The organism is Pseudomonas sp. P7548 (assembly GCF_013386585.1).
Classification (GTDB): Bacteria; Pseudomonadota; Gammaproteobacteria; order Pseudomonadales; family Pseudomonadaceae; genus Aquipseudomonas.
Window position 1 is genome coordinate 1 of sequence record NZ_JACARO010000004.1, and the last position, 110,390, is coordinate 110,390.

General features: G+C 59.2%; 125 protein-coding genes and 1 tRNA gene (1 of these 126 running past the window's edge). 61 read left to right on the forward strand and 65 right to left on the reverse strand.

Annotation, left to right across the window (positions count from 1 at the left end; all coding sequences use genetic code 11):
- Nucleotides 1-114: 114 nt before the first annotated feature.
- The 3 genes from HX803_RS02050 to HX803_RS02060 all read left to right on the forward strand — a co-directional run bounded on the left by HX803_RS02050 (nt 115) and on the right by HX803_RS02060 (nt 4,346).
- Nucleotides 115-1,191 (forward strand): RES family NAD+ phosphorylase, encoded by a 1,077-nt coding sequence (locus tag HX803_RS02050; protein WP_178918711.1) that lies wholly within the window; start codon nt 115-117, stop codon nt 1,189-1,191.
- 383 nt (nt 1,192-1,574) lie between these two features.
- The gene (locus tag HX803_RS02055) at nt 1,575-3,734 is read left to right on the forward strand and encodes an AAA family ATPase (protein ID WP_178918712.1); all 2,160 of its coding nucleotides are present in this window, start codon (nt 1,575-1,577) and stop codon (nt 3,732-3,734) included.
- A 300-nt stretch (nt 3,735-4,034) separates the two neighbouring features.
- A complete protein-coding gene (locus HX803_RS02060) occupies nt 4,035-4,346 on the forward strand; it encodes a hypothetical protein (protein WP_178918713.1) in 312 nt (103 codons plus the stop codon).
- A 106-nt stretch (nt 4,347-4,452) separates the two neighbouring features.
- Here the strand turns inward: HX803_RS02060 and HX803_RS02065 are convergent, their stop codons facing one another.
- Together HX803_RS02065 and HX803_RS02070 are read right to left on the reverse strand one after the other, a co-directional pair.
- Nucleotides 4,453-4,815 carry a response regulator gene (locus HX803_RS02065; RefSeq protein ID WP_178918714.1) on the reverse strand — a complete coding sequence of 121 codons (363 nt, stop codon included), beginning with the start codon at nt 4,813-4,815 and terminating at the stop codon, nt 4,453-4,455.
- Nucleotides 4,816-4,838: 23 nt separating this feature from the next.
- Complete coding sequence (locus HX803_RS02070) at nt 4,839-6,281, reverse strand: ATPase domain-containing protein (protein ID WP_178918827.1); 1,443 nt, start codon at nt 6,279-6,281, stop codon at nt 4,839-4,841.
- 247 nt (nt 6,282-6,528) lie between these two features.
- Here HX803_RS02070 and HX803_RS02075 point away from each other — a divergent pair, with 247 nt between their 5' ends.
- Both HX803_RS02075 and HX803_RS02080 read left to right on the forward strand, forming a co-directional pair.
- Complete coding sequence (locus HX803_RS02075; protein ID WP_178918715.1) at nt 6,529-7,299, forward strand: polysaccharide lyase family 7 protein; 771 nt, start codon at nt 6,529-6,531, stop codon at nt 7,297-7,299.
- Between the two features lie 67 nt (nt 7,300-7,366).
- Nucleotides 7,367-7,594 carry a hypothetical protein gene (locus HX803_RS02080; RefSeq protein ID WP_178918716.1) on the forward strand — a complete coding sequence of 76 codons (228 nt, stop codon included), beginning with the start codon at nt 7,367-7,369 and terminating at the stop codon, nt 7,592-7,594.
- A 178-nt stretch (nt 7,595-7,772) separates the two neighbouring features.
- On the opposite strand, the gene HX803_RS02085 is transcribed toward HX803_RS02080, so the two are convergent.
- The 35 genes from HX803_RS02085 to HX803_RS02255 form a co-directional block, all read right to left on the reverse strand.
- Nucleotides 7,773-8,258 carry a DUF2514 family protein gene (locus HX803_RS02085; RefSeq protein ID WP_178918717.1) on the reverse strand — a complete coding sequence of 162 codons (486 nt, stop codon included), beginning with the start codon at nt 8,256-8,258 and terminating at the stop codon, nt 7,773-7,775.
- The gene (locus tag HX803_RS02090; RefSeq protein WP_178918718.1) at nt 8,255-8,902 is read right to left on the reverse strand and encodes a glycoside hydrolase family 19 protein; all 648 of its coding nucleotides are present in this window, start codon (nt 8,900-8,902) and stop codon (nt 8,255-8,257) included. The genes HX803_RS02085 and HX803_RS02090 overlap by 4 nt, the downstream gene beginning before the upstream one ends.
- Nucleotides 8,903-8,973: 71 nt before the next feature.
- Nucleotides 8,974-10,017, reverse strand: coding sequence for a phage late control D family protein (locus HX803_RS02095; protein WP_178918719.1), 1,044 nt, complete (start codon nt 10,015-10,017; stop codon nt 8,974-8,976).
- 81 nt (nt 10,018-10,098) lie between these two features.
- A complete protein-coding gene (locus HX803_RS02100) occupies nt 10,099-10,305 on the reverse strand; it encodes a tail protein X (RefSeq protein WP_178918720.1) in 207 nt (68 codons plus the stop codon).
- The gene (locus tag HX803_RS02105) at nt 10,280-11,125 is read right to left on the reverse strand and encodes a phage tail protein (protein ID WP_178918721.1); all 846 of its coding nucleotides are present in this window, start codon (nt 11,123-11,125) and stop codon (nt 10,280-10,282) included. The genes HX803_RS02100 and HX803_RS02105 overlap by 26 nt, the downstream gene beginning before the upstream one ends.
- A 12-nt stretch (nt 11,126-11,137) precedes the next feature.
- Nucleotides 11,138-13,588, reverse strand: coding sequence for a phage tail tape measure protein (locus HX803_RS02110; protein WP_178918722.1), 2,451 nt, complete (start codon nt 13,586-13,588; stop codon nt 11,138-11,140).
- Nucleotides 13,589-13,727: 139 nt separating this feature from the next.
- Nucleotides 13,728-14,033, reverse strand: a complete 306-nt coding sequence (locus HX803_RS02115) for a phage tail assembly protein (protein WP_178918723.1) — start codon at nt 14,031-14,033, stop codon at nt 13,728-13,730.
- A gap of 12 nt (nt 14,034-14,045) precedes the next feature.
- Nucleotides 14,046-14,549 carry a phage major tail tube protein gene (locus HX803_RS02120; RefSeq protein WP_178918828.1) on the reverse strand — a complete coding sequence of 168 codons (504 nt, stop codon included), beginning with the start codon at nt 14,547-14,549 and terminating at the stop codon, nt 14,046-14,048.
- Between the two features lie 18 nt (nt 14,550-14,567).
- Nucleotides 14,568-15,731 carry a phage tail sheath family protein gene (locus HX803_RS02125; protein ID WP_178918724.1) on the reverse strand — a complete coding sequence of 388 codons (1,164 nt, stop codon included), beginning with the start codon at nt 15,729-15,731 and terminating at the stop codon, nt 14,568-14,570.
- A gap of 99 nt (nt 15,732-15,830) precedes the next feature.
- Complete coding sequence (locus HX803_RS02130; RefSeq protein WP_178918725.1) at nt 15,831-16,226, reverse strand: tail fiber assembly protein; 396 nt, start codon at nt 16,224-16,226, stop codon at nt 15,831-15,833.
- Nucleotides 16,223-18,130, reverse strand: a complete 1,908-nt coding sequence (locus tag HX803_RS32620) for a phage tail protein (RefSeq protein WP_256732794.1) — start codon at nt 18,128-18,130, stop codon at nt 16,223-16,225. Before HX803_RS32620 ends, HX803_RS02130 begins: the two co-directional genes overlap by 4 nt.
- On the reverse strand, nt 18,123-18,734 hold the full coding sequence (locus HX803_RS02140; RefSeq protein ID WP_178918726.1) for a phage tail protein I: 612 nt from the start codon (nt 18,732-18,734) through the stop codon (nt 18,123-18,125). The genes HX803_RS32620 and HX803_RS02140 overlap by 8 nt, the downstream gene beginning before the upstream one ends.
- A gap of 1 nt (nt 18,735) precedes the next feature.
- Complete coding sequence (locus HX803_RS02145) at nt 18,736-19,617, reverse strand: baseplate J/gp47 family protein (RefSeq protein ID WP_178918727.1); 882 nt, start codon at nt 19,615-19,617, stop codon at nt 18,736-18,738.
- Nucleotides 19,614-19,940, reverse strand: coding sequence for a GPW/gp25 family protein (locus tag HX803_RS02150; RefSeq protein ID WP_176995557.1), 327 nt, complete (start codon nt 19,938-19,940; stop codon nt 19,614-19,616). The genes HX803_RS02145 and HX803_RS02150 overlap by 4 nt, the downstream gene beginning before the upstream one ends.
- A 5-nt stretch (nt 19,941-19,945) precedes the next feature.
- Nucleotides 19,946-20,152 carry a hypothetical protein gene (locus tag HX803_RS02155; RefSeq protein WP_178918728.1) on the reverse strand — a complete coding sequence of 69 codons (207 nt, stop codon included), beginning with the start codon at nt 20,150-20,152 and terminating at the stop codon, nt 19,946-19,948.
- A gap of 55 nt (nt 20,153-20,207) precedes the next feature.
- Nucleotides 20,208-20,801 (reverse strand): phage baseplate assembly protein V, encoded by a 594-nt coding sequence (locus HX803_RS02160; RefSeq protein ID WP_178918729.1) that lies wholly within the window; start codon nt 20,799-20,801, stop codon nt 20,208-20,210.
- Entirely contained in the window at nt 20,798-21,301 is a 504-nt protein-coding gene (locus HX803_RS02165) for a hypothetical protein (protein WP_178918730.1), read from the reverse strand. The genes HX803_RS02160 and HX803_RS02165 overlap by 4 nt, the downstream gene beginning before the upstream one ends.
- Complete coding sequence (locus HX803_RS02170) at nt 21,291-21,950, reverse strand: hypothetical protein (protein WP_178918731.1); 660 nt, start codon at nt 21,948-21,950, stop codon at nt 21,291-21,293. Before HX803_RS02170 ends, HX803_RS02165 begins: the two co-directional genes overlap by 11 nt.
- Nucleotides 21,947-22,267 carry a hypothetical protein gene (locus HX803_RS02175; protein ID WP_178918732.1) on the reverse strand — a complete coding sequence of 107 codons (321 nt, stop codon included), beginning with the start codon at nt 22,265-22,267 and terminating at the stop codon, nt 21,947-21,949. The genes HX803_RS02170 and HX803_RS02175 overlap by 4 nt, the downstream gene beginning before the upstream one ends.
- Nucleotides 22,268-22,269: 2 nt before the next feature.
- A complete protein-coding gene (locus tag HX803_RS02180; RefSeq protein WP_178918733.1) occupies nt 22,270-23,265 on the reverse strand; it encodes a major capsid protein in 996 nt (331 codons plus the stop codon).
- A gap of 61 nt (nt 23,266-23,326) precedes the next feature.
- On the reverse strand, nt 23,327-23,665 hold the full coding sequence (locus HX803_RS02185) for a head decoration protein (protein WP_178918734.1): 339 nt from the start codon (nt 23,663-23,665) through the stop codon (nt 23,327-23,329).
- On the reverse strand, nt 23,662-24,804 hold the full coding sequence (locus HX803_RS02190) for a head maturation protease, ClpP-related (protein ID WP_178918735.1): 1,143 nt from the start codon (nt 24,802-24,804) through the stop codon (nt 23,662-23,664). Before HX803_RS02190 ends, HX803_RS02185 begins: the two co-directional genes overlap by 4 nt.
- Nucleotides 24,801-26,282, reverse strand: coding sequence for a phage portal protein (locus tag HX803_RS02195; protein ID WP_178918736.1), 1,482 nt, complete (start codon nt 26,280-26,282; stop codon nt 24,801-24,803). The genes HX803_RS02190 and HX803_RS02195 overlap by 4 nt, the downstream gene beginning before the upstream one ends.
- Nucleotides 26,282-26,488 carry a phage head-tail joining protein gene (locus tag HX803_RS02200; protein WP_178918737.1) on the reverse strand — a complete coding sequence of 69 codons (207 nt, stop codon included), beginning with the start codon at nt 26,486-26,488 and terminating at the stop codon, nt 26,282-26,284. Before HX803_RS02200 ends, HX803_RS02195 begins: the two co-directional genes overlap by 1 nt.
- Nucleotide 26,489: 1 nt before the next feature.
- Nucleotides 26,490-28,508, reverse strand: coding sequence for a phage terminase large subunit family protein (locus HX803_RS02205; protein ID WP_178918738.1), 2,019 nt, complete (start codon nt 28,506-28,508; stop codon nt 26,490-26,492).
- Nucleotides 28,509-28,512: 4 nt separating this feature from the next.
- Nucleotides 28,513-29,097 carry a terminase small subunit gene (locus HX803_RS02210; RefSeq protein ID WP_178918739.1) on the reverse strand — a complete coding sequence of 195 codons (585 nt, stop codon included), beginning with the start codon at nt 29,095-29,097 and terminating at the stop codon, nt 28,513-28,515.
- A gap of 387 nt (nt 29,098-29,484) precedes the next feature.
- Nucleotides 29,485-29,817: a phage holin, lambda family gene (locus HX803_RS02215; protein ID WP_178918740.1), complete on the reverse strand. Its 333-nt coding sequence runs from the start codon at nt 29,815-29,817 to the stop codon at nt 29,485-29,487.
- A gap of 219 nt (nt 29,818-30,036) precedes the next feature.
- On the reverse strand, nt 30,037-30,771 hold the full coding sequence (locus HX803_RS02220; RefSeq protein ID WP_178918741.1) for a hypothetical protein: 735 nt from the start codon (nt 30,769-30,771) through the stop codon (nt 30,037-30,039).
- Between the two features lie 53 nt (nt 30,772-30,824).
- Nucleotides 30,825-31,178, reverse strand: coding sequence for an antiterminator Q family protein (locus HX803_RS02225; protein WP_178918742.1), 354 nt, complete (start codon nt 31,176-31,178; stop codon nt 30,825-30,827).
- A gap of 3 nt (nt 31,179-31,181) precedes the next feature.
- Complete coding sequence (locus HX803_RS02230) at nt 31,182-31,502, reverse strand: hypothetical protein (RefSeq protein WP_178918743.1); 321 nt, start codon at nt 31,500-31,502, stop codon at nt 31,182-31,184.
- Nucleotides 31,503-31,507: 5 nt separating this feature from the next.
- Nucleotides 31,508-32,803, reverse strand: a complete 1,296-nt coding sequence (locus HX803_RS02235; protein WP_178918744.1) for a site-specific integrase — start codon at nt 32,801-32,803, stop codon at nt 31,508-31,510.
- A complete protein-coding gene (locus HX803_RS02240) occupies nt 32,800-33,096 on the reverse strand; it encodes a DUF1364 domain-containing protein (RefSeq protein ID WP_178918745.1) in 297 nt (98 codons plus the stop codon). The genes HX803_RS02235 and HX803_RS02240 overlap by 4 nt, the downstream gene beginning before the upstream one ends.
- Nucleotides 33,093-33,755: a replication protein P gene (locus HX803_RS02245; protein WP_178918746.1), complete on the reverse strand. Its 663-nt coding sequence runs from the start codon at nt 33,753-33,755 to the stop codon at nt 33,093-33,095. Before HX803_RS02245 ends, HX803_RS02240 begins: the two co-directional genes overlap by 4 nt.
- A gap of 20 nt (nt 33,756-33,775) precedes the next feature.
- Complete coding sequence (locus HX803_RS02250) at nt 33,776-34,531, reverse strand: helix-turn-helix domain-containing protein (protein WP_176996160.1); 756 nt, start codon at nt 34,529-34,531, stop codon at nt 33,776-33,778.
- 351 nt (nt 34,532-34,882) lie between these two features.
- The gene (locus tag HX803_RS02255; protein ID WP_178918747.1) at nt 34,883-35,095 is read right to left on the reverse strand and encodes a Cro/CI family transcriptional regulator; all 213 of its coding nucleotides are present in this window, start codon (nt 35,093-35,095) and stop codon (nt 34,883-34,885) included.
- A gap of 88 nt (nt 35,096-35,183) precedes the next feature.
- Between HX803_RS02255 and HX803_RS02260 the strand changes: the two genes are divergently transcribed.
- From HX803_RS02260 to HX803_RS02270, 3 genes are all read left to right on the forward strand, one after another.
- Nucleotides 35,184-35,843 (forward strand): LexA family transcriptional regulator, encoded by a 660-nt coding sequence (locus HX803_RS02260; RefSeq protein WP_178918829.1) that lies wholly within the window; start codon nt 35,184-35,186, stop codon nt 35,841-35,843.
- Nucleotides 35,843-36,082: a hypothetical protein gene (locus tag HX803_RS02265; protein WP_178918748.1), complete on the forward strand. Its 240-nt coding sequence runs from the start codon at nt 35,843-35,845 to the stop codon at nt 36,080-36,082. Before HX803_RS02260 ends, HX803_RS02265 begins: the two co-directional genes overlap by 1 nt.
- Before the next feature lie 63 nt (nt 36,083-36,145).
- Entirely contained in the window at nt 36,146-38,203 is a 2,058-nt protein-coding gene (locus HX803_RS02270) for an ATP-binding protein (RefSeq protein ID WP_256732795.1), read from the forward strand.
- Between the two features lie 36 nt (nt 38,204-38,239).
- On the opposite strand, the gene HX803_RS02275 is transcribed toward HX803_RS02270, so the two are convergent.
- Nucleotides 38,240-38,632: a hypothetical protein gene (locus HX803_RS02275; protein ID WP_178918749.1), complete on the reverse strand. Its 393-nt coding sequence runs from the start codon at nt 38,630-38,632 to the stop codon at nt 38,240-38,242.
- Between the two features lie 260 nt (nt 38,633-38,892).
- Here HX803_RS02275 and HX803_RS02280 point away from each other — a divergent pair, with 260 nt between their 5' ends.
- The 4 genes from HX803_RS02280 (at nt 38,893) to HX803_RS02295 (ending at nt 40,961) form a co-directional block, all read left to right on the forward strand.
- Nucleotides 38,893-39,144 carry a DUF1654 domain-containing protein gene (locus HX803_RS02280; RefSeq protein WP_178918750.1) on the forward strand — a complete coding sequence of 84 codons (252 nt, stop codon included), beginning with the start codon at nt 38,893-38,895 and terminating at the stop codon, nt 39,142-39,144.
- A gap of 668 nt (nt 39,145-39,812) precedes the next feature.
- Nucleotides 39,813-40,196, forward strand: coding sequence for a response regulator transcription factor (locus tag HX803_RS02285; protein ID WP_178918751.1), 384 nt, complete (start codon nt 39,813-39,815; stop codon nt 40,194-40,196).
- A 34-nt stretch (nt 40,197-40,230) separates the two neighbouring features.
- Nucleotides 40,231-40,503: a hypothetical protein gene (locus HX803_RS02290; RefSeq protein WP_256732796.1), complete on the forward strand. Its 273-nt coding sequence runs from the start codon at nt 40,231-40,233 to the stop codon at nt 40,501-40,503.
- Between the two features lie 98 nt (nt 40,504-40,601).
- On the forward strand, nt 40,602-40,961 hold the full coding sequence (locus HX803_RS02295; protein ID WP_178918753.1) for a hypothetical protein: 360 nt from the start codon (nt 40,602-40,604) through the stop codon (nt 40,959-40,961).
- Between the two features lie 13 nt (nt 40,962-40,974).
- Here HX803_RS02295 and HX803_RS02300 read toward each other — a convergent pair whose 3' ends face one another.
- The 3 genes from HX803_RS02300 to HX803_RS02310 form a co-directional block, all read right to left on the reverse strand.
- Nucleotides 40,975-41,172: a hypothetical protein gene (locus HX803_RS02300; protein WP_178918754.1), complete on the reverse strand. Its 198-nt coding sequence runs from the start codon at nt 41,170-41,172 to the stop codon at nt 40,975-40,977.
- A gap of 124 nt (nt 41,173-41,296) precedes the next feature.
- Complete coding sequence (locus HX803_RS02305) at nt 41,297-41,662, reverse strand: hypothetical protein (protein ID WP_178918755.1); 366 nt, start codon at nt 41,660-41,662, stop codon at nt 41,297-41,299.
- A gap of 1 nt (nt 41,663) precedes the next feature.
- Complete coding sequence (locus tag HX803_RS02310) at nt 41,664-42,122, reverse strand: hypothetical protein (protein ID WP_178918756.1); 459 nt, start codon at nt 42,120-42,122, stop codon at nt 41,664-41,666.
- A gap of 195 nt (nt 42,123-42,317) precedes the next feature.
- Here HX803_RS02310 and HX803_RS02315 point away from each other — a divergent pair, with 195 nt between their 5' ends.
- The 7 genes from HX803_RS02315 to HX803_RS02345 all read left to right on the forward strand — a co-directional run bounded on the left by HX803_RS02315 (nt 42,318) and on the right by HX803_RS02345 (nt 46,168).
- Nucleotides 42,318-42,821, forward strand: a complete 504-nt coding sequence (locus HX803_RS02315; protein WP_256732797.1) for a DUF4406 domain-containing protein — start codon at nt 42,318-42,320, stop codon at nt 42,819-42,821.
- On the forward strand, nt 42,818-43,189 hold the full coding sequence (locus tag HX803_RS02320) for a hypothetical protein (RefSeq protein ID WP_178918757.1): 372 nt from the start codon (nt 42,818-42,820) through the stop codon (nt 43,187-43,189). The genes HX803_RS02315 and HX803_RS02320 overlap by 4 nt, the downstream gene beginning before the upstream one ends.
- 668 nt (nt 43,190-43,857) lie before the next feature.
- Nucleotides 43,858-44,259 (forward strand): HNH endonuclease, encoded by a 402-nt coding sequence (locus HX803_RS02325; protein WP_178918758.1) that lies wholly within the window; start codon nt 43,858-43,860, stop codon nt 44,257-44,259.
- A gap of 49 nt (nt 44,260-44,308) precedes the next feature.
- Complete coding sequence (locus HX803_RS02330) at nt 44,309-44,488, forward strand: hypothetical protein (protein ID WP_178918759.1); 180 nt, start codon at nt 44,309-44,311, stop codon at nt 44,486-44,488.
- 48 nt (nt 44,489-44,536) lie between these two features.
- Entirely contained in the window at nt 44,537-44,785 is a 249-nt protein-coding gene (locus HX803_RS02335) for a hypothetical protein (RefSeq protein WP_218646907.1), read from the forward strand.
- Nucleotides 44,786-44,871: 86 nt separating this feature from the next.
- Nucleotides 44,872-45,117, forward strand: coding sequence for a DUF4224 domain-containing protein (locus tag HX803_RS02340; protein WP_178918760.1), 246 nt, complete (start codon nt 44,872-44,874; stop codon nt 45,115-45,117).
- 1 nt (nt 45,118) lies between these two features.
- On the forward strand, nt 45,119-46,168 hold the full coding sequence (locus HX803_RS02345; protein ID WP_178918761.1) for a tyrosine-type recombinase/integrase: 1,050 nt from the start codon (nt 45,119-45,121) through the stop codon (nt 46,166-46,168).
- A 116-nt stretch (nt 46,169-46,284) separates the two neighbouring features.
- Here HX803_RS02345 and HX803_RS02350 read toward each other — a convergent pair.
- A tRNA-Ser gene (locus HX803_RS02350) sits at nt 46,285-46,375 on the reverse strand.
- A gap of 152 nt (nt 46,376-46,527) precedes the next feature.
- Between HX803_RS02350 and HX803_RS02355 the strand changes: the two genes are divergently transcribed.
- Nucleotides 46,528-47,199, forward strand: coding sequence for a Bax inhibitor-1/YccA family protein (locus HX803_RS02355; RefSeq protein ID WP_003192030.1), 672 nt, complete (start codon nt 46,528-46,530; stop codon nt 47,197-47,199).
- Between the two features lie 62 nt (nt 47,200-47,261).
- Here HX803_RS02355 and murB read toward each other — a convergent pair whose 3' ends face one another.
- The 8 genes from murB to HX803_RS02395 form a co-directional block, all read right to left on the reverse strand.
- Nucleotides 47,262-48,281, reverse strand: a complete 1,020-nt coding sequence (gene murB, locus HX803_RS02360; RefSeq protein ID WP_178918762.1) for a UDP-N-acetylmuramate dehydrogenase — start codon at nt 48,279-48,281, stop codon at nt 47,262-47,264.
- Nucleotides 48,278-48,742 (reverse strand): low molecular weight protein-tyrosine-phosphatase, encoded by a 465-nt coding sequence (locus HX803_RS02365; RefSeq protein WP_178918763.1) that lies wholly within the window; start codon nt 48,740-48,742, stop codon nt 48,278-48,280. The genes murB and HX803_RS02365 overlap by 4 nt, the downstream gene beginning before the upstream one ends.
- Nucleotides 48,742-49,506 carry a 3-deoxy-manno-octulosonate cytidylyltransferase gene (gene kdsB, locus HX803_RS02370; protein ID WP_178918764.1) on the reverse strand — a complete coding sequence of 255 codons (765 nt, stop codon included), beginning with the start codon at nt 49,504-49,506 and terminating at the stop codon, nt 48,742-48,744. Before kdsB ends, HX803_RS02365 begins: the two co-directional genes overlap by 1 nt.
- Nucleotides 49,503-49,688, reverse strand: coding sequence for a Trm112 family protein (locus HX803_RS02375; protein WP_003174668.1), 186 nt, complete (start codon nt 49,686-49,688; stop codon nt 49,503-49,505). The genes kdsB and HX803_RS02375 overlap by 4 nt, the downstream gene beginning before the upstream one ends.
- Before the next feature lie 23 nt (nt 49,689-49,711).
- A complete protein-coding gene (gene lpxK / locus HX803_RS02380; RefSeq protein WP_178918765.1) occupies nt 49,712-50,722 on the reverse strand; it encodes a tetraacyldisaccharide 4'-kinase in 1,011 nt (336 codons plus the stop codon).
- On the reverse strand, nt 50,722-51,150 hold the full coding sequence (locus HX803_RS02385; protein WP_178918766.1) for a biopolymer transporter ExbD: 429 nt from the start codon (nt 51,148-51,150) through the stop codon (nt 50,722-50,724). The genes lpxK and HX803_RS02385 overlap by 1 nt, the downstream gene beginning before the upstream one ends.
- On the reverse strand, nt 51,147-51,782 hold the full coding sequence (locus HX803_RS02390; protein WP_176995514.1) for a MotA/TolQ/ExbB proton channel family protein: 636 nt from the start codon (nt 51,780-51,782) through the stop codon (nt 51,147-51,149). Before HX803_RS02390 ends, HX803_RS02385 begins: the two co-directional genes overlap by 4 nt.
- A gap of 109 nt (nt 51,783-51,891) precedes the next feature.
- Nucleotides 51,892-54,117 carry a DNA internalization-related competence protein ComEC/Rec2 gene (locus tag HX803_RS02395; RefSeq protein ID WP_178918767.1) on the reverse strand — a complete coding sequence of 742 codons (2,226 nt, stop codon included), beginning with the start codon at nt 54,115-54,117 and terminating at the stop codon, nt 51,892-51,894.
- Between the two features lie 135 nt (nt 54,118-54,252).
- Between HX803_RS02395 and HX803_RS02400 the strand changes: the two genes are divergently transcribed.
- Nucleotides 54,253-54,768, forward strand: a complete 516-nt coding sequence (locus HX803_RS02400; protein WP_178918768.1) for a DUF2062 domain-containing protein — start codon at nt 54,253-54,255, stop codon at nt 54,766-54,768.
- 4 nt (nt 54,769-54,772) lie between these two features.
- Here the strand turns inward: HX803_RS02400 and HX803_RS02405 are convergent, their stop codons facing one another.
- Both HX803_RS02405 and HX803_RS02410 read right to left on the reverse strand, forming a co-directional pair.
- A complete protein-coding gene (locus HX803_RS02405) occupies nt 54,773-56,143 on the reverse strand; it encodes a sensor histidine kinase (RefSeq protein ID WP_178918769.1) in 1,371 nt (456 codons plus the stop codon).
- The gene (locus HX803_RS02410) at nt 56,130-56,858 is read right to left on the reverse strand and encodes a response regulator transcription factor (RefSeq protein WP_178918770.1); all 729 of its coding nucleotides are present in this window, start codon (nt 56,856-56,858) and stop codon (nt 56,130-56,132) included. The genes HX803_RS02405 and HX803_RS02410 overlap by 14 nt, the downstream gene beginning before the upstream one ends.
- Nucleotides 56,859-57,063: 205 nt before the next feature.
- Between HX803_RS02410 and HX803_RS02415 the strand changes: the two genes are divergently transcribed.
- The 4 genes from HX803_RS02415 to HX803_RS02430 all read left to right on the forward strand — a co-directional run bounded on the left by HX803_RS02415 (nt 57,064) and on the right by HX803_RS02430 (nt 61,876).
- On the forward strand, nt 57,064-59,817 hold the full coding sequence (locus HX803_RS02415; RefSeq protein WP_178918771.1) for a response regulator: 2,754 nt from the start codon (nt 57,064-57,066) through the stop codon (nt 59,815-59,817).
- A gap of 156 nt (nt 59,818-59,973) precedes the next feature.
- A complete protein-coding gene (locus HX803_RS02420) occupies nt 59,974-60,963 on the forward strand; it encodes a 2-hydroxyacid dehydrogenase (RefSeq protein ID WP_178918772.1) in 990 nt (329 codons plus the stop codon).
- Between the two features lie 71 nt (nt 60,964-61,034).
- Nucleotides 61,035-61,475 (forward strand): hypothetical protein, encoded by a 441-nt coding sequence (locus HX803_RS02425; RefSeq protein WP_178918773.1) that lies wholly within the window; start codon nt 61,035-61,037, stop codon nt 61,473-61,475.
- Nucleotides 61,472-61,876, forward strand: coding sequence for an META domain-containing protein (locus tag HX803_RS02430; RefSeq protein ID WP_178918774.1), 405 nt, complete (start codon nt 61,472-61,474; stop codon nt 61,874-61,876). Before HX803_RS02425 ends, HX803_RS02430 begins: the two co-directional genes overlap by 4 nt.
- Before the next feature lie 139 nt (nt 61,877-62,015).
- Here the strand turns inward: HX803_RS02430 and HX803_RS02435 are convergent, their stop codons facing one another.
- A complete protein-coding gene (locus HX803_RS02435) occupies nt 62,016-62,477 on the reverse strand; it encodes a TlpA disulfide reductase family protein (RefSeq protein WP_178918775.1) in 462 nt (153 codons plus the stop codon).
- A gap of 115 nt (nt 62,478-62,592) precedes the next feature.
- Between HX803_RS02435 and arsC the strand changes: the two genes are divergently transcribed.
- Genes arsC through HX803_RS02450 form a run of 3 tightly spaced genes read left to right on the forward strand, consistent with a single transcriptional unit; the run spans nt 62,593 to nt 63,957 of the window.
- Nucleotides 62,593-62,946, forward strand: coding sequence for an arsenate reductase (glutaredoxin) (gene arsC, locus HX803_RS02440; protein WP_176995504.1), 354 nt, complete (start codon nt 62,593-62,595; stop codon nt 62,944-62,946).
- On the forward strand, nt 62,943-63,557 hold the full coding sequence (gene wrbA / locus HX803_RS02445; protein ID WP_178918776.1) for an NAD(P)H:quinone oxidoreductase: 615 nt from the start codon (nt 62,943-62,945) through the stop codon (nt 63,555-63,557). The genes arsC and wrbA overlap by 4 nt, the downstream gene beginning before the upstream one ends.
- Complete coding sequence (locus HX803_RS02450) at nt 63,541-63,957, forward strand: DUF2069 domain-containing protein (protein WP_178918777.1); 417 nt, start codon at nt 63,541-63,543, stop codon at nt 63,955-63,957. Before wrbA ends, HX803_RS02450 begins: the two co-directional genes overlap by 17 nt.
- Nucleotides 63,958-64,045: 88 nt before the next feature.
- Here HX803_RS02450 and HX803_RS02455 read toward each other — a convergent pair whose 3' ends face one another.
- Together HX803_RS02455 and ttcA are read right to left on the reverse strand one after the other, a co-directional pair.
- Entirely contained in the window at nt 64,046-64,717 is a 672-nt protein-coding gene (locus HX803_RS02455; protein ID WP_176995501.1) for a DNA-3-methyladenine glycosylase I, read from the reverse strand.
- A gap of 67 nt (nt 64,718-64,784) precedes the next feature.
- Nucleotides 64,785-65,609, reverse strand: coding sequence for a tRNA 2-thiocytidine(32) synthetase TtcA (ttcA, locus tag HX803_RS02460; RefSeq protein ID WP_176995500.1), 825 nt, complete (start codon nt 65,607-65,609; stop codon nt 64,785-64,787).
- A 371-nt stretch (nt 65,610-65,980) separates the two neighbouring features.
- On the opposite strand from ttcA, the gene HX803_RS02465 reads away from it, so the two are divergent.
- Nucleotides 65,981-66,583 (forward strand): Yip1 family protein, encoded by a 603-nt coding sequence (locus HX803_RS02465; protein WP_178918778.1) that lies wholly within the window; start codon nt 65,981-65,983, stop codon nt 66,581-66,583.
- A gap of 129 nt (nt 66,584-66,712) precedes the next feature.
- Nucleotides 66,713-67,207, forward strand: a complete 495-nt coding sequence (locus tag HX803_RS02470; protein ID WP_176995498.1) for a SprT family zinc-dependent metalloprotease — start codon at nt 66,713-66,715, stop codon at nt 67,205-67,207.
- 68 nt (nt 67,208-67,275) lie between these two features.
- Here HX803_RS02470 and HX803_RS02475 read toward each other — a convergent pair whose 3' ends face one another.
- Nucleotides 67,276-68,439 (reverse strand): CaiB/BaiF CoA-transferase family protein, encoded by a 1,164-nt coding sequence (locus HX803_RS02475; RefSeq protein ID WP_178918779.1) that lies wholly within the window; start codon nt 68,437-68,439, stop codon nt 67,276-67,278.
- 157 nt (nt 68,440-68,596) lie between these two features.
- Between HX803_RS02475 and tusD the strand changes: the two genes are divergently transcribed.
- The 6 genes from tusD (at nt 68,597) to HX803_RS02505 (ending at nt 72,066) form a co-directional block, all read left to right on the forward strand.
- Nucleotides 68,597-68,989: a sulfurtransferase complex subunit TusD gene (gene tusD / locus HX803_RS02480; protein ID WP_178918780.1), complete on the forward strand. Its 393-nt coding sequence runs from the start codon at nt 68,597-68,599 to the stop codon at nt 68,987-68,989.
- A gap of 1 nt (nt 68,990) precedes the next feature.
- The gene (gene tusC / locus HX803_RS02485) at nt 68,991-69,341 is read left to right on the forward strand and encodes a sulfurtransferase complex subunit TusC (RefSeq protein WP_178918781.1); all 351 of its coding nucleotides are present in this window, start codon (nt 68,991-68,993) and stop codon (nt 69,339-69,341) included.
- Nucleotides 69,341-69,619 carry a sulfurtransferase complex subunit TusB gene (gene tusB, locus HX803_RS02490; RefSeq protein WP_177052075.1) on the forward strand — a complete coding sequence of 93 codons (279 nt, stop codon included), beginning with the start codon at nt 69,341-69,343 and terminating at the stop codon, nt 69,617-69,619. Before tusC ends, tusB begins: the two co-directional genes overlap by 1 nt.
- On the forward strand, nt 69,616-69,951 hold the full coding sequence (locus HX803_RS02495; protein WP_178918782.1) for a TusE/DsrC/DsvC family sulfur relay protein: 336 nt from the start codon (nt 69,616-69,618) through the stop codon (nt 69,949-69,951). Before tusB ends, HX803_RS02495 begins: the two co-directional genes overlap by 4 nt.
- Nucleotides 69,948-70,949: a glycosyl transferase family protein gene (locus HX803_RS02500; protein ID WP_178918783.1), complete on the forward strand. Its 1,002-nt coding sequence runs from the start codon at nt 69,948-69,950 to the stop codon at nt 70,947-70,949. The genes HX803_RS02495 and HX803_RS02500 overlap by 4 nt, the downstream gene beginning before the upstream one ends.
- An 88-nt stretch (nt 70,950-71,037) precedes the next feature.
- Entirely contained in the window at nt 71,038-72,066 is a 1,029-nt protein-coding gene (locus HX803_RS02505) for a glutathione S-transferase family protein (RefSeq protein WP_178918784.1), read from the forward strand.
- 49 nt (nt 72,067-72,115) lie between these two features.
- Here HX803_RS02505 and cysG read toward each other — a convergent pair whose 3' ends face one another.
- From cysG to HX803_RS02535, 6 genes are read right to left on the reverse strand one after another with little or no spacing between them, the layout of a single operon-like run.
- Nucleotides 72,116-73,510 (reverse strand): siroheme synthase CysG, encoded by a 1,395-nt coding sequence (gene cysG / locus HX803_RS02510; protein ID WP_178918785.1) that lies wholly within the window; start codon nt 73,508-73,510, stop codon nt 72,116-72,118.
- Nucleotides 73,511-74,791, reverse strand: coding sequence for a serine--tRNA ligase (serS, locus tag HX803_RS02515; RefSeq protein ID WP_178918786.1), 1,281 nt, complete (start codon nt 74,789-74,791; stop codon nt 73,511-73,513). It abuts the gene before it with no gap.
- Nucleotides 74,792-74,807: 16 nt separating this feature from the next.
- Complete coding sequence (gene crcB / locus HX803_RS02520; RefSeq protein WP_178918787.1) at nt 74,808-75,182, reverse strand: fluoride efflux transporter CrcB; 375 nt, start codon at nt 75,180-75,182, stop codon at nt 74,808-74,810.
- Nucleotides 75,182-76,504: a replication-associated recombination protein A gene (locus tag HX803_RS02525; RefSeq protein ID WP_178918788.1), complete on the reverse strand. Its 1,323-nt coding sequence runs from the start codon at nt 76,502-76,504 to the stop codon at nt 75,182-75,184. The genes crcB and HX803_RS02525 overlap by 1 nt, the downstream gene beginning before the upstream one ends.
- 27 nt (nt 76,505-76,531) lie before the next feature.
- Nucleotides 76,532-77,155, reverse strand: coding sequence for an outer membrane lipoprotein chaperone LolA (gene lolA / locus HX803_RS02530; RefSeq protein ID WP_176995486.1), 624 nt, complete (start codon nt 77,153-77,155; stop codon nt 76,532-76,534).
- Nucleotides 77,156-77,209: 54 nt separating this feature from the next.
- Nucleotides 77,210-79,618, reverse strand: a complete 2,409-nt coding sequence (locus tag HX803_RS02535) for a DNA translocase FtsK (RefSeq protein ID WP_178918789.1) — start codon at nt 79,616-79,618, stop codon at nt 77,210-77,212.
- 498 nt (nt 79,619-80,116) lie between these two features.
- Here HX803_RS02535 and aat point away from each other — a divergent pair, with 498 nt between their 5' ends.
- The 3 genes from aat to infA all read left to right on the forward strand — a co-directional run bounded on the left by aat (nt 80,117) and on the right by infA (nt 81,880).
- Nucleotides 80,117-80,797: a leucyl/phenylalanyl-tRNA--protein transferase gene (aat, locus tag HX803_RS02540; protein WP_178918790.1), complete on the forward strand. Its 681-nt coding sequence runs from the start codon at nt 80,117-80,119 to the stop codon at nt 80,795-80,797.
- 56 nt (nt 80,798-80,853) lie between these two features.
- On the forward strand, nt 80,854-81,561 hold the full coding sequence (locus HX803_RS02545; protein ID WP_178918791.1) for an arginyltransferase: 708 nt from the start codon (nt 80,854-80,856) through the stop codon (nt 81,559-81,561).
- 100 nt (nt 81,562-81,661) lie between these two features.
- Complete coding sequence (infA, locus tag HX803_RS02550) at nt 81,662-81,880, forward strand: translation initiation factor IF-1 (protein WP_002553999.1); 219 nt, start codon at nt 81,662-81,664, stop codon at nt 81,878-81,880.
- A 257-nt stretch (nt 81,881-82,137) separates the two neighbouring features.
- Here infA and clpA read toward each other — a convergent pair whose 3' ends face one another.
- On the reverse strand, nt 82,138-84,408 hold the full coding sequence (gene clpA / locus HX803_RS02555; protein WP_178918792.1) for an ATP-dependent Clp protease ATP-binding subunit ClpA: 2,271 nt from the start codon (nt 84,406-84,408) through the stop codon (nt 82,138-82,140).
- Between the two features lie 29 nt (nt 84,409-84,437).
- Nucleotides 84,438-84,806 carry an ATP-dependent Clp protease adapter ClpS gene (clpS, locus tag HX803_RS02560; protein WP_005789091.1) on the reverse strand — a complete coding sequence of 123 codons (369 nt, stop codon included), beginning with the start codon at nt 84,804-84,806 and terminating at the stop codon, nt 84,438-84,440.
- Between the two features lie 218 nt (nt 84,807-85,024).
- On the opposite strand from clpS, the gene cspD reads away from it, so the two are divergent.
- Nucleotides 85,025-85,291, forward strand: a complete 267-nt coding sequence (gene cspD / locus HX803_RS02565) for a cold shock domain-containing protein CspD (RefSeq protein ID WP_306172751.1) — start codon at nt 85,025-85,027, stop codon at nt 85,289-85,291.
- Nucleotides 85,292-85,370: 79 nt separating this feature from the next.
- On the opposite strand, the gene icd is transcribed toward cspD, so the two are convergent.
- A complete protein-coding gene (icd, locus tag HX803_RS02570; protein ID WP_178918794.1) occupies nt 85,371-86,627 on the reverse strand; it encodes an NADP-dependent isocitrate dehydrogenase in 1,257 nt (418 codons plus the stop codon).
- Between the two features lie 493 nt (nt 86,628-87,120).
- Between icd and HX803_RS02575 the strand changes: the two genes are divergently transcribed.
- The 21 genes from HX803_RS02575 to nuoM all read left to right on the forward strand — a co-directional run.
- A complete protein-coding gene (locus HX803_RS02575) occupies nt 87,121-89,346 on the forward strand; it encodes an NADP-dependent isocitrate dehydrogenase (RefSeq protein ID WP_178918795.1) in 2,226 nt (741 codons plus the stop codon).
- Nucleotides 89,347-89,556: 210 nt separating this feature from the next.
- Nucleotides 89,557-90,003 carry an NUDIX hydrolase gene (locus HX803_RS02580; RefSeq protein WP_178918796.1) on the forward strand — a complete coding sequence of 149 codons (447 nt, stop codon included), beginning with the start codon at nt 89,557-89,559 and terminating at the stop codon, nt 90,001-90,003.
- A 59-nt stretch (nt 90,004-90,062) separates the two neighbouring features.
- Nucleotides 90,063-91,187 carry a tRNA 2-thiouridine(34) synthase MnmA gene (gene mnmA / locus HX803_RS02585; RefSeq protein ID WP_178918797.1) on the forward strand — a complete coding sequence of 375 codons (1,125 nt, stop codon included), beginning with the start codon at nt 90,063-90,065 and terminating at the stop codon, nt 91,185-91,187.
- Nucleotides 91,184-91,807, forward strand: a complete 624-nt coding sequence (gene hflD, locus HX803_RS02590) for a high frequency lysogenization protein HflD (RefSeq protein WP_016969254.1) — start codon at nt 91,184-91,186, stop codon at nt 91,805-91,807. The genes mnmA and hflD overlap by 4 nt, the downstream gene beginning before the upstream one ends.
- A 125-nt stretch (nt 91,808-91,932) precedes the next feature.
- Nucleotides 91,933-93,303 carry an adenylosuccinate lyase gene (gene purB / locus HX803_RS02595; RefSeq protein ID WP_034098692.1) on the forward strand — a complete coding sequence of 457 codons (1,371 nt, stop codon included), beginning with the start codon at nt 91,933-91,935 and terminating at the stop codon, nt 93,301-93,303.
- 84 nt (nt 93,304-93,387) lie between these two features.
- Entirely contained in the window at nt 93,388-94,554 is a 1,167-nt protein-coding gene (locus tag HX803_RS02600) for a cupin domain-containing protein (RefSeq protein ID WP_178918798.1), read from the forward strand.
- On the forward strand, nt 94,547-94,969 hold the full coding sequence (locus HX803_RS02605; RefSeq protein WP_178918799.1) for a GNAT family N-acetyltransferase: 423 nt from the start codon (nt 94,547-94,549) through the stop codon (nt 94,967-94,969). Before HX803_RS02600 ends, HX803_RS02605 begins: the two co-directional genes overlap by 8 nt.
- Before the next feature lie 145 nt (nt 94,970-95,114).
- Nucleotides 95,115-95,852 carry a secretin N-terminal domain-containing protein gene (locus HX803_RS02610; RefSeq protein WP_178918800.1) on the forward strand — a complete coding sequence of 246 codons (738 nt, stop codon included), beginning with the start codon at nt 95,115-95,117 and terminating at the stop codon, nt 95,850-95,852.
- 486 nt (nt 95,853-96,338) lie between these two features.
- Nucleotides 96,339-97,664: an isocitrate lyase gene (gene aceA / locus HX803_RS02615; protein WP_016969250.1), complete on the forward strand. Its 1,326-nt coding sequence runs from the start codon at nt 96,339-96,341 to the stop codon at nt 97,662-97,664.
- Between the two features lie 660 nt (nt 97,665-98,324).
- Complete coding sequence (locus HX803_RS02620; RefSeq protein WP_003219575.1) at nt 98,325-98,738, forward strand: NADH-quinone oxidoreductase subunit A; 414 nt, start codon at nt 98,325-98,327, stop codon at nt 98,736-98,738.
- Between the two features lie 10 nt (nt 98,739-98,748).
- Complete coding sequence (locus HX803_RS02625) at nt 98,749-99,423, forward strand: NADH-quinone oxidoreductase subunit B family protein (protein ID WP_016969249.1); 675 nt, start codon at nt 98,749-98,751, stop codon at nt 99,421-99,423.
- A 72-nt stretch (nt 99,424-99,495) separates the two neighbouring features.
- Nucleotides 99,496-101,280, forward strand: a complete 1,785-nt coding sequence (nuoC, locus tag HX803_RS02630; protein ID WP_178918801.1) for an NADH-quinone oxidoreductase subunit C/D — start codon at nt 99,496-99,498, stop codon at nt 101,278-101,280.
- 2 nt (nt 101,281-101,282) lie between these two features.
- Entirely contained in the window at nt 101,283-101,780 is a 498-nt protein-coding gene (nuoE, locus tag HX803_RS02635) for an NADH-quinone oxidoreductase subunit NuoE (RefSeq protein ID WP_003174721.1), read from the forward strand.
- The gene (nuoF, locus tag HX803_RS02640) at nt 101,777-103,132 is read left to right on the forward strand and encodes an NADH-quinone oxidoreductase subunit NuoF (protein WP_178918802.1); all 1,356 of its coding nucleotides are present in this window, start codon (nt 101,777-101,779) and stop codon (nt 103,130-103,132) included. Before nuoE ends, nuoF begins: the two co-directional genes overlap by 4 nt.
- Before the next feature lie 135 nt (nt 103,133-103,267).
- A complete protein-coding gene (nuoG, locus tag HX803_RS02645; RefSeq protein ID WP_178918803.1) occupies nt 103,268-105,982 on the forward strand; it encodes an NADH-quinone oxidoreductase subunit NuoG in 2,715 nt (904 codons plus the stop codon).
- A complete protein-coding gene (gene nuoH, locus HX803_RS02650) occupies nt 105,979-106,986 on the forward strand; it encodes an NADH-quinone oxidoreductase subunit NuoH (protein ID WP_060755669.1) in 1,008 nt (335 codons plus the stop codon). Before nuoG ends, nuoH begins: the two co-directional genes overlap by 4 nt.
- Nucleotides 106,987-106,997: 11 nt before the next feature.
- The gene (gene nuoI, locus HX803_RS02655; RefSeq protein ID WP_003174725.1) at nt 106,998-107,546 is read left to right on the forward strand and encodes an NADH-quinone oxidoreductase subunit NuoI; all 549 of its coding nucleotides are present in this window, start codon (nt 106,998-107,000) and stop codon (nt 107,544-107,546) included.
- Between the two features lie 9 nt (nt 107,547-107,555).
- Nucleotides 107,556-108,059, forward strand: coding sequence for an NADH-quinone oxidoreductase subunit J (gene nuoJ / locus HX803_RS02660; RefSeq protein WP_016974048.1), 504 nt, complete (start codon nt 107,556-107,558; stop codon nt 108,057-108,059).
- Nucleotides 108,060-108,061: 2 nt separating this feature from the next.
- Nucleotides 108,062-108,370: an NADH-quinone oxidoreductase subunit NuoK gene (gene nuoK, locus HX803_RS02665; protein ID WP_003174727.1), complete on the forward strand. Its 309-nt coding sequence runs from the start codon at nt 108,062-108,064 to the stop codon at nt 108,368-108,370.
- Nucleotides 108,367-110,220 carry an NADH-quinone oxidoreductase subunit L gene (gene nuoL, locus HX803_RS02670; protein WP_017255329.1) on the forward strand — a complete coding sequence of 618 codons (1,854 nt, stop codon included), beginning with the start codon at nt 108,367-108,369 and terminating at the stop codon, nt 110,218-110,220. The genes nuoK and nuoL overlap by 4 nt, the downstream gene beginning before the upstream one ends.
- 49 nt (nt 110,221-110,269) lie before the next feature.
- A protein-coding gene (gene nuoM, locus HX803_RS02675; RefSeq protein WP_178918804.1) for an NADH-quinone oxidoreductase subunit M crosses the window boundary here: on the forward strand, nt 110,270-110,390 show its start. 1,412 nt of this gene lie beyond the right edge of the window; 121 of the gene's 1,533 nt are visible here — the first part of the coding sequence; it begins with the start codon at nt 110,270-110,272; its stop codon lies beyond the right edge, outside the window.

The following is a 110,390-nucleotide window of genomic DNA, read 5'->3' on the forward strand; positions in this document are numbered from 1 at the left end:
AGAAACCGGCCAACAGCGGACAAAAGCAGCCGGGCTCAAGTGAGCTCAAAACCGGAGCGATCCACTTGGTCTAAAGTTTGAGTTCAACCCCATAAAAATATTCACGGTAGGACTATGGCAGAAGAAACGGCGGAGACGAATCAACCCCTCCTTTGCTCTGATTGCTTCACAGATGAAGGACTGCGGATAGATGCATTCAAGCTCGGCATTGAGGAACACGTGAAATGTCCGAATTGTCATAGCCAAGAAGGGCGAAAGCTGACGAAGGAGCTTATTGAATCTCTTGCATGGCGCTTTTTTGTGGGTGGAACTACCGTCCGTTGCGACTACGGCGCAGCGCCTGTTATTCAGTGCAACGAGCATCATTTTGGGAGGAGCGATATATCGCCCTCGATCTGGCTCAAAGATGACATCAGACTTCTTGAGGAGGCTGCTCAGCTTGGCTTCTTCCACTACGGCCCACGCCTCTGGATGATTGGCGAAGTCGAGCCACTTAAGTGTCTTCAGGATGAATCGAAGCGGTCGCAAATCATCAAGCGCGTGATGAAGGAATACCCAGAAAAGACACTTGAAATGGGGGAGAAGTTTTATCGCCTACGAATCTGCCCACAACGTCCAGCTGATCCGGCAGAGTACGACAGCCCACCGATTGCACTCGCTGGAAAGGGGCGACTCGACTCGCCAGGCTTTCCTATCATGTACGGATCGCAGGACATCGACGTTTGCATCCATGAATGTCGAGCATCGACAGATGACGACATCTACGTTGCTACCCTGGAGCCCAAGCGAAACCTACGGCTCCTGGATCTTACTCATTTACTCGAAGAGGATGTGACAGAGTTCGAAAGCTTGGATATGGCTATCCATATGCTCTTCCTGGCACGTTCTCACTCCTATGAGATTTCCCGAGCAATCGCATTAGCAGCCAAAGAAACGGGTTTTGACGGCATAATTTACCCGTCGTTCTTTAGTTTGATTCGCACTGGTGGCCATCCTTTTGAAGCCACCTATGGTATGTCACTGCGGCGCTATCATCCTGAGCGGGAAAAATACGCAGAAGCATACACAATCCAAAATTTTGCCCTGTTTGGACGTCCACTGGAGAACGACCTGGTAAGCATCAAATGCATTAATCGCTTGATACTCACTCAGGTCGGATATAGAGGACATTTCGGCCCCGTGGAGTACTGACTCAAGTGTAAGAGGTACTCGGATGGTGGTTATTGCTCTTCCTTGAAGGGCATCGGGTCGTCTGCTTCCTCTCACGACGGCCATTAGAGGCCATGCGTTTCGAGCATTTATCGGTCATAGCGAGTGTTCCGCCATGAGGCGATTACCGGCTAACAAGCAATCAGGTGGGAGATCAGCGCAGCATTGACTCGATTCCAGATTGCCGGGGGTGACAGAGCCCAGAGCTCTCGACTGGCCCCTTACAGGGTAACGTCAACGTATCGTTACCCTCGATCAAAATGTGTCATCGTCAATAGCGGCGTGGCGCTTATTAAAAAACGATCTATGCTTCTTTACGTCAACACTAATGGCATATCGCCATTTAGTGTGCAGAGGATATGATCGTGATAACGGAATTAAATATTGAAGGCGTGACCAGTTACAAGCTCAAGTCTTCTGTTGCACCAACAAATAAGACTTGCCTCGTGTACGGATTAAACGGGGCGGGAAAAAGCACCGTATCAGAATATCTATATGCGCCTAATAATGCTGCCTTTAATAAATGTAGTTTTAAGACCAGCCAGCCTTGTGACATTTTAGTTTACAATCAAAGCTTTCTTAATGACTATTTTTTCGAAGAGGATAACCTTAAAGGGATTTTTACTCTCTCGAAAGAAAACAAACAGGCACTACAGCAAATCGAAGCGGAAACTATAGAACTTGAAAAAGCCCAAAGCTTGCAGCAAAAAAATTTCGAGTTAGCTGGGGATATTGCAACTCGTCTAGAACAAGAAAAGTCCAAGGCTAGCGCCAAGACTTGGGAAATTAAAACAAAATACTCAGGCGGCGATCGTGTATTAGAGTTTTGCCTTGATAACTTAAAGCGAACAGAGCCTCTTTTCCAGCACATCACTGGCCTTGTTCGCACTGAGGAGGCCCCGGATTACACAATTGATGATTTGAGAACTGAAGCCTCTTCGATCGAGGGCGAAGGCGCCGTTCAACTGACAGCCATTCCTGAGTTGGCGGCAGAGTGGCTCGACGTCGAGATAGATCCTATATGGTCCAAAATCATAGTAGGCAGCCAAGACGGATCGGTCGCGGAGTTTATCAACAGGCTTGGGAGTTCAGACTGGGTTAAGCAAGGGATCCAATATATTGATATCAAAGCCATCCAGCCTCAGGCTTGCCCGTTCTGCCAAGAAAATACAATCACGCAAAACATTGTAAAATCGATACGAGACGTTTTTGATGAAGCCTATGATCGAGATATAGAGGCGCTTGAACATACTAGGGCTCGATATGAATCCTTTGTTTCGCGCATTAACATACAAGACCTATCGAATCTTCCGTTAGCAAGCAAGGAGCTCGTAAATACTTGGGAGCTTGCATGTGAGGCCCTTAAATCCTCAATTCGTGAAAATGCGCTGATTACTAGTAACAAGCTTAAAAGCCCGAGCACCCCAGTAACTCTTTCGGCCAGTGGCCCAGCCGTAAAATCGATTAATGACGTAATTGCCACTCTGAATGATTTGATTAGAGAGCATAACAACAAACTTTCCAACAAGAAAAAAACAAAAGATGATATAAAATCTCGCTTCTGGAACTTAATGCGCTGGGATTACGATCAAACAATATCCGCCTATACCCAATCAACATCAGAACTTCAGGAAGAAGCTGGCAAGGCGAATAAAGACGGCAAAGATATTCAGCGGACTATCGACAATTCTCATGGCCAGATCGCCAACCTTAGAAAGCAAACGGTGAATATCGAGGAATCAATTCAAAACATAAATAATGGTTTGCTCGAAATAGGAATCGATGGTTTTTCAGTAGTTAAGCATAACGACACTCTTTACAGGATTGCTAGGACCACAGATCAAGCTAACGCATTCCACTCACTCAGTGAGGGTGAAAAAACAGTCATAAGCTTTCTATATTTCATCGAACTATGTAAGGGGCAAAAAACCCCGTCAGCCGTTCCTCTCGCAAAAGTAGTTGTAATTGATGACCCTATCTCAAGCCTCTCACATCTATATGTATTCAATATAGGGCAGCTAATAAAGAAATATTTCATTAATGACGCATACTACAAACAAGTATTCGTACTTACGCATAGCTTGTATTTTTTCTACGAACTCACAAATACCAGCAAGGACAAACGCGCAGAAACGCAGCACCTATATAGAGTTATTAAGAATGCAAACGGCAGCAGTATAGTCCCGATGAAATACGAGGAGATTCAAAATGACTACCAATCGTACTGGTCCATTGTAAAAGATCCTGCTTCGCCACCCGCACTCATTGCGAACTGCATGAGAAACATAATTGAATACTTCTTTAATTTTGTACAGAAGAAAGACTTCAACAATGTATTTCAGATGCCCGCCTTGTCGGCGGATAGATTTGCCACCTTCTACAGATATATGAACAGAGAGTCGCACTCTCTTGGTCAGAATATTTTTGATATTAAAGAGTTTGATCACCAAGCCTTTAGGGATGGACTGAGATTGATTTTTGAAGAGTGCGGGTACTCTGAACACTATAAAGCTATGAACAAATAGCTAGTCTAAGATTATTTACGAGCACGCTCATATGAAATATATGAGCGAAAGCTCGTCAAGACTAAGCAGGGCGAGGAGCGCTTGGGGGCCGAAATTAAAGGGAAACATCCGCTTTTGGCCGATTACGGACTTTGACGATCGATACATAGAACGCCGCTTATGTTCAAAAGGCCCCCACACACCTTCACCAGATGCGGGGCGTTTTTTTATCCTGGTGGCGTCCAGCCCCCTAGACTGGTATGCCGACACTCCCTATTCTGGTTTCAAAGTCCCTTACATACGTTCGCAAAAGGTCGTTCCATGCCTCCCAATACCGCAAACCCCGGCGGTCCTCAGTACGGCTCAGGTCGTCGCGACGACTCCCCCAGCGGTATTACCCTGCCTACAGATTTCTTAAGCGCGGCGTGGGACAGCGAACTGGCCCGTATTGGCCAAGATCTCTCCCTTCTGAAGATTCCCCACCGCGCGGAGCGGGCGCGAGGGTTTGCATGGGGCCTGCGAGCTGCCGACCTGATCAACGAAGACATGCATAAAGCGATGGAAGAGGCGATCACCGCTGGCGAAAAGGCCGCCTACGTGCACCTTAAACAAGGTCAGCAGGAGAGCAAGTGACCGCAAGTTTGCGCACTCGGCTGATCGCTATCGTTGCTTCAAAAAGAAAGAGCAGTGACGAGACACGATGCAGAGGTTACAAACACCGCAGCCACGGACACGCCCGCTATTCGGAGGCTAGAAGTTTTCTAACCTCGGTGATGATCACGTCGATATCGAATGGCTTTGGCAATACAGCATCAAATAAATCTGATCGTTGCATACCGATATGTGCCTGGGCTCCGCTCATCAAAATAATCGGCAAATGATTGGTGGAAGGAAGTGCGCGGACGGCTGTGGCGAATTCTAAGCCGTCCATGACTGGCATCATAAAGTCGGTGATAATCAAGGCTGGTCTTTCTCTTTCCAGCACATCCAGTCCTTTTCGACCATTGCTGGCCGTTACCACCATGAATCCTTCATCCTCCAGCGCGAAGCTGAGAATGTCAGCGATCAAATACTCGTCGTCGACGACCAGGATGGTGGTCATTTTAGTTTAACCCACTCAAAAGCTTAAGAATTTGAACCAGGAGATGACTCAGTGGGGACTGATGGTTCATGTCTTGAAGCCTTTTTCAGTAAAAGATCTTGGGCATGGATGACGACCTCAAAGCGCGAGGGGTCGTAAGCGCTATCACGTACTTTAAGAATCGAAAGCGTCCTGCTTAGTTCAGAGTGATTCTCTGAGAACCGCATTAGCATGAGGTTGTCGACGATGCTTGATAGGTCGGAGTTTGGCGCGCTGACCTCGGAGCCAAATAGATCGCGCATTTCCCAAGAAGCAAATACCGTGACCCCTCGGGATCGCAGTTCGTTCATCAGCGCACTGAAAAAGTCGGTAATCCTGGCGGGATTCGTCGAAACCCGTGTCATACCGCTAAGGCTATCGAGAAACAGGCGTTTGATACCCTTTTCTTCAACGATACTCAGTAATCGTGCGCCCAGACCATCCAGTAGGCCTTCAGTCGTGGGTTGCCAGGCGATGCTTAGGGCACCGCTGTCCTCCATACCTTTGATGTCGATTCCTAGAGATTGGCCCTTGAGTCGTAGCCGTTGTGGGCTTTCGTAGAAGCCAAAATGCAACCCTGGAGCTTCCTTCGTCGACTCGGCCAAAAATTTCAGACCCAGAGTCGTTTTACCAATTCCGGATGGGCCTATCACCAAAGACACGCTGGAACTATAAAGGCCTCCACCCAATATCGCGTCCAGCGAGCCAACACCACTGCCGATACGCGTCATGTCAGCGCTGTCTGGAGCGGACGGATGGCTGTAAAGGCTTTCCAAACGAGGGTAAACCACCAATCCGTTGTCGGTAATCTCACACTCATGTAGGCCTGTCAGTGCGCCACTGCCCCGAGTTTTGCGCAATTGAATACGACGGACCGAGCGGGAGCCAAACAGCTCTTCGCCCATTTCAATTACGCCGTCAACCATGGTGTGTTCAGGGCTACCGTCGTCCAGGCGTGAGCTGGTGAGAAATAGCACGGTGCAACCCGCAAAAGCGGCGTGCCCTTGTAATTCTGAAATGAATTTCTTGGTATCGATGTGCGAATCGGCCTTTGAGCGCGCATTGAGCAAGCCGTCCACCACCATCACTGTGGCTTTTTGGCGGCTTATCTCACGACGAAGCAGCTTCACCACCTCATCCAGGCCTTCGTTTTCTAAAGTATCAAATGCGCTGACAAACTGAATTTCTGCGCCGACTTTTGAGGAATCGAAAAAGCTCAGCGTTGAAAGAAACTGAAAAAGACGGTCATGTGACTCGGCCAGCAGCGTGGCGACCAGCACACGACCTCCATTATTCGCATGATGGAATCCCAGCTGGTTCGCTAGAATCGTTTTACCGGACCCCGGGCGTCCCTGGATGATGTATGAAGCACCTGCGACCAGCCCTCCCTTAAGGAGAGCGTCCAGCCCTTCTATTCCACTTTGGAGGCGTTTGAGCTTTTCCACGATGCGACCCTGATCTGAAAAACAGGCTGTTTAAGCCGGATGAGGCGGAATGCTAACGCCATTTTTGTTCAGGGGCCATTCTCAGCTGATGCATCGCTGGTGAAGACGGCTGTACGCGTCGTTGCTGTTTTCTAAATCGCTCTGCATTTCGTTGAAAGTGAGAAGCCGTTTTTGGCCGAATTTGAAGACCAAAAAATACTTAGAGAACTAGGCAATGCGAAGACTGGATTGGGCTCATTTTAGACAGTGCGTGAAACCGCTGGTGGTTATTGCGGCTCTACCCTTCTGCACCGCTGCCTCGTCACTTGACGTCATTCAGGCACCAGGCGGTAACTTCCCGCAGTTGGCAGAGAATTACGTTCTGCAGGACTTCAATGCACAAGATCAGCCGGAAGAAGTGCCAATCACCCACACCCTGCAGAATCGCTACTTCTATTCAAATTGCTTCGAGCCGGCCAGTTGCTATCGCGATGCACCCGAGGGGGCTGTTGTGTTCCGGGTGCCGTCCGGGTTCGCCAGTACCCCCAACAGCCATTACCCTAGGGTCGAGCTGCGTGCCAAGCGGAGTTTCAAGCTAGGCAATTCCTTAGTTATAACCCAATCCGGCGACGCGTATATCCTGCAGAGCCCGCAGACGCGATCCATAATCTTTGCCCAGATCCATGGTGACAAACCAGGCGGCTCTGAACTATTAAAGCTGCGCTGGGACAACGGGTCCATTGTGGCAGGAACGAAGGAGCATTACGGCGCTCCGGAAAACAAGAGACTACTGCTGACCGACGTCGGGCTCGGTCAAAAGATCAGCTACACAATCGAGGCACAAGGAATAGCCACCAGCATGAGTTTACGGATCAAGGTCTCTGCCGGTGATCGCGTATCAACGCAGACCTTCGAGTTCCCGGCAGCTGGTTGGAGTGATGTGGCGCTTTACTTCAAAGCTGGCAACTACAATCAAAGCTCAAATCCTGATGGTGGCGCCGCGGTTGTGGCTTACAGTGCTATGAAAATCCAATACCAGTGATGGAGCCTTGAGCGAATCACAGGCATGTGCTCATACTCACACGACAATGATCTGATGATGCGAAACCATGTCCCTTACCAAGCCTAATCAAGAGCTACGTCGTGACCTGAAAGCAGCGGCTGCCATTCTCGACGACGCCGCTCAGGATCTCTTCCGCCAAGCTAAGACCTACGCCGAACCAGAGTTTCTTGCGGCGATGGAGAAAATCGGAAGACTGCAAGAATGCGTGGACAAGCTTGATGGGTATGCAGAAGAAGTAAAAAACGGAGCTGTGAGGCGAGACAAGCCAGAGTGATCGATTTCGGATCGCCTAAGGTTGGTGTAGATGTACTTTACGTTGCGAAAGGTTTGCGAACTCCATCGTAAGTTAGCTCATCCCAACCTTGATCCGGCACATACCTCGTCTACGCTTTCAATGTCGAGTAGCCATTTACCCCCCTGATGCTCGACTTCAGCCCGCACACGCGGGTTTTTTATTTGTCCTTCAATCTGATCCCGTCATAACTCCGTTCACACGCCTGCCCTGCTATCTTGGCTCGATCATAAGCAATCGCCAGCTCTCCCGCTCTTTTGTCAGCCCGCTGGAACAAGTCGGAGAGCACCATTGCGGCGCGAGTGGCTGACGCGCCTCGCTGGGCAGCTCCGGTATCACGGCAGGCTGTGGCCGCGAGCTTATTGGCATCTGCGTGCATCCGGTCGCCAGCAGCATCAGCGGCACCAGCATCCACGGCTGCAGCCTTGTTTTGTTCTCGAGCATCGCTTGCTTCCTTATTCACTGCCGCTTGGCGGCGCTGTTCTTCCTGCCGAGCAACATTGCCGGCTTCTGCAATGGCGAGCACCTGGGCCTTTTCAATGCTGGCCAGCCTCTCCCCATAGCGCCAATCCTGCACTTGCCAGGTGCCGGCGGCGGTGATCACCATCGCCAGCAGGATGGAGACCAGAATCTGCCCAGGGCTCATGCAAACACCTTCAGGGCCGTCTGATACAGCGCCATGCGATCAGCCGCACCATTCGGCACCCGGCCCTTGCTGCCGGTGTTGATGAGACTGCCAATGTTCTGGATGTCACCAGCGTCGGCCAGGGTGTTCAGCCCGTTTACAGACCAGTACCAGGAGGCCGACAGCGCTGCGTATTGCGGCTGTTGCAGCAACTCTGGGTGGTTGATCAGGTCGACGCCCAGGGCCTCACCGCAAGCGCGATAGTTGTCCTTGCCGGTGATCTGGATCAGGCCGCGCCCTCGGTAGATATAGCCGTCGCTCGACGCCTCAGGGCCATTACCCATACGACCGCCATAGACAGCATTCCCCATACGCACCGAGCTACCAGCCAGTTCGGCGGCACGCGGCACCAGGGACCGCCAGCGCGAACCGGCGCTAGCAGCGTTGCCCAGGGCGATGATCCGATCGGCTCGGTAGTTAAGGCTCTCGACCAAGCGCGTCAAATGGCCGGACTCATGCCCGATCTGAGCAATGAAGGCCGCGATGCGCTTGGGGGTCACGATTCCGTACTTGCCCATGGCGGCGTTCAGCACAGGAACAAAAACGCCGGCTTGGTTGCCGGCGTTCGGGAGGATCTTGAGCAACTGCTGCAGGGTGATCGACATGTTTTCTCCAGGCAAAAAAAGCCGCCAAATGGCGGCGATTTCCAGTTAAACAGGGGTTTCAGTGAGTCACATCAAAGCTCTAGAACCTTGACCTCCTTGGATTTCTTCGGCTTCTTGCCTTTGGCTTTGGCCTTGCCCTTCTTGCCGCCGTTGCACTCGACGGTGGTGGACCAGCCAGCCTGGGTGAACACCTGCTCTACCGAGTCGACCAGGTACTCCCCATCAATGCCGGCCTTAAAACCCTTGGCGTTAACCGATCGCTCGGCAAACAGATCAGTACGCCCCGGCATTTCCAGGCGAACGCCCGCCGAGGACCGGTTGAACGCCGTCAGCCGAGCCTTGGCAGCCTGCTCCGCTGCGGTCTTGTTGGGGTAGATATGCCGGTCCGTGTGGACCGATGGAAGCCCATCGGGCACATCGGCGTTATCCAGGCTGATGAGCTTCAGCTCACCGGTTTTCTTGTCTTGGTGCTTGGTGGCCACCGCCTTATGCGCGTTGCGGTCACCCAAGCGAAATTGCCACCGGCTGACGTCCTGGCGCGTGATGGTGACGGCGCCAAAGGCCTTGCCGCTCGCACTGGTCCCGCCATCGCGGGTCATGACAATCAGCTTCCCATCCGCCACCTTGGCCGTGCAGTCGTGCTGCTTGGCAATGCGCGTGATGAAGTTAAAGTCGGACTCGCTGAGCTGGTCAGCCCGGGGCACATTGGTTGAGACGTTGCACACGGGCGTCCAGCCGTTGCGGGCAGCGACGTCGGCCACGATCTTGGACAGCGGCACGTTTTCCCAGCTGCCACTGCGCACGGTCTTGCCGGTGCCGCGCATGTCACCGGCCTTGCCGCGCACGACGATGGTGTCAGGCGGGCCGGATATCTCCACCTCATCCACCATGTAACGCCCCAGGCGCACCATGGACGTCTCGGCGTAGCCCATGTAAATCTCAATGCCGGCGCCGCGCTTGTGCAGCGCCACGGCGCTGTCACGGTCATCAATGCGCAGCTCAAAGTCGTCCGACTCCATGCCGGGCTTGTCAGTGGTTTTCAGCAGCAACAGGCGGTCATTGATCAGCACGGTAATGTCTTTACCGTCTGCAACGACGCGAAAGCGAGGGGTCATGGTTCACCCAGCTACCCCGCCAACGCGGGGGAATGTTGGCGGCCGTTACGCGTAACGGAAGGAATGGACAGCCAGGCCTGGCTAATCCCACAGCATCACAATTTCTTCAGTCGGTGCCGGTAGGTCCGGCAAGAAAATCACCACGCCGGCCCGGTACGGCTGGGCCTCATCGGCCAAGCCCTGATTGGCACCGAACACGGCCTCTACGGTGCCGACGAGGTGCCCGTAGTAGTTGTTGCAGATGGTATCCAGTAGATCCCCATCAGACGTTCTGCATGTCGTCGCCATAGCGCACAAACTCCAGGGTAAAACCTTGCTTACGCGGGATGCCGCCAGCCAGCAGCGCGCTTTGCTCTTCGTCAACACTGGTCATGCACCAGGTGCCCAGCACATCGCCGTAGCCGGTTGTCAGCGTCAAGGGCTGCAACTTGGCCCCCAGGCTGCGCAGGGTCTCAAGCTGCTTGAGACCGCCCTTGAAGCTCGGGAAGATGGCGCCTTTAAGCGTCAGCTTCTCCTCGCCCATACCGATAGCCTGTTGCGCCGGCCGACGCGTCAAGCGCTCCTGAGAGGCCCAGCGAAAGGCTGACGAACGCCGCAGCTCATCAAAGGCCGCCGTGTCGAGGTTGAAGAAGTACGGCGGCTGCTTCGGATCGCGCGGCTGCATGATCATCAGATGCGGAAAGGGCTTTACCGCTTCAGGCGCCGGCGTGGCATCTACGGCAAAAGCCCCGGTCGGAACAATGCCCGCCAGGGAGGGGCTGGCCTTGCCGGCAAGGCTATTGATCACCGTTGCGGCCCGGCCGGCCTGCTCCTTCAGAGCCCCCAGGCGCTCATCAATCTGAGACGCCGCCCGGGTTGCCGAACTGTACACCGACACCACCTGGCCAACCTTCGCCTGGGCCGCCGTGACGCCACGCATTACGCGCTGTAGCTTTTCACCCACGGCCGGGCCCACGAAGGGCACACCCTCAAGCTCAGACGCGGCGCCACTCAGCTCACTGATTGCGCCGTCCACTGGCCCAATCACCCCATCCAGGCTGCGGCGGCCGGTTTCGCCCGCCGCAGCCAGGTACTTCACGCTTGATTGCAACTGTTCCATGTAGCCCATAAATCCCCCAGGTCAAAGGTGCGAGTCGTCATAGAGCTTGCGGCTCTCCAGCTGCTGAGTGATTTCGCGTTGCTGCTGTGCGATGTACGGCTGAAGCTCACGGGCGAGCTGCGCCGGATCCTTCACATCACCCTGCACCGTCACCTGAATAGGCGCGCTGATATCGACTTTCTGCTCGATCTTCGGCGCCGGTGGCTTGGCCGGCACGGCCATCAGCGAAACCGCCCCGGGCGTGCTCGATGTCGGTTGCGAGGCCAGTGAGCGCACCACGTCGCCACCCACTGAGCCCGGCGTTTTCACAGCCCCGGGCATCAATAGGGGGCCGGTAGCCTTGGGCGCAAAGGACGCTGCAATCCCGCCCATCACGGGCGGGATGTCCTTGCCGGCATTGGCCATCATCAGCGGGCCAGCATCGGGCATTTTCTTCAGCCCATCATCGCCACCAAAGAATGACTTGCCTAGGTATCCGCCCAGGGCGTCGCCGCCCATGCTGCCCAGGTAAGCGCCCAGCAACCCACCAACCACCGTGCCGATGATCGGAACCACCGAGCCAATCGCCGCACCGGCCGCAGCGCCGGCGAGCGTGCCCGCCAGGCCGCCTGCCGCCTCGCCGTAGCCTTCGGCCTTCTCATCCCGCGTCGTAGCGTTGTCGTAGGTGTCCTTGATCTTGAAACCGGCCTCAACGACCGCCAACGCGGCGATTCCCTTCACCGCCATACCGACCTTGCCACCCTTCCCGCCCTTCCCTCCTTTACCGTCTTTGCGACCGCCATCAACCCCACCATCCAGGCCGCCCAAGCCACCTGCAGGAAGATTGGTCACGATCACTTTTTGCGGGATGTTCGGGTTGCCCATCAGCGAGCCACGGCCGACGTTCAACAGCCCTCGGCCAATCTTCAGCGCGCTCAAGGCAGCGCCCAACGTGACAGCGCCGGCCGCCACGCCAGCAATCACCGCTGTCACCGGCTGGTACTTGTTGGCCAGGTCAGCCAGTGCATAGCCGACCTTGCCTAAGCCATCCGCAACCTTGTCGGTCAGCGGCCGAAGACCATCACCCAGGCTGATCATGGACGCTTCCATGCCCGCCGTAGCTGCCGACCATTTGCGATTGGAGGTCTCCCGGGCCTTGGCCGCGTCGACCTCGATCTTGGTCTTGCCGTCGGTGTCCTTGATCGTGACCATATCGGCCTTGATCTTGTCGCCGTATTTGATTTGCGCGAGCAAACCCGCACTGGCGCTCTGATCGCTGACGATGTTGGCCAGGCCGGCCGCCTCAGTCAGGGCCACCATAGCCTGCTGTTCCTCGGCGCTGCCATCCGCCGCCGCCTTGATCTTGGCCTTGAGGGCGTCGATCTTCTTAGCCTTCGCTGGATCCTGGCGCTTGATCATTTCCTGGCTGAGCATGATGAAGGCGTCGACCGGGTTGGCCGCCTTGCCGCTTTTCGTCGCAGCCAGGATAGAGCCGGCCAGGTCATAGCCTTCCTTGGCAAAGCGCTCTTGGCTGGTGTTGCTGATCACCGCGTTCAACAGGTTGTTCATGTTTGTTGCGGCGGCCGCAGAGTCCTGCGTTTGCGAGTACTGCGACTGCAAACTGGCGCCGAGAAAGCGCACCGCCTCCGGGCCTTCCATGCCCAGGCGCTTGATGTTGCCGAGCATGGATGGCAGATAACGCGCCATGTCCTTGGGGCCAAAGGCGCCGATATCGCCCGCCGCCGCCACCTGGCCCAGCATGCCGGCCATGTCCTCTTTCTTGACCCCGGCCTCCTTGAACGAGTTGATCAAGGTGGCGATGGTTTCGGCTTCCATGCCCTGGCCGTCGATCAAATCGGCAATTTGGCCCGCGTACTCGCTGGCCTCCTGCCACTCAACGCCCTTTTCGATCAGGCCACCGACCGCCTTCGCCAGCAACTGGCGACTCATGCCCTTATCGTCCGCGATGGTCGAAACCATCTGCGCCATCTTGCCTTCGTCTTCAGTGCCGGCCGTGTGCGCCCATAGCGACATCTGGCGCACTTGCGCCTGGTAGTCGCCGGATATCTTGGTGGGGATGGCGACTGCCGCTGTCAGCATTGCAGCCTGGCCGAACGAGTCCTTTAGCCCGTCCTTGCCCTGCTTCATTTGGGTATGGCCAAGCGCTTTCAGCTCTGCCCCACGGGCAACCTGGCCGAGCTTTTGGTACTCGTTACGCAACTTACCGACCTCGACACCCTGCTCTTTCAGAGTCTTGAGGTTGGATTCCAATTTTTTTAGCAGGCCATCTGCTGAAGCAGATCCGCTGTCATGGGCCTTTTTCCACTCATCCCGCAAGCGGATGGTGTCGCCAATGGTGCTTTGCAGTACCCGGGCTTTCGAACCTTGATCACTGAGTTTTTTGATTCGCCCTTCGACGTCCTTGAAGGCAGCGCCAACGGTTGAACTGATCGCGCCACCGATGACTAAGCCCAGCGCTAGATTGTTCGCCATGGGTCACTCCGAAAAGGTCCAGGCGGCTCACTCCTTGAGCCACCAGATCATCGTTGAGAAAGACATGCACTCGATTTCGCCGGCCGAGAAAGACATTTCCCGGGCCAGCCGCTGAGCCAACTTTCTCTGTATTTCCTCGTTAAACCCGGTCCTCGCGCACCAGGCGAAAATAGGCGGCCTGAAGGCGCTTGTAGTCACGCACGCTCAGTTCCCCCAGATCGTTTGGGCCTGCATCCGTCAGGCTGGCGAACAGGATCATTTCGCTTTGTTCTTCATCATCCGGCGCGGCCTTGGTCGCGTGGCGAACCTCGCGCACGGTTGGGGAGCGCATGGTCAGCTGATCAGTTTCGATCTGGTTGACCTTGACGGTTTTGGACAGCTTGATGACTGCCGAGTCCGCGCTAACGGTCAGCCATTCAGGGGGTTTTTCGGTGTTTTGAGCCATGGGTTGCTTTCCTTACAGGCCGAGGTCGCGGCGAACGCCAGCGAGTTGGTCTACGCCATTGATGACGCGGACCGCGTTAACAGGATCGATTTCAAACATGCGCACGCCACCGACTTCCAGCTTGTAGTAGCTGACGCTGACGGCGTACTTGAATTCAGCGTCGCCGCCCGGCTTCCACTCGCCCGGGTCCAGCTCAGAGAGCATGCCGCGAATGGTTGCGACCACCGCCGTGGTGGCGCCCTTCTGGCCCTTGAACGAGCCCCGGAATACACCGTTGAACGCGGTCTGATCGGCCAGGCCAAAGAACTTCATCGCTGCCGCGCGGACGCCCTTGGTGCTGAAAGACGCCTCCAGCTTTTCCATGCCCTGATCCATATCAATGGGGGCATCCATACCGCCGCCCTGGTACTCGCCGGTTTTGATTTTCATCTTGGGCAAGCTCAAGGTCGGCACGTCGCCGGCAAAGCTCATGCCGTCGATAAACATGTTCATCATGAACAACGTTTGGGGAATCATGGACATCGCGAAGCCTCCTTAGGCCTTGGAATCAATCACTTCTGTGAGCCACTGATTGGTGACTTCAACGAGGAACGTAGGGTTTTCAGCCGGTGGCACGTCGGTGAAACGAATGCGCCAAGTGACCTTGCCCTGCTCCAACTGACTGACCGTGTTCAGCTCATCGTCGGGGAACACTTCGAAGTTGATCACCGCGCCCTGTTTCTTCAGGTCGCGCATGAAATTCTCCAGGCCCTCGGTCACGTCGCTGACATAGGTCTTGGTGATCGAGCGGTCGACCGCCCACTTGTGCCCGTACAGGATCGCGTCCATGACGATATCTTGAGTGCGCACACGCGTAACAAAGGCCCACTTCGGATCCATAGAGCAGGTACGGTTGCCCCACAGGCGGTAGCCGTCGTCACGAATGATCGTGGTGATGTTCGCGTTGTTGAGCACGTTGGCCCGGCACGTCGCGTCGCCGTCGAGGAATTCGATAGGCCGCGTGGTGCCAGTGATGCCGACAAACTCCTTGTTCGACGGCGAGGCCCAGAATCCGTATTCGTTATCGGTCCAGGCGAACAGGCCAGCCACCCAGGCCGACGCCGGCGCGTCGACGGTCTCGCTCAGAGCCGTGTCCCAGGTCTGCACACCCGGATCAACCAGAAACACACGCTTGCTGCCGAAGTTTTTGGCGTAGGCAATGACCGCCTCGTCGGTAGTGTTTGGACCGTCGACGATGGCCAGGCCGCGCAGCTTGCCGGCGAGTGCATCCATCGACGTGGCGACCGCCTGCGTTGCGCTATGCCCTGGGGCAATCAGCAAACGGGGCTGAGCATTGAAGCGGCTCTTACCGTCCAACAGCGCCTGTAGGCCGGTACGCTGGCCGTCGGCCAGTTCGCCGCCGATGATGGCCGAGGTCTGCAAAGCAGGGGTGGCCAGCTTCTCAACGCCGCACGCCACGATCACCGCCTTGGCGCGCATGTAAATCGCCTTGATGGATTTGGTGATCGCCGCGTCTTCGCCCCAGGCCGCCACCGCTTCGCTTTCGCGGGTGATCAGCAGCACCTGGTTAGGCTTGGCCGTTGCCTTCGGCCCCGGGGTGAAGGTGTCGCAGAGACCGATAATCGAGGACGACGGCAGCGAGATGATGCGCGCGCCGGTGTCCACGTTGGTGACGGTCACACCGTGAAAGAAACTCATAGGGCAATCTCCAGAAACGAAAAAGCCCCGCATAAGCGAGGCCGTGGGGTGTTCGTGTTACGCGTAACGGAAAAGAAAACGCCCCGTCAGTGCGGGGCGTTATTCGGTCGGTGTGTCAACCGGTGCCTCTGCTGGCACCGAGGGCGGCATTTCATCCGGCGACAAAGGCCACTGAATTTCAGCCGGAAAGCCCTCTTGCTGCTCGATGCGGTTCAGATCAATTCGGTAGCCCTTCCACAGCATCAGTTGGGCCACCTCATCATCCGTGGCACGACCGACGTCCACGGCATCTTGCAGCGGCCCCATACGAGCCGTAGCAACCGCTAAAAGACCGTCACGCTTCTTTGCCGCGTCTGCTGCAACTTCTTCAACTGTAGGCGGGCGTGGCACTGGTGCCGGCGGCACTTCGACGGAATACCATTCATCAGTTCCAACGTCGCCAGGGCCATCTACTGAATACCAACCCTCCCCGTCGTTGCGCACCGCAAAACTCATAACGCATCCCTCCAGCCGATCAAGTTAAGCAAGTTGCCAGTACCCTGTGATACCCAGGCAATACTGGTGCCTCTGAGCATAATGTCGACCACCATGGATGTCTGAAATACGCCAGAACCAGCCGGACCAGAACCGTAGGAATAGTCACTTACCAGGGCATAAGCCAATGATGGAAACACGCCAACCGCATTGCCGGCCGCAGCATTAGCATATGCAAGGCACTTGATATGAGTGGCGGTTGGCGGCACGTAATTGGATACAGAAACAGCCACCGCCGTACCGCCAGTGCTTCCACTAGCAAGCGCTGGCAATGTGGCAATGTTAGTTGCTGGTGCCTTATCAACTTCAACTAAACAATCCGTCTGAATGAACTTCCAGAATGCCTTACTCGCATCCGTCCGCACCCAACCTACGCGAGCCTTGTCGACAAACCCAGCTGGCATTGTCGGTGACGTTGTGCTCAGCGAAAGCAGTCCCGCTTTTTCAGACTCGTTGAAGATTACCCAGACGCTGTACCACATCGAAGGCTGCAAGGCGTTTACATCAAGGCCATTTGCACCCACAACTAGCCCGTTGACACTCAAACTGACAGCACTCAGCGAGCGAACGCGCTCACCTGTCCCAACGATAAGTTGATCGGCCGAAACACTCACCACCGCATTGAGACCAGAGGCCGAAAGCTTCAGGTTTTTGCGACCACCAAGAACAGCAAGGTTCTTGCGTTTATCGAGCTCCAAAGCCAGCGCAGAAACATCAATATTCCCCTGATTGATCGGAGCGTTCCAGGCCTTGATACACCACATCACGGCCAAGTTTCTGCCGCGCGTTTCATTTGCTGTGCGGGCCACTCTTGAAGCATCGAAGGTGTAAGACGCGTAAGGGACAGCAGCACCATCTGCACTAGGGCTCACAGCGATAGAAACACCATTAATAGCGCCAGTGCTATTGATGCTAGTGAGGTTATTGCCGCGCGGCATATCCCCCCAACTGCCGGTGATGTTTTGCAATGCGTCGAGCTGAGAGCTACCGATAGCACGCCCAAGGTCAACACCTCGCCCGTGGTCCCAGCCCCGCAGGAACTCGCCGCGCGACTCAGGCAAGCGGAAGTTACCGGCGCCCTCGTCGCCCTTATTGAACGCTCCACCCAGGAACGCGGCCAGGTCTGGATAAAACGCAGCGTTTTGGACACTACCATCCAGTTCCAAAAAACCCGGGGGCAGCTTGTTCACAGGAAACGCGATCACCGAGCCCACTGGCAGCGCCGAGGCCTGGGCGATCATCGCCGTGATTTGGTCCTTGGTGTACGTGTCGGTAATGCCATACCCCGCCAGCGTGGTCGGATTAGATCCAGACACGAAAACGCCCCGGTCATTGACCGTGACTTTGGTGTAAGTCCCTGCGGGCTTGTTCGCCGGCAGAAGCCCACCAACCGCCTCATCGACGTACTGACGCGTGGCCAGCACCACCGACGGGTCAATCTTCAGCTGAATGTTCGAGGTGCCACTGGTGATGATGTGCATGCGCACCACCTGATTGCGCCCCGATCCCTGGGCCAGCACCGGCTTGTAACTCGGCGGCGCGTTGGCCACCGCAGAAAACACACCGTCCTTGTCTTCAAGGGCCAGCTCACGCACCCACCAGCCGCCCACGTCAGGCGGCAACACTACTTCAGCAATCAGCACATTGGCGTCAGTGGGTGACACCCGCAGCTGATTGATTTGGGCGCGGTGAACCTGATTGACCAGCTTGGTTTGCGAAGGGTTGGGCACCGGATCGGTGCCGTTCGCATCACCGATCAACATGTAACGCGGCTCCCACGGAATACCCAGGGCATCGCAGTTGGTCTTCTTGGCGGCCCCCTGCGTGGTGATCATGCCGCCGAAAATAGAGTTTTTATCAACCATGTGAGTACACATCCAGTTCGTCGAGGGTGTATTCGCCAACGCCCGTGCGTCCCTGGATCACCACGTCGATATCGGGGTTGGCCCAGGGGTAAACGTCAATCTCATCACCGTCATAAACAGAGAAGCCGGCATAGGCGTCCAAGCGCGTTTCTAGCGTTATGTCGAGGCCGGTCAGGTGCCGGCTCACGGGCTTTGCGTCGTCAATCAGGCGCTCGAGCTCACCGAACATTTCTTCGGTGATACCGGTGTCGAGTACGCCAACCCGCAAGGCGAACGTCGCGGGCGGGCCTTCGGGCACCGTTTGCCACCACTCGATCACCTCCAGCAGGTAGCCAAGCGGCTCGACCACGCGGCGCAGCGCGCCGATGGTTCCCTTGCGTGAGTGGATATAGAACGACGCCCGCACAGCGTTGCGCTTGGCCGCCACGGTCCAACGATCGTCCCAGCGATCGACAGACCAGGCCCACGCAAGGTGGGGCAGCAAATGAACCGGGCACGTCATGGGGTTGTAGAGCGAGCGCAGCGGGATCACGGTTTGATCCGTACTCGCCGCCTCAATGGCACGCTCCAGCTGTGTGCTATTGATCGGGAGTAGGCTTTTCATATCACTCCCCCAGCTTGACGCTGTAACCCGTGCAGAACGCCGCCTGCGCCTCTGTAGGGGCCAGATCCTGCCAGCCGATCAACTCGACCCGCGAAACCGCTGGTACGTGGAGCTGCGCGTCTACAGCAGAGCGCGCCACCTCAACGCCCAGGCGTTTGCGTGGATTGATCCAGGCCGCCAGGCGCCTTTCAGCTTCGGCCAGCGCTACAGCGCTTTCTGGACCCGGGCCCTTCATGTACAGCACTGCATCAATCCGATACGGCAGCACCTGGGCGCTTTGCACCATCACCCGGTCGCCCAGCGGCCGGACGTCTTCATCGTTGACGGCCTTTGCAACCACGGCCAGCAAATCGGGGCCGACTGACCCGTCTCCTTCCAGCCCCAGCACCGTTACCGTAACGCGTGCCGGCGCGGGGCTTTCAGCGGACGCATCCGCCACCAGGGCAGAGGCGTTGCGAGCATGAAGCTTGTAGCTGTTGCGGGGGCCCGCGGTCGTCAGGCCCTCAAAGGCCATCTGGATACGCTCGCGGTAAGCGTCGTCACTTTCGGTGATCTTTTCCACCGGTGGAACCGCGCGCAGATCCTCGGCCTGGATTACCAGGCGCGGAGTGTTGACGTTCGCCCCAAGCTGATCGAGGTCACCCCGGATCGCATGGGCCAACATCAGCGCCTTGGCCGCATCATTCACCCGGGCACGATCACCAATGCGCGCATAGGCGCCGGCTTCCAGCAACTTGACCACCGGATCACTTTCAAGCGGCGCGCTCCAGTTGTCGCCCATGAACTCACGGAACACGCCGAGCGACTCCGTGTAGACCTCTTCAAAGTCCAGGGGCTCAAGCACGTCCGGCGCCGGCAACTCCGACAGGTCAACGATACTCATACACTTACCTCTAGAAATACGCTGTCGCCCAGGTAGCTACCGGTGACTTGAATCTTGATCAACCCGCCCAGGACAGAGACAGCCTGCAAGCGCTCCAACTTCAAGCTCGGCTCCCAGCGCCCTAACGCCCTGCTCGCCTCCGCCTGAACAGCCCCCTTCCAACCCTCGTTAACCGGCAGGTCCACGTACCGGCGCAGTTTGCTACCGTACTCAGGGCGCTGCCGGCGACTGCCTAGCGGGGTGCTCAGAATGTCCTCAATGCTCTGTCGAAGACGCGCGAGGCCCGAAATGGGCTGGCCGGTGTGGCGGTCCATTCCGATCATCTAGATCACTCCTGCGACGGTTCGAATTCCTCATGGGCCTTGAGGTACTCCAGCGCCTCGGCGTCCGTTGCCTGTACCGTTACCTGCGCCTTGAAAACCGCCAGAGCGCGGCCGCTGTCGGGCAGAATCAGGGTGCGCGAGGTGTAGAGCTTGTCGCGAAACGTTGGGCTAGGCACATCGCCGGCAACGGGTGTTTCAGAAGTCTTGGCCATGGTTTCCCCCGGGCACAAAAAAGCCCGCACGCGGCGGGCCTGTGAAATTGAACGGCTAGTGTGTGTGGTTCGCGCTGTTGCCGCCTGCGTCGATGATCTTGCCGGCACTGGTGATGTCTTTCACCGCGTGCAAGGCGCCCTGGACCGCTACGTTTTTCGTAACGGATAGCGAGCCTTCAATGGCCACGTCTGCAATCAACTTGACGTTGGCCGTCTTGACCGTCACCGCGTTATCCGTAACGACGGCCTCAGTCGTACCTACCTTGATGGTGACCGTACCGGAGGGCAAAGTGATGGTGTAGCTCTTGGCCTTCCAGTCGTAGACCAGCGAGCCCCCATCATCAAAGCGCCATACCTCGACGTGATCGCGGTTATCCGGTGGAGCACCGGCACCGCCATACAGCCCCGGGACAAACGTGCCCATACCAGCCTGGCCGCTGGGGTTGAACAAAATCCCCTGCTCGCCCAGGCTCGGCGCGCGCCAGTGGCGGGCCTTGCCGGCGGCCTGGCTGTGCCAGCGCACCCAGGCGCTGACCCAATCGCCCGACTTGACCCGCACGGCCGGGGCCATCAAATCCACCCCGACCACCACGCACGGCATGATCATCGCCGCGATCATGCGATCATGTTCGCCCTGGGCCCAGCTCATGGCGCACCCTCCCGGTAGGCGTCTAGGTTGAGCTTGAGCATGCTCGGTTTTTCTTCGGGGAACGGCCAAACCTCAACCCCCAGATAGACCTGGTGAGTCCACTCAACGACCCAGACGACATAGCCATCCAGTTCAGGCTTGGTCCAATCCTGGGTGGCGCGCTCAAATTGCGCGGCGTTGACGTCAAGTCCCCAACTTTGCTGTCGGAGCAGCACCGCCAACTGCGACACCAGGTGCACGGCCTGTTCGTGATGATTGGCCTTGATTGGGTCAACAATCACCCGGGCCTCAAACTTACAGATCAAGCTGGATTCACCGATGCCGGTATCGACGCCCGGCTCAAACTCGGCCATTTCGAGAAACACAGAAGGCAACGGGATGCCTTGGTTTTCCGGAATATCCGGCCAAAACACTACCGCCTGAACGCCCGACAAATGCTCCGTCAGGTGTTGCTCGATAGCCTGGTACAGCTGGCTCAGGCTGAACGGCTCATCGGACATTGGCGCTCCCCTTCAGATACTTCTGCAGTTCGTAGTTCAGCTCTTGCTCGAGGACCACCAGCAACTGCTCATCAGCGCGCTTGATCCAGGCATCGAAGTGCGGACGGGCCTGCTCCAGCGATACCTTGGCTTTGGCCAAGGGAAAGCGATTGTCGCTTTCCTCGACGAAACCACTGCGTCTCCTCCCCTGAGTCGCCTCCGGGTAGTCATCGCTGTTGAAGTGCTTGCTGGCCGTACGGATCCAGATATCAGCGCTGCTACCGTAGACCTTCTTGTAAAAAGCCCCCTGGTAGCGTCGCCCCGCCACCGAAACACCTCTGCCGGACTGACGCGCCCGACCGATCCGGCTGGCCTCGATGGCGTTGAGACCAAACCACAGCTTGCCGCGCATTGCACCGCCACTGGTTGGGTAGGCCCGCAAACGCTGCCGGACCGCACCAATAGCGATGCGCTCTTGCTTACCCACTGCCCGGGCAATGTGGGTACGCAGCCAGCCGAGGGTTTTGTTGATCGCTCGCCGCTGTGCAGCGGCTGCGGCCTTTGGCACCAGCCGACCGAAGTCCTGAAAGCGCTTCAGGTCTGCCAGCGACGGTTGGATGTTGATCAACCCGCCGTCGCGTTTGTGCTGTGCGTAGCTGCCAACACTCATGGACGCTTCCTCAAGATCAGGGCCACCAGGCCATCACCACCGGGCTCCAGCTGCAGCAGGTCGTATTCCCCGCCGCCGTCCAGAACAGGCAGATCGACGGTGACGCGCAGGCCTTTGCTCAGTCCATCCGAATCACGCACGCGAATTTCAAAGCGTGGTTCGCGGATAGCGGTTTGGGTTTTGCCAAACTTCGGCGCCATCCATGGCGCCATGAACATACCCAGCACCGGCTCGGCGCGGCCTTCGATCTGGGCGGAATCGCCCAGGGTTTCGAACACCACGTCGTCGATGTCGTCGATCAGATCGCGGAAGGCCACGGTCACATTTCCAGCAGGATCTGCGCCAGGGGCCGCGAGCACATGTGCAGCGGGTTAGACTGTGCTTCGCCCGCCACGCCCTTGTTGAAGGGCAGCGGCTCGATCTTGCTGTAGTACGGAATGCCTTGGGTGTTGGCCGTTTCCATGTAGTCCGCCGGTGCGAACGACGAGATGTACAGATCAGGCACGCCTTCGGGGATCAGCAGCGCCTTGTCGTCGTGAACGAACGAAATGCCTGCGATCTTGCCGCGATAGCGCTCCCAGACAATCCCGCCGAACTCGAAGCTTTCACGGGCATCACCACGCAGGGAGGCAGCTTGCATGGTGTTGAGGTAGGTCTCTTTGACCGACTTGTGGACGATCAGCTTGTTCCAGAAGTTTTTGCCACAGAAGGCGCGAGAGCCGGTGCTGGTGATGCTGCCCAAGGCATCTTCTTGCATGTCGAGCGCTTCGCCAGCGCGCACACGCAGCTCAGTGTCCGGATTGCCCAGGCCCATCGGCAGTTTCTTGCGCTGGACGCCGAAGGTTTTATAGATGTCCAGCAGCACGGTCTTACCGTCAGCATCCAGCACCTGGCCGTTCAAGGCCCCCATGCGCTGGAATTCGTGAGTGGCATCCAACTGACGACGGGCTTTCGCCAGGCGTTTGTTGACCACATCCTGCACCGCCTGCAACTCACTGCGGGTGCCGAAGGCACGAATGCCCTGGATCTCATCGGCCTTGATGGTGAAGCGTTCCGGCAGATGCACGGTGTTGAATGGGATCAACTGACGCTTGGTACCGCCGACCACCAGGCCCGAAGTGCCACGTTCACCGGCCGGCACGAGGGCCAGGGTGTCGCCGTCCTTCTCGATCTGCACGGTCAGGGTGCTGATGCCCTCTTCATGGAACAGGCCAAGGCTGCTGATGCGGCCCGGCAGGTATTCCTGATCATTGATTGCAGCGGTCAGCGAGGAAACACTGAAAGCATCGTCTTCAAAAATGGCGATCTCGGCCATGGGTACTCTCCAGAAACGAAAAATCCCGCACTCGGCGGGATGAATTAAAGGGGGGGTCGCCTTAACGGACGATGATGTGATTAACGCCCAATGCCTTTTCGGCAGCGAGGTCGAGCCCGGTCAAATGCGCCTCGCTGACCTCGGCCAGCCGCACGATGGCGCGGCCACGACGAACAACGTCCGATTCGCCCAGCGGGCCGTAGAGGATCGCAATAGCGTTCTCGGAGCCGTCCTCGGCGGTCGGCTGATACGGCGCGAACTCACTGGTTGCGGTGACCAGACCGAGAATCTGACCCGGCTCCAGGGCGGCACCGGCAGCGACGTTGATCGCTTCGCGGGAGATATTGCCGGCACCTTCGGACAGCAAAAACTCGCCCGCGTGCATCGATTCAATTTTCATGCTTTTGCTCCTTTCGAGTTGCCGTTCTGCGCCGCCTGACGGGAAGCCCAGATCGATTGAGGGTCGGCCTGCTTGGCCTGGACCTTGGGGGCCGGGTCGTTGTCCAGCGGCAGGCTGTTGTTGATTTCAAAGGTGCCGCCGCTGCTCACCAGCTTGTCGAACAGCCGCGCGCGGACTGCCGCTTCGTCCAGGCCGGCGGTGATGAATTCGCCGGCCAGCTCGGGCAGCCGTGCGGCAACGCACAAACCGTGCAGGGCTTTGGCCTTGGTCAGCGCCGCCTGGATAACCGCTTCACTCTCCAGCTTCGTGGACGCGAGAATCGGGTCCACCAGGTTGCTGATGCCCGCTGCTGCACAACTTTGCGTGACCATCAGCGCCAGTTTTGCCGCATCCACTACGGGAGCCGGCGCCGGTGGATCGTTCGGCTCTGGCAGTTCCACCTCTGGCTCTTCATCCAGCTGGGCGAGCAGTTCCGGCGGAGCATGCTGAAAGCGTTGCAACACGCTGCCCTGGCCGAGACAGGCGCTGACCTTGAGGCCGTCGCCCACTTCATCGGCCAGGCCCAATGCCACCGCTTCGTTGGCCGTGAGCCAGGTTTCAGCGTTGACCATACGCCGCAGCTCGGCCTCGTCGATGTCCGGCGCCTTGGCTTTGTAAGCCGCGATGATCGCTTCCAGGGTCTGATCCAACACATCGGCAACGCGGCGAAAGTCTTCGGCATCGCCACCGGTGAAGGTGTAAGGGTTGTGAATCATCAACATCGCGTTGGCAGCGATCACCACCCGGTGAGCGCCGCAGACCGCCACGCTGGCCGCGCTGGCTGCCAAGGCATCAATCCGACCGGTGCAACGCTCGCCCAGGCGCGATAGCGCGTTGTGGATCGCAAGGCCGTCGAACAGATCACCGCCGATGCTGTTGAACGCAACGATCACCGGTGATACGCCGTCATCAATGGCGTGCAGCGCTTGTACGAACTGATTGGCGGTGATGCCCCAGGCGCCGATTTCGCCGTAAACAAAGATCTCGATGCTGCGTTGCTCGGCCTCGCCACTGGCCTGGACGGTGTACCAGCTCTTGTCTGCGACCGTTACCTGCTTGCCCGCCTTGTCATAAACACGAGGTTTCGCTTTTTTGCTCATGATTGTTCCTTGTCATCGATCGTCTCGATGGCTTCAAGAGTGCTGTAGTTGAGGCCGAGGCCCGTGGCTCTGGCGAGGTCGGCGGCGTTCTCCGTGTCGACCGTTTCCGCGTCGTACCCGGTACGCAGCACCATCTCGCTGCGAGAGGCGAAGCCTGCTCGTACCTCCATCTGGCGTGCCTGCACGTCTTGCACCGGCTGGATGTACGCCCAACCCTGCGGCACCCAACGTGTGCGCAGGTATTCACGCCGCCGCTGTGCGTAGTCCGGAAGCTTAAGGGCGCCGGACAGCACTGCCATGTCCATCCAGGCCGCCCGCACCGGGCGACACAGTTGATGCACGTACACGCCAAATTGCAGCTGCTCCAGCCGGCGCCGGAACTCGTTGAGCACCACCCGCAACGCCCGGTCGTTGACCTCGCGCATGTCGCCGGTGAGGATCTCGTAAGGCGTGCCCGACCCCGCCGCCGCTGCCATCAGCTGCTGTCGCATGAAGTCCGGGTAGTTGTTGCCAGCGTCCGGTGGCTTGGAGAATTCCACCTCTTCACCGGGTGCCAGCTCCTGCATGGTGCCGGGCTCCAGGGCAACCATTGGCGTGAAACCGTCGCGGTCGGTGACCAAGGGTTCCCCGGTCATCGGGTTGCGCGTCATTGGCCCGCCCTCTGGAGGAGGTCGCTTGATGAAGCCCGCGAACAGGTTCGCCACTTCCTGCCGGAACAGCACCGCGTCGTCGTAATTGTCCAGGCTGCGCAGGCGCTTCAGAACCGGAGCCAGGCGCGGCACGCCGCGCAGTTGCCCAGGCTCCATGGGTTCGAAGATGTGCAACACCTGTGCTGCCGGAACGCGCACCAACTGGTTGTAACCCCCATTCAACGACGACGAGTCGCGTGGATGCGACAGGTACATCCAGTACGCCACACGCTTGCCGGCCGGGTTGAACTCGATCCCGGCGCGGATAATGTTGCCGTTTTTGGCCGGCTCGAATTTGTCGTGAGGGACGAACTCAGGGGCCAGCGCCTGCAACTGCAGCGGCACCGCTAAGCCTTCGCTGGGGCTGCGTGGTCGGAGCCGCACGAAGCACTCGCCGGCCGTTTCAACGGTGCGTGCTACCAGGGCCTGCATACCGTAGAAGTCGGTGAGCTCGTCAGCATCCGCCTCATCCACCCAGTCATCCCACAGCTGCTGTTTGATTTTGCGCAGTGCCACGTCATCCGTGGTCGGCCTGGGCGTGATGCCGGTGCCGATCAGGTTGCTGACACGCTTGTCGATGACGTTGAACGCGTACGGGTCATTGCGCACTGCCGCCCGCGAACGAGCGCGCAGGTTGCGCAAGGCCGGGGTATTGATGCTGTTGATGCCGCTGTCGCTGGCTTCCCAACTGGCCGAACGCCGCCCCTCCCCGGCGCCTTCATAACTGGCCTTGATGTTCGACGGCAGCAAGAATCCGTTACGGGTCAACGTCGGATAGTGTCGAGCCATTAGAGTCCTTTGCCTCCGTGGGTGAGCCGCACCACGCGAGGGCGCGGCCCGGCAGCGTTGGTCAGCGACATGCGGATCTCGTCGCGGGCCTTGAGCAGTTCGTCGATGGAGCGGTACTCCACCGTGCGATCGCTGTAGCGCACGGTCTTTTCACCGCGCGCAATCGCGCGCTCGATAACTTCGAGGTGCTTTGGGGTAAACGACATATCAGCGTCTCTTCAGATAACCGCTGGTGGAAATGCGGCGTTGTGGGGGGGCAGCGGGTCGAGCATGGGCGACGGGAGCAACGTGTTGTTCGTTTTGCCGCAACGTAGGTGTAGCCGATGACGGCGTGCTTGTTGAGCGGCTCAAGCGCTCACCCTGAATTGGCTTGCTCTGAACTGCCTCGATACCTGCGTTGAACACCGCCTGACTTACCCTCTCCCAATCGTGTTCCTGATAGCGATTGATGCCCAAGTAATGCGCCATGGCCAGGCAGTACACCATCAGGTCGAGCGCTTCGTTACGCTCAGCTTTGCCTTTGACCCACTCGATTTTTTTATAGCCTTTGACATAGCGAGTCACCTTGCGCTCAGCAACGCACTGGTCGAAAAAATCATCCGGCAAATCATTGGCAAAATGCAGTGCGCCTGGGCCTTCCTCAATCAGGTAACGGTTATAGATCCAGTCCTTGGACGTGTCAGTGCCGACAATCCAAAGCTCCGCACCGTGCCGCTCGGTCAGGCCCTTCCACGTCACATCAACCTTGGATGGCCGCTGCGCAATCACCGGCCTGCCCCGCTTGCTTGCTCCCTTGATCGCGAAAATGTTTCGCCACCGACGCAGTCGACAGAATTGGTAAACCTCGTCATGGTGGTTACCACCAGAATCGACCGCTGTTGCAAGTATTCCCAGATCGGCACCACACGGGTGCCGATAACGAGCCTTGAGCAACTCATCCAGCGCTAACCAGGTTCGCTCATCCGAAGGGTTGCCCGCGATCACCTGGTAGTCGATCACCCACCGCTCCATACCAGCACCCCAGCCCATCACCATGAGTTCAAGGCGGTCATGCTGGGTGTCGACCGAACAGGTCAACATCAGAACCCCGTCAGGCATCGAACCAAGGCTGTAGGCTTCCAATCGAGCGCGATTGCGCAGGACGTCGGCGCTGGTTTGCTCTTGCGCGTTGTCCCAGACCTTGGCCAAGCGGGTGTTGTAGAACACCTGCATAGGTTCCATATCGCCTTTGGCCTGGGCCTTTTTCGCTTTTTCGAACTGCTTGGCCAGCGAAGCCCAGCTCGTCCAGCCTGGCGGCGAGTAAAGGGCGTTGAGATTGAACCCTACAGTTTCGCCGTCGCCCGCTGAACTGGCCCGCCACTCGCCTTTGCTCAACATTTCACCCTTGTGATGCTCCTCAATGAGCACATCACATTCAGGGCCGGCGCACTGGTAGTGCACCACGCTGTAGTCCTCGGAGTAATGCAGGCGCTCCCATTCCAAAACCTGCAGGTGACCGCAGTTCGGACACGGCACGTAGTAATACCGCTGATCGCTGGTCTCAAAAAGATCGGAAATGCGCGACGCGCCCTTGATCGTCGGCGAGCTGGAAAAGTAGAACTTGGCATTGCGTCCGAAGGTACTGCCGCGGGTTTCTGCGAGCTCAACCGGGTCGCCCTCATCACCAAGGTCAGTCTCCCAGCGATCAATCTCATCGCCGTAGATGTAGCGAGCGGACAACTCCGACAGGTTCGCAGCCGAACCCGCAGTTGTCACATACAGCGTGCCGCCTTCGAACTCTTTCGTGTCAAGGGTGTTGCGTGCATCGCGTGACCGATTGGCCGCCACGCGCTCGCGCAAGACGGGAGTGGCCTTAATGGTTTTGCCGATGCGCGAGGACACCCGCTTGGCCAACCCGAGGCTGGGCAGCAGGGCCAGGATATTTGACGGAGCCATGTGGATCAGGCCGCCTATCCAGTTCAGGCCGATCTGCGTTTTCATCAACTGGGAAGCGACCATGGTCACCACCCGCTTGCAAGGGTGGGCAGGCGACAGACAGCGCATCGGTTCACGGGCATAGGGCGTTCGCGAGGTGCGGTACTGACCAGGCTCGGCCGCACCGGTATCACGCGGAATACGCATGAACTCATCAGCCCACTCATCCACCCACACGTCCGGGTCCGGGCGCAAGCCACGGAAATACGCCTCGCGATACAGTTCTGTACCGTCAGGGTGTTCCGCTAGCATAAGGTCAACTCGGAGTCAGGGCGTGTTCTCGGTCCGCTGAAGAAATTCGTTCGGCGTCTTCTAGTGAGCGGCGGATGGCCGCCGTCAAGTGTCTTTCAATTTTCCATGGGTCGGTCATAACGGCCAACTCCGGCGCTAGTTGCGCGACGATACCAAGCAGCTGATCGCGTACCAGACGTCCAGCGCCATATGCGCCGTCCTCCACAGCCTTACGCAAAACAAGCGAGCCCTGCTGCTGGTGAAAGTTAGCCTGTTCTTGCAAAGCCAAATAATGCTCACGCATTGCGCGAGACTTTTGAAAGTCAGGTTCATCACCGACTTGCGGCATTGCGCAGCCATCGAGGCTCGGCAATGTAACGACTGCTGTACTGCCCGTAGGTGCGTCCTTGGGAGAGCGCTCGCGCTTGTGACGCGCAACAACACCTGCCTTGCTTGGATCGCTGGTACTAGACAGCAGCTTCTCGCTCGCGCCAACGTCCACCAGTCCGGATTCGTTCAAGACCAGCCGCCCGGCCTGAATCAGTTTTCCGACATACTGCCTGGACCATCCCTTCATCTCGCCATACTGCTTGCGAGTCATAAAAGTCATGTGGCCTCCCTTTTGAAACCAGGTCGACCTCGTCAACCAATCCTGTCAACTAACTCTGTCAACTAACCCGGCAAGGTTGACAGCGATTTTCGGTGGTTTCCCGTCGGCTTTTCGACGCTCGCTGTCAAATCCTTTTGCGCAAGAAACGGGCGCTAACACCAGTGTTTACTGGGGATAAGCGTGAAAAGTACCGGCCTCCGGATTACTGATAGCGTTCCCGATGTGGAGAATTTTTTACACGCAAATCCTGTCAACCTGTCAACCGCTGTCAACTAACTTTCAAACCCTGTGGCTAACGTTTTCCCGCGGGTTCTATGCCCCGTGTCACTCGAAAATCCCCAGGGTCCCCGGCCGCCCGCAGCGCGCCATTTTGGTGCGTGACTCGCATCATTCGACGTTCCGGCCGGGGAGCTTGAAGTCAGTCACACGATCAGCGATAGCGCGGATCTTCTCCACGCCTAGGAAGCCGACCCAACCACCAACGAAGGTTGCCATGCTCTGAGGCAGTCCGAAGAACTCAAGGCCACTGATGATAGTCAGCGTTAGACCACCACACAGCACGCCTTCCACCAGCATCTGGCGGCGCGAGCCACCACCGTAGGTAATGCGCAGCACGGCCATGGCGAAGGACAGTCCGGCCGGGTAAAGGATCGGCGCATGCTGGCTCAGCCACGCAAGCATCAATGCCCAGGTGTCTGGCTTATCTGGCATGTTCGGCATCTCGGGTTCCTCCCTTTCGGGAAGTTAATAGATTCGGCCTCAGCATCACTCCCAGCTTGGCGCGACGGGTGTGGTGGAGCCGAAAACGAAAAAGCCCCGGCGAATGCCGAGGCTCAATGATCTTCAGAAAATAAAAAGCCTGACTCAATGGTCATGCTTTGCACGCGGAAAAACCGCAAAGTAACCATAAATCTATATGCAGGGACCGGGGTTGTCAACTCACTCCCTTGGTCTATCTGCCGGCGATGTCGATTTCCACATTGAGGCAGCCCTAAGCGGCCCCACTCGAAGCTGCGTTAATGATCCCTCCAACGACTTTAGCTCTGCCACACGAAACTTTGGCCCTACCTCCGATCCGCGCCTCTCACCAATCAAAACTTGGTCACCATAAAAACCTAAAACTACATTATCGCCGGTCACCCAATAGTATTCATCCGACGCCGCGTTTTTATTTCCTGCAGCCGAAAAACACATTGCAAAAACAATAAATCCGCACAGGCAATATGTATAACGACTAGTCTGGTATAAATGCTGCGCAGACTTATCAAAATCATCAGAGACCACTACTTCAAATTTCTTAACACCCAGAGCAGCTAACCCACCTACAGCGGCAGCGATACCAAACACCCAACGCCAAGTAGGCGTCATCGACAGATTGAAAAAAATTAGTGCCGCATAGGTAAAGGCCGCAGCCACCAAAATTATCTTTCCTCTTGGCGTAGCAAAATGAACGCCTGAAACAATAGATATCATTACAAACGTGAGCACTATTGCCGGATAAACAGTCGTTACGACCGGTATAATCCCGAAAGAAGACATCTGTAAAAATTCAACAGGTGCTCCAAAAAAGTTGAGCCGCCCCATTTCGTAGAACGCAAACAATATATAGGCAAGGGGTCCAAGCGTTGCAGTAGCTGACAACAGGTAAGTCGCGATTGTTCTTGCGTCCGGCATTTCTTTTCCCTAGAAATATTTGGGTATCCGTGCAGACGCTACATAAACATCACTTAGGCAGCGTGCCTCTTAGATTCTAGCGCGCCATCGATCCAAGCAACACCTGCCTTCCAGAGCTGCCGAGTCTTCTCTTCGCCAAACTTCATTTTCTTGCCGACTTCCATGAGAGAGCTATCGCGACTTGTGTAGTACTTCATCAGGACCTGGCCGCATTCGGGATACCGCTTCAGCAGACGGCCCATCAGCCTATCGATCAGCAACGCGTCGTCATCAGTGATCATCGGCGACAGGATAGTGTTCTCGCGTGAAGCACAGCAGGAAACACCTGACCCCAGGACTACCCAGCGGCCCCAATGCTCAAGCAAATCCTCGGCGGTACGTTCTTTAAAGCTCGGAGTGAAGGCCATGGTTCAATCCCCTGTGAAGTTGGTGGCACCTGGGCCACGGCGGTTGTTCTCGTCATATTGGGTTGCCGGCCCGCCCAACAGCGCCGACCGTTTCAATTGTTCGATCTGATGGTCAGCCGCTTGGAGCCGAATGCTCAGCTGCGTCACCAGCACCTCTAGCGGCAACGGATCACCGGTTTCGACGGCTACCCAGCCCGATGCATTGCACTGCACGCAGGCCAACTCATGAAAGACACCACTGATCACTGCGCGTCCATGGCATGCAAGGCACTTGGCAAGGTCGATCTGTGCGGCGCGGAATGCTGGGCCACTACTCTTTTTCATCATTTTCAAACCTCGCCCTTAACAAATTGTGGTTCTGGCTCGCAGGCCCCGCCGTTCAAGGCGTCTACGAGGTTTTGCGAATCTTCATATCTAACGCCTGTCTGCTCATGGATCGCCTTGAAGCCACGCGCATCTAACCAGTTGTGCCACTTCACCAAGGCCAAGCGGCGCTGCTCTTTGGCCTGGGTGTTGATGTAGGTAGAAGCGATCTTGCCCAGCGAGTGGTTCAGCAGCATCTCGCCGATGTGGCCGTCGACGCCGAGGTCAGTCCAGGCAGTGCGGGCGACCTTGCGCAGATCGTGACTGGTCCAGGCGCCCTGCCCCAACCGAGTGAACACGGCACTGGCCTGGTTATCACTCAGCGGCTTGCCACGGCGCGACGGGAACAGGAAAGCCCCCTCATATCCCTGCGCGGCCTGGCGGTCACGGTAACGACGCAGCAGCCCGCACACCTGATCGGTCAGCGGCACGCGCAGCTCAGTCTTCGTCTTGGTGTGCTCGGCCGGCAGGAACCACTCGCGCTCCGGCAGTGCAATGTCAGCCCAACGCGCCTGTCGGGTTTCACCGATCCGGGTGCCGTGGCACAGCATCATTAAGGCCAGCATGGCGTCACTTGGCGCACTGTCGAACCGCTCAGCCAGCAGCGTCACCAACTCGGGCACCTGCACATCGCGCAGCCGGGCAGGCTTGGGCTGAATGCGCGCCGTGGTGAACTGACTGAATTTGAGTTCTGCCACCGGATTGACAGGGATCAGGTCCAGCTTGCGCGCCTGCCGGAAGGCCATGGCGACGAGGCGAAACAGCTGCTGAACGTAGGACAGCGACAGCTCTTCCTGCGCCGGCCACATCAGTTGCCTGTCCAGGGTTTGGGCGTTGAGGTCGCTCAGCAGCAAATCATTCAAGCGCGGCTTGAGCTGGCAGCTGATTGCAGACTTGATAGCCGCGCGGCGCTTGTCGGAGAGCGCCCGCGACTTGGCCATGCGCTCGCCGAACCAGTCGAGCAGCTCACCCACGGACACCCAGCCCGATACGCTGGCCGCGCCGTCAGCCGCCACCCGCAACCGCACCGCGGGGAGCGCAGCGACCACCTGTTTGCTGCTGAGGTCGGGAAAATGGCCGATCAGGTGCCATTGGCGCTTGTGGAGCAAATACCAGGAGCCGCGCGCGCGGTTCTTCAAGTACCGAAAGTGAAGCGCTGGATGACTCGCATCTCGCAGGTCGCGCACATGCTCAAGCTTGGCGTTTCGCGCGATCTCCGCATCCGACAGTTTCACCGTCAGGGTTTGGATTTTGGTGCTCAAGTGATCACCTTCCTTTCTTTGATCAAAATGGCCTGAGTTCGCATGACGCCCTCGGCAAGAAATAGACGGATCTCGTAATTGGTCAGCTGGCCAGGTGCACGCAGGCGTCCGTCTGCGATGTCGTGGCAATACGCGCAGGCCCAGGCGCCCTGAAAGTCATTTGGCTTCAGGCCCATGCCGCAGGTGCCGGCCAGACGGTAGTGCGCGAGGACGATGGTGGACGAGTCGCAACTACACCCCGGAAACCGAACCTGGCAGTCTCGATCGCGAGCGGCGTTGGTGAGTTTGCTCACTGGGTCCCCCCCGCACGGCGGGCACGCAGCTCGGCCAACGCCCTGTTGCCGACATCCGGGGTCACTTTCGGGGCAGACTTGGGCAACTCGGCTACCGGTACGGCATTGAGCTTCTCGCCCTGCCAGATGCGGCGGCACTGGTTCAGGTACTGTTTTTCAAAGCTGGCCAGACCAAGCTCGCGCGGCAGAAGCGGCAGGCTGTGGAAGCCCACGGCGGCAGTCGCGTGATACACGGCCGGGTGATACCACTTCGAGCAACTACGCATAGCGGGATGGCAGTTGCGCAGGGCCTGAGCGTATGCAGATTCAACGCTTGGAAGACCCAAGCCTTCCGGCGCGAAGCACCAACTGACGAAAACACCTGGGGCCGGAACAAAGGCCGATTTGTTCGCGCTGACAACGCGCATACCGTGATCGATTTGTTCCATTTTGGTGATGCCGGATCGCATGAACTCGCCTAGCCATTCAAGCTTTGAGGCGTTCATCACGGCCTCTGTCGGCCAGGATTGACGCCATGCACCACAAGCGCCGCGCAACCGAAGGAACAGGTCGTCAATCACTGCCCGGGTGGCATGATCAACGGCAACTACGGCAGGTGACTGAACTGGCCCCCGGTACGTTGGATCGCATTGGCGGCGGGCAACCAACTGACTTGCCATTACGGGCTTGCTCGATCGGTTCACAGGCGCACCCCCTTCGATGCCCAGTCGCCAGAAGGCGCGTCATCTTCAGTGGAGGTTGACCCCAGGGCGCGCTCACGCTTGATCCAGCCGGCTAGCTTGAAGCACCAGCCGGCAGCGCTATCGACGACCGAGGTTTTGGCGACGAAGAAGCCTTTGAAGCGAGCGATCATGTCTTCAGTTGCGCAATCTTCCGGAAGACCTGCGATCTTCAATTGCGCTTCGAGGGCGTTGGCGGACGGTACGAACTCAGCGAACATTGCGAACCGCTGCCGGTCGTCTTGTGGTTCCAATGCCTGGCGATCCTGCCCCGCGACAACTTCCGAAATCTCGCGCTGCTGCTGCTTTTCGGTTAATTGATGGTTAATTGATGTATTGGGTGCAGTGGCTGCACCCCGCTCTGTCGTAGGCTGCACCCCGTTCTGACCAAGGCTGCACCCCGATGCGTCTTCACGGGGTGCAGCTACTGCACCCCGCTTGATCATCAGGTCATACACCACCGGGCGGCGGTCATGACGATCAATGTAAACCGCGGCCAGAGCTTGATTGCCACGAACGATGAGCCCGACCTCCTCCAACAGATCAAGCTTGATTCGTATCGTGCGCTCGGAAAGTCCTGTGTCATCGGTAAGCGTTTTGGCTGACGGAAAAGCCCCAGCACCGTTTGAGCCTGCGTAGTTGGCCAGGCACAGCAGCACATGCCGAGCGCTGGAGTCTTTGAGGGTTTGCACGGGCAAAGAAAGCGCCCATGACATAGCTTGAACGCTCACAGCGAGTTCCCTTGAATACTTTGTATGAATTCGGCAGTAAAACTGATGTGTCGCGACACGTTTTGAACTCCAGCCAAAAGTGTCTCGGTATGGGATGTATTGCCAGAGATAGGTATCGTGCTCATAATGGCTCCACAGTGTTTTACAAGTTGTTGAAAAAGCCGGGTTGCAGCCCGGCTTTTTTGTTTCTGTAATTCAGCGCCGTCGTCCCCTCCCTCTTCGCCGTTTCGCCCTCTCAAAATCCACTGGATAAAACTCCAGCGACTTCAGGTTCCTTACTTCGCGGACAGGCCGGGCCGATACTGGTTACATGGATCGGTGAGGACGGGTGTGATGTCAGGCGACCGACTGGATATCTCTTTGGCGGATACACAGCTCGCGAGCGGTAATCTTTCCGCCGGTCAACTCTTCAGCCTTAAATGCTTTTTCGGCACCCATCGGATGAATCCCGGAAACCCAGTACGAAACCGCGGCCTGGGAGACCTCGAGCGCCAAAGCTGTTTTGGTTTGCCCGCCGAAGAATTCGACGAGTCTTTCGATAGGGGTCATAAGAGCGCCCTCCTGATAAGCTTGCTTATATCCTAAATAGAAGGATACTTATTTGCAAGGCGATAAGGGAACTTATAAATTTCAGCTCATGAGCACACTCGCCGAACGAATCAAAATCGCACGCAACCACGCAAAGCTGACGCAGAGGGCTCTTGCCTTAAAGGTGGGTGTTGAGCAGCCGGTAATCTCCCAGCTGGAGACCGGAAAAAACCTTCAAAGCGCACACCTCCCGAAGATCGCGCACGTGTGCGGTGTAAACGCCATTTGGCTCTCGGAAAACACCGGTCCTATGACAGGTGTGAGCACCTCGGAATCGAACATCTCAGTTGTCGCCCAGCCCACCAAATCATTCCGCTACCCGGTAGTGAGCTGGGTTGCCGCCGGCGCCTGGGCGGAAGCAGTGGAGCCCTACCCAGCCGGAATCTCGGACACCTACGAGTTTTCGGAGTACGACTCCAAAGGCCCTGCGTTCTGGCTGACGGTCAAAGGTGACTCGATGACAGCGCCCACCGGCCAGAGCATCACTGAAGGCACGCTGATCCTGGTAGACACTGAAGCGGAGGTGGCACCAGGTAAGCTGGTCGTGGCCAAGCTGCCGGACAGCAACGAGGCAACATTCAAGAAGCTGGTCAACGACGGCGGCCGGCTGTTCCTGAAACCGCTGAACCCGAGCTATCCCATCGAGGCTGTGGATGAGAATTGCAGGATCGTGGGCGTTGTTGTGCAGGCGCTGCAGAAGTTCTACTGATGCCCTCCGCCCTTGGAAAATCATCAACCTCATGGCGAGAGCAGAGCTTCTGGACCAAGGCGTGGACCTATACTCTGCTGCCGCTCATCGTGGTTTTCACAAGCCACGCTGGCACTTGGCCGGATGGCAGTTCATCCAACCGCAAGCGGGTCTTCAGCCCAGGCTTCATTTTGCTCTGCGTCTTCGTGGCCGTTATTGAGCTGATGGCGCTAAGCCATTACCATGATGCGTATGGATAACCGTGCAGATGGAAATTAACCATAATTGCACAGATGAGGGGCTTATTTACCTCAGGTTAAAATATGAAAGCCTCAACTAACATAAATGGAATTATAATGAGCCTCTTACTTCAAACAAACTTAAAAGGCCGGCTTAGAAACACATCACTACCAAAAAGCCACGGACTTCTTCCCGTATTTGAGGCCATTGTAAACTCAATCCATTCAATAGAAGAGAAAAATAACCTCGAGAAAGGACGAATTATTTTAGAAATAAATCGTTCGCAACAATCCGTTCTCGACATAGAAGCCGGGCTAGAGCCAATAGTTGGTTTCACCATTTCCGATAATGGCTGTGGATTTAATGAAGTAAATTTCAACTCATTCCAAACACTTGACTCTGATCACAAAATAGATAAGGGCTGCAGGGGCGTAGGAAGACTGATGTGGCTTAAAGCTTTCGATAACGTAGACGTCGAAAGTTATTACTATGATGGGGAAGATTTGAAATTTCGGTCATTCAGCCTGGACGAATCGAACGGGGTAAACAAACTTTCGGAGTTTCTCAAGGTGGGTACTGGAAGTGGCTCAAAGATAAAGCTTTCTGGATTCAATGAAAGTTATCGGGATGCAACACCAAAAACCGCCGCGGTAATTGCCAACCAATTACTCGAGCACTGCCTCTGGTATTTTGTACGTCCTGATGGTGCCCCGAGAATTTCGGTTAAAGATGGCGCAGATATAATTGACGTCTACAACTTATACGACACCAATATGATGTCCGCTGCCACGCATGAGAAAATCGAGATCCTCGGGACTGACTTTGAGCTAACTCATATAAAATTTAGATATTCAACATCTAGGAAACACCAAATAGCTCTATGTGCTGCTAATCGCCTAGCCAAGGAAGAAGGAATACAAGGAAAAATACCTGGCCTAACTGGAAAGCTAACAGACTCAACAGGCGACTTCATTTATAGCTGTTATGTATCATCTACTTATCTAGACGAAAACGTCAGGAGCGAAAGAACATCTTTTAATATCGCAGAGGACTTTAACGGAGTTTTTTCGCAGACTGAAATAAGTTTGCGGATGATACGCGAGAGGGTTTTAGAGCGTGCCAAATCTTATCTTGAAACTTATTTAAAAGACAGCATTGAAGCCGGTAATAGGAGAATTACATCATTTATAGACAACCAAGCTCCACGATACAGATTTATTACCCGCTACGCGTCACAAGAAGACCTCATAGTATCCCCAGATATAAGCGATAAAGACTTAGACCTGCACCTTCATGAAATTTGGTACGAGATAGAAAGACAGCTGGTAAGTGAGGGTCATGACATCATGTCCCCAGCCAAAAACGAATCACTTATAGACTACAAGGAGCGATTAAATAACTATGTGAGCAAGGCAGAGGACATCAAGAAGTCTGACTTAGCAAATTATGTTTCTCATCGAAAAGCCATCATCGACATTCTAGAACAGTCAATAATTCGCTTAGATGACGGCAAATACGCAAGGGAGGATACGATACACGAGTTGATTTTCCCTATGGGTAAAGACTCGGACTCTGTGATGGCCGACGGAAGCAACTTATGGCTATTGGATGAACGCCTGTCATTCCACGCATATTTAGCATCTGACAAGACGCTAAATTCAATGCCAATAACAGATAGCGCCTCAACAAAAGAGCCAGATATTTTAAGCCTCCGAATTTTTGACAATCCTATCCTTGTAAATGATGGGAGTTCTTTCCCCATGGCTTCTCTTACTATCATCGAAATCAAACGCCCGATGCGAGATGACATGAAGGAAGGAGAAGATAAAGACCCGATTGACCAGGCTCTAGGTTATCTGGATCGCATCAGGGAGGGTGGCATTATGACTAAGTCTGGAAGACCTATACCGGGCAACAAAGAAATTCCGGGTTATGTTTATGTGGTATGTGATCTTACACCTACGATGAAAAAGCGTTGCAGGCGAGCGAATTTAAGAATTACGTCCGATGGGCTGGGTTACTTTGGTTACAACGAACCAAGTCATGCTTACGTCGAGGTAATATCCTTTGATCAGCTTGTGAGATCTGCAAAAGAAAGAAATCGTTCTTTTTTCGATAAGCTCGGGTTTCCTACTCATTAAAATTGGGACCGTGCCCTACATTTTGATTGTGCACGGTTAGCCGACAATAGCGTAAAGAGGCTGTAAGCTCTCACCGAATGACAACAACTCTTCAGCCTTGGCCTTATCTGTCGTTACATGTACTCCTAAATAAAACCATGACCATGCCACTGGTCTAAGCAAAATTCCATTACAGTGACATGCCTCTAGTGATGGAATAATATTGCATTCGCCTGCAATATCGTAGCCCCCAACACGACTCCCTTCTTTATAAATAACAATTTCCTCGAATACGCTCTTTTCTTTCATATCTCCTCCGACACAACTACCTACTGTATATTCATACAGCATATAATGAAAAATGGCAATATTGAGATCTTTGCTGGGTTTGTGGCACGGCCTTGGGAATTGACTAGATAGTGGGTCTAATTCCTTGGATTTTGGCTCCACTGTACTCCCCCCTTCACAGTCGAACGCCCATGGTCTTTCTGTTGCGAGCCCCTACAGGGCCGCACTCCCTGCCGCGGGCTTAGGCTAAGGCATCCTTGTAACTTCCATCTCCTCGACTCGCTATAGCCCTACTCAACAAAGGTCGCGAGGTATCTGCTTTCCGAGGTATGCATTTATGCATAAAACTTCCTGTAGCCCTATTGCCAATATATGTCAGCGCCAATACTGTACGAAAACACAGTATTTGCAAGGAGCGAAGCATGAACATGGCCCCCGACCCCACACCCAAACCCAGAAACTCCTACGAGCTTGTAGGCCACCGACTGCAGCGCATAATTTCCTCTCCTCGAGTGCAGAGGACCCAACTGGTGGAGGTTTCCAGGCGCGACGACGAAAGCCCCGAAGCTTGGCATCAGGTCATCCAAGACATTGGCGATACCGCCGGGATAAGGGTCGAGCATCTGGAAGGCGGAGCCGTCAGGATCGGTTGGCGCGAGTACTGTGACGCATAAAGGAGCCTGCCACTGAGCGGGGTTTTTATCGCCCATAGAAAAATTATAAGCATGCTTATTGACGATACAAATAAGCTGGCTTATATTTTCACTCCAGCCAGCAACGAACATCGCCGGCCAGCAGCGGAAGCTGCGCCGCTCTTTAACAGCCAGCGCAATACAAGAAATACCAACAGACCGTATTGCCTCTGCCGGCGACCGGCGATCAGACGGGTCAGATAGCCCGCCCACGACAGGTGAACCCTGTGCGGCTGATCGAGAGCGAAACGCTGGAACCGTGCGAATGACCTGGCAAGCAATGCGCCCCGCAAATCCCAGCGGTAGAAAGGAGATTTAACTGAACAGAATTAGCGCGCTGAGCCTCGGCTTTGAGGAGCGCCGGACCTCATGCGGTGTGCCGAACAAACTACCCAGGCACAGGGCTGTACGCCGCATGTTGTAGATACCCAATGACCACGCCGGCAACGCTGCTGATCCAGCTGGAGTGAACAGGGAAGCCCGCCGCCATACACGACTACCTAAACCTGCAATCAGCAGCGGGGAATAGGCACCAGCAACACGCACCGCTGACGCAACAACCCCGGCCTGTCGCCAGCAGCGAGGTCGGGGGTTTCACCGATAGTCCTTGACAACAGGGACTAACGGGAAACCAACCGAGGGTCACCAAGATGGAAGTAACAATCACCAACGGTTCATGGAAAGGCCACCTCGGACGTGGCCTTGCGCCGCGAGAGCTTCAGTTCCTGCTTTGGATTGCTCAGGGCTTCACCTCGAAAGAGATCGCCCGGGAGGCAGGTATTGAGGCTGGCACCGTGAAGAAGCGCCTGACCAATGCGATGTTCAAGTTGGGCGTTACAAAGCGCACCGCTTTGGTGGCCGAGGCTATGCGCCGGCAAATCATCTCGCCGATGTGCTTCGTCCTGGCGGCGCTAATCGCCATGCACGCAATGATCGGTGACGAGTCGATGCGTCGTGACCGGCGAGTGCCGGAGCGCCGTACAGCGCAAGTCAGGATGGTGCGCCGCGCCGAACAACCGGTGCTGCTCGCCTAATTCAAATCTCGAGGGAAAAGACATGCCTCCATCAATGCAAGAACGCACCGAAGGACTTGCGGCACTCCGTGTCCGCGCAACAATCGCCACTAGCGCGATGTACGCCATGATCGGCAAGGAACAACCCGCACAGGAGGTTCGCTTCCAGGTAGTCAACAAGGGTACGGGCGCCTATCACGTCGTCGAGCGCTCCACCGGCAAGGTCATGGGCATGTGCTTCACCTGGAAAGCTGCAGTCATCCGCGCCCAGGTACTTGAGGCTCGCGCCGACGGCAAGAACATCAACATCGAGGGATGGTCCCAGTGATCAGCGTAACCCGATGAGGCGCATCAGCAAGATCACAACCGCTCGGCGGCGGCCTACATGGTTGGCACTGCCGGCAAGTGGAATCGAAGAGGTAGGCCATGGCCGAGGAAGAGCTGACAGCGGAAGCGAAGAAACAGCGCCGCAAGCGCGAGAGGGCAGCAGCGAAAGATGCCGCATTGGGCGTCGAGAAATTTACGGTTGAGGTCGCCGGCGTATTCAAGGCCGACCTCAAGCGCCTGATGAAGCAGCACGGATTCAATAATCAGCAGGAGGTGTATCAGAACCTGCTGCGCAACGTGATCGCCGCTGACTTTGAAACAGCGGCCCAGATGCTCAAGTGTGTCACGACACCTTTTGTTGTTACCGAAAAGGTGTCGCAACTGATCAAAGCGGCCGGAATGAAGTCTCTCGAGGACGAACCATCAGAACCTGATGACGAAATCTATAAGCCGGGTTAGAGCACACGAACCATTACTTCAACTGCAGCTTCAGGTGCGCCAAGTAGTTCGCTGCTTTGGTTTTCTGTTCCGTACCTGGCGGGCCATTTTCGCCCATCAAACCCGATTCAGCCTTTTGAAAAACAGTACTAACAGAAAGGCTGACCCCGTTGGTTTTAAGTAAAGCCATCAGTAATTGTTCAACTGCGTCAATTTGCGCTTGATTTACCACAGAACCCTCCTTGATCCGACTCCATGCCGGTCATCCGTTATACTCAATATCAACGATATCCCGCCAGCCGGCAATCATTTCGTTTTACAGACAAAAAGGCATCCGCTATGCCGAGCGAATCACCTCAAAAAAGAGAATCTTTAAGCAACGATTCAATATTTAGAGTTTGAGCTTTCGCCATCTGGAAAAGTTGAAAAAGGGGTGCAGACGACTTTCTGTAATCTAACACCAGCGTTCCGTCCTTAACTACAGAAAAGCGTATTTCCGAAGACCAGTGAAACGACTCTTCATCATGCCAGTATTTATATCGAGACTCATACACTCCCACTTCGAGCTGATTATAAATAGCGCCATAAAACGACACCACTTTGTCTTCAGTCGCGTTAGTCAGAAAATAATGGGGCTCAGTTAGCGACCAACGAATTGCCCCCATAGATGTATCCCTCACTAACTGCATGAGAAGCCTTTCCACTTGATCGTCTGCGCTCATATCAATCCCACCTCATATCTTTTACACGCTGCCCTAACATAGACAGCAAGGTATTAACTTCGCCAGCGAGTTTCCAGCCATTAACTAGAGATAATTCCGAGACCGACCTAACCTCACAAGAATCTCCGACTCGCTGCTCGATTACACCAATCACAACATCGACTTGTTTCAACTCAGCATTAGAAACTTTTAGCCTTAAATTGAGCAACAGCCCCTTGAGCTTAGATATTGACTCGTGAGCTTTGTTTGGGCTACCCGTATTTTGCCAGTCGTCAAGCGAAGAAAGTAATTGCTGAACTTCGAGCTTCAGACCTTTAAGTACATCTGGCAATCTGATTTTCACCAGAAATTCTGCACGAATACGGCGAGTCTCTCGCCATACTACCGCTGTCCAAATTAAACCTGCGATAGAACATAAAACTGAAATATCTGTCACCCACTGGGGTAAATAACTAGACATCTATACTCCGACTCCCTGGCCTCAGTCCTGTATGGCGACAAGATTTTTTCAGCTAAACGCCACAATGCTGCCGGCATTTTAACCATATATTTTCGTCCTGCCCATGCCGCAGCCGTTGTTTTAGATAAGCAAAAGCGAATGACATTTACGAATACATCCACCCACCGCCCGGGCATGGCCCGGGAAGGATTCCCCATGCCTACAGAAAACCTTAATCATCCTGAAGATCACGCCGCTATCGAGCGGCTGCACCAAAACGACGTCGGAAAGATTGAGCGTTTCTCCGATGAGCTGATGACGTTTCAGGACGCGACCTACGCCATGGGCTTGGATCTCGGCAAGAAGATCGCCAGCAAGTCAGGCGTAATCCTACAGGCTGCCCGCGCCAACCGCGTGTACGTGGCCGGCCCGATGACAGGTATTCCCGATTTCATCTTCCCGGCTTTCAACGCCGTGGCCGACCAACTGCGCGCCCAAGACTTCGAAGTCGAAAACCCGGCAGACCACGGCATCGTCGAGGGTGCCCAGTGGGCCGACTACATGGCTTACGACCTGACCCGTCTGGGCCTTTGCGGCGTGATCGCCCTGCTGCCGGACTGGGAGAGTTCGAACGATGCCCGTCTGGAAGTTCTGATCGCCGAACGCCTCGGCATGACGGTTGTAAATGCCCATGATCTGGTAACGAGGGAGGCTGTATGACCACCAAGCAAACGAATAGCGGTGGCGCGACTGAGCAAATGGCATGCATGCCGGTGGATCGCAGCTACGACGTACGGGCGAAAATGATTATTGCCTTCAACGAAGCCAAGAATAACGGCGGTGATTTGGATGACGCGCTCGACGCTGCATACAAGTCAGCCCTGCGCTATTCGCCTAACCCACAGAGCGCCGACCAGGGCGTGCCGGTAGCTGTGGCATCCCGCGACGAGTCGATAGCCTGGCTGAAGCGCATCGACGGCATCGGCCAGGCCCGTGCGGAGTTGATCTATTCGATGGGCTTTCGCCGCCTAGCGGATGAGTCAAATCCCGACAGGAGTACATACTTACCCCTGAAGACCACGGATTAATTGTTACTCAGGTGTCGCGTACAAATGGCTAACGCAGATGCCACACACCGCTCTTCCCAACACGGCAGCTTCATTACGAGCGCCAGCCTCCCCTAGGCAGCTCTTTCCAACAGCGTCCGTATCACCGTGCTCGACTTTCTGACAAATTGAATCGTTCTGCGAGCTGCACTCCCGCGGCACTGTTTTCGTCAGTTTCCCTTCGAAGATATGGTGTTCTTCTGATGTTTTTCGCTTCCGTATCGAAAAAGTAATCATTGCTCTGTTCCATGCTTGGTAATGGCAGGTTGCCATCCGCCAGACTGAAGCCTCTGTAGAAAATTGCAACCCCTCCTTCAAAGTCAGCCGCTATAGCGAAAAATCTGAAAGTGCTTGAGGGATTCGGTTAAATCGGAAGAGATGACCGGCAGGCCAAGGCGTTGAGTTAGTAGCCCAGAGGAAGGGAGTTGTTTAACTCGCGGCTAAATGCGACAGCCTACCGATCAATGCCCACAGCATGAGGGCCCGCTCCAACGGAGTAATAGAGCGTCTGCCACGCAGCCCCCCAACAACAAATCTCTGAAATGCATGCATGACATGTCATTTCTAGCACATCCCACGGTCTCGTCTAGGCCAATTTCAAATAAACCCTTCCCCCCTCAAAGTCAGCCGCTATAGCGGCAAGGATACCTATGCGCCTGAAGAAAGCTGAGCGTGAAAAAGTGCGCCTGAAGTACGGCGGGCACTGCGCCTACTGCGGTGTGGTGCTGGGTGACCGGTGGCACGCCGACCACTTGGCGCCGGTAGTGCGCGAGCTGCTTTCAAAGCAGACCGCCGCCGGCACCTGGAAGCTGGTGTCGGGCAAGCCGCTCCGGCCTGAGCATGACGTGCTGGAGAACATGATGCCGGCCTGCGCGCCCTGCAACATCAGCAAGGGAGGCCAAACCCTGGAAGGCTGGCGCAGCTGGATCTCAAGACACGTCGAGTCGCTGAACAACTACACCCCAATTTACCGCCTGGCCAAGGCATATGGCCTGATCGCCGAGACAGGCGCGCCGGTGGTTTTCCACTTCGAAAAGGAGCAGCAGCCATGATCGCCACCCTCTGGTTCGCCTACGTGTTCATCTACAAGGGGCCAAAGCCATGAAGCGGCTCTTCCGCCGCAAGGTAGAGGCCTGGCTGATACTGATAGCCGCCAAAATCTTGAGCGGCCGAAACGTCCACCGATCCCCCGTTGTATCCCGTCGCGACAACAATCAAATGTTTGAAATAGCCGGGGAGCTCGAAGATATCGCACAGCGCATCAGCAAGAACTACCCCTAACCCCAATCCCCTAAATGCCTGCCGGTGAGCGGCGGGCTAGGTATTCCTATGCCTGAAATGACCTACGAACAAAAGCTGGTCGATTACGCGACAGCGCCCAAAGCCACTGCCGGGATCATCAGCCAGATCGAGAACGGCAACTTCGTCAATCACTGGTGCGGGAAGCTGCGCGGAAAGTTCGTGCAAGTCGGTCCGACCTGGAAGGCATCCACCAGGCAGCAAGCGCTGGAATCTGCGCGACTGTTCCGGGCGCAATGCCGGGACGAAGCCAAAGCGAAAGGCCTTCTCCCGACCTAACCCACCCACTACCGCCCAGCGCGGCAAGGACACCAAATGGAAAGTATCAAGACAGAGCGGCCCAGTACGGGCGGCGGGAGGTAGTTATGCAAGCAGAGATCCTCTCGGACGAAGAGCTCGCCGAGATTACCGGCTATAAGCAGCGCGCTCATCAGCGCAAATGGTTGAAAGACAGAAACTGGATATACATCGAGAGCCGTGGCGGCCGGCCGCTGGTGGGCCGGATGTTCGCCCGCATGAAGCTCGGCATGGTCAATGCCGCGATCGCAGATCCAAACCCGCCGCCGCCGGCCCGTCCGGCTTGGACGCCCGACTTCTCCAGAGTGAACTGATATGCGCCCCCGGAACACGGAAAATAGGGACTTGCCGCCTGGAATGGTGCGGCGCAAGCGCCCAAGGAAAAACGGGAAGGTCTGGATCGGCTACTACTATCGGGACTCTAACGGCAAAGAGATCCCTTTAGGCACGGACTTGAGCAAAGCCCGTCTGAAATGGGCCGAGCTGGAGGCCAAAGAAAAGCCTTCTGATCTGACAACGATGAAGGGCATCTTCGACCGATACGTGCGTGACGTCATCCCAAAAAAGGGGGAGCGGACCCAGAAGGACAACATGGCCGAACTGAAACAGCTTCGCCCAACCTTTGATGAGGCCCCCATCGATTCAATTACGCCTTTCAACATCGCGGGTTACCGAGATGCCCGCTCAGCGAAGGTTCGTGCCAACCGTGAGATCGCCCTTCTCTCCCACGTTTTCAACATGGCTAGGGAATGGGGCCTGACTGAGCGGGAGAACCCATGTCAGGGCATAAGGAAGAACAAGGAGGCGCCGCGCGACTATTACGCCAATACGGCTGTCTGGGACGCCGTCTACGCCGTTGCTGAACAAGAACTGAAGGAAGCCATGGACTTGGGCTATTTGACCGGGCAGCGGCCTGCTGACGTGCTGATCATGCGCAGCGACGATACCGAGGGTGATTACTTCCTGGTAACGCAGGGCAAGACCGGGCAGAAGCTCAGAATCCTGATGCGTACGGATGCAGGGGAGAACAGCTTGGGGAGGCTAGTCAGGGAAATTGGCGAAAGGAATGCCGGGCACCCGTCCAAATACCTGCTGATCAACAAGCATGGAAAGCGGATGACAAAGGGGATGTTGCGCTTGCGCTGGGACAAGGCGCGTGAAAAAGCTCAGCAGAACGCCATCGAACAAGGCGACCCGCTGCTCGCGGCCAAAATTGGAGGGTTTCAGTTCCGCGACATCCGGCCGAAGGCGGCCTCGGAAATCATCGATATCGGTGATGCAAGCCTGCTGCTGGGACACAGCAAACAGGAGATTACAAAGAGGGTTTACAGGAGGATCGGGGCGACCGCGAAACCCTCCAAATAGGCAAAGTTTCGGAACTCCTACCCGAAAGTTTCGGAACCCCTGCCAAAAGCAGCAGAAACCTTCTCAAACCCCAGATACGAAAAAGCCCCGACTAATCGAGGCCTTATCGTTTAATTTGGCGGGAAACCAGGGATTCGAACCCTGGAGACGCTATTAACGTCCGCCGGTTTTCAAGACCGGTGCATTCAACCACTCTGCCAATTTCCCTTGTGCATCACAGGATTATAGTAGCCTATCCCGTCTCAGCGGGCGCCATAATACCCGAATGAAACACACTGTCAAACTCTCGCCATAGCTTGTTACAGAGCGTCTGTTATGATCTTTGCGACTGAACGTTTCAAAACTGAAGGAGTGTCGCCATGCGCGAACAGAATTACGCAGTGAATGGTAACGCGCAGGCTGAGCAGCTTGAAGTCAGCCGCGTGTTGCGCAATACGTACGGCTTGCTCGCCCTTACCCTCGCATTCAGCGGCGTGATGGCGTATGTGGCGCAGCAGATGCGCGTCGGCTACCCGAATATCTTTGTCGTGCTGATCGGTTTCTACGGCCTGTTCTTCCTCACCAACAAACTGCGTGACTCGGCCTGGGGCCTGGTGTCGGCGTTTGCCCTGACCGGCTTCATGGGCTTCATCCTCGGCCCGATCCTCAACCGCTACCTCGGCATGGCCGGCGGCGCGGAAGTGGTCAGCTCGGCATTCGCAATGACCGCCCTGGTGTTTGGTGGTCTGTCGGCCTACGTGCTGATCAGCCGCAAGGACATGAGCTTCCTGGGCGGCTTCATCACCGCGGGCTTCTTCGTGTTGCTGGCGGCCGTCGTAGCCAGCATGTTCTTCCAGATCAGTGGCCTGCAGTTGGCGATCAGCGCCGGTTTCGTGCTGTTCTCCTCCGTGTGCATCCTGTTCCAGACCAGCGCCATCATCCACGGCGGTGAGCGTAACTACATCATGGCAACCATCAGCCTGTATGTATCGATCTACAACCTGTTCATCAGCCTGTTGCAGATCTTCGGCATCATGAGCCGTGATGACTGATTGCTAGCGACATAAAAAAAGCCCCGCATCGAGAGATGCGGGGCTTTTTTATTGCCCAGGAATCAGTACTGGTTGGGCTCCATCTCCAGCTCGACCTTGAAGCGTTCAGCAATATCCCGCTGAATACGCTGCGCCAGGTTGGCAATGTCATGCCCGGTGGCCGTACCGTAGTTGACCAGCACCAGCGCCTGCATCTTATGCACGCCGACATCACCGTCACGAAAGCCCTTCCAGCCGGCCTTGTCGATCAGCCAACCGGCCGCGAGCTTCATCTGCCCATCCGCCTGGGGGTACGCCACCAGGTCGGGGTACAGGCTTTGCAGTTCGGCAGCCAATACCTGGGACACCAGCGGGTTCTTGAAGAAGCTCCCCGCATTGCCCAGCTCGGCAGGGTCCGGCAGTTTTTCGCGGCGGATGCTGCAGATGGCCCGACTGACATCACTGGGTGTCGCGTCCGTAATGCCCTGCCCGGCCAGGCGCTGCTGCACCGGGCCGTAGTCGAGCTTGAGGTGGCTGGCGCGGCTCAAGGCAAAGCGCACCCGCAGGATCAACCAGCGCCCGGTCTCGTGCTTGAACAGGCTGTCGCGGTAGGCAAACTGGCACTCTTGCAGGCTGAAGTCGCGCAATTCGCCCGTCTGGCGATCCAACGCGGTCAGGCCGGCGAATACGTCCTTGATCTCCACACCGTAGGCGCCGATGTTCTGCATCGGTGCAGCGCCCACCGTGCCGGGGATCAGGCTGAGGTTTTCCAGGCCGCAGAAACCGTGTTCCAGGGTCCACAGCACAAACGGATGCCAGGCCTCGCCCGCTTCCGCCTCGACGACCACCTGGAGGCCATCGTCGTGCAGCACGCGGATTCCCTGGGTGGCCATGCGCAGCACCAACGCCGGGATATCCTGGGTGAGCAGCAGGTTGCTGCCGCCGCCGATCACCAGTAGCGGCAACGCGTGGGCAGCGGCGTACACCAAGGCTTCACGCACATCGGCGTCGCTGTGGGCTTCGGCAAACATCTGCGCGCGCACATCAATGCCAAAGCTGTTGAACGGCTTGAGCGACACTTGCGCCCGCACCTGCAAGGTCATAACCGCCCCTTCAATTCGATGACCAATGAATCACAGGCCTGCTCGATCAGGTCCAGGACCCGCTCAAACCCTTGCTCACCTTCGTAGTAAGGGTCTGGCACTTCATCCACTTCGCCTTCATAGCGACGCAGGAACAGATCCAGCTCGGCCTTGCCCTGCCCCGGCTGCAATGCCTTGAGGTTGCGCAAGTTGCTGTTGTCCATCGCCAGGATCAGGTCATAACGCGCAAAGTCGGCGCGGGAAACCTGCTGTGCACGTTGAGCCGACAAGTCATAACCGCGCACCAGCGCCGCACGTTGGCTGCGCTGGTCCGGTGGGTTGCCCACGTGCCAGTCACCTGTACCGGCCGACGCGACGTCGACCTGCCCCGCCAAACCCGCTTCGCACAATTTGTGGCGCAACACACCCTCGGCAGTCGGCGAGCGACAGATGTTGCCCAGGCAGACAAACAAAACCTCCATCAGGCCCCCAGCAGGCGACGGACGCGCTCTAGGTCTTCCGGGGTGTCGACACCGGCCGGCGGCGCTTCCAACGCGTCGCCCACATGGATACGCACGCCATGCCACAGGGCCCGCAACTGCTCCAGGGACTCGGTATTTTCCAGCCAGCACGGGCCCCAGCTGACGAAGTCATGCAGGAAACCGGCGCGATAGGCGTAGATCCCGATGTGGCGACGATAGGGCACGCCCTCGGGCAGTACGTCGCGGCTCTTGGCGAACGCGTCCCGCGCCCACGGCAGCGTCGAGCGGCTGAACGTCAGCGCCAGGCCGTTGATGTCGCTGACCACTTTCACCACGTTCGGGTTGAACAGGGTGTCGATGTCTTCGATGGGTTCGGCCAGGGTCGCCATGCGCGCTTCGCCATGGGCGGCCAGGTTGGCGGCCACCTGGTCGATCACGCTCGGCGGGATCAACGGCTCATCACCTTGCACATTGACCACGATTGCGTCCGGCGCCAGGCCCAATTGTGTCGCCACTTCGGCCAGGCGGTCAGTGCCCGAGTTATGGTCTTCACGGGTCAGCACGGCTTCAGCACCAAAGCTTTGGCAGGCCTCGATGATGCGCGGGTCATCGGTGGCCACCACCACCCGCTCGGCGCTGCTTTTGCAGGCCTGTTCCCACACCAGCTGGATCATCGGCTTGCTGCCGATCAATTGCAGCGGTTTGCCCGGCAAACGGGTGGAGGCATAGCGGGATGGAATGACAACGGTAAAGGCGGTGGTCATTTATCCAGACGCTCATCGGTGGTCAGGGTACGGGCTTCGCTTTCCAGCATGACCGGAATGCCATCACGGATCGGGTACGCCAGGCCGGCGCCTTTACTGATCAGCTCGGTTTTATCGGCGCTGAGCTTGAGCGGGCCTTTGCAGATCGGGCAAGCGAGGATGTCGAGCAGTTTGGTGTCCATGAGTGTTTCCTGGAAAGAAGCGTTTAAGGCAAAAGACGGGCAGGCAGCAGGCGCATCAGCTGCGTGTCGAACCAGGCGACAAACGCCGGCGACGGCAGCGCATCCACTGCAAGGTACCACCAGTCGGGCCTGGCAAAGGCGCGGCACTTCACCGCGTCCTTTTCGGTCATGACCAGCGGCAATGACGGTGAAAAATTCAAGACCTCGGCGCTATACGCCGCGTGGTCGGCGAACGCGTGGGGTATCGGCCGCCAGTGTAGCGTTTCAACGGTATTGAAGAAACGTTGCGGGTTGCCGATGCCCGCCACCGCGTGCACCTGCTGGCCGGCAGGAAAATGGTCGACTGGCTGGCGCTCGCCGGTCTTGACGTTGATCAGCGCCGTGGGCAGCAGGCGAAAGGCAAAACCATCGTCACGGTCGGCGCCGGCGCCGTTGTAGAGCAGCGCATCGACGCTTTGCAAGCGCTCCACCGGTTCGCGCAGCGGCCCGGCCGGCAGGCAGCGGCGGTTGCCGAGGCCACGGGCGGCGTCGATCAGCACCAGTTCAAGGTCGCGAGCCAGACGGTAGTGCTGCAGGCCATCGTCGGAGAGGATCAGGTCCAGGGGTTCACTGGCCAGCAGCGCACGGACGGCGCGGCTGCGGTCGGGGTCAATCATCAGCGGCACGCCGCTGCGCTGCACGATCAACAACGGCTCGTCGCCAGCCACCTCGGCGCTGTGGCTGGCCTCGACCCGCCACGGCAAGTGCGGCGGCTTGGCGCCATAACCCCGGCTGACCACGCCGACACGCAGGCCGCTGCGCTGGCAGTGTTCGATCAACCACAGGATCAGCGGCGTTTTACCGGTGCCGCCCACGGTGATATTGCCCACCACCACTACCGGCACCGGTGACTGGTAGATCGCCCCCTCGCCGGCCAGGAAGCGTGCACGCTTGCGTTGCACCACGTGGCGATACAGGGATTCCAGCGGCCGCAGCAGCGTGAGCGCCGGATGGCCTTCGTACCAGGCCTTGAGCAAACGATCGGACATGGCCATCAGGGTTGGCTCGCCGCCTCGACGGTGGTCATGCGCAAATGGCTGAAACCGAGCTTGCCGGCCGCGTCCATTGCCGTGATCACCGCTTGATGCTGGGTCTTGCCGTCGGCACTGATCGACAGCGGCATCTTGGTATCGCCGCCGGATTCTTTCTGCAAGGCGTCCATCAGGCTGGTGAGGTCGTTTTTCTCCAGCAGGTGGTTATTCACCGAATACACACCGTCGGCGCTGATGGCGATGTCCAGTTGCTTGACCTCCTGATCCTCGGCGGGCGAGCCACTCACCGCTTCCGGCAGGTCGACCCGCAGTTCGGTTTGCCGGGTAAAGGTGGTGGTAACGACAAAGAACAGCAGCAGGATAAACACCACGTCGATCAGCGACGCGAGGTTGATATCAACGTTTTCCCGTTGCTTGCGGCGAAATTTCACGCTTTGCCCTCGACCAGGTCCACATCACGGTCGCCCTGCACCACCTCAACCAGCTTGATGGCTTCTTGCTCCATGCCCACCACCAGCTCATCGATGCGCCGTTGCAGGAAGCGGTGGAAGAACACCGACGGAATACCCACCATCAGGCCCGCAGCCGTGGTGATCAGCGCCTTGGAGATACCACCGGCGAGCACTGCCGCGTTGGTGGTCATGCCCGAGCCCATGAACGAACTGAAGATGTCGATCATGCCCAGCACCGTGCCGAGCAAACCCAGCAGCGGCGCCATGGCGGCGATGGTGCCGAGGGCGTTGATGTAGCGCTCCAGCTCATGGATGACCCGCGCGGCGGCCTCTTCGATGCACTCCTTCATGATCTCGCGACCGTGCTTGGAGTTGGCCAGGCCCGCGGCGAGGATTTCCCCCAGGGGTGAATTGGCGCGCAGTTCCTTGAGTTTGTCCTTGTCCAACTGTTTGTTCTTGATCCAGGCCCAGACCTGCCCCAGCAAATGCTCAGGCGTGACGCGGCTGGCGCGCAGGGTCCACAGGCGTTCGGCAACGATGCCGAGTGCGGCGATGGAGCTCAAGATGATCGGCAACATCATCCAGCCGCCGGATTTGACCAATTCCCACACAGTGAATGTCCCCTCGAAAAAGTGCGCCACTTTACCATATAGGTTCGCTGGCTGGGTTTGTCGGCCACAGGCCCGCCCGTCGCAGTACGTGGCCTTGGGCAATGCACCGCTAGGGTAAGGGTTCGCGCCAGAAGCGACGTTGACTGCGCGCAACAACCGGTGGCTGGAAAGCGCCCAACTGCAGGCGCACCGCGCCCTGTTCCGCACTGTCATAGAGCTGGCTGCCCAACGCCCGGTAACGTTCGATGACCTGGGCGTGGGGATGGCCGAACGCATTGCCACGGCCCCGTGAAATCAGCACTGACTTGGGCGCGAGCCGCTGCACGAAAGGCCAGGAGGAAGAGCTGTGGCTACCATGATGCGGCGCCTGCAGCCAATCGACGGGCGCCGCCAAAGGTGAGCGCAGGAAGATGCGCTCGGCAGCACGATCGATATCCCCCGTGAGCAACAGGCGCTCTCCACTGGCCTCGATCAACAATACGCAGGACTTGGCATTACCAGAAATAGCATCGGGCCACTGCCATAATTCGAACGACACTCCATCCCATGTCCATTGTTCACCGCTGATACAGGGTTGCGTGCCGAGAAACGCCGGTAAACCTGTGGTCTCCCCGCCCACCACTCGCTGGACGGGCAGCCCTCGCGCAACCGCCGCCGCACCACCGGCGTGATCGGCATCGGCATGGCTAATCAGCATCAGGTCCAACTGCCTTACTCCGAATTTTTTCAGCGAAGGCAGCACGACACGGGCGCCCAGATCGGAATCTCCCACCCGGGGGCCCGCGTCGTAAATCAGGGTGTGATTGCGCGTACGCAAGATCAACGCCTGCCCCTGTCCGACATCCAGTTGCACCACGTCCACTTGACCGTGGGGCACCAGTGTCTTCGGTGGAAATACTGCCAGCATCAGCATCGGCCATCCCAGCAGCCGAAACGGAACGCCCTTGGGCAACAACAGCAACACAGCACCTGCCACGCTGACCAGCCAATAGCCCAAAGGCACTTCGGCCGGTACCCAGGCTGGCAAGTGCCCGGCGAGCAATGCCAGCCCCCGGAACAGCCCATCCAGCGCCCCACCCGCCAACCACAGCAGCCCTTCTCCCACCCACGGCACCACCAACAATGCGGTGCCCAAAAGAGCCAGGGGCAACACCACCAGACTGATCCACGGCACGGCAAATAAATTGGCCACTGGAGCACTGAGACTGATCGGCAGCCCAAGTACGAGCAGCAGGGGGAACAGGCCGATGGCAATCAACCATTGCGGGCGGGTCCACAGTTGCCAGACGCTCCAACGCCCCAAACGCCCGCCGAAGCTCAGGGCCAACACCGCGACTGCTGCAAACGACAACCAGAACCCCGGCTGCAAGCTCGCCAGCGGTTCAAGCAGCAGCACGCCGTTGAATGCCAGCAATAACGGCCACCCGATCCCCAGATGCCGGAAGCGCAAACGCCACAGCAAGACCAGGCCCACCATCACGCACGCGCGCTGTACCGGCACGCCGAACCCCGCGAGCAAGCCATAACCCAGCGCCGCGGCAAACGCCAAGCCACAGGCCCACGGCAGCCACGGCACCGTTCGCGGCCAGGCGCCATAACGCGCCAGGCCGGCCACCAGGCCATAGATCAGCCCCGCCAACAAGCCGATATGCTGACCGGAAATCACCAACAGATGCACCGTGCCGGTGTCTTGCAGCACGCGCCAGTCTTCAGCCTCAAGCCCGGAACCGTCCCCCAGTACCAGCGCCGCCAGGCCCGCTTCACGACCTTGGGCGTCCACCGCCATCAGCCGTTGGCGCAGAGCGTCGCGCCAGGCATTACGCGCCGGCGCCAGGCGTTCGCCATCCTTGACCGAGCCGGTGGCACCCATGCGCTGGGCCAGCAACCAGGCCTCGTAATCAAAACCATGAAAGTTGAGCAACCCCGAGGGACGCTTGAGCGTAATTGCCAAGCGCCAGCGTTCGCCGCTTTTGACCGGCGGGCCGCCCCGCCAGGACACTCGGATACGCTTGGGCAATCGGGCGTTGCGCGACCGACTGTCGGCCAACTCGAAGCGCACGCCGTTACCGCTCTGTTGCGGCAACCCGACCACACGCCCCTCCACCCAGCGTGTCTGCCCGTCCAACACGGGCTTGAGGCGGTCATCCAATGCCCACTGCGCGCTGATGCACGCCCAGCTCAACCCCAGCAGAAAGAACGCCAGCGGGTAGGTGCGAAACGGCAGCAGCATCAACGCCAGCACCGGCATCACCAGCAACCCTGCGGTCGGGGGCAGTGCCGGTAGAAATCGCAAGGCCAGCAAACCTAGCGCGAGGGCGAACATCCCGGTTCTCATGGAGCTTCCTTTTCAAAAGTTCCAATCAGTCTTAGCCGGACCCTCAGGGCGACCTATGATGTTTTGTCACAAAGTCTGAATTTTCTGTTTATAGAATGCGGGCATACTTGCCCCTCGAACTGACCTGGACCCCTTATGCCCCGGCGCTTATTCAAACGGTACATGCCCGATCCCAGCAGTATCAGGGAACACAAGTCATTACAGTTTCTCGGCACATTGCTGCATGACCCCAACCTCTGGCACCTGAATCGCCATTCCGTCGCGCGGGCCATGGCCGTGGGCCTGTTCGCAGCGTTCATCCCGATTCCCTTGCAGATGCTGCTGGCGGCCGTGCTGTCGATTGTCGTACGGGCCAACATGCCGATTGCCGTCAGCCTGGTCTGGCTGACCAACCCGATCACCATGCCGGTGGTGTTTATCTGCACCTACCTGACCGGTGCCTGGCTGATGAATGTGCCGCCACGCAGCCTGCCCGACAACCTCACCTGGGAGTGGATCAGCAGCCAGCTGAGTACACTCTGGCAGCCTTTCCTGCTGGGTTCCGTGGTATTGGGGTTAGTGCTGGGAGCGCTGGCCTATTGCCTGACCATGATTTATTGGCGCTGGTGGGTGGCCCACCAGTGGAAAAAGCGCAAACAGCGTCGCGCCTGAGACCTCAACGGGCCAGCAAGCGCAGGTGTACCCGCAGGCCCGTTCCGGTATTTTCCGCCCATAAGCGACCACCCTGGCGTTGCACGGCGTTGCGGGCAATGCTCAGGCCCAGGCCGAACCCACCGTCACCGGGCCGTGACCCTTCCAGGCGGGTAAAGGGCGCAAAAATCCGCTCCAGGTCCTGCTCTGCGATGCCTGCGCCCTGATCCTCCAGCCACAGGTGCCAGTAGTCACCCTCACGGCAGCCATCCAGTTTCACCAGTCCGTGGGCGGGAGAATGGCGGATGGCATTGCGCAACACGTTCTCCAGGGCCTGGGCCAGTGCATTGAGGTTGCCGCGCACCCAGCACTCGGCCGGTAGCAGGCAAGGCATGCGCGACGCCGGCCAGTCACTCTCGAAACAGGCGTTTTCCCGCAGCATGTCCCACAGGGCCTGGACCTGGATATCCTCGTTGGGCAGCGGCGCCCTGTCACTGTCCAGCCACGCCAGTTGCAGGCTGTCTTCCACCAGGCGCTGCATGGCGTCCACTTCACGTGCCAGCCGCTCGCGCAACTGCGTCAGGTCCTGCTCACTGTCACAGGCCACCCTCAGGCGGCTCAAGGGCGTGCGCAATTCATGGGACATGTCCCGCAGCAGCTGCTGTTGCAGCACCACCGTGCCCTGCAGGCGTTCGGACATGTGGTCAAACGCCCGGCCCAGCTCGCCCAGTTCGTCCTGGCGGCTGGTGGCTTCGCGGGACATTCGGGTGTTGAGTTGATCGGCACGCCAGGCGTTGGCCTGCTCGCGCAACTGATTGAGGGGCATGATCAAGAGGCGGTAGAGGCCAATGCACAGCAGCAAGGTAAACAGGCCGGGGATCACGCCATTGGTGACCACTCGCCAGAACAGCTGGTAGCGCCCCGGCATAAACCGTTTTGGCAACTCGATGACCAGCGAGCCCGCGCCCGGGTCCATCGGGAACGGGATTTTCACCCAGGGCAGCCCCTTGACGTGCCGGCTCACCGGCCACTCCAACCCCCGCAGGAAGGTCAGCCGCTGGCTTTCCTTGTCGCTCAAGGGGGCGCTGCTGAGGGATTGCAGGTCATTGCCAATCACGCCGATCCACGTGGACTCACGCTGGGACATGAGATAGAGCCAGGCATCCACACCCGCACTGCCCTGGGTGTTCCACGCCAGCTCGGCACCGGCGGCATAGCCCTTGAGGATCTCCCGTGACTCATCGGCCAGATAGGCGTTCTGCTCCTCCATGTAGCGGCCCCAGGACCAACTGAGCCAGATCATCAGCAAGCAGAAGGCAATCAACAGGCACGCCAGCTTCCAGAATAAGGAATGCTTGCCGGGCAGTCGTTTCAGCGCGCGCTCAAAGGCCTTCATCGTGACCGCTCAGCACATAGCCCTTGCCCCACACTGTGCGCACTTCGCGCTCGCTGTAACCGATGGCCTTGAGCTTGCGGCGGATCTGGCTGATGTGCATGTCGAGGCTGCGGTCGTGGGGGGCGTAACCGCGTTGCAACACGTGCTGGTACAGGAAGGCTTTGCTGAGCACTTCGTCGGCATTGCGGTGCAGCGTTTCCAGCAGGCGGTATTCGCTGCGGGTCAAGCCGGCCCAATGGTCCTGGTAAAAGATGTCGCACAGTTCGTCGTCAAAACGCAGGGAACGCGCGTCGTCACGTGGCGCCAGGGCGTTCGACAGCGGGCGACGGTCAAGGGCCACGCGGCGCAGGATGGCTTCGATGCGTACCCGCAACTCGATCATGCTGAACGGCTTGGGCAGGTAGTCATCCGCCCCCAGGCGAAAACCGCTGATGCGATCGGCTTCAGCGCCCAGGGCCGACATCAGGATCACCGGGATCGCATGGCTCTGGCGCAAGTGGGTGAGGATCGACAACCCATCCAGCCCCGGCAGCAGGATATCCATCAACACCACATCGAAGGCCTGGTCGCGGGCCATCTGCAGACCTTGCTGGCCATTCTGGCACCAGGTCACCTGAAAGCCACAGCGCCCCAGGTGCTCGTGGACATAGGCGCCCAGCACAGGGTCATCTTCGATGGTCAGGATACTGGGTAGGCCAACAGCTGCGGGATTCATTAGCGTCTGCAATTCATTCTCAATAGCCGATTATTCAAGATTAAACCGTCACAGGCAATCGCCACCGGGCACCGAATGGCCCGAAGATTGCCGCCCGTCAATAATTTGCGAGATTCCAGCCCGCGCAAATGGCTACACTGCGCAGGTGGTGCGGGCCGGATGCCTGCGCGGATAATCGAAAACACTGTGGTAGCAGGAGAGTGGCGTGCTTAGAAGAATGGGGATAAAAGGCCGCGTACTGTTGCTGACCTTATTACCGACCAGCCTGATGGCCCTGTTGTTGGGGGGCTATTTCACCTGGATGCAGCTGTCGGAGTTGCAGACCCAGCTGCTGCAGCGCGGTGAAATGATCGCCGAGCAACTGGCGCCGCTGGTGGCGCCGGCCTTGAGCGCCCGCAATACCGACCTGCTGGAGCGCATCGCCACCCAATCCCTGGAACAGCCGGACGTGCGCGCGGTGTCGTTCCTCAGCCCGGACCGTTCGCCCCTGGCCCACGCTGGCCCGACCATGCTCAACCAGCCGCCCGTCGGCAACAGTTCGCACCTGTTGCAGCGCACCGGCAACGACGCCACGCGCTACCTGCTGCCGGTATTCGGCCGCCACCGCAACCTGGCGGGAGAGCTGATCCCTGACGAATCCGACCGCCTGCTGGGCTGGGTCGAGGTTGAACTGTCCCACAATGGCATGCTGTTGCGCGGTTATCGCAGCCTGTTCGCCAGCCTGCTATTGATCGCCATCGGGCTGGTCTGCACCGCAGCCCTGGCGCTGCGCATCAGCCGCACCATCAATTCGCCGATTGGCCAGATCAAGCAAGCCGTGGCCCAACTCAAGGACGGCAACCTGGAAACCCGCCTGCCACCGCTGGGCAGCCAGGAGCTGGACCAACTGGCCTCGGGCATCAACCGCATGGCCGAAACCCTGCAAAATGCCCAGGAAGAACTGCAGCACAGCATCGACCAGGCCACCGAAGACGTACGCCAGAACCTGGAAACCATCGAGATCCAGAACATCGAGCTGGACCTGGCGCGCAAGGAGGCCCTGGAGGCCAGCCGCATCAAGTCGGAGTTCCTGGCCAACATGAGCCATGAAATCCGCACCCCGCTCAATGGCATCCTCGGCTTTACCCACCTGCTGCAAAAAAGCGAACTGTCGCCGCGCCAGCTCGATTACCTGGGCACCATCGAAAAGTCCGCCGACAACCTGCTGGGCATCATCAATGAAATCCTCGATTTCTCGAAGATCGAAGCCGGCAAACTGGTGCTCGACAGTGTGCCGTTCAACCTGCGGGATCTGCTGCAAGACACCCTGACCATCCTCGCCCCCGCCGCCCATGCCAAGCAGCTCGAACTGGTCAGCCTGGTGTACCGCGACACGCCGCTGGCGCTGGTGGGCGACCCGTTGCGACTCAAGCAGATCCTCACCAACCTGATCAGCAACGCGATCAAGTTCACCCGCGAAGGCACCATCGTTGCCCGGGCGATGATCGAAGACGAACAGGAAGACAGCGTACAACTGCGCATCAGCGTGCAGGACACCGGCATCGGCCTGTCCAACCAGGACGTGCGCGCGCTGTTCCAGGCGTTCAGCCAGGCCGACAACTCGCTGTCGCGCCAACCGGGTGGCACGGGCCTGGGGCTAGTCATTTCCAAGCGATTGATCGAGCAGATGGGCGGTGAAATCGGCGTGGACAGCACACCGGGCGAAGGCTCGGAATTCTGGATCAGCCTGAGCCTGCCCAAGACCCGCGACGACGTTGACGACCTGCCCTCGCCGCCGCTGCTCGGCCGGCGCGTGGCGGTGCTGGAAAACCACGAACTGGCGCGCCAGGCCTTGCAGCACCAACTGGAAGACTGCGGCCTGGAAGTCACCCCGTTCAACACCCTGGAAAGCCTGACCAACGGCATCACCAGCGCCCATCAGACCGAGCAGGCCATCGACTTGGCCGTGCTCGGCGTGACCGCCAATGACATCCCCCCCGAGCGCCTCAACCAGCACTTGTGGGACCTCGAACACCTGGGCTGCAAGGTGCTGGTGCTGTGCCCGACCACCGAGCAGATGCTGTTCAACCAGTCGGTGCCCAACCCCAACAGCCAATTGCAGGCCAAGCCGGCCTGCACACGAAAACTGCGCCGTGCCCTGGCCGATCTAATCAGCCCGCGCCCCCCACGCAGCGAGCCGGGCGAACCGCTGTCGAGCCGCGCACCGCGGGTTTTGTGCGTGGACGACAACCCGGCCAACCTGCTGCTGGTGCAAACCCTGCTCGAAGACATGGGGGCCAAGGTGCATGCCGTGGAAAGCGGATACGCGGCCATCGACGCGGTCAAACAGGAAACCTTCGACCTGGTGCTGATGGACGTGCAGATGCCCGGCATGGACGGCCGCCAGAGCACCGAGGCGATTCGCCAGTGGGAAAGCGAGCGCCACGGCACGCCGCTGCCCGTGGTGGCCCTTACCGCCCATGCCATGGCCAACGAAAAACGCGCCCTGCTGCAAAGCGGCATGGATGACTACCTGACCAAGCCCATCAGTGAGCGGCAATTGGCCCAGGTGGTACTGAAGTGGACCGGCCTGGCCCTGCGCAACCAAGGGCCGGAACGCTCGAACGACGGCTTGGGCCCCGGCCTGCAATTGCTGGTGCTCGACCACGAAGAAGGCCTGCGCCTGGCCGCCAACAAGTCCGACCTGGCCGCCGACATGCTTGCCATGCTGCTAGCCTCCCTGGAAGCCGACCGCGCGGCCATCACCGTTGCACGCGAGGCCAACGACAACAACGCGCTGATCGAACGTGTCCACCGCCTGCACGGCGCCACCCGTTACTGCGGCGTGCCGCAATTGCGCGCCGCCTGCCAGCGGGCCGAAACCCTGCTCAAGCAGGATGACGCCAAGGCCATGGCGGCGCTGGACGAGTTGGACATGGCGATTGCCCGGCTGGCCAGTGAGGCGCGGGTCAGCGCCTGACCCAGTTTTATGGCATGCGGGCTTGTGTGGGAGCGGGCTTGCTCGCGAATGCGGTCTTTCGGTCATGGATGTGTTGCCTGACCCACCGCTTTCTCGAGCAAGCCCGCTCCCACAGGTGGCAGGTGTCCACTTTTAATTTTGCAGGGAGCCCTTGTTATGCGCGTTATTCTTTTCAGCAGCCAAGCCTACGACCGTGACAGTTTTCTCGGTGAGCCGCTGCCTGCGGGCGTTGAGCTGCAATTCCAGCCCGCCCGGCTCAACCTCGACACCGTGGCCCTGGCCGAGCAGCACGAAGTGGTCTGCGCCTTCATCAACGACGACCTCAGTGCACCGGTGCTGGAGCAGTTGGCCAAGGGCGGCACGCGCCTGATTGCCTTGCGCTCGGCCGGTTACAACCATGTCGACCTGGCCGTCGCCAAGCGCCTGGGCCTGACCGTGGTGCGTGTCCCCGCCTACTCGCCCCATGCAGTCGCCGAGCACGCCGTCGCGCTGATCCTGGCCCTCAACCGGCGCCTGCACCGCGCCTACAACCGCACCCGCGACGGCGACTTCAGCCTGCACGGCCTGACCGGGTTCGACCTGGTCGGCAAGACCGTCGGCGTGATCGGCACCGGGCAGATCGGCGCCACGTTTGCCAAGATCATGGCTGGTTTCGGCTGCCAGTTGCTGGCCTATGATCCCTTCCCCAACCCACAGGTCCAGGCCCTGGGCGCCCGCTATGTGAGCCTGCCCGAACTGCTGGCCGAGGCGCAGATCATCAGCCTGCATTGCCCGCTGACCGCCGAAAGCAAACACCTGATCAACGCCAGCTCCCTGGCGCATATGCAGCCGGGGGCGATGCTGATCAACACCGGCCGCGGTGGCCTGGTGGACACTCCGGCGCTGATCGAAGCGCTCAAGGACGGCCAGCTCGGTTACCTGGGGCTGGACGTGTACGAGGAAGAAGCACAGCTGTTCTTCGAGGACCGCTCCGACCTGCCCCTGCAAGATGACGTACTGGCGCGCCTGCTGACCTTCCCCAACGTGATCATCACCGCTCACCAGGCGTTCCTCACCCGCGAGGCCCTGGCCGCCATCGCTGGCACCACACTGGCCAACATCAGCGCGTGGGCCAACGGCCAGCCGCAGAACGTCGTGCAAGGATGATCAGCGGTCACATACCAGGCTCATGATGGGCGGGCACCCGTGATAGGATGCCGCGCCTATTTGGAGGATCCATGGCCGAACACGATTTCCGCTTCAGCTTGCTGAGCCCGCAACACACCCTGATCGAATGCCGCGCCCTGGTGCCGGGCCGTTACCAGGTCACCGGCAACGGTGGCGCGATCAAGAATGGCGACGTTCTGATCGTCACCCTGCGCGGCAGTAAAACCCTGTCGATGCGCCTTACCGTCGAAGGTGACGCGCGCTACTCCATCCGCCCTGCGGGCCAATGGGTCGCCATGGCCCAGGGGCCGAAATTCGGCGAACTGGAGATTCACACCTGGAAGGTCAACTGCGACAGCTGCGACAGCGTGCTGGAGTTTGAATTTGCGGTCGAAACCAAGCTGACCAAAGAGCCCCTGCAACCGGCGGCCAATGCGCGCATCAAGGAATTGGGCTGGGCCAGCGAAGGCGACCAGCACCGCTGCCCGAAATGCCAGCAGGCCGCACAATGAAAGGCCTGCTTCTGCTCGCCGCCGTCGGGGCAGGCCTTGCCGGCTGTGCCGGGGACGCGGTCAAGCTCAAGCAGGACCACAGCTACGTGGTGGAGTGGATCGGTGAGCGGCCGTTGATGGACTACGCACACCTGACCGTCACCCTCGGCGCCGATGGTCGCGCCTACGGCAACGGCGGCTGCAACCACTGGTTCGCGCCCTACACCGTCGATGGCGACAAGCTCAGCTTCGGCAAGATCGGCAGCACCCGCAAGCTCTGCGCCGAGGCCCTGATGGAGCAGGAACACCGCTTCTTCCAGGCCTTGCAAGGCGTGCAGCGCTGGGACATTTCACCGATCGAGCAGACGCGTTTCTGGCCGGCCGATGGCATGCCGATCCGCCTGTGGCTCGAAGAAGGCTGATACACCTTCCCCTGTATGTAGGGCCGGCTTGTGTGGGAGCGGGCTTGCTCGCGAAGGCGGTGGATCAGCCAATAAATCTGTTGCTGACACACCGCCTTCGCGAGCAAGCCCGCTCCCACAGGGGTTATGTGTTGTTGATTTATCCGCGCAGGGCCTTGATCTTGGCCAGCACCCCTTCCGCCGTCTGCTCACCCATCAACTGCTCGCGCACCTTGCCCTTGTCATCGATGATGTAGGTCACCGGCAACGCTTCGCTGCGCGGGATATCGAAAATCTCTTCCGGGTTCTGCGCCAGCACGGTGAACTTGATCCCCAGCTTCTCGCTGGCGGCCTTGAGTTCTTCACCTTGCACATTGTCGAAGTTGACCCCGAACACCCCTACCTTCTGCGCTTTCAGCTGCTCGGCCAGGGCATTGAGCTCCGGGATTTCCGTGCGGCACGGGCCACACCATTCGGCCCAGTAGTTGACCACCACCCACTGCTTGTCCAGGCGCTCGGCCGCCACTTTCTGGCCATATTGGTCAACGCCGTAATCGTTACCGCAGCCGCTGAGCAGCAGGGTTGTGATGATCGCCAATGCACCGATCAGTCGCCTTGTCATGGGGTAATCCTTCGCAAAAATGAACGTTGGCTGCGACCTATCGCCTCTTACGGTTTAAGGACGGGGCGCAGCCCGGGTAGAATACCCGCCACCTTACGCAAGATGCGACCCGCACATGACCGATCTGACGCTTTATCACAACCCGCGCTGCTCGAAATCCCGCGGTGCGCTGGAACTGCTGGAAGCCCGTGGTCTTACCCCGACCGTGGTGCGCTACCTGGAAACCCCGCTGGACGCGGCGCAATTGAAGGCCCTGCTGGCCAAGCTCGGCCTCAGCGCCCGCCAATTGCTGCGCACTGGCGAAGACGAATACAAAACCCTCAACCTGGCCGACGCCAGCCTCAGCGAAGCGCAATTGATTGCGGCCATCGCCGAGCACCCCAAGTTGATGGAACGCCCGATCCTGGAAACCGCCGACAAAGCCATCATCGGCCGCCCGCCGGAAAACGTGCTGGAGATCCTGCCGTGACGACGCCGTATGTGCTGGTGTTGTATTACAGCCGCAATGGCTCGGTGAGCGAAATGGCCCGGCAGATCGCCCGTGGCATCGAGCAGGCCGGGCTGGAAGCACGCCTGCGCACCGTGCCGGCGATTTCCGCCGAGTGCGAGGCCGTGGCCCCCAGCATTCCGGACGAAGGCGCGCTGTATGCCAGCCTGGACGACTTGAAACACTGTTCGGGCCTGGCCCTGGGCAGCCCCACCCGCTTCGGCAACATGGCGGCGCCGCTCAAGTACTTCCTCGACGGTACCAGCAACCTGTGGCTCACCGGCGCCCTCGTCGGCAAGCCGGCCGGGGTGTTCACCTCCACCGCCAGCCTGCATGGCGGCCAGGAAACCACCTTGATGTCGATGCTGCTGCCGCTGCTGCACCACGGCATGTTGATCACCGGCCTGCCCTACAGCGAGCAAGCCCTGCTCGACACCCAGGGCGGCGGCACGCCCTATGGCGCCAGCCACCATTCGGGACCGGACGGCAAGCGCATGCTCGATCAGCATGAAATCACCCTGTGTCGCGCCCTGGGCCTGCGCCTGGCGAAAACCGCGATCCTGCTGGAGAACGGCCGTGGCCAGGAAGCCTAAGGTCCTGCCGCCCCAGGCGTGGCTGGAGCCACGGGTGAAAGTCGCCCGGATCTTGAGCCTGCTGGCGTTCCTGGGCCTGGTGGGGTTGTTGTGCGTGTACTACCTGTTCGTCGCCGACCTGCATGGCGCGCGGCCGTGGGTGATCCTGGTGATCGAATTGGTGCCGCTGCTGATCCTCGCGCCGGGGATGTTGCTGGGCAGCGCGCGTGGGTATTCGTGGATGTGCTTTGTGGTGAACCTGTATTTCATCAAGGGCGCGCTGGCAGCGTATGACCCGAACCGGCAGTGGTTCGGGGTGCTGGAGATGTTGGCGAGCCTGGCGGTGTTTTGTACGGCGTTGCTGTATGTGCGGTGGCGGCATCAGCTCAATCGCCGGCTGGCTGAGCCTGTGGTGGCCTGAAGACCGCTATCGCCGGCAAGCCGGCTCCTACATTTGGAATGCATTCCCCTGTAGGAGCCGGCTTGCCGGCGATGGCATCACCTCAATCTCAATGATTCACCGTATAAGCCAGCATCATCGACAGCTGGCACATCGGCCGCCCACTCTCGGCATGCCACTGGTTGAACGCCCCCTGCACCGTCGCCAGATCCCGCAAGCTGGTGGGCACCTTGTCGATGATCTTCTGCGCGTTCAAAGCCGCCACCACGTCATAACTCGGCACGAATGTATCCTTGCCCACCATGCGTAAGAAGCGCGGCGCCGACAGCCCGCCCAACTGGTGCCCGTGTTTGCTCAGGTACTTCCACAGCCCGACGATATCCGTCACCGGCCAGTCGGCGATAAAGGCACCGAAGCTGCCCTTCTCCTGCTGGATGTCGAGGATCATCTGCGCATTGCGCGGCACGCTCTTGAGCTTGCCCAAGTGACGGATGATGCTGGTGTCCTGCATCAGTCGCTCCAAATGCTCGGCGCCCATCAGCACGACTTTTTCCGGGTCGAAGCCGAAAAACACTTTTTCGAACGCCGGCCACTTGGCATCCACCACGCTGTGCTTGAGCCCCGCGCGAAACACCCGTAGCGCCAGGGTGGACAGATAACGATCATCGCTGATCTTGCGCAATTGCGCCGGGGTATGGGGTACAGGCAGGTGGGCTTCCAGCTCGGCCGCCGAACCAAAACGGTTCAGACAATATTCGTGCAGCCACTTGTAATCGCGCATGCCCTCTCCTGGCAATGGAATTGAAAACGGCGCCCGCGAGCGCCGTGTGTCAGAGCATTGGAATCGCTCAGAGGTTCACAACATTGACGAAGCGCGATGCGGCCGTCTCGTCGATCTTCAAGCTGGTGAAATCGAACAGGTTGCGGTCAGCCAACTGTGACGGCTGTACATTCTGAAGGCTGCGGAAAATGCTCTCGGTACGGCCCGGGGTCTTGCGTTCCCAGTCCACCAGCATCTCCTTGACCACCTGGCGCTGCAGGTTTTCCTGGGAGCCGCACAGGTTGCACGGGATGATCGGGAACTGCTTGAGGTCGGAGTAGGCCTGGATGTCCTTCTCGTTGCAATACGCCAGCGGGCGAATCACCACGTTGCGCCCGTCGTCGGCACGCAGCTTGGGCGGCATCGCCTTGAGGGAGCCGTTGAAGAACATATTGAGGAAAAAGGTCTCGACGATGTCGTCGCGGTGATGCCCCAGTGCCATTTTTGTTGCGCCGATTTCATCAGCGAACGTATAGAGCGTGCCACGGCGCAGGCGCGAGCACAGCGAGCAGGTGGTCTTGCCTTCAGGGATCAGTTCCTTGACCACCGAATAGGTGTCTTTCTCGACGATGTGGTACTCCACGCCCAACTCTTTGAGGTAGGCCGGTAGCACATGCTCCGGGAAGCCCGGCTGTTTCTGGTCCATGTTGACGGCGACGATCTCGAACTTGATCGGTGCGACCTTCTGCAGGTGCAACAGCACGTCGAGCATGGTGTAGCTGTCTTTGCCGCCGGAGAGGCAGACCATGACCTTGTCGCCGTCCTCAATCATGTTGAAATCGGCGACCGCTTCACCGGCCAGGCGACGCAGGCGTTTTTGCAGTTTGTTCTGGTTGACCGTAAGAGTGCCCATGGCGCTTGGATCCGCTAGAGGTGTGTGACGAAAAGCGCAGCATTTTACGCAAAAATACTTCAATGGGCGACGCCGATCCAATGTGGGAGCTGGCTTGCCTGCGAAAGCAGTGGGTCAGCCAGCTCATTTGTTTCTGACCCGCCGCTTTCGCAGGCAAGCCAGCTCCCACATCGACCGTGGCAGTCCAGACAGACCTCGCCGCGATTAAGCCCCCCGTTTACAGCGCGATTTGCTCTAAAGCCCTACAGTTTTTCCGGTCATCACTTCCTATACTGCGACTTGAGGTCGCACATATATCCAGACCTTTGTGGCCATTTGGCCCGTGGGCGCTCCGATGGGGGGCGATGGTAATAACGACAGGAGTGACTGGCATGATCCATCACGTCGTGGGGCTTTTTACCCATCCCGACCAGGAATGGCGGGAAATCCGTGGCGATAAAGAAGAAAGCATCGGCCACATGTACCTCACTCACACCCTGATTCTCGCGGCGATCCCCGCCATATCAGCCTTTATCGGTACCACCCAGGTCGGTTGGGTCATCGGCAGCCGTGCGCCGGTGATGTTGACCCAGGAAAGCGCGTTATGGATGACCCTCATGTCCTACGCGGCCATGCTCGGCGGCGTGGCGGTGATGGGTGCGTTCATCCACTGGATGGCGCGCACCTACGACGCCAACCCCAGCATGGCGCGCTGCGTCGCGTTTGCCACCTACACCGCCACCCCCCTGTTCATCGGTGGGTTGGCCGCGCTCTACCCGCATATGTGGCTGGGCATGATCGTGGGTACGGCGGCGATCTGCTACACGGTGTACCTGTTGTATGTGGGCCTGCCGACCTTCATGAACATCGACCCGGATGAGGGCTTCCTGTTTTCCAGCTCGGTATTGGCCGTGGGCCTGGTGGTGCTGGTGGCGATCATGGCGTTTACCGTGATCGTGTGGGGCCTGGGCGTGGGGCCGATCTACACCAACTAGCCAGTTTCAAACTGTGAGCAAGGCCACCGCAAGGTGGCTTTGTGCGTTATGCATGACCATTCGGCGCCTGACAGATTCGGAAACACCCAGCTTTGCGGCATACTGGAGGTCTCTGGAGATATGTAAAGCATGCCCGAGCAACTCAATACCCGCGTCGAAGATTGTTTCCTACAAGCCGAATCCTTTTTCAAACGAAGTTTCAAACGCCCCCAGGTCAGCCTCAAGCTGCGGGGCCAGAAGGCCGGTGTCGCGCATTTGCACGAGAACCTGCTGCGTTTCAACCCACAGCTGTACCGTGAAAACACCCAGCACTTCCTCAAGCAGACCGTGGCCCACGAAGTGGCGCACCTGATCGCCCACCAATTATTTGGCGAGCGCATCCAGCCCCATGGCGAGGAATGGCAATTGATCATGCGTGGGGTCTACGAGCTGCCGCCTGATCGTTGCCACACCTATGAAGTGAAGCGCCGCCAGGTGACTCGCTATATCTACCGCTGCCCGTGTGCGGACAGTGATTTTCCGTTTTCGTCGCAGCGCCATGGGCTCGTCGCTCAGGGGCGGCGGTATTTGTGTCGGCGGTGCCGGCAGACCTTGGTGTTTACCGGGGAAACCCGGGTGGAATGACCTTCTCTGTAGGAGCTGGCTTGCCGGCGATTGCGCCCTCAAGATCGCCATCGCCGGCAAGCCGGTTCCTACAGGATTGCGCCGGTTTGCCGCCAGGCATCTATCTGCTGAACACTGAAACCCAGCTCTGCCAGCACTTCATCCGTGTGCGCCCCCACGGCGGCCCCAATATGCTTGGGGGCTGGCAAACCCTCGGAAAATTTCAACGGGCAAGCAATTTGCGCCTGGGTCGACCCATCCCCCCTCGGCACCTGGCTCACCAGCTGCCGCGCCTTGAGCTGTGGATGCGCCACAGCCTCACTCAAGCTCAACACCGGCTCCACGCACGCATCCACCCCGGCGAACAGCTCACACAGCTCATCAAAGCTGCGCTTCTCAAATTCAACCTGCAGCGCGGCCTTGAGTTTGGGTGACAAGCCCAGCGCCGCCAACTCCGGCCGCCCCAACGCCTCGCAGAGCTGCTGCATGAACGCCGGCTCCAGGCTGCCCACCGACATCCAGCGCCCATCCCGCGAGCGGTAGTAGTCATAGAAACTGCCGCCGTTCAGCACATGGTTTTCCCGCGCCGGCGCTACCCCGCACGCCAGGTAGCCTGCGCCGACCATGGCGTTCAAGCTGAACGAGCAATCGGTCATGCTCACATCCAGGTACTGGCCCACCCCGCTCTGTTGCCGGGCGATGACCGCGGCCAGCAATCCCACCACCGCATGCAACGAGCCCCCGCCCACATCCGCCAGTTGTACGCCCAGCGGCACCGGCCCGCTGTCCTCGCGCCCGGTGTAGCTGGCCACCCCCGCCAGCGCCAGGTAATTGATGTCGTGCCCGGCGCGGTCCTTGTAGGGGCCGGTCTGGCCATAACCGGTGATCGACACATAAATCAGCCCGGGGTTGATCGCCTTCAGCGCCTCATACCCCAGGCCCAGGCGCTCCATCACGCCGGGCCGGAACTGCTCCAAGACGATGTCGTATTCCTTGACCAGCGCGCGCACGATCTCCAGCGCCTCGGCCTGTTTGAGGTCCAGCGCCAGGCTGCGTTTGTTGCGATTGAGGTAGGCGTGGCTCGCCGAAGTGCCGCGGTCGTGGGGCGGCAACACCCGCAGCAAGTCCGGGCGTGTGGGCGATTCGATACGCAGCACCTCGGCGCCCATGTCCGCCAGCATCAACGACGCAAACGGGCCGGGCAGCAAGGTGGAGAAATCCAGTACTTTGAGGGACGCCAAGGGACCTGACATGGGCACTCCAATTCCGTTTCGGGTGCCCACAGACTAGGCAGCCTTGGGCCCGTCGGCAATCGCCGGAACGGTCAGCGACAGTGACCGTTTTGATCACGGCGGGCTTTTTCGTGGCGGCGGCTTTATCATTGGCCCACGTTTGCTGGCAGAGTGTTCCATGAAGTTTGCAATTGCCCTGTTTTCCGCCGCCCATGCGCCCTCCTCGCGCCGCGCCTTGCTGTTTGCCAAGGCCGCGCTGGCCGGCGGGCATGAGATCGTGCGGCTGTTTTTCTATCAGGACGGCGTGTACAGCGCTTCCAACGCCATCGTCGCCCCTCAGGACGAGCAAGACATCGCCCGCCAATGGCGCGAATTTGTCAGCGAGCACAGCCTCGACGGCGTGGTGTGCATCGCCGCCGCCCTGCGCCGTGGCGTGCTCAACCAGGAGGAAGCCACGCGTTATCAACGCAGCGCGGTGAACCTGGAAGCGCCGTGGGCGCTCTCCGGCCTGGGGCAGTTGCACGATGCTGCGCAGGTCGCCGACCGCCTGATCTGCTTTGGAGGGCCGTGAGATGTCCAAATCCTTATTGGTGATCAGTCGCCAGGCGCCCTGGTCCGGTCCGAGTGCGCGGGAAGCCCTGGACATCGTGCTGGCCGGTGGCGCCTTCGATCTGCCGATCGGCCTGCTGTTCATGGATGACGGCGTGTTCCAGCTCGCACCGCACCAGAATGCCAAGGCCGTACAACAGAAGGACCTCAGCGCCAACCTGCAGGCATTGGGGCTGTTCGGCATCGACGACGTATTTGTCTGCCGTCATAGCATGGCCGTGCGTGGCTTGACGCCGCCCACCGAGGCGCAACCATTGAGCAACGAAGCCATTTCCGAATTGATTGACCGTTACGACCAGGTGATTACCCTCTGATGTCGACTTTACACGTGGTGTCTCACTCGCCGTTTTCCGATAGCCGTCTCGACAGCTGCCTGCGTATCTGCGGCACCGAGGACGCAATCCTGCTGTGCGGCGACGGCGCCTACGGGCTCCATGCCCCCGCCCTGCACACCAAGGGCGTGAAGGTGTTTGTGCTGGCCGAAGACATGCAGGCACGTAACCTGCCCCTGCCGGACTGGGCCGACAGCGTCGACTACCCGGGCTTCGTGCAGTTGTCGATCGACTACGACAAGGTCAACACCTGGCTATGAACACCCTGACCGTAGGCGAACACACCCTTGAGCTGGACAAGGACGGCTACCTCGTCGACCTCAACCAATGGTCTGCCGACGTGGCCAACGCCCTGGCCGCCGCCGAGTCCCTGGAGCTGACCCCGGCCCACTGGGAAATCCTCGAACTGCTGCGCGGTTTCTACGCCGAGTTCCAGCTGTCCCCGGCCACGCGCCCGCTGATCAAGTACACCGCCTTGAAGCTCGGCCCGGAAAAGGGCAACAGCCTGCACCTCAACAAACTGTTCAACGGCACTCCCGCCAAACTCGCCGCCAAGCTGGCGGGCCTGCCCAGGCCGACGAATTGCTTATGACCGACTTTGCCCCGCTGACCCTACAAACCCCGGCCGAACACCCGTTTGCGCAGTTCGTGCGCATCCTGGGCAAAGGCAAGCGCGGCGCGCGCAACCTCACCCGCGAGGAAGCCCGCGAAGCCATGGGCATGCTGCTCGATGAAAAAGTCGAAGACACCCAGCTCAGCGCCTTCCTGATGCTGCTGCGCCACAAGGAAGAAAGCCCGGAAGAACTCGCCGGCTTCACCGAAGCCGTGCGCGAACGCCTCGACGCCCCGGCGTTGAACGTGGATATCGACTGGCCGACCTACGCCGGCAAGAAGCGCCACCTGCCGTGGTACCTGCTGGCGGCCAAATGCCTGGCACAGAACGGCGTGCGCATCCTCATGCACGGCGGCGGCGCGCACACGGCCGGTCGGCTGTACACCGAACAATTGCTGGAAGGTTTGCAGATCCCGCTGTGCCGCACTTGGCAGCAGGTCGAGGCGGCCTATGAGCATGGCAACCTGGCGTTTATCCCGCTGGGCGACTGGGCACCGCAACTGCAACGCATGATCGATTTGCGCAACACCCTGGGCCTGCGCTCGCCGATCCACTCCCTGGCGCGCCTGCTCAACCCGCTGAATGCGCGCCTGGGCCTGCAAAGCATCTTTCACCCGGGCTATCAGGGCGTGCACCGCGATGCCAGCGGCCTGCTGGGCGATAACGTGATTGTGGTGAAAGGCGATGGCGGCGAAATCGAGATCAATCCCGACTCCGCCAGCCATCTGTACGGCACCACCGGTGGCGAAAGCTGGGACGAAGAATGGCCTGCCCTCTCCGCACAGCGCCACGTCAAGCCGGCGGCGCTGGATCCCGAACACCTCAAGGCCCTGTGGCGTGGCGATGTCGAAGACAGCTACCCGCAATTGGCCCTGATCGCCACCATGGCCCTGGCCTTGCGTGGCCTCGGTCACCCGCGGGAACAGGCGTTCGTGCTGGCCCAGCAGTACTGGGACGCGCGGGATAAATCGATTTAATCGATTATTCACGCCCGGTCTTTGCGCTTTTAAATCGAACTCAGCCCTTTAGACTGGCCTCCAACGCTTATTAGCCGAGGAGCCAGTCATGGGCTTGCTGATCGAAGGACACTGGAAAGACCAGTGGTACGAAAGTAGCGCCGATGGCGCATTCCAACGCGAACAGGCACAACGCCGGAACTGGGTCACCGCCGACGGCGCGCCCGGCCCGAGCGGCGAAGGCGGCTTCAAGGCCGAGGCCGGCCGCTATCACCTGTATGTATCCCTGGCCTGCCCTTGGGCCCATCGCACCCTGATCCTGCGCAAGCTCAAGGGCCTGGAAGACCTAATCGACGTGTCGGTGGTCAGTTGGCTGATGCTGGAGAACGGCTGGACCTTCGACAAGGCCCACGGCTCCACCGGCGACACGCTGGATGACTTCAATTTCATGCACCAACGCTACACCGCCGATAACGCCGATTACACCGGCCGCGTCACGGTGCCGGTGCTGTGGGACAAAAAGCTCAAGCGCATCGTGAGCAACGAGTCGGCGGAGATCGTCCGCATGTTCAATAGCGCCTTCAACGGCCTGACCGGCAACACCCTGGACTTCTACCCCGAGGCCTTGCGCCCGACCATCGACGCCCTGAACGAGCGCATCTACCCCGCCGTGAACAACGGCGTGTACCGCGCAGGCTTCGCCACGTCGCAGCAGGCGTATGAGCGTGCGTTTGATGATGTGTTTGCCGAGCTGGATCACCTGGAACAGCACCTGGGCGAGCATCGTTACCTGGCCGGTGAGTACCTGACCGAAGCCGACGTGCGCCTGTTCACCACGCTGATTCGCTTTGATGCGGTGTATTACGGGCACTTCAAATGCAACCTGCGCAGGATTGCGGATTATCCGAACCTGTCGAACTGGTTAAGGGAAATGTATCAGTGGCCGGGAGTGGCCGAGACGGTGGATTTTGCGCACATCAAGGGGCATTACTACGCGAGCCATCGCACGATCAATCCGACGGGGATTGTGCCTAAAGGGCCCTCGCAATCGTTCGATACCCAGCACAACCGCGAACGATTAAACGGTAAATCTGTAGTGAGCGGGCTTGCCCCGCGCGGCGATATACCAGGCGCCTAGAGTCTGCCTGACACACTGCGGCGCGGGGCAAGCCCGCTCACTACAAGGTTCAGAGTTGAGATTGGGCGCCTTCGAACCACTTGAGCTTCTCGCGTAGCACCACCACCTCGCCAACGATCACCAGTGTCGGGGCATGCACTTCATGCTCCGCCACCATGCGCGGCAAGTCGGCCAGGGTGCCGGTGAACACGCGCTGGTTGGAGGTGGTGCCCTGCTGAATCAACGCCGCTGGCGTATCCGCCGCACGACCATGCTTGATCAATTGTTCGCAGATGATCGGCAAACCGATCAGGCCCATGTAGAACACCAGGGTCTGCGAAGGGCCTACCAGGTCATGCCAAGGCAGGTCCGACGTGCCATCCTTCAAATGCCCGGTGATGAACCGCACCGACTGCGCATAATCGCGATGGGTCAGCGGGATCCCGGCATACGCCGCGCAACCGCTGGCCGCCGTGATACCCGGCACCACCTGGAACGGGATGCCGTGGGCCGCCAATTCCTCGATCTCTTCGCCGCCGCGCCCAAAGATGAACGGATCGCCACCCTTGAGGCGCAGCACACGCTTGCCTTGCTTGGCCAGGTCGACCAATTGCTGGTTGATCTGGTCTTGCGGCACAGCGTGATCGGCGCGGCGCTTGCCGACGTACACGCGCTCGGCGTCACGACGGCACAGCTCAAGGATCGCCGGTGCGACCAGGCGGTCGTACAGCACCACGTCAGCCTGCTGCATCAGGCGCAAGGCGCGGAAGGTCAGCAGGTCCGGGTCGCCGGGGCCGGCGCCCACCAGGTACACCTCACCCGGCGCGTCTGGCGGTGCGCCGTTGACCTTCTCGATCAACAGCCGCTCGGCCTCGGCGCCCTGCCCGGCCAGTTGGCGGTCGGCAATCGGGCCCTGGAAGACGTCTTCCCAGAACGCGCGACGTTGCTGCACATCCGGGTACAAATTCTTCACCTGGGCACGAAAACGCGCCGCCAACCCGGCCAGTTGGCCGTAGGTGGACGGGATCCAGGTTTCCAGCTTGGCGCGGATCAAGCGTGCCAGCACCGGCGCATCGCCACCGCTGGACACTGCAATCACCAACGGTGAACGGTCGACAATCGCCGGGAAGATCACGCTGCACAAGGCCGGCGCGTCCACCACATTGACCGGCACGCAACGACGCTTGGCATCACTGGACACTTGCGCGTTCAGTGGCTCATCGTCGGTGGCGGCGATGATCAGGGTGCACCCGTCGAGGTCGGCCTCCTGGTAACCGCGCAAAATCAGTTCCCCGCCACTGCCCAGCACCAGCTCGTTGAGCTGGCTTTCGATCTGGGGAGCAACCACCCGCAGCAACGCACCGGCGTCGGCCAGCAGCCGGGATTTGCGCAAGGCAATCTCCCCGCCACCGACGACCAACACACGACTGCCGCGCAGGTTATGAAACAGCGGCAGAAATTCCATTTAGCGGATGACCTCAACGCCCGCCATGTAAGGCTTGAGCACGTCCGGTACGCGGATCGAACCGTCAGCCTGCTGGTAGTTTTCCAGCACTGCCACCAGCGTACGGCCCACGGCCAGGCCGGAACCGTTGAGGGTGTGCACCAGCTCCGGCTTGCCGGTTTCCGGGTTACGGAAACGCGCTTGCATGCGACGGGCCTGGAAATCACCGCAGTTGGAGCACGACGAAATCTCGCGGTACTTGTCCTGGCTCGGCACCCACACTTCGAGGTCGTAGGTCTTCACGGCGCTGAAGCCCATGTCGCCGGTGCACAGCGCGAGCACGCGGTACGGCAGCTCCAGCAGTTGCAGAACACGTTCGGCGTTGGCGGTCAGGCCTTCCAGGGCTTCCATCGACTTCGACGGCTCGACCACTTGCACCATCTCGACTTTGTCGAACTGGTGCTGGCGGATCATGCCGCGGGTGTCACGGCCCGAAGCACCGGCTTCGCTGCGGAAGCATGGGCTGTGCGCCACAAACTTCAGGGGCAGTTGCTTGGCGTCGAGAATTTCGCCAGAAACGATGTTGGTCAGCGACACTTCGGCCGTCGGGATCAGGTACAGGTCGGCTTCGCCGTCGCGGCTGATCTTGAACAGGTCTTCTTCGAATTTCGGCAGTTGGCTGGTGCCCACCAGCGCCGGCGCCTGCACCAGGTAAGGGGTGTAGGCCTCTTCGTAACCGTGCTCGGCGGTGTGCAGGTTGATCATGAACTGCGCCAGGGCACGGTGCATGCGCGCGATAGGACCGCGCAGCAAGGCAAAGCGTGCGCCGGACATTTTCGCAGCGGTTTCGAAGTCCAGGCCGCCGGTCAGTTCGCCCAGGGCGACGTGGTCCTTGATCTCGAAATCAAAGGCTGTTGGCGTGCCCCAGCGGCGCACTTCGACGTTGCCGTCTTCGTCTTCACCAATCGGCACGGATTCGTGGGGGATGTTTGGAATGCCCAGCAGGATCGAGTCCAGCTCGGTCTGGATCTTGTCCAGCTCGACCTTGCCCTCGGACAGCTCGGTGCCCATGCGCTCGACATCCGCCATCAACGGCGCGATGTCTTCGCCGCGCTGCTTGGCCTGACCGATGGATTTGGAACGCGCATTACGCTCAGCCTGCAGTGCTTCGGTGCGGGTCTGGACGGTCTTGCGCTGTTCTTCCAGCGCTTCGATGCGCGCGACGTCCAAGGCAAAGCCACGGGATGCCAGGCGGTCCGCTACGTCCTGAAGGTTGCTACGTAACAGTTTGGAATCGAGCATGTCGGTCTCTCGTTTATCAAAGTTTGGTCAAGGACAGGCCAGCCCAGGTGGCGAGCAGCCCGCCGAACACGCTGATGCCCAGATAACCGAAGGCTACCAAGGCCTGCCCGCTTTCCAGCAGGCGCAGCGTATCCAGTGAAAAGGATGAAAAGGTCGTCAGACCGCCTACAAAGCCGACAATCAAGCCGGCGCGAATTTCAATCGGTACATCCGGGCGCAACAGGAACCAGCCGTACAACAGCCCGATGATCAGGCAGCCCACCAGGTTGACCGCCAGGGTCGCCGCATAAAAATGCTTCGGCCAGTTGGCGCTGACCCAGGTGCCCGCAGCGAAACGCAATAATGTACCAGCGATGCCGGCTGCGGACACGGCAAGAATCGTCTTGAGCACTACTTTCTCCGCTGCCGGGGGCTGAGTCGATCCAGTTGCGCGAGGTGATTGAGCTTTTCACCAATCTTCAGCTCCAGCCCACGGGGCACCGGCTGATAGAGCGCCAGCGGCTCAAGCTCATCGGGGAAGTAGTCTTCACCCGCCGCATAGGCGTCCGGCTCATCGTGGGCATAGCGGTATTCATCACCGTAGCCCAATTGCTTCATCAGTTTGGTCGGCGCATTGCGCAAGTGCATCGGCACTTCGAGTGAGCCGTACTCGGCGGCAGCTCGCAACGCAGACTTGAAGCCCATGTACACCGCGTTGCTTTTGGGCGCGCAGGCCAGGTAGGTAATGGCCTGGGCCACGGCCAGCTCGCCTTCGGGGCTGCCGAGGCGCTCCTGCACGTCCCACGCGGCAAGGCACAGGCTCAGCGCGCGCGGGTCAGCATTGCCGATGTCTTCGCTGGCCATGCGCACCACACGGCGCGCGAGGTAGAGCGGGTCGCAACCACCGTCGATCATCCGTGCAAACCAGTACAGTGCGCCGTCGGGGTTGGAGCCACGCACGGATTTGTGCAGCGCCGAGATCTGATCGTAGAAGGCTTCGCCGCCCTTGTCGAAACGACGACGGGTATCACCGAGCAGGCTCTGCAGCAGGTCGACGCCTATCTCGCCGCCATCTTCGGCCAGGTCCGAGGCGTTTTCCAGCAGGTTGAGAAAGCGCCGCCCATCGCCGTCAGCGGCACTGAGCAGGATCTTGAAACCTTCGTCACTGACGCTCAGCTGGCGCTTGCCCAGCCCCTTGTCTTCACTCAGGGCGCGCTGCAGCAGCTTTTGCATCGCCGCCTCGTCCAGGCTCTTGAGCACGTAAACCCGCGCCCGCGAGAGCAAGGCGTTGTTCAACTCGAACGAGGGGTTTTCGGTGGTGGCGCCGATGAAGATCAGCGTGCCGTCTTCGACATAGGGCAGGAACGCATCCTGCTGCGACTTGTTGAAGCGATGCACTTCGTCGACAAACAGGATGGTGCGCTTGCCGTACTGCCCGGCCTGCTGCTTGGCCACGTCCACCGCCTGGCGGATCTCCTTGACCCCGGCAAGCACCGCCGAGACCGTTTCGAAGTGCGCATCCGAGACTTTCGCCAGCAGCCGCGCCAGGGTGGTCTTGCCCACGCCTGGCGGCCCCCAGAAAATCATCGAGTGCAGCGCACCCTGCTCCAGGGCTTCGCGCAATGGCTTGCCACGGGCGAGCAGGTGTTCCTGGCCGACGTACTCATCCAGGTTGGTCGAGCGCAGGCGCGCGGCCAAAGGTTGAGCAATCGGGTCACTTCGAAACAAATCCATGGGCAGCGTTTGAAACCTCTGGGCAGATTATTCCTGGATCACGTCGGCACCCTTGGGGATGTCGAACTTGAACTTGGACGCCGGCACCGGCTCATTGGCCTTGACCCCGGAGAACAGGATATCGGTGCGCTGGCCGACGCTGTCGATCAGGCGCATGTTGTTGATCACACCGTTGCCAAACGACAGGTTCAGGCTGTCGAACAGCGTGTCCTTGGATTTGGGCTTGAGGGTGAACTCAATCACGTTGCTGGTTTGCTTGGAGGTGATCTCGAAGCTGTCATTGATCTTCGACACATCACCGGACAGCAGCAAGGCCGGAGTCTGGTTCAGGCGCGGGTCAAGCTTCTTGATGGTCGCCTGTTCCAGGTCCGGGTCCCACAGGGTGACTTTCTGGCCGTCGGAGACGATGGTCTGCTCGGACTTGCCTTCGGTGTGCCAGTAGAACAGCCCTGGGCGCTGCACGGCCATTTCGCCTTCGGTTTGCTGCAGCTGGGTGCCGCCGGCATCCAGGGTCAGCTGCGAGAAACGTGCGGTCAGGGTCTTGGATTTGTCCAACAGGTTGGTCAGGCTGGCGACGGAAGCCGGGTCGGCATGGGCCGAAACAGCGGTCAGGGCCAGGGCCGGCAACAACAGCATGCGGATAAGACGCATGGGAGTCCTCATTGAATGGTCAGGGCGCGCCGCGTGCTGCCACGCGGCGCGGGATCAGTCGCGCATCTGCCCGGGGGCAATGACTTCGCGCGAGCCGTTGGTGTTCATTGCGGTGACGACGCCGGCCATTTCCATGGCTTCGATCATGCGGGCGGCGCGGTTGTAGCCGATCTTCAGCTTGCGCTGTACCGCAGAGATCGAGGCACGACGGCTTTCCAGCACAAACGCCACGGCTTCGTCATACAGGGCATCGGTTTCGGCATCGTCTTCACCGCCACCGCCGCCGTTTTCAAAGCCGCTGCCAGCCTCTTCGACGCCGTTGAGGATGTCGTCGTTGTATTCCGGTGCGCCCCGTAGCTTCCAGGCTTCCACCACGCGGTGCACTTCATCGTCGGACACGAACGCGCCGTGAACCCGGATCGGCAGACTGGTGCCGGGCGGCATGTAGAGCATGTCACCGTGGCCCAACAGTTGCTCGGCGCCGCCTTGGTCGATGATGGTCCGCGAGTCGATCTTGCTCGACACCTGGAACGCCATGCGCGTGGGGATGTTGGCCTTGATCAGGCCGGTGATCACGTCCACCGATGGCCGCTGGGTGGCGAGGATCAGGTGGATACCGGCCGCACGGGCCTTCTGGGCGATACGTGCGATGAGTTCTTCAACCTTCTTGCCGACGATCATCATCATGTCGGCAAATTCGTCGACCACCACCACGATGGTCGGCAGCTTGGTCAGCTTCGGCGCCTCGTCGTGAATGCTTTCGCGCCTGTACAACGGGTCGTCAATGGTCTCGCCGCGCTCGTGGGCTTCCTTGATCTTGGCGTTGAAACCCGACAGGTTACGCACGCCCATCTTCGCCATCAGCTTGTAGCGGCGCTCCATCTCGGCAACGCTCCAGCGCAGGGCGTTGGCGGCGTCCTTCATGTCGGTGACCACCGGACACAACAGGTGCGGGATGCCTTCGTAGATCGACAGTTCGAGCATTTTCGGGTCGATCATGATCAGCTTGGCGTCTTCCGGGCCGGACTTGAACAGGATCGACAGGATCATCGCGTTCACACCCACCGACTTACCGGAACCAGTGGTACCGGCCACCAGCAGGTGAGGCATTTTCGCCAGGTCCGTGATCACCGGCTTGCCGCCGATGTCGTGGCCCAGGGCCAGGGTGACCGGCGACTTGAAGTTGTCGTATTCCGGTGTCGACAGCACTTCGGAGAAGCGCACGATCTGGCGGTCTTCGTTGGGAATCTCGATACCCACGGTGGTCTTGCCGGGAATCACCTCCACCACACGCACGCTGGTCACGGCCAGGGAGCGAGCCAGGTCTTTGGCCAGGTTGGCGATACGGCTGACCTTGACACCGGCGGCGGGCTGGATTTCGTAGCGGGTGATCACCGGGCCGGGGTGGATGGAGTCCACCGACACTTCGACGCCGAATTCCTTGAGCTTGATTTCCAGTAGGTGGCCGACGGCCGCCAGGGATTCCGGGGAATAGTTGAGTTGTTTCTTTTCGGCCGGGTCGAGGATCGAGATCGGCGGCAAGGTGCCTTCGACGGCGCTGTCGACAAACAGCGGCGCCTGCTTCTCTTTCTGCACGCGATGGCTCGGCTCGGGGGCCTTGGGCGGCGCAGGAGCGATCACCGGCGGCACCTGCTTCTCGCGGTCCGACATGTGCTTGCTCAGGGCCTGTTCGCGCTCGATAAGGCGCTCCTTGACCTTGGCCTGCTCGCGACGGTCCGGTGTGCTCGGGGCGACGACCTCGTTGACGCGGGTGTCCACCTCACGCAACTGGGCCACCATGCGCTTGCGGTCGACACGCGCTTCCCACCAGCGGTTGGCGGCGCCCTGGAACAGCTCCAGCAGGTCGAGGGTGATCTTGCCGGTCACGTCCATCACCTTGAACCAGGACAGGTCGGTGAACACCGTGAGGCCGAACAGGAACAACGCGATGAACATCAGGGTGCTGCCCTGGATATTCAGGGTCCTGCGGGCCAGGTCACCGAGGCTTTCGCCCAGCGCGCCGCCCGCGCCCGCCGGCAGACCGGTGGGTGCATGGAAATGAATGTGGGCCAGCGCCGCGCCGGACAGCACCAGGAACACCAGGCCGATCAGGCGCCAGGAAAACAGCCAGCCGCTCCACTGCCATGGCTCATGACGCTGGCGGAAGATCTGCCAGGTCTTGATCGCAAGCAACAAGGGGAAGATGTAAGCGAAGTAACCCAGCACCATGAACAGGATATCGGCGCTGTAGGAACCGGCAGGCCCGCCGAAGTTCTGCACGTCTTCGATCTTGCTGTTGTGGCTCCAGCCCGGATCGTCCTTGCCATACGTGAGCAAGGCCATCATCAGGAACAGGCACAGCGCGCCGATCGCGATCAACGCACCTTCCTTGAGTCGATAATGCAGGTGCTGGCGCCAGGCCGGCACGACTGCTGCTTTGGGTGTTGCGGCGGATTTCTTCAAAACGGGTCTATTCCTGCGCCATCAGCGCGTCCATCTGTTGAATGACTGCACATGACTGCCCAATCCGAGCAGCTGAAAAATGAACGAATGTCGTTGAATCTACTTTTAACACCGGATAACGGCTAGGTGAAATGGCGATAACGCCACAATGGCCGCATTGTACGGGTTTGTGCCCCCGATGCCACGCCCTTGCCCCTTACCCAGCAGCATAGACAATTGTGTTGTCATGACGCGGTCAATTTGAGCATGCATTGTCTTTGCTGACAAAGGCTTATGAGCTGTTTTTATCAATCCGGACTAGCTTGGCAAATGGCCTGCACGGCGCGGACCCGATTACGACCGCGACGATGACCCAGAGTTGCAGAAACACCTGCTCACGCTAATCCGTGCCGACACCCGATTCGGGCTGGCCCCACAGCGCTGCGTCGACAATAATCAGCACTTGTGCGGCAGGCGCCTGATCTGCCACTCCCCTCCCCTTCCGTAAGCCTGGATGCCATGCTGACCTGGTTGCAACGCGACTCTTTGACTTTCCCACCGCTGGCCAAGGCCATGCGCGAACCCAATGGCCTGCTGGCCGCCGGTGGCGACCTGTCGGCCGAACGACTGGTCCAGGCCTACCGCCATGGCTGCTTTCCGTGGTTCTCCGATGGCCAGCCGATCCTCTGGTGGTCGCCGGACCCACGCACCGTGATCTTCCCCGACGAGCTGCATGTCTCGCGCAGCCTTGCGAAATTGCTGCGCCAGCAGCGCTATACCGTGACCTTCGACCAGGACTTCGCCGCCGTCATCCAGGCCTGTGCTGCGCCGCGCGCCTACGCTGACAGCACCTGGATCACCGAAGGTATCCAGAATGCGTACCTGGAGCTGCACCACCGCGGCTACGCACACTCTGTGGAAGTGTGGGATGCGGGCACGCTGGTGGGCGGCCTGTACGGCCTGGCGATGGGGCAACTGTTCTTTGGCGAGTCCATGTTCAGCCGCGCCGACAACGCTTCGAAATTCGGCTTTGCCACACTCACCCGCCAACTGCAGGCCTGGGGTTTCGTCCTGATCGACTGCCAGATGCCCAATGACCACCTGCACAGCCTCGGCGCCAGGGCCATACCGCGCGACGTTTTTGCCGGTTTCCTGCGCGACCACCTGGACCAAGCCAGCTCTGGACCGTGGGTTTCCTAGGCGACTTGCGCGCACCTGGCTTACACTTATTTCAAAGCTTATCCCGAGGGTTGATCATGACCGAGCTGGCGCGGTTGAAGTTCTATGCCACTCAAGCCCACTCTTGCAGCTATCTGCCCGACGAGCAGGCCACGACGCTGTTCCTCGATCCCAGCCAGCCGATGGACGTGCATGTGTATGCCGACCTTTCCGAGATGGGCTTCCGGCGCAGCGGCGACCACCTGTACCGCCCTCACTGCCAGAATTGCAACGCCTGCGTACCGGCGCGCATTCCGGTGGCGCAATTCCTGCCGGACCGCAATCAGAAGCGCATCCTCAAGCGCAACGCCGACCTGACGGTCACCGCCACCAAACCTCGGTTCAGCGAAGAATATTTCGACCTTTACCAGCGCTACATCGAACAACGCCATGCCGACGGCGATATGTTTCCGCCAAGCCGCGATCAGTTTTCGACGTTTCTGGTGCGCGACCTGCCGTTTTCGCGATTTTATGAGTTTCGCCTCAACGGCCGCCTGCTGGCCGTCGCGGTCACCGACTTGCTGCCCAACGGCCTTTCGGCGGTTTATACCTTCTATGAACCCGCCGAAGAGCGCCGCAGCCTCGGGCGCTTTGCCATCCTATGGCAAATCGGCGAAGCCCTGCGCCTGGAACTGGAAGCGGTGTACCTGGGCTACTGGATCAAAAACTGCAAAAAGATGAACTACAAGACCCAATATCGGCCCATTGAACTGCTGATTAATCAAAGATGGGTCGTGCTTAACTAGAACCCCTTGGCTTAAACACCCTTTTTCGGGCACAATGCACGCCGCTTTTGCCTGGCGCAGTTGCACCGGGCCATTCACTGGATACCGAGGGCTTTACTGCATGTCGAAAGAAGACAGCTTCGAAATGGAAGGCACTGTCGTCGACACCCTGCCCAACACCATGTTTCGTGTGGAGTTGGAAAATGGGCACGTCGTAACCGCGCATATCTCCGGCAAGATGCGCAAGAACTACATTCGTATTCTTACCGGTGACAAAGTGCGCGTCGAGCTGACGCCCTATGACTTGAGCAAAGGGCGCATCACTTACCGCGCTCGCTAAGCAAGTCAATACAAAACGCCCGGTTATGCCGGGCGTTTTTGTGTGTGCGCTATTTAACCATCACCACCATTCTCCTGCGGGAGCTGGCTTGCCTGCGATGGCGGTGGATCAGTCACACATAGGCGAGTTGGACCACCGCTATCGCAGGCAAGCCAGCTCCCACAGTGGATCTTCAGTGATCATGCGATAGCGGCTAACCTCATTACACACAGCAAAAAGGCGCCTTTCGGCGCCTTTTGCTTTATTGCAGTCAGCTATCAGACCATTTCAGCCGTGGTTTCGAACTCGAAGGTCAGCTCGCCGTCCTTCAGGTCGATGTGCACCACGCCGCCATGGTCGGACAACTCGCCGAACAGGATCTCTTCGGCCAATGGCCGCTTGATCTTGTCCTGGATCAGACGCGCCATCGGGCGAGCGCCCATTGCCGCATCGTAACCACCTTCGGCCAGCCAGCTGCGTGCCGCGTCCGTGACTTCCAGCTGCACGCGCTTGTCTTCCAACTGCGCCTGAAGCTCGGTAAGGAACTTGTCCACCACGCTTTTGATGACCTCATGGCTGAGGCGACCAAACTGGATAATGGTGTCCAGACGGTTGCGGAACTCCGGCGTGAAGCTCTTCTTGATCACTTCCATGGCATCGGAGGAGTGATCCTGATGGCTGAAGCCAATCGAAGCCCGCGCGGCCGTTTCGGCACCGGCGTTGGTGGTCATGATCACGATCACGTTGCGGAAGTCCGCTTTGCGCCCGTTGTTGTCGGTCAGGGTCCCGTGGTCCATCACCTGCAGCAGCAGGTTGAAGACTTCCGGGTGAGCCTTCTCGATTTCATCGAGCAGCAAAACGCAATGCGGTTGCTTGGTGATGGCCTCGGTCAAAAGGCCGCCCTGGTCGAAACCGACATAGCCCGGAGGCGCACCGATCAGGCGCGACACAGTGTGACGCTCCATGTATTCGGACATGTCGAAACGTACCAGCTCGATCCCCATGGCCTTCGCCAATTGCCGCGCCGCCTCGGTCTTGCCGACGCCCGTCGGGCCTGCGAACAGGAACGAACCCACTGGCTTGTCCGGCGACTTGAGGCCCGCACGGGACAGCTTGATCGCGGTGGACAACGAGTCGATCGCCGCATCCTGGCCAAAAACGGTCAGTTTCAGGTCGCGCTCGAGGTTACGCAGCAGCTCTTTGTCGGAACTGGTGACGTGTTTTGGCGGAATCCGCGCGATCTTCGCCACAATGTCCTCGACCTGAGGCACGTCGATGCGCTTCACACGCTTCTCGACCGGTTGCAGGCGCTGGTAGGCACCCGCCTCGTCGATCACGTCGATGGCCTTGTCCGGCATGTGTCGATCATTGATGTAGCGCGACGCCAGCTCAGCCGCCGAGCGCAGGGCTTCATCGGTGTACTCGATGCCGTGGTGCGCCTCGAAGCGCCCCTTGAGCCCGCGCAGGATGCCGATGGTGTCTTCAACCGAAGGCTCGGACACGTCGACTTTCTGGAAGCGACGCGCCAGTGCACGGTCTTTTTCGAAGATGCCACGGAATTCCTGGAACGTGGTCGAGCCGATGCAGCGGATATCACCCGACGACAACAGCGGCTTGAGCAGGTTGGAGGCGTCCATCACCCCGCCGGACGCCGCACCGGCACCAATGATGGTGTGGATTTCGTCGATGAACAGGATCGCCTGCGGGCGTTTTTTCAGCTCGCCGAGCAGCGCCTTGAAGCGCTTCTCGAAGTCGCCACGGTACTTGGTCCCGGCGAGCAACGCGCCCAGGTCCAGGGAATAGACGACACTGTTGGCCAGCAGGTCTGGCACCTGGTTGTCGACAATGCGCTTGGCCAGGCCTTCGGCAATCGCGGTCTTGCCCACGCCTGCCTCACCCACCAGCAACGGGTTGTTCTTGCGACGACGCGCGAGGATCTGCGCTACACGCTCAACCTCATTCTCACGCCCCACCAGCGGATCGATCCGCCCCTGGCGCGCCAGTTCATTGAGGTTGCTGGCATAGGCATCCAGTGGATTGCCCGAAGAAGAAGACTCACCGCCCTCGTCGTCCTGCATATCCTGCTCACCCTCGGAATGATCGCCGTGCCCGGGCACCTTGGAGATACCGTGGGCGATGTAGTTGACGACATCGATACGGGCAACGCTCTGCTGCTTGAGCAGGAACACTGCCTGGCTTTCCTGTTCGCTGAAGATCGCCACAAGCACGTTGGCGCCTGTGACTTCTCGCTTGCCGGAGCTCTGCACATGGAACACGGCACGCTGAAGCACCCGCTGGAAGCCCAGGGTCGGCTGGGTTTCACGGTCTTCATCATGAACGGGGATCAGTGGCGTTGTGGAGTCGATAAACTCCTGCAGGTCATGCTTGAGTTTGTCGAGGTTGGCGCCGCACGCACGCAAGACGGTGGCGGCAGCTTCGTTATCCAAAAGTGCCAACAGCAGGTGTTCGACGGTCATGAATTCATGACGTTTCGAACGGGCCTCCTTGAAGGCAAGATTGAGGGTGACTTCGAGCTCGCGGTTTAACATAGCTTCACCTCATACCCAAGTGGTCGGCGTTAACCGTCCTTCTCGATTTCACAGAGTAGCGGATGCTGGCTTTCCCTGGCGTACTGGTTGACCTGCATGGCCTTTGTCTCGGCGATGTCGCGGGTAAACACTCCACATACTGCCCGTCCTTCTGTGTGAACGGCCAGCATTACCTTGGTCGCCAACTCGCGGTTCAGGTTAAAAAACACCTCGAGCACTTCGACGACGAAATCCATCGGTGTGTAGTCATCATTGAACAAAACCACCTTGTACATCGGCGGAGCCTGCAGGGCGGGCTTGGCCTCCTGAACAGCAATGCCTGCAGAACCGTCGTCGTCATGTTCCTGATCCGGGCGATCCTGATTGAATGTTAGTCGAATCTGGCTGTTTGCATGCATGGAAAGAAAGGTTCGTCAGTGGTTCAAATACAGTGGTGGGGGCGACCTGTCAGAATTTCAACTCCGACCGGCTGGTCGCCTTGACTATCGGCGAAACGGTGTTACAACCAATAGAACCCACAGTGGGTAAAAAAGGTCCGCGCAGTCAACCTTATTTATTCGGGTTAGGACGGATAAACTGGATGATACTCCAGTGATGGAGTCTGGTGCAGAGGGATATGGGCATGACTAGCGGTAAGGTCAAGTGGTTCAACAATGCCAAGGGTTACGGCTTCATCATTGAAGACGGCAAGGACGAAGACCTTTTTGCGCATTACTCAGCGATTAACATGGAAGGCTACAAAACACTGAAGGCGGGGCAGTCGGTCTCCTTTGACATTATTCAGGGACCCAAAGGTATGCACGCAGTGAATATCAGTGCACCAGGCACCAACGACACAGCAACTAACGGCACTGCTCGAAAATCAGAAAACGAATTGGCCTGATTGGCCACTGAGCAAGCGCCCAATAAAAAACCGGCCATTCCGCCTCGACGGTATGGCCGGCTTTTTTATGCCCAGCCGCTTACATGTGCGAAATCAACGCGTCACCAAAGCCCGACGATGACACCAGCTTGGCGCCCTCCATCAAGCGCTCGAAGTCATAGGTCACAGTCTTGGCCGAAATCGCGCCATTGGTGCCCTTGATAATCAGGTCGGCTGCCTCGGTCCAGCCCATGTGGCGCAGCATCATTTCCGCCGACAGGATCAGCGAGCCGGGGTTCACCTGGTCTTTACCCGCATACTTGGGCGCCGTACCGTGGGTGGCTTCGAACATGGCCACGGTGTCGGAGAGGTTGGCCCCCGGCGCAATACCAATCCCACCCACCTCCGCCGCCAGCGCGTCAGACAGGTAGTCGCCATTCAGGTTGAGGGTCGCGATCACGTCATACTCAGCCGGGCGCAGCAGGATCTGCTGGAGCATGGCGTCGGCAATGGCGTCCTTGACCACCACATGCTTGCCGGTCTTCGGGTTCTTGAACTGCATCCACGGGCCGCCATCCAGCAGCGTCGCACCAAACTCTTCAGCCGCCACTTCATAGGCCCACTCCTTGAAGGCCCCCTCGGTGAACTTCATGATGTTGCCCTTGTGCACGATGGTCAGCGAATCGCGGTCATTATCCACCACATATTGCAGGGCTTTGCGCGCCAGGCGCTTGGTGCCTTCCTTGGAGACCGGCTTCACGCCAATCCCGCAATCCTGGTCGAAACGGATCTTGGTAACGCCCATTTCTTCCTTAAGGAACTTGATGACCTTGATCGCTTCCGGCGAGCCAGCCTTCCACTCGATGCCGGCGTAAATATCTTCGGAGTTTTCACGAAAGATGGTCATGTCCACATCGCCGGGCTTCTTGACCGGGCTTGGCACACCTTCAAACCAGCGCACGGGGCGCAGGCATACATAAAGATCGAGCTGCTGGCGCAGGGCCACGTTCAGCGAACGGATGCCGCCACCCACCGGCGTGGTCAGCGGGCCTTTAATGGAAACCACGTAATCCTTGACCGCATCCAGGGTTTCCTGAGGCAGCCAGGTGTCCTGGTCGTAGACTTGAGTCGCCTTTTCGCCGGCATACACCTCCATCCAGGAGATCTTGCGCATGCCGCCGTAGGCCTTTTCAACAGCTGCATCGACCACCTTGATCATCACCGGGCTGATGTCGACGCCAATACCGTCACCTTCTATATAAGGGATGATCGGGTTATTAGGAACATTGAGAGAATGGTCTGCATTGACGGTGATTTTGTCGCCGACTGCCGGAACCTGAATCTTCTTGTATCCCATGCTGAACTCCATCTATGGATTGAACATCTGGCTGCGTTCGAGCCTACTCCAGATAAATGGCGACTGAAACCTCGCGCCATGCTCATTTGCATCGAAAACAGCACATTTAGTGGCCTACAAGCCTGAAAGAAACGGGAAAAGTGCCAATCTTGAGCACATCGTGCGGCTTCTGGCGCAACCCGCCCCCTGCGACCTTTAGACCAATGGACGACACACCTTTTGTATGAAGGCTCGGCGTAAGCATAGCGACCTATGTATAATGCCGCCGCTGACCAAAGAGTCACGACGGCCGACCGCTCTATAACAGTGCCCTCCGCCAGAAAAGCCGGACTAAACAATAGTCCACCCGCTTGACGCTCGACTGATGCAACCCAACATCACCGCGAAGAAACCTCGACATTTCGCTCATGGATGACTTTGAACGAACGCGCTCCACCCGGCGCATCTCGAGTTTCTGCGCACGCTTTCAGCAAAGAAGAGAGTTAATCCGAATATGCCCACCCGCTCGAAGATCATCTACACCTTCACCGACGAAGCCCCAGCCCTCGCCACCTATTCACTGCTGCCTATCGTAGAGGCCTTCACCGCTTCCGCTGATATTGCCGTGGAAACCCGCGACATCTCCCTCGCCGGGCGCATCCTCGCAAGCTTCCCCCAGCAACTGGGCGCCAAGGCCATCCCGGACCACCTCGCCGAACTGGGCGACCTGGCCGTTACGCCTGAAGCCAACATCATCAAGCTGCCTAACATCAGTGCCTCGACCCCACAGCTGCAAGCGGCGATCAAGGAACTGCAGGCCCTGGGCTACGCCCTGCCGGACTACCCGGAAACCGTAACCACCGACGCGGAAAAAGAAACCCGTGCACGTTACGACAAGGTCAAGGGCAGCGCCGTGAACCCGGTCCTGCGCGAAGGCAACTCCGACCGCCGTGCACCGCTGTCGGTCAAGAATTACGCACGCAAGCACCCGCACAAGATGGGCGCCTGGGCTGCTGACTCCAAGTCGCACATCGCGCACATGAACAACGGCGACTTCTACGGCAGCGAAAAAGCCGTACAGATCGAAGCCGCTGACGCTGTCAAAATCGAGCTGATCGCTCAAGACGGCACCGCAACCGTCCTGAAAGAAAAGACCTCGGTACAAGCTGGCGAGATCATCGACACTGCCGTGCTGAGCAAGAAAGCCCTGCGCAGCTTCATCGCCGCTGAAATCGAAGACGCCAAGAAACAAGGCGTTCTGCTGTCGGTTCACCTCAAAGCCACCATGATGAAGGTCTCCGACCCGATCATGTTCGGCCAGATCGTTGCCGAGTTCTACAAAGACGCCCTCACCAAGCACGCTGCCGTGCTGGAGCAGATCGGCTTCAACCTGAACAACGGCATCGGCGACCTGTACGCACGCATCAAGGCCCTGCCGGCCGAGCAACAAGCGCAGATCGAAGCCGACATCCAGGCGGTCTATGCTGCTCGCCCATCCCTGGCGATGGTCAACTCCGACAAAGGCATCACCAACCTGCACGTGCCGAGCGACGTCATCGTCGACGCCTCGATGCCAGCCATGATCCGTGACTCCGGCAAGATGTGGGGCACCGACGGCCAGCTGCACGACACCAAGGCTGTGATTCCGGATCGCTGCTACGCCACCATCTACCAGGCGGTCATCGAAGACTGCAAGGCCAATGGCGCCTTCGACCCAACCACCATGGGCAGCGTGCCAAACGTTGGCCTGATGGCGAAGAAAGCCGAAGAGTACGGCTCCCACGACAAGACCTTCCAGATCAAGGCTGACGGCGTTGTCCGCGTCACCGACAGCAAGGGCACCCTGCTGATGGAACAGGCTGTTGAAGCCGGCGACATCTTCCGCACGTGCCAGACCAAAGACGCGCCGATCCAGGACTGGGTCAAACTGGCCGTCAACCGCGCTCGCGCCAGCAACACCCCGGCCATCTTCTGGCTGGACCCTAAGCGTGCACACGACGGCGTGGTGGTCGAGAAAGTTCAGGCTTACCTGAAAGACCACAACACCGAAGGCCTGGACATCCGCATCATGTCGCCAGTCGACGCGATGAAGTTCACCCTGGAGCGCACCCGCAAGGGCCTGGACACCATCTCGGTGACCGGTAACGTGCTGCGTGACTACCTGACCGACCTGTTCCCGATCATGGAGCTGGGCACCAGCGCCAAGATGCTGTCCATCGTGCCGCTGATGAACGGCGGTGGCCTGTTCGAAACCGGCGCCGGTGGTTCGGCGCCGAAACACGTACAGCAACTGGTGGAAGAGAACTTCCTGCGCTGGGATTCCCTGGGTGAGTTCCTGGCCCTGGCCGCATCCCTCGAGCATTTGGGTGTGAACTACAACAACCCGAAAGCCCTGGTACTGTCCAAGACCCTGGACCAGGCCACTGGCCTGTTCCTGGACAACAACAAGTCGCCATCGCGTAAAGTCGGCAACATCGACAACCGCGGCAGCCACTTCTACCTGGCGCTGTACTGGGCACAAGCCCTGGCTGCCCAGACCGAAGACACTGCACTGCAAGCGCAGTTCGGCGAACTGGCCAAGACCCTGACCGAGAACGAAGCGACCATCGTTGCCGAACTCAACGCCGTACAGGGCAAGCCAGTGGACATCGGCGGCTACTACGCGCCGAACCCAGAGCTGACCAGCAAAGCCATGCGCCCAAGCAACACCCTCAACGCGGCCATTGCCAAGTTGAAGTAAGGTTGTAAGGATGCAAAGAAGCCCCGGCCCCGTGCCGGGGTTTTTATTTACATCCCGTTCTCACTGAACAAACCCAATCAAATGTGGGAGCTGGCTTGCCTGCGATAGCAGTCTTTCAGTTAACACAGCAGCAGTTGACCCACCGCTATCGCAGGCAAGCCAGCTCCCACACCGATCGAGTTTCTTCAGTCACTACACATTGAGGCAACCATGACCTGGCAACCCCACATCACCGTCGCCACCATTGTCGAAGACAACGGCCGCTTCCTGATGGTCGAAGAACTCAAGGGCGGCCGCGCCGTGCTCAACCAGCCCGCCGGCCACCTCGACCCGCACGAAACCCTGACCGAAGCCGCCGTACGCGAAACCCTCGAAGAAACCGGCTGGGACGTGGAAGCCACCGGCATCGTCGGCATCTACCTGTACACGGCCCCGAGCAATGGCGTGACCTACCAACGGGTCTGCTTCATCGCCAAGACGCTGAAACACCACCCGGACTATCAGCTCGACGAAGGCATCCTGCGCGCCCGCTGGCTGACCCGTGACGAGCTGATGGCCGTGCGCGACGACTGGCGCAGCGAGCTGATCATCCGCTGCATCGACGATTATCTGGCCGGGCAGCGCCACAGTCTCGAATTGATCCGCCCTTCTCTTTAGCCTTGGAGGCCTGAGCCTGATAGAATCGCGTCCTTTTTCAAGACACCCGTTGAAACCCTATGCGTGATCCAGCCCCTTCTGACACACAAAAGAAGCGCGTCATCGTCGGCATGTCCGGTGGCGTGGACTCTTCCGTTTCCGCCGTTCTGCTCATGGAGCAGGGCTATGAGGTGGAAGGCCTGTTCATGAAGAACTGGGAAGAAGACGATGGAACGGAATATTGCACCGCCATGGACGACCTGGCAGACGCACAGGCCGTGTGCGACAAGATTGGCATCAAGCTGCACACCGCCAACTTCGCCGCCGAGTACTGGGACAACGTGTTCGAGCACTTCCTGGCCGAATACAAGGCCGGTCGCACGCCGAACCCGGACATCCTGTGCAACCGTGAAATCAAGTTCAAGGCGTTCCTCGACTACGCCATGATGCTCGGCGCCGACTTGATCGCCACTGGCCATTACGTGCGTCGCCGCGACATCGATGGCCGCACCGAACTGCTCAAGGGCCTGGACCCGAACAAGGACCAGAGCTACTTCCTGCACGCCGTCGGCGGTGAACAGATCGCCAAGACCCTGTTCCCGGTGGGCGAGCTGGAAAAACCCGAAGTGCGCAAGATCGCCGAGAAACACGGCCTGGCCACCGCAAAGAAGAAGGACTCCACCGGCATCTGCTTTATCGGTGAGCGCCGCTTCAGCGACTTCCTCAAGCAGTACCTGCCGGCGCAACCGGGCGAAATCAAGACCACCGAAGGTGAAGTCATCGGCCGTCACCATGGCTTGATGTACCACACCATCGGCCAACGCCAGGGCCTGGGCATCGGCGGCTTGAAGGACGCCGGTGAAGAGCCGTGGTACGTGCTGGTCAAGGACCTGGAAAACAACGTGCTGATCGTCGGCCAGGGCAATGAGCACCCACTGCTGTTCTCGGGCGCCCTGCTCGCCTCGGAGATCTATTGGGTCAACCCGATCGACCTGAGCACCCCGCGCCGCCTGACCGCCAAGGTGCGTTATCGCCAGAGCGACCAGCCCTGCACCCTGGAAAAAACCGCCACCGGTTACCGCGCCACCTTTGATGACCCGCAACGCGCGGTCACGCCTGGCCAGTCCGTGGTGTTCTACGACGGCGAAATCTGCCTGGGCGGCGGCGTGATTGAAGTGGCCGAAGCCTGGAGCGCATCGGAATGAGCCCGACCCAGGAGCAATTGACGGCATTGGGCGGGGTATTCCTCGCCGCGGTGCTGGTGGACAAGATTGCCAAGACCGGCCAGGTCACCGAAGCCGGCCTGACCTGCATGCTCGGCAGCCTGCTGATCCGCGACCCCAAGGACACCCTGGAAGTCTATGGCGGTGATGATCTGGCGCTGCGTGAAGGCTACCGCGCGCTGATCGGCGCCCTGGAGCGCGACCCGAGCACCCTGCAGCGCGAGCCGTTGCGCTATGCGTTATCGATGCTCGGCCTCGAACGCCAACTGGCCAAGCGCGAGGACATGCTCGAAACCATCGGCAAACGCCTGCCGCAGATCCAGTCCCAAGTGGAACACTTCGGCCCCGCCCACGAAAACGTGATCGCGGCCTGTGGTGCGCTGTACCAGGACACCTTGAGCACCTTGCGCCAACGCATCCAGGTGCACGGCGACATGCGCAACCTGCAGCAACCGAACAACGCCTCGAAAATCCGCGCCCTGCTCCTGGCCGGTATTCGTTCGGCGCGGTTGTGGCGCCAGTTGGGCGGTCATCGTTGGCAACTGGTGATCAGCCGGCGCAAATTGCTCAAAGAGCTTTACCCGTTGATGCGCAACGAATAAGTCGCAGCGACCCGTTTTTTTTATAGCCTCACGCGTAATACGCCGGTCAGTTGGCGACGGACCGGCGGATTTTTTCATGTATGATACGCGCCCCATTTCGTTGCCCGACTGTCCGAGAACACCCCATGCAGCTCTCTTCGCTCACTGCGGTTTCCCCTGTTGACGGCCGCTACGCCGGCAAAACCCAGGCCCTGCGCCCTATTTTCAGCGAATACGGCTTGATCCGTGCTCGTGTTCTGGTTGAAGTGCGCTGGCTCCAGCGCCTGGCCGCTCACCCCGCCATCAGCGAAGTGCCGGCGTTCTCCGCCGAAGCCAACGCTGTGCTCAACACCCTGGCGGAAAACTTCTCCCTGGAGCACGCCGAGCGTGTGAAAGAGATCGAGCGCACCACCAACCATGACGTAAAAGCCATCGAATACCTGCTCAAAGAGCAAGCGGCCAAGCTGCCGGAACTGGCCCAGGTCAGCGAGTTCATCCACTTTGCCTGCACCAGCGAGGACATCAACAACCTGTCCCACGCCCTGATGCTGCGCGAAGGCCGTGATGACGTGATGCTGCCACTGATGCGCCAGACCGCCAACGCCATCCGCGAACTGGCCATCCGTTTCGCCGACGTGCCAATGCTGTCGCGCACCCACGGCCAGCCGGCCTCGCCGACCACCCTGGGTAAAGAACTGGCCAATGTGGTGTACCGCCTGGAGCGTCAGATCGCTCAAGTCGCGGCCGTACCGCTGCTGGGCAAGATCAACGGCGCCGTGGGCAACTACAACGCCCACCTGTCGGCCTACCCCGAGATCGACTGGGAAGCCAATGCCCGCGCCTTCATCGAAGACGAGCTGGGCCTGGGCTTCAACCCGTACACCACGCAGATCGAACCCCACGACTACATCGCCGAGCTGTTCGACGCCATTGCGCGCTTCAACACCATCCTGATCGACTTCGATCGCGATATCTGGGGCTACATCTCCCTGGGCTACTTCAAGCAACGCACCATTGCCGGCGAAATCGGTTCGTCGACCATGCCGCACAAGGTCAACCCGATCGACTTCGAAAACTCCGAAGGCAACCTCGGCATCGCCAACGCGCTGTTCCAGCACCTGGCCAGCAAGTTGCCGATCTCTCGCTGGCAGCGCGACCTGACCGACTCCACCGTACTGCGCAACCTCGGCGTGGGCTTCGCGCACAGCGTGATCGCGTACGAGGCCAGCCTCAAAGGCATCAGCAAACTTGAGCTCAATGAGCAGAAGATTGCCGCTGACCTGGACGCCTGCTGGGAAGTCCTCGCCGAGCCGATCCAGACCGTGATGCGCCGCTACAACATCGAAAACCCGTACGAAAAACTGAAAGAGTTGACGCGCGGCAAGGGCATCAGCCCTGAAGCGCTGCAAACTTTCATCGACGGCCTGGACATGCCAGCTGCGGCCAAGGCCGAGCTGAAACTGCTCACCCCGGCCAACTACATCGGCAACGCTGTAGCGCAAGCCAAGCGCATCTGATCTTCGCAAGACCCTTTGAGACGCCCGGCCGCGCCGGGCGTTTTTATTCCAGTCTGAAAAGTGCTTTCTTTCAATAGGTTACACATGAATCCTGATATCCCTCTTCAACTTCTGGGCGGCATCACGGCACGGGAATTCCTGCGCGACTACTGGCAGAAAAAACCGCTGCTGATCCGCCAGGCCATCCCTGATTTCGAAAGCCCGATCGACGCCGACGAACTGGCCGGCCTGGCCCTGGAAGAAGAAGTCGAATCGCGCCTGGTGATCGAGCACGGCGAGCGCCCGTGGGAACTGCGTCGCGGCCCCTTCGCTGAAGACACGTTCAGCACCCTGCCGGAACGCGAGTGGACCCTGCTGGTGCAGGCCGTCGACCAGTTCGTGCCGGAAGTGGCCGAGCTGCTGGAGCAGTTCCGCTTCCTGCCAAGCTGGCGCATCGACGATGTGATGATCAGCTTTGCCGCACCTGGCGGCAGCGTCGGCCCGCACTTCGACAACTACGACGTGTTCCTGCTGCAAGCCCAGGGCAAGCGCAACTGGAAGATCGGCCAGATGTGCAACTCCGAAAGCCCGCTGCTGCAGCACGCTGACCTGCGCATCCTCGCCGAATTCGAAGAAAGCGCCGAATGGGTGCTGGAACCGGGCGACATGCTGTACCTGCCGCCACGCCTGGCGCATTTCGGCATCGCCGAAGATGACTGCATGACCTATTCCGTCGGCTTTCGTGCACCGAGCGCGGCTGAAGTGCTGACCCACTTCACCGACTTCCTCAGCCAGTACCTGACTGACGAAGAGCGCTACACCGACGCCGACGCACAGCCGGCCAGCGACCCGCACCAGATCCAGGGCGATGCCCTAGACCGCCTCAAGAGCCTGTTGGCCGAGCACATGAGCGACGAGCGCATGCTGCTGACCTGGTTCGGCCAGTTCATGACCGAACCGCGCTATCCTGAATTGGTGGCCGGCGAAGAATTGGGCGAAGAAGACTTCATCAACGCCCTGCAAGATGGCGCGATCCTGGTGCGCAACCCGAGCGCGCGCCTGGCCTGGTCGGAAGTGGACGACGACGTGCTGCTGTTCGCCAGCGGCCAGAGCCGTTACCTGCCGGGCAAGCTGCGCGAGCTGCTGAAACTGATCTGCTCCGCCGACGCCCTGCACGCCGAGAACCTCGGCTCGTGGCTGGCGGACGAAGACGGCCGTGACCTGCTGTGCGAACTGGTCAAGCAAGGAAGCCTGGGATTTGCCGATGAATAAGATTCACGTAAGTGTCGCGGACTGGCAAAAGGATATCGCCGAGATACGGCGCATTCGTGAAGCGGTGTTTATCGCGGAGCAATCGGTTCCACCGGAGCTGGAGTGGGATTCGGAAGACGCTGGCGCGGTGCATTTCCTCGCATTTGAAGGCGACTTTCCTATCGGTACTGCGCGCCTGCTGCCTACGGGCGAGATTGGTCGGGTATCGGTCCTCAAGGACTGGCGCGGCCTGAACGTGGGCGACAAGCTGATGGATGCGGTGATTGGCGTGGCCCAGAAACGTGGCCAAACCAAGCAGTTCCTCAGTGCGCAGGTATATGCGGCGCCGTTTTATGAGCGCTTGGGTTTCAAGATCGTCAGTGATGAGTTTCTTGAGGTCGGGATTCCGCATGTCGATATGGTGCGCGAGGACTGAGCTGTCTCGTTCGCGAAGGCTATTTCTGCACCAACACAAATGCCCTGCCATGCCAGGGCATTTTGCCGTCTACGATTCAATTTGCGACCCACCAGGCCGACAAACTGGCACTATCCCGCCTAAATGACTCGCAGAGATAACGGACATGTCCCTACGCACCCTGCTCACCGCCCTCCTCCTGACCGCCAGCTTCGCCGCCGTGGCCGACACCGAAGTCGTCAACCTGAGCAACCGCACCAGTGCCGACCTGCTCCCGGTAGCACAGAACTTCATCGGCAAGGACGGCACCGTCAGCGCCTACGGCAACCAGCTTATCGTCAAGGCCGACCCCGGCAAGATCCAGGACCTGCGCGTCCTGCTCACCCAACTGGACACACCGGCCAAGCGCCTGCTGATCACCGTCGACACCAACGAGAACAACCAGCAGAACACCGGTGATAGCCAGACCCGCATCATCAGCTATGGCACTGCCAGCCGTGACGGTGGCATCCAGCAAGTCCAGGCCAGCGAAGGCGTGCCAGCATTGATCCAGGTTGGGCAGAGCGTGCCACTCACCACCACCCAGCCGGACGCCTACGGCCGCCCGCAGAACCAGACCCAGTATCGCAACGTCACCCAGGGCTTCTACGTGACGGCAAGCGTCACCGGCGAGACCGTTCACCTGGCCATCAGTACTAACCGTGACCGCATGAGCCAGGAACGTCCCGATGTAGTGAACGTGCAAAGCACCGACACAACTGTCAGCGGTCGCCTGGGCGAGTGGATCACCCTGGCCGGCATCAATCGCGAGACCCAGGCCGACAAATCCTCTACAACCCGCAGCTACTCTACTCAGGGCCGAGATGACCTGACTTTGCGGGTCAAGGTCGACACCCTGAACTGAAGCACCAAAAACTGACCGATGAGTCGTCTTAGACTAAAGATGTAGTGCTTTAAAAAAAGCACTACAAAACATTTGACGATACAAAAAAGCCTGTGCATGATGGCCTCGCTCCCGCTAATCAGGGGCCCTGGCAAGGGCCTTCGAATCGCCGCTCCAAGCTACCCACCCGAGCCGATTCGTGTCTGTACCGCCCACAAGGCGTGTTTGACTTTGGTTGCGACTGGAACGAAGTTGTCCCGAGGGACGGAAGCTAACCAGGTAACCCGGCTACACACTGATGGAACGTACAAAGGCCCACGACGCCCGAAGACTGTCCGCAGTTTGCCCTTACCTGCTCAACTCCCCCTTGAGCACCACGTTCATCCCGTCGCCTTCCCCGCCAGACCCGACATGACCGCCTAAGCTTCTGGTCAGCGAGCAGCCCTGCCCACGCATTGAATGCACGGCTGGAAAACGGATCTTCTAAACGCGACGAGGTTTATCTCCATGGCACTGACACGCGAACAGCAAATTGCAGCCCTTGAAAAAGACTGGGCTGAAAACCCACGCTGGAAAGGCGTGACCCGCGCTTATTCCGCTGCTGACGTCGTCCGCCTGCGTGGCTCGGTTCAACCTGAGCACACCTTTGCAAAACTCGGCGCCGAGAAGCTGTGGAACCTGGTAACCCAAGGTGCCAAGCCTTCCTTCCGTCCCGACAAAGATTTCGTCAACTGCATGGGCGCCCTTACTGGCGGCCAGGCAGTGCAACAGGTGAAAGCCGGTATCCAGGCGATCTACCTGTCCGGCTGGCAAGTGGCAGCGGACAACAACTCCGCTGAATCCATGTACCCCGACCAATCGCTGTACCCGGTGGACTCGGTGCCGACCGTGGTCAAGCGCATCAACAACTCGTTCCGCCGTGCCGACCAGATCCAGTGGAAAGCCGGCAAGAACCCAGGCGACGAAGGCTACATCGACTACTTCGCACCGATCGTGGCTGACGCTGAAGCGGGTTTCGGCGGCGTGCTGAACGCCTACGAGCTGATGAAGAGCATGATCGAGGCTGGCGCTGCCGGCGTGCACTTCGAAGACCAGTTGGCCTCCGTGAAAAAATGCGGCCACATGGGCGGCAAGGTACTGGTACCCACCCAGGAAGCCGTACAGAAGCTGACCGCTGCCCGCCTGGCCGCTGACGTTGCCGGTACGCCAACCATCATCCTGGCCCGTACCGACGCCAACGCAGCAGACCTGCTGACCTCGGACTGCGACCCGTATGACAAGCCGTTCGTGACCGGCGAGCGCACCCAGGAAGGGTTCTACAAGGTACGCGCCGGCCTCGACCAGGCCATCGCTCGCGGCCTGGCCTACGCACCGTACGCCGACCTGATCTGGTGCGAAACCGCCAAGCCGGACCTGGACGAAGCCCGTCGCTTTGCCGAAGCGATCAAGAAGGAATACCCGGACCAACTGCTGTCCTACAACTGCTCGCCTTCTTTCAACTGGAAGAAGAACCTGGACGACGCGACCATCGCCAAGTTCCAGCGCGAACTGTCCGCCATGGGCTACAAGCACCAGTTCATCACCCTGGCCGGCATTCACAACATGTGGCACAGCATGTTCAACCTGGCGCACGACTACGCCCGCAATGACATGACCGCCTACGTGAAGCTGCAGGAGCAGGAATTCGCTGACGCCGCCAAGGGCTACACCTTCGTGGCGCACCAGCAGGAAGTGGGCACTGGCTACTTCGACGACATGACCACCGTGATCCAGGGTGGCACCTCGTCCGTGACCGCGCTGACCGGTTCGACCGAAGAAGAACAGTTCCACTAAGCAGCAGCGAGTACACGGCCACTGCGGCCCCACGGAAGACCTAACCGCAGTGCCGCGCAGCAATCACGCCCCGACTGGTTCGGGGCGTTTTTTTGCCCGATGGAAAGCCTCCTGACACAATGAAGATCAGAATGTGGGAGCGGGCTTGCTCGCGAATGCGGTAGGTCAATCAGCCCATCAGCGACTAGTACACCGCTTTCGCGAGCAAGCCCGCTCCCACAAGGGGAATGTGTGCAACCTCAGAATTTTGCGCAAAACATTGATCCAGAGCGGTATTCCCAAGGATCAGATCGGTTAAAAGATCCACTCCAACAACTAAGCGACAATCAAGCAAGTAACGGCAACTTCCCCCGCCACACGCGAAACATTCGCTTAAACCCCACGCAAACAATATTCATTATCATTTGGCGCATGAAAGCTTCGTTACCAGACAAACAAAACTTAATTGTTCAAAAGCCCGCTAATGCCCACAGCGCAAGGGCTGCAGCCCCACAAAGGTGCACTATGTCCTTATTCCATCGAATAATTTCGCTATAGGAATTTTACTTGCCCGGTGTTTAGCCATAAAATCACCGCGATTGATTGCAGTGCGACATATCGTCACTGCATCGTTACTTTTTCGAGCTCAGAGACCTTTGCTCTCTGTTAAGGATTTCCAGCATGACCGAAGCGACAGGACTCATGGCCCACAACTGGGGCTTTGCCATTTTCCTCCTCGGTGTTGTCGGCCTCTGCGCCTTCATGCTCGGTGTCTCCAGCCTCCTCGGGTCAAAAGCCTGGGGCCGCAGCAAAAATGAACCGTTCGAGTCCGGCATGCTGCCTACAGGTGGCGCCCGCTTGCGGCTCTCAGCCAAATTCTATCTGGTCGCGATGCTGTTCGTGATCTTCGATATCGAAGCCCTCTTTCTCTTTGCCTGGTCTGTGTCCGTCCGCGAAAGCGGCTGGACCGGATTCGTCGAAGCCCTCGTTTTCATAGCAATTCTGTTGGCAGGCCTTGTCTACCTATTCCGAGTGGGCGCCCTTGATTGGGCTCCGGAAGCTCGTCGTAAGCGGCAAGCGAAGCTGAAACAATGAGGCTTTGGCGATGCAATACAATCTCACCAGGATCGACCCGGATGCTCCTAACGAGCAGTACCCCATCGGCGAACGGGAAACCGTTTCCGACCCGTTAGAAGACCAAGTCCACAAAAACATCTACATGGGCAAGCTCGAAGACGTGCTGAGTGGCGCGGTCAACTGGGGGCGTAAAAACTCCCTGTGGCCGTACAACTTCGGTCTGTCGTGCTGCTACGTGGAAATGACCACCGCCTTCACGGCGCCCCACGACATCGCGCGCTTTGGCGCCGAAGTTATCCGGGCCTCGCCGCGCCAGGCGGATTTCATGGTTATCGCCGGAACCTGCTTCATCAAGATGGCGCCGATCATTCAGCGTCTCTACGAGCAAATGCTCGAGCCGAAGTGGGTTATCTCCATGGGTTCGTGCGCCAACTCCGGTGGCATGTACGACATCTACTCCGTCGTTCAAGGGGTGGACAAGTTCCTGCCCGTGGACGTCTACGTGCCTGGCTGCCCGCCTCGCCCTGAAGCGTTCCTGCAAGGCTTGATGCTGCTGCAGGAATCGATTGGCAAGGAGCGTCGCCCGCTTTCCTGGGTCGTTGGTGATCAAGGCGTGTATCGCGCCGAGATGCCTTCGCAAAAGGAAGAGCGCCGCGAACAGCGAATCGCAGTCACCAACCTGCGCAGCCCTGACGAAGTCTGATCCAGCCCGCTTCTTTTATAGAACGAACACCTGGCTTCATTCTTTACGTTGACCGAAAGCGATAAAAAAACCATGACTACAGGCAGTGCTCTGTACATCCCGCCTTATAAGGCAGACGACCAGGATGTGGTCGTCGAACTCAATAACCGTTTTGGCCCTGACGCCTTCACCGCCCAGGCCACGCGCACCGGCATGCCGGTGCTGTGGGTGGCGCGCGCCAAGCTCGTCGAAGTCCTGACCTTCCTGCGCAACCTGCCCAAGCCGTACGTCATGCTCTATGACCTGCATGGCGTGGACGAGCGTCTGCGCACCAAGCGTCAAGGGCTGCCAAGCGGCGCCGACTTCACCGTGTTCTACCACCTGATGTCGCTGGAACGTAACAGCGACGTGATGATCAAGGTCGCCCTGTCTGAGAGCGACTTGAGCATCCCGACCGTGACCGGTATCTGGCCGAACGCCAGCTGGTACGAGCGTGAAGTGTGGGACATGTTCGGCATCGACTTCCCGGGCCACCCGCACCTGTCGCGCATCATGATGCCGCCGACCTGGGAAGGTCACCCGCTGCGCAAGGACTTCCCTGCCCGCGCCACCGAATTCGATCCGTTCAGCCTCAACCTCGCCAAGCAGCAGCTTGAAGAGGAAGCGGCGCGTTTCCGTCCGGAAGACTGGGGCATGAAACGCTCCAGCACCAACGAGGACTACATGTTCCTCAACCTGGGCCCGAACCACCCTTCGGCTCACGGTGCCTTCCGTATCATCCTGCAACTGGATGGCGAAGAAATCGTCGACTGCGTACCGGACATCGGCTACCACCACCGTGGTGCCGAGAAGATGGCCGAGCGTCAGTCATGGCACAGCTTCATCCCGTACACCGACCGTATCGACTACCTCGGCGGCGTGATGAACAACCTGCCGTACGTGCTCTCGGTCGAGAAGCTGGCCGGCATCAAGGTGCCAGACCGCGTCGACACCATCCGCATCATGATGGCCGAGTTCTTCCGGATCACCAGCCACCTGCTGTTCCTGGGTACCTATATCCAGGACGTCGGCGCCATGACCCCGGTGTTCTTCACCTTCACCGACCGTCAGCGCGCCTACAAGGTCATCGAAGCCATCACCGGTTTCCGCCTGCACCCGGCCTGGTACCGCATCGGCGGCGTCGCCCACGACCTGCCAAATGGCTGGGAGCGCCTGGTCAAGGAGTTCGTCGAGTGGATGCCCAAGCGTCTGGACGAATACCAGAAGGCCGCGCTGGATAACAGCATCCTTAAAGGTCGCACCATCGGCGTCGCCCAGTACAACACCAAAGAGGCCCTGGAATGGGGCGTCACCGGTGCTGGCCTGCGTTCCACCGGCTGCGATTTCGACCTGCGTAAAGCGCGCCCGTACTCCGGCTACGAGAACTTCGAATTCGAAGTCCCGCTGGCGGCCAATGGCGATGCCTACGACCGTTGCATCGTGCGCGTCGAAGAAATGCGCCAGAGCCTGAAGATCATCGAGCAGTGCATGCGCAACATGCCGGCCGGTCCGTACAAGGCGGATCACCCGCTGACCACGCCGCCGCCGAAAGAACGCACGCTGCAGCACATCGAAACCCTGATCACGCACTTCCTGCAGGTTTCGTGGGGCCCGGTCATGCCGGCCAACGAATCCTTCCAGATGATCGAAGCGACCAAGGGTATCAACAGTTATTACCTGACGAGCGATGGCGGCACCATGAGCTACCGCACCCGGATCCGTACCCCAAGCTTCGCCCACTTGCAGCAGATCCCTTCGGTGATCAAAGGCGAGATGGTCGCGGACTTGATTGCGTACCTGGGTAGTATCGATTTCGTTATGGCCGACGTGGACCGCTAAGCATGAACAGCACGCTTATCCAGACAGACCGTTTCACCCTGAGTGAAACCGAGCGCTCGGCCATCGAGCACGAGCTGCATCACTACGAAGACCCGCGCGCGGCGTCGATCGAAGCCTTGAAGATCGTCCAGAAGGAACGTGGCTGGGTGCCGGACGGCGCCCTCTATGCCATCGGCGAAATCCTCGGCATCCCTGCCAGCGACGTTGAAGGCGTGGCCACGTTCTACAGCCAGATCTTCCGTCAGCCCGTGGGCCGCCACATCATTCGCGTGTGCGACAGCATGGTCTGCTACATCGGGGGTCACGAGTCCGTGGTCAGCGAGATCCAGAACAAGCTGGGCATTGGCCTGGGCCAAACCACCCCGGACGGCCGCTTCACGCTGCTGCCGGTGTGCTGCCTGGGCAACTGCGACAAGGCGCCGGCGTTGATGATCGACGACGACACATTCGGTGACGTGCAGCCTGCTGGCGTGACCCAATTGCTCGAGGGCTACCCATGACCCTTACATCTTTCGGCCCGGCCAACCTGATCAAGCGTTCGCCTGAGACCCACCCGCTGACCTGGCGCCTGCGTGACGATGCCGAGCCGGTATGGTTCGACGAGTACCAGGCCAAAAACGGCTACGCCGCGGCGCGCAAAGCCTTCGCCGACATGGCCCAGGACGACATCGTCCAGACCGTGAAAGACGCAGGTCTCAAAGGCCGCGGCGGCGCAGGCTTCCCCACGGGTGTTAAGTGGGGCCTGATGCCAAAGGACGAATCCATCAACATCCGCTACCTGCTGTGCAACGCGGATGAAATGGAACCCAACACCTGGAAAGACCGCATGCTGATGGAGCAACTGCCCCATCTGCTGATCGAAGGCATGCTGATCAGCGCCCGTGCGCTGAAAACCTACCGTGGCTACATCTTCCTGCGTGGCGAATACACCACCGCCGCCAAGCACCTCAACCGTGCCGTGGAAGAAGCCAAGGCCGCTGGCCTTTTGGGCAAGAACATCCTCGGTTCCGGTTTTGACTTCGAACTGTTCGTGCACACCGGTGCCGGGCGTTACATCTGCGGTGAAGAAACCGCACTGATCAACTCCCTCGAAGGCCGTCGCGCCAACCCGCGCTCCAAGCCGCCCTTCCCTGCCGCCGTGGGCGTGTGGGGCAAGCCGACCTGCGTGAACAACGTCGAGACCCTGTGCAACGTGCCGGCGATCATCGCCGACGGCGTGGACTGGTACAAATCGTTGGCCCGCGAAGGCAGCGAAGACATGGGCACCAAGCTCATGGGCTTCTCCGGCAAGGTCAAGAACCCTGGCCTGTGGGAACTGCCGTTCGGCGTGACCGCACGCGAGCTGTTCGAGGACTACGCCGGCGGCATGCGCGACGGCTACACCTTGAAAGCCTGGCAGCCAGGCGGCGCCGGCACCGGTTTCCTGCTCCCTGAGCACCTCGACGCACAGATGTACGCCGGCGGCATCGGCAAGGTCGGCACCCGGATGGGGACAGGCCTGGCGATGGCGGTGGACAACACCGTGAACATGGTCTCGTTGCTGCGCAACATGGAGCAGTTCTTCGCCCGTGAATCGTGCGGTTTCTGCACCCCATGCCGCGACGGTTTGCCGTGGAGCGTGAAGCTGCTGATGGCCCTGGAAAAAGGCGAAGGTCGCGAGGGTGACATCGAGACCCTGCTGGGTCTGGTCGGTTTCCTCGGCCCGGGCAAGACCTTCTGTGCTCACGCACCGGGCGCCGTGGAGCCATTGGGCAGCGCCATCAAATACTTCCGCTCGGAGTTCGAAGCCGGCATCGCGCCTACCAGCGCCGCCGTCCCGCCTCTGGCAAGGCCGATCGTAGTCGGCGCGTAACGCTTAAACAGGCGAAGGGCGCGTGCCCTTCAACTGCTCATGTGCTGACGCCTTAACGGCTGTGTAGATGCACATGAATAACAAGATTCCATTAGCCACGCCCGCTGACAACGGGCCAACGAAGAACTTTGAACCATGGCCACTATCCACGTAGACGGCAAAGCGCTCGAAGTCGATGGGGCGGACAACCTGTTACAGGCGTGTCTGTCACTCGGCCTCGATATCCCGTATTTCTGCTGGCACCCCGCACTCGGTAGCGTCGGTGCCTGTCGCCAGTGCGCGGTCAAGCAATACACCGACGAGAACGACACCCGTGGTCGTATCGTCATGTCGTGCATGACCCCCGCCACCGACAACACCTGGATCTCCATCGACGATGAAGAATCCAAGGCGTTCCGCGCCAGTGTCGTCGAATGGCTGATGACCAACCACCCCCACGACTGCCCGGTCTGTGAGGAAGGCGGTCACTGCCACCTGCAAGACATGACCGTAATGACCGGCCACAACGAGCGCCGTTATCGCTTCACCAAGCGTACCCACCAGAACCAGGACCTCGGCCCGTTCATTTCCCACGAAATGAACCGCTGCATCGCCTGCTACCGTTGCGTGCGCTTCTATAAGGACTACGCCGGCGGTACCGACCTGGGCGTGTTCGGTGCCCACGACAACGTGTACTTTGGTCGCGTTGAAGACGGCGTGCTCGAAAGCGAGTTCTCCGGCAACCTCACCGAGGTCTGCCCGACCGGTGTGTTCACCGACAAGACTCACTCCGAGCGCTACAACCGTAAGTGGGACATGCAGTTCTCGCCGAGCATCTGCCATGGCTGCTCCAGCGGTTGCAACATCTCCCCGGGCGAGCGCTACGGCGAACTGCGTCGTATCGAAAACCGCTTCAACGGTTCGGTCAACCAGTACTTCCTGTGCGACCGTGGCCGTTTCGGCTACGGCTACGTCAACCGCAAGGACCGTCCGCGCCAGCCACTGCTGGCCAACGGCGGCAAGCTGAGCCTGGACGACGCGCTGGATAAAGCCGCCGACCTGCTGCGCGGCCGCAACATCGTCGGTATCGGTTCGCCCCGCGCCAGCCTCGAAAGCAACTACGCGTTGCGCGAACTGGTGGGTGCCGAGCACTTCTACTCCGGTATCGAAGCCGGTGAGCTGGAGCGCATCCGCCTGGTCCTGCAAGTGCTGAACGACAGCCCGCTGCCGGTTCCGAACATGCGCGACATCGAAGACCACGACGCCATCTTCGTGCTCGGTGAAGACCTGACCCAAACCGCTGCCCGCATCGCCCTGTCGCTGCGCCAGTCGGTCAAAGGCAAGGCTGAAGACATGGCCGACGCGATGCGCGTACAGCCGTGGCTCGACGCCGCGGTGAAAAACATCGGCCAGCACGCGCTGAACCCGCTGTTTATCGCAAGCATCGCTGAAACCAAGCTCGACGACATCGCCGAAGAATGCGTCCACGCAGCCCCAGACGACCTGGCCCGCCTCGGTTTCGCCGTGGCCCACGCCCTGGACGCCAGCGCGCCGGCCGTCGAAGGCCTGGACACTGAAGCCGTTGAGCTGGCCCAACGCATCGCCGACGCCCTGCTGGCCGCCAAGCGTCCCTTGATCATTGCCGGTACCTCGCTGGGTTCCAAGGCACTGATCGAAGCCGCTGCCAACATCGCCAAGGCCTTGAAACTGCGCGACAAGAACGGTTCAATCAGCCTGGTCGTGCCGGAAGCCAACAGCCTTGGCCTGGCCATGCTCGGTGGCGAGTCCCTGGACGCCGCGCTGCAAGCCGTAACGGATGGCAAGGCCGACGCCATCGTCGTGCTGGAAAACGACCTGTACACCCGCACCGATGCCGCCAAGGTTGACGCTGCACTCAGCGCCGCCAAGGTGCTGATCGTTGCCGACCACCAGAAGACCGCCACCAGCGACCGTGCCGACCTGGTCCTGCCAGCCGCCACCTTCGCCGAAGGCGACGGTACCCTGGTCAGCCAGGAAGGCCGCGCCCAGCGCTTCTTCCAGGTGTTCGATCCGAAGTACATGGACGCCAGCATCCTGGTTCACGAAGGCTGGCGCTGGCTGCATGCCCTGCGCGCCACCCTGCTGAACCAGCCGATCGACTGGACCCAGCTCGACCACGTGACCGCCGCCGCCGCTGCCAGCGCGCCGCAGCTGGCGCGTATCGTCGACGCCGCACCGTCCGCCGCGTTCCGCATCAAGGGCATGAAACTGGCCCGTGAACCGCTGCGTTACTCCGGTCGTACCGCCATGCGCGCCAACATCAGCGTGCACGAACCGCGTACCCCACAAGACCAGGACACCGCGTTTGCCTTCTCCATGGAAGGTTACTCGGGATCGGTCGAGCCGCGTCAGCAGGTGCCATTCGCCTGGTCGCCGGGCTGGAACTCGCCACAGGCCTGGAACAAGTTCCAGGACGAAGTCGGTGGTCACATCCGCGCTGGCGACCCGGGCACCCGCCTGATCGAAAGCACCGGTGACTCGCTGAACTGGTTCGCCGCCGTACCGCGTCCGTTCAACCCGGCCCAGGGCACCTGGCAGGTTGTACCGTTCTTCCACCTGTTCGGCAGCGAAGAGAACTCTTCCAAGGCCGCGCCGGTGCAAGAGCGCATCCCGACCGCCTACGTTTCCCTGGCCAAGTCCGAAGCCGACCGCCTGGGCGTCAACGACGGTGCACTGCTCAGCCTGAACGTGGCCGGCCAGACCCTGCGTCTGCCGCTGCGCATCAACGAAGCGTTGGGCGCTGGCCTGGTAGCACTGCCGAAAGGTTTCGCCGGCATCCCAGCGGCCATCTTTGGCAAAACCGTTGACGGTCTGCAGGAGGCAGCGCAATGACCTGGTTCACCCCTGAAGTGATCGACGTGATCATTGCGGTCCTCAAGGCTGTCGTGATCCTGTTGGCCGTGGTCGTCGCGGGCGCCCTGCTCAGCTTCGTCGAACGTCGCCTGCTGGGCTGGTGGCAGGACCGTTACGGTCCGAACCGCGTTGGCCCGTTCGGCATGTTCCAGATCGCTGCGGACATGCTCAAAATGTTCTTCAAGGAAGACTGGACTCCGCCGTTTGCCGACAAGGTGATCTTCACCCTGGCACCGGTCGTGGCCATGAGCGCCTTGCTGATCGCCTTCGCGATCATCCCGATCACCCCGACCTGGGGCGTGGCGGACCTGAACATCGGCTTGCTGTTCTTCTTCGCCATGGCCGGTCTGTCGGTCTACGCGGTGCTGTTCGCCGGTTGGTCGAGTAATAACAAGTTCGCCCTGCTGGGCAGCTTGCGCGCCTCGGCCCAGACCGTGTCCTACGAAGTGTTCATGGGCCTCGCGCTGATGGGCATCGTGGTGCAGGTCGGCTCGTTCAACATGCGCGACATCGTCGAGTACCAGGCGCAGAACCTGTGGTTCATCATTCCGCAGTTCTTCGGCTTCTGTACCTTCTTCATCGCTGGCGTCGCCGTGACTCACCGTCACCCGTTCGACCAGCCGGAAGCGGAACAGGAACTGGCCGACGGTTACCACATTGAATACGCCGGCATGAAATGGGGCATGTTCTTCGTTGGCGAATACATCGGCATCATCTTGATCTCGGCCCTGCTGGTCACGCTGTTCTTCGGCGGCTGGCACGGTCCGTTCGGCATCCTGCCGCAGTTGGCCTTCTTCTGGTTCTTCCTGAAGACCGCGTTCTTCATCATGTTGTTTATCCTGCTGCGCGCTTCCATTCCGCGTCCACGATACGACCAGGTGATGGATTTCAGCTGGCGCTTCTGCCTGCCGCTGACCCTGATCAATTTGCTGGTGACTGCTGCCGTTGTGTTGTTGAACACGCCAGCGGGCGCGGTTCAGTGAGGATTTGACCCATGTTCAAATATATTGGCGACATCGTTAAGGGTACCGGTACCCAGTTGCGAAGCCTGGTGATGGTTTTCGGCCACGGCTTCCGCAAGCGCGACACCCTGCAATACCCGGAAGAAGCGGTGTACCTGCCGCCGCGCTATCGCGGCCGCATCGTGCTCACCCGCGACCCCGATGGCGAAGAGCGTTGCGTAGCCTGCAACCTGTGCGCCGTGGCGTGCCCGGTGGGTTGCATCTCCCTGCAGAAAGCTGAAACCGAAGACGGTCGCTGGTACCCGGACTTCTTCCGCATCAACTTCTCGCGCTGCATTTTCTGCGGCCTCTGCGAGGAAGCTTGCCCGACCACCGCAATCCAGCTCACGCCGGATTTCGAGATGGCCGAGTTCAAACGTCAGGACCTGGTGTACGAGAAAGAAGATCTGCTGATCTCTGGTCCCGGTAAAAACCCTGATTACAACTTCTATCGTGTTGCAGGTATGGCCGTTGCCGGTAAGCCAAAAGGCGCCGCACAAAACGAAGCCGAGCCGATCAACGTGAAGAGCTTGCTGCCTTAAGGAAGAAAGATGGAATTCGCTTTCTATTTCGCGTCCGGTATTGCAGTGGTGTCCACGCTTCGCGTGATCACCAACACCAACCCCGTGCACGCCCTGCTCTACCTAATCATTTCGTTGATCGCCGTGGCCATGACCTTCTTCAGCCTCGGCGCACCGTTCGCCGGTGTGCTGGAAGTGATCGCCTACGCCGGCGCCATCATGGTGCTGTTCGTGTTTGTGGTGATGATGCTCAACCTGGGGCCGGCTTCGGTCGCCCAAGAACGCGTCTGGCTCAAGCCCGGCATCTGGCTCGGCCCGGTCGTCCTGGCAGCCCTGCTGCTGGGTGAACTGCTGTATGTACTGTTCGCTCACCAGAGCGGCCAGGCCATCGGCCACACCACCGTAGACGCGAAGGCCGTGGGCATCAGCCTGTTCGGCCCGTACCTGCTGGTGGTCGAACTGGCGTCGATGCTGCTGCTCGCTGCAGCCGTCACCGCCTTCCACTTGGGCCGCAACGAAGCCAAGGAGCAATGACGATGCCTGCTATCCCTTTGGAGCATGGTCTGGCGGTCGCCGGCATCCTGTTCTGCCTTGGCCTGGTCGGCCTGATGGTTCGCCGTAACATTCTGTTCGTGTTGATGAGCCTGGAAATCATGATGAACGCCGCCGCACTGGCCTTCATCGTTGCGGGTGCACGTTGGGGCCAGCCGGATGGACAAGTCATGTTCATCCTGGTGATCAGCCTGGCAGCCGCCGAGGCCAGTATCGGCCTGGCGATCCTGCTGCAACTGTATCGTCGCTTCCACACGCTTGATATCGACGCTGCCAGTGAGATGCGCGGATGAACATGATCTTTCTGACTTTCGTATTCCCCCTGATCGGTTTCCTGCTGCTGTCGTTCTCTCGCGGGCGCTGGTCGGAAAACCTCTCGGCCCTGGTGGGCGTGGGTTCCATTGGCCTGTCGGCCATCGTGGCCGCCTACGTCATCTGGCAATTCAACGTGGCGCCGCCGGAAGGCGGCCACTACACCCTCGTGCTGTGGCAGTGGATGTCGGTGGAGGGCTTCAAGCCCAACTTCGCCCTCTACATCGACGGCCTGTCGATCACCATGCTCGGCGTGGTGGTGGGTGTGGGCTTCCTGATCCACCTGTTCGCGTCCTGGTACATGCGCGGTGAAGCGGGCTACTCGCGCTTCTTCTCGTACACCAACCTGTTTATCGCCAGCATGCTGTTCCTGGTGCTGGGCGATAACCTGTTGTTCCTGTACTTCGGTTGGGAAGGCGTGGGCCTGTGCTCGTACCTGTTGATCGGTTTCTACTACAGCAACCGCAACAACGGTAACGCCGCCCTCAAAGCCTTCATCGTGACCCGTATCGGTGACGTGTTCATGGCCATCGGCCTGTTCATCCTGTTCCAACAGGTGGGCACGCTGAACATCCAGGAACTGCTGGTGCTGGCACCGCAGAAATTCCAGGTTGGCGACTTCTGGATCACCCTGGCCACCCTGATGCTGCTGGGCGGCGCTGTCGGTAAATCCGCGCAACTGCCACTGCAAACCTGGCTGGCGGATGCGATGGCCGGTCCTACCCCTGTTTCCGCACTGATCCACGCGGCAACGATGGTAACGGCGGGTGTCTACCTGATCGCACGTACCCACGGCCTGTTCACCCTGGCGCCGGAAATCCTGCACCTGGTAGGCCTGGTGGGCGGCGTGACCCTGGTACTGGCCGGCTTCGCCGCGCTGGTGCAGACCGACATCAAGCGTATCCTCGCCTACTCGACCATGAGCCAGATCGGCTACATGTTCCTGGCCCTGGGCGTTGGCGCCTGGGACGCGGCGATCTTCCACCTGATGACCCACGCCTTCTTCAAGGCCCTGCTGTTCCTCGCTTCCGGTGCGGTGATCGTTGCCTGCCACCACGAGCAGAACATCTTCAAGATGGGCGGTCTGTGGAAGAAACTGCCACTGGCCTACGCCAGCTTCATCGTCGGTGGTGCCGCCCTGGCCGCCCTGCCGCTGGTGACCGCCGGTTTCTACTCGAAAGACGAAATCCTCTGGGAAGCCTTTGCCAGCGGTAACCAGAACCTGCTGTACGCAGGCCTGGTGGGGGCATTCATGACCTCGCTATACACCTTCCGCCTGATCTTCATCACCTTCCACGGTGAAGCCAAGACCGAAGCACACGCAGGCCACGGCATTTCGCACTGGCTGCCTTTGTCGGTACTGATCGTGCTGTCGACCTTCGTCGGCGCCCTGATCACCCCGCCACTGGCTGGCGTGCTGCCAGAAAGCGCCGGCCATGCCGGTGGCGCTGCCAAGCACAGCCTGGAAATCGCCTCGGGCGCCATCGCTATCGCGGGTATCCTGTTGGCCGCGCTGCTGTTCCTGGGCAAGCGTCGCTTCGTGACGGCGGTTGCCAACAGTGGCATTGGCCGCTTCCTGTCGGCCTGGTGGTTCGCTGCCTGGGGCTTCGACTGGATCTACGACAAACTGTTCGTCAAGCCTTACCTGGCCATCAGCCATGTACTGCGCAAAGACCCGCTCGACCAGACCATCGGTTTGATCCCGCGCGCCGCCAAGGCCGGTCACACCGCCCTGAGCCGCAGCGAGACTGGCCAACTGCGCTGGTATGCAGCCTCCATGGCGGCCGGTGCCGTTCTGGTGATTGGCGCCATCGTGGTGGTAGCGGTCTGATTATGAACATTGCCAACTTTGCGAACTTGCGAAAGGAAACGAGCCTGTCATGATTCTGCCCTGGCTAATCCTGATCCCCTTCATCGGCGGCCTGCTCTGCTGGATGGGTGAACGCTTCGGCGCCACCCTCCCCCGCTGGATTGCGTTGCTGACCATGTCCCTGGAACTCG

What these genes read in the sequence shown, in the direction of transcription:
- HX803_RS02050 (WP_178918711.1), top strand. Translation starts at nt 115, where the DNA reads ATGGCAGAAGAAACGGCGGAGACGAATCAACCCCTCCTTTGCTCTGAT.
- HX803_RS02060 (WP_178918713.1), top strand. Translation starts at nt 4,035, where the DNA reads ATGCCTCCCAATACCGCAAACCCCGGCGGTCCTCAGTACGGCTCAGGT.
- HX803_RS02065 (WP_178918714.1), bottom strand. Translation starts at nt 4,815, where the DNA reads ATGACCACCATCCTGGTCGTCGACGACGAGTATTTGATCGCTGACATT.
- HX803_RS02080 (WP_178918716.1), top strand. Translation starts at nt 7,367, where the DNA reads ATGTCCCTTACCAAGCCTAATCAAGAGCTACGTCGTGACCTGAAAGCA.
- HX803_RS02085 (WP_178918717.1), bottom strand. Translation starts at nt 8,258, where the DNA reads ATGAGCCCTGGGCAGATTCTGGTCTCCATCCTGCTGGCGATGGTGATC.
- HX803_RS02090 (WP_178918718.1), bottom strand. Translation starts at nt 8,902, where the DNA reads ATGTCGATCACCCTGCAGCAGTTGCTCAAGATCCTCCCGAACGCCGGC.
- HX803_RS02095 (WP_178918719.1), bottom strand. Translation starts at nt 10,017, where the DNA reads ATGACCCCTCGCTTTCGCGTCGTTGCAGACGGTAAAGACATTACCGTG.
- HX803_RS02100 (WP_178918720.1), bottom strand. Translation starts at nt 10,305, where the DNA reads ATGGCGACGACATGCAGAACGTCTGATGGGGATCTACTGGATACCATC.
- HX803_RS02105 (WP_178918721.1), bottom strand. Translation starts at nt 11,125, where the DNA reads ATGGGCTACATGGAACAGTTGCAATCAAGCGTGAAGTACCTGGCTGCG.
- HX803_RS02110 (WP_178918722.1), bottom strand. Translation starts at nt 13,588, where the DNA reads ATGGCGAACAATCTAGCGCTGGGCTTAGTCATCGGTGGCGCGATCAGT.
- HX803_RS02115 (WP_178918723.1), bottom strand. Translation starts at nt 14,033, where the DNA reads ATGGCTCAAAACACCGAAAAACCCCCTGAATGGCTGACCGTTAGCGCG.
- HX803_RS02120 (WP_178918828.1), bottom strand. Translation starts at nt 14,549, where the DNA reads ATGATTCCCCAAACGTTGTTCATGATGAACATGTTTATCGACGGCATG.
- HX803_RS02125 (WP_178918724.1), bottom strand. Translation starts at nt 15,731, where the DNA reads ATGAGTTTCTTTCACGGTGTGACCGTCACCAACGTGGACACCGGCGCG.
- HX803_RS02130 (WP_178918725.1), bottom strand. Translation starts at nt 16,226, where the DNA reads ATGAGTTTTGCGGTGCGCAACGACGGGGAGGGTTGGTATTCAGTAGAT.
- HX803_RS32620 (WP_256732794.1), bottom strand. Translation starts at nt 18,130, where the DNA reads ATGGTTGATAAAAACTCTATTTTCGGCGGCATGATCACCACGCAGGGG.
- HX803_RS02140 (WP_178918726.1), bottom strand. Translation starts at nt 18,734, where the DNA reads ATGAAAAGCCTACTCCCGATCAATAGCACACAGCTGGAGCGTGCCATT.
- HX803_RS02145 (WP_178918727.1), bottom strand. Translation starts at nt 19,617, where the DNA reads ATGAGTATCGTTGACCTGTCGGAGTTGCCGGCGCCGGACGTGCTTGAG.
- HX803_RS02150 (WP_176995557.1), bottom strand. Translation starts at nt 19,940, where the DNA reads ATGATCGGAATGGACCGCCACACCGGCCAGCCCATTTCGGGCCTCGCG.
- HX803_RS02155 (WP_178918728.1), bottom strand. Translation starts at nt 20,152, where the DNA reads ATGGCCAAGACTTCTGAAACACCCGTTGCCGGCGATGTGCCTAGCCCA.
- HX803_RS02160 (WP_178918729.1), bottom strand. Translation starts at nt 20,801, where the DNA reads ATGAGCTGGGCCCAGGGCGAACATGATCGCATGATCGCGGCGATGATC.
- HX803_RS02165 (WP_178918730.1), bottom strand. Translation starts at nt 21,301, where the DNA reads ATGTCCGATGAGCCGTTCAGCCTGAGCCAGCTGTACCAGGCTATCGAG.
- HX803_RS02170 (WP_178918731.1), bottom strand. Translation starts at nt 21,950, where the DNA reads ATGAGTGTTGGCAGCTACGCACAGCACAAACGCGACGGCGGGTTGATC.
- HX803_RS02180 (WP_178918733.1), bottom strand. Translation starts at nt 23,265, where the DNA reads ATGGCCGAGATCGCCATTTTTGAAGACGATGCTTTCAGTGTTTCCTCG.
- HX803_RS02185 (WP_178918734.1), bottom strand. Translation starts at nt 23,665, where the DNA reads ATGAAAATTGAATCGATGCACGCGGGCGAGTTTTTGCTGTCCGAAGGT.
- HX803_RS02190 (WP_178918735.1), bottom strand. Translation starts at nt 24,804, where the DNA reads ATGAGCAAAAAAGCGAAACCTCGTGTTTATGACAAGGCGGGCAAGCAG.
- HX803_RS02195 (WP_178918736.1), bottom strand. Translation starts at nt 26,282, where the DNA reads ATGGCTCGACACTATCCGACGTTGACCCGTAACGGATTCTTGCTGCCG.
- HX803_RS02200 (WP_178918737.1), bottom strand. Translation starts at nt 26,488, where the DNA reads ATGTCGTTTACCCCAAAGCACCTCGAAGTTATCGAGCGCGCGATTGCG.
- HX803_RS02205 (WP_178918738.1), bottom strand. Translation starts at nt 28,508, where the DNA reads ATGCTAGCGGAACACCCTGACGGTACAGAACTGTATCGCGAGGCGTAT.
- HX803_RS02210 (WP_178918739.1), bottom strand. Translation starts at nt 29,097, where the DNA reads ATGACTTTTATGACTCGCAAGCAGTATGGCGAGATGAAGGGATGGTCC.
- HX803_RS02215 (WP_178918740.1), bottom strand. Translation starts at nt 29,817, where the DNA reads ATGCCGAACATGCCAGATAAGCCAGACACCTGGGCATTGATGCTTGCG.
- HX803_RS02220 (WP_178918741.1), bottom strand. Translation starts at nt 30,771, where the DNA reads ATGCCGGACGCAAGAACAATCGCGACTTACCTGTTGTCAGCTACTGCA.
- HX803_RS02225 (WP_178918742.1), bottom strand. Translation starts at nt 31,178, where the DNA reads ATGGCCTTCACTCCGAGCTTTAAAGAACGTACCGCCGAGGATTTGCTT.
- HX803_RS02230 (WP_178918743.1), bottom strand. Translation starts at nt 31,502, where the DNA reads ATGAAAAAGAGTAGTGGCCCAGCATTCCGCGCCGCACAGATCGACCTT.
- HX803_RS02245 (WP_178918746.1), bottom strand. Translation starts at nt 33,755, where the DNA reads ATGGCAAGTCAGTTGGTTGCCCGCCGCCAATGCGATCCAACGTACCGG.
- HX803_RS02250 (WP_176996160.1), bottom strand. Translation starts at nt 34,531, where the DNA reads ATGTCATGGGCGCTTTCTTTGCCCGTGCAAACCCTCAAAGACTCCAGC.
- HX803_RS02255 (WP_178918747.1), bottom strand. Translation starts at nt 35,095, where the DNA reads ATGACCCCTATCGAAAGACTCGTCGAATTCTTCGGCGGGCAAACCAAA.
- HX803_RS02260 (WP_178918829.1), top strand. Translation starts at nt 35,184, where the DNA reads ATGAGCACACTCGCCGAACGAATCAAAATCGCACGCAACCACGCAAAG.
- HX803_RS02265 (WP_178918748.1), top strand. Translation starts at nt 35,843, where the DNA reads ATGCCCTCCGCCCTTGGAAAATCATCAACCTCATGGCGAGAGCAGAGC.
- HX803_RS02270 (WP_256732795.1), top strand. Translation starts at nt 36,146, where the DNA reads ATGAAAGCCTCAACTAACATAAATGGAATTATAATGAGCCTCTTACTT.
- HX803_RS02280 (WP_178918750.1), top strand. Translation starts at nt 38,893, where the DNA reads ATGAACATGGCCCCCGACCCCACACCCAAACCCAGAAACTCCTACGAG.
- HX803_RS02285 (WP_178918751.1), top strand. Translation starts at nt 39,813, where the DNA reads ATGGAAGTAACAATCACCAACGGTTCATGGAAAGGCCACCTCGGACGT.
- HX803_RS02290 (WP_256732796.1), top strand. Translation starts at nt 40,231, where the DNA reads ATGCAAGAACGCACCGAAGGACTTGCGGCACTCCGTGTCCGCGCAACA.
- HX803_RS02295 (WP_178918753.1), top strand. Translation starts at nt 40,602, where the DNA reads ATGGCCGAGGAAGAGCTGACAGCGGAAGCGAAGAAACAGCGCCGCAAG.
- HX803_RS02305 (WP_178918755.1), bottom strand. Translation starts at nt 41,662, where the DNA reads ATGAGCGCAGACGATCAAGTGGAAAGGCTTCTCATGCAGTTAGTGAGG.
- HX803_RS02310 (WP_178918756.1), bottom strand. Translation starts at nt 42,122, where the DNA reads ATGTCTAGTTATTTACCCCAGTGGGTGACAGATATTTCAGTTTTATGT.
- HX803_RS02315 (WP_256732797.1), top strand. Translation starts at nt 42,318, where the DNA reads ATGCCTACAGAAAACCTTAATCATCCTGAAGATCACGCCGCTATCGAG.
- HX803_RS02320 (WP_178918757.1), top strand. Translation starts at nt 42,818, where the DNA reads ATGACCACCAAGCAAACGAATAGCGGTGGCGCGACTGAGCAAATGGCA.
- HX803_RS02325 (WP_178918758.1), top strand. Translation starts at nt 43,858, where the DNA reads ATGCGCCTGAAGAAAGCTGAGCGTGAAAAAGTGCGCCTGAAGTACGGC.
- HX803_RS02330 (WP_178918759.1), top strand. Translation starts at nt 44,309, where the DNA reads ATGAAGCGGCTCTTCCGCCGCAAGGTAGAGGCCTGGCTGATACTGATA.
- HX803_RS02335 (WP_218646907.1), top strand. Translation starts at nt 44,537, where the DNA reads ATGCCTGAAATGACCTACGAACAAAAGCTGGTCGATTACGCGACAGCG.
- HX803_RS02340 (WP_178918760.1), top strand. Translation starts at nt 44,872, where the DNA reads ATGCAAGCAGAGATCCTCTCGGACGAAGAGCTCGCCGAGATTACCGGC.
- HX803_RS02345 (WP_178918761.1), top strand. Translation starts at nt 45,119, where the DNA reads ATGCGCCCCCGGAACACGGAAAATAGGGACTTGCCGCCTGGAATGGTG.
- HX803_RS02355 (WP_003192030.1), top strand. Translation starts at nt 46,528, where the DNA reads ATGCGCGAACAGAATTACGCAGTGAATGGTAACGCGCAGGCTGAGCAG.
- murB (WP_178918762.1), bottom strand. Translation starts at nt 48,281, where the DNA reads ATGACCTTGCAGGTGCGGGCGCAAGTGTCGCTCAAGCCGTTCAACAGC.
- HX803_RS02365 (WP_178918763.1), bottom strand. Translation starts at nt 48,742, where the DNA reads ATGGAGGTTTTGTTTGTCTGCCTGGGCAACATCTGTCGCTCGCCGACT.
- kdsB (WP_178918764.1), bottom strand. Translation starts at nt 49,506, where the DNA reads ATGACCACCGCCTTTACCGTTGTCATTCCATCCCGCTATGCCTCCACC.
- HX803_RS02375 (WP_003174668.1), bottom strand. Translation starts at nt 49,688, where the DNA reads ATGGACACCAAACTGCTCGACATCCTCGCTTGCCCGATCTGCAAAGGC.
- lpxK (WP_178918765.1), bottom strand. Translation starts at nt 50,722, where the DNA reads ATGGCCATGTCCGATCGTTTGCTCAAGGCCTGGTACGAAGGCCATCCG.
- HX803_RS02395 (WP_178918767.1), bottom strand. Translation starts at nt 54,117, where the DNA reads ATGAGAACCGGGATGTTCGCCCTCGCGCTAGGTTTGCTGGCCTTGCGA.
- HX803_RS02400 (WP_178918768.1), top strand. Translation starts at nt 54,253, where the DNA reads ATGCCCCGGCGCTTATTCAAACGGTACATGCCCGATCCCAGCAGTATC.
- HX803_RS02405 (WP_178918769.1), bottom strand. Translation starts at nt 56,143, where the DNA reads ATGAAGGCCTTTGAGCGCGCGCTGAAACGACTGCCCGGCAAGCATTCC.
- HX803_RS02410 (WP_178918770.1), bottom strand. Translation starts at nt 56,858, where the DNA reads ATGAATCCCGCAGCTGTTGGCCTACCCAGTATCCTGACCATCGAAGAT.
- HX803_RS02420 (WP_178918772.1), top strand. Translation starts at nt 59,974, where the DNA reads ATGCGCGTTATTCTTTTCAGCAGCCAAGCCTACGACCGTGACAGTTTT.
- HX803_RS02425 (WP_178918773.1), top strand. Translation starts at nt 61,035, where the DNA reads ATGGCCGAACACGATTTCCGCTTCAGCTTGCTGAGCCCGCAACACACC.
- HX803_RS02430 (WP_178918774.1), top strand. Translation starts at nt 61,472, where the DNA reads ATGAAAGGCCTGCTTCTGCTCGCCGCCGTCGGGGCAGGCCTTGCCGGC.
- HX803_RS02435 (WP_178918775.1), bottom strand. Translation starts at nt 62,477, where the DNA reads ATGACAAGGCGACTGATCGGTGCATTGGCGATCATCACAACCCTGCTG.
- arsC (WP_176995504.1), top strand. Translation starts at nt 62,593, where the DNA reads ATGACCGATCTGACGCTTTATCACAACCCGCGCTGCTCGAAATCCCGC.
- HX803_RS02455 (WP_176995501.1), bottom strand. Translation starts at nt 64,717, where the DNA reads ATGCGCGATTACAAGTGGCTGCACGAATATTGTCTGAACCGTTTTGGT.
- ttcA (WP_176995500.1), bottom strand. Translation starts at nt 65,609, where the DNA reads ATGGGCACTCTTACGGTCAACCAGAACAAACTGCAAAAACGCCTGCGT.
- HX803_RS02465 (WP_178918778.1), top strand. Translation starts at nt 65,981, where the DNA reads ATGATCCATCACGTCGTGGGGCTTTTTACCCATCCCGACCAGGAATGG.
- HX803_RS02470 (WP_176995498.1), top strand. Translation starts at nt 66,713, where the DNA reads ATGCCCGAGCAACTCAATACCCGCGTCGAAGATTGTTTCCTACAAGCC.
- HX803_RS02475 (WP_178918779.1), bottom strand. Translation starts at nt 68,439, where the DNA reads ATGTCAGGTCCCTTGGCGTCCCTCAAAGTACTGGATTTCTCCACCTTG.
- tusD (WP_178918780.1), top strand. Translation starts at nt 68,597, where the DNA reads ATGAAGTTTGCAATTGCCCTGTTTTCCGCCGCCCATGCGCCCTCCTCG.
- tusC (WP_178918781.1), top strand. Translation starts at nt 68,991, where the DNA reads ATGTCCAAATCCTTATTGGTGATCAGTCGCCAGGCGCCCTGGTCCGGT.
- tusB (WP_177052075.1), top strand. Translation starts at nt 69,341, where the DNA reads ATGTCGACTTTACACGTGGTGTCTCACTCGCCGTTTTCCGATAGCCGT.
- HX803_RS02495 (WP_178918782.1), top strand. Translation starts at nt 69,616, where the DNA reads ATGAACACCCTGACCGTAGGCGAACACACCCTTGAGCTGGACAAGGAC.
- HX803_RS02500 (WP_178918783.1), top strand. Translation starts at nt 69,948, where the DNA reads ATGACCGACTTTGCCCCGCTGACCCTACAAACCCCGGCCGAACACCCG.
- HX803_RS02505 (WP_178918784.1), top strand. Translation starts at nt 71,038, where the DNA reads ATGGGCTTGCTGATCGAAGGACACTGGAAAGACCAGTGGTACGAAAGT.
- cysG (WP_178918785.1), bottom strand. Translation starts at nt 73,510, where the DNA reads ATGGAATTTCTGCCGCTGTTTCATAACCTGCGCGGCAGTCGTGTGTTG.
- serS (WP_178918786.1), bottom strand. Translation starts at nt 74,791, where the DNA reads ATGCTCGATTCCAAACTGTTACGTAGCAACCTTCAGGACGTAGCGGAC.
- HX803_RS02525 (WP_178918788.1), bottom strand. Translation starts at nt 76,504, where the DNA reads ATGGATTTGTTTCGAAGTGACCCGATTGCTCAACCTTTGGCCGCGCGC.
- lolA (WP_176995486.1), bottom strand. Translation starts at nt 77,155, where the DNA reads ATGCGTCTTATCCGCATGCTGTTGTTGCCGGCCCTGGCCCTGACCGCT.
- aat (WP_178918790.1), top strand. Translation starts at nt 80,117, where the DNA reads ATGCTGACCTGGTTGCAACGCGACTCTTTGACTTTCCCACCGCTGGCC.
- HX803_RS02545 (WP_178918791.1), top strand. Translation starts at nt 80,854, where the DNA reads ATGACCGAGCTGGCGCGGTTGAAGTTCTATGCCACTCAAGCCCACTCT.
- infA (WP_002553999.1), top strand. Translation starts at nt 81,662, where the DNA reads ATGTCGAAAGAAGACAGCTTCGAAATGGAAGGCACTGTCGTCGACACC.
- clpA (WP_178918792.1), bottom strand. Translation starts at nt 84,408, where the DNA reads ATGTTAAACCGCGAGCTCGAAGTCACCCTCAATCTTGCCTTCAAGGAG.
- clpS (WP_005789091.1), bottom strand. Translation starts at nt 84,806, where the DNA reads ATGCATGCAAACAGCCAGATTCGACTAACATTCAATCAGGATCGCCCG.
- cspD (WP_306172751.1), top strand. Translation starts at nt 85,025, where the DNA reads ATGGGCATGACTAGCGGTAAGGTCAAGTGGTTCAACAATGCCAAGGGT.
- icd (WP_178918794.1), bottom strand. Translation starts at nt 86,627, where the DNA reads ATGGGATACAAGAAGATTCAGGTTCCGGCAGTCGGCGACAAAATCACC.
- HX803_RS02575 (WP_178918795.1), top strand. Translation starts at nt 87,121, where the DNA reads ATGCCCACCCGCTCGAAGATCATCTACACCTTCACCGACGAAGCCCCA.
- HX803_RS02580 (WP_178918796.1), top strand. Translation starts at nt 89,557, where the DNA reads ATGACCTGGCAACCCCACATCACCGTCGCCACCATTGTCGAAGACAAC.
- mnmA (WP_178918797.1), top strand. Translation starts at nt 90,063, where the DNA reads ATGCGTGATCCAGCCCCTTCTGACACACAAAAGAAGCGCGTCATCGTC.
- hflD (WP_016969254.1), top strand. Translation starts at nt 91,184, where the DNA reads ATGAGCCCGACCCAGGAGCAATTGACGGCATTGGGCGGGGTATTCCTC.
- purB (WP_034098692.1), top strand. Translation starts at nt 91,933, where the DNA reads ATGCAGCTCTCTTCGCTCACTGCGGTTTCCCCTGTTGACGGCCGCTAC.
- HX803_RS02600 (WP_178918798.1), top strand. Translation starts at nt 93,388, where the DNA reads ATGAATCCTGATATCCCTCTTCAACTTCTGGGCGGCATCACGGCACGG.
- HX803_RS02605 (WP_178918799.1), top strand. Translation starts at nt 94,547, where the DNA reads ATGAATAAGATTCACGTAAGTGTCGCGGACTGGCAAAAGGATATCGCC.
- HX803_RS02610 (WP_178918800.1), top strand. Translation starts at nt 95,115, where the DNA reads ATGTCCCTACGCACCCTGCTCACCGCCCTCCTCCTGACCGCCAGCTTC.
- aceA (WP_016969250.1), top strand. Translation starts at nt 96,339, where the DNA reads ATGGCACTGACACGCGAACAGCAAATTGCAGCCCTTGAAAAAGACTGG.
- HX803_RS02620 (WP_003219575.1), top strand. Translation starts at nt 98,325, where the DNA reads ATGACCGAAGCGACAGGACTCATGGCCCACAACTGGGGCTTTGCCATT.
- HX803_RS02625 (WP_016969249.1), top strand. Translation starts at nt 98,749, where the DNA reads ATGCAATACAATCTCACCAGGATCGACCCGGATGCTCCTAACGAGCAG.
- nuoC (WP_178918801.1), top strand. Translation starts at nt 99,496, where the DNA reads ATGACTACAGGCAGTGCTCTGTACATCCCGCCTTATAAGGCAGACGAC.
- nuoE (WP_003174721.1), top strand. Translation starts at nt 101,283, where the DNA reads ATGAACAGCACGCTTATCCAGACAGACCGTTTCACCCTGAGTGAAACC.
- nuoF (WP_178918802.1), top strand. Translation starts at nt 101,777, where the DNA reads ATGACCCTTACATCTTTCGGCCCGGCCAACCTGATCAAGCGTTCGCCT.
- nuoG (WP_178918803.1), top strand. Translation starts at nt 103,268, where the DNA reads ATGGCCACTATCCACGTAGACGGCAAAGCGCTCGAAGTCGATGGGGCG.
- nuoH (WP_060755669.1), top strand. Translation starts at nt 105,979, where the DNA reads ATGACCTGGTTCACCCCTGAAGTGATCGACGTGATCATTGCGGTCCTC.
- nuoI (WP_003174725.1), top strand. Translation starts at nt 106,998, where the DNA reads ATGTTCAAATATATTGGCGACATCGTTAAGGGTACCGGTACCCAGTTG.
- nuoJ (WP_016974048.1), top strand. Translation starts at nt 107,556, where the DNA reads ATGGAATTCGCTTTCTATTTCGCGTCCGGTATTGCAGTGGTGTCCACG.
- nuoK (WP_003174727.1), top strand. Translation starts at nt 108,062, where the DNA reads ATGCCTGCTATCCCTTTGGAGCATGGTCTGGCGGTCGCCGGCATCCTG.
- nuoL (WP_017255329.1), top strand. Translation starts at nt 108,367, where the DNA reads ATGAACATGATCTTTCTGACTTTCGTATTCCCCCTGATCGGTTTCCTG.